The organism is Neorhizobium sp. PAMB6716, from assembly GCF_058242805.1.
On the sequence record NZ_JBZAYW010000002.1, the window covers coordinates 1194025 to 1309367 of the forward strand.

General features: G+C 61.9%; 103 protein-coding genes (2 of these 103 only partly in view). 43 read left to right on the forward strand and 60 right to left on the reverse strand.

All coding sequences use genetic code 11. The annotated features are described in order from the left end of the window. From AC4CWH_RS24055 to AC4CWH_RS24090, 8 genes are all read right to left on the reverse strand, one after another. A protein-coding gene (locus tag AC4CWH_RS24055) for an MSMEG_0569 family flavin-dependent oxidoreductase (protein WP_491321738.1) crosses the window boundary here: on the reverse strand, positions 1-111 show its start. Its footprint begins 1161 nt before the window's first position; only the first 111 of its 1272 coding nucleotides appear in the window; its start codon is at positions 109-111; its stop codon lies beyond the left edge, outside the window. 11 nt (positions 112-122) lie between these two features. Next, a complete protein-coding gene (locus tag AC4CWH_RS24060; protein WP_491285858.1) occupies positions 123-410 on the reverse strand; it encodes an MSMEG_0570 family nitrogen starvation response protein in 288 nt (95 codons plus the stop codon). Continuing rightward, positions 403-1560, reverse strand: coding sequence for an MSMEG_0565 family glycosyltransferase (locus tag AC4CWH_RS24065; RefSeq protein WP_491322327.1), 1158 nt, complete (start codon positions 1558-1560; stop codon positions 403-405). The genes AC4CWH_RS24060 and AC4CWH_RS24065 overlap by 8 nt, the downstream gene beginning before the upstream one ends. 41 nt (positions 1561-1601) lie before the next feature. Then, on the reverse strand, positions 1602-2576 hold the full coding sequence (locus tag AC4CWH_RS24070) for a sll0787 family AIR synthase-like protein (protein WP_491285857.1): 975 nt from the start codon (positions 2574-2576) through the stop codon (positions 1602-1604). A gap of 2 nt (positions 2577-2578) precedes the next feature. Further along, on the reverse strand, positions 2579-3121 hold the full coding sequence (locus tag AC4CWH_RS24075) for an MSMEG_0567/Sll0786 family nitrogen starvation N-acetyltransferase (protein ID WP_491285856.1): 543 nt from the start codon (positions 3119-3121) through the stop codon (positions 2579-2581). After that, positions 3118-4236 carry an MSMEG_0568 family radical SAM protein gene (locus AC4CWH_RS24080; RefSeq protein WP_491285855.1) on the reverse strand — a complete coding sequence of 373 codons (1119 nt, stop codon included), beginning with the start codon at positions 4234-4236 and terminating at the stop codon, positions 3118-3120. The genes AC4CWH_RS24075 and AC4CWH_RS24080 overlap by 4 nt, the downstream gene beginning before the upstream one ends. Continuing rightward, on the reverse strand, positions 4163-5206 hold the full coding sequence (locus tag AC4CWH_RS24085; RefSeq protein ID WP_491285854.1) for a Nit6803 family nitrilase: 1044 nt from the start codon (positions 5204-5206) through the stop codon (positions 4163-4165). Before AC4CWH_RS24085 ends, AC4CWH_RS24080 begins: the two co-directional genes overlap by 74 nt. A gap of 84 nt (positions 5207-5290) precedes the next feature. Further along, complete coding sequence (locus AC4CWH_RS24090; protein ID WP_491285853.1) at positions 5291-5773, reverse strand: MSMEG_0572/Sll0783 family nitrogen starvation response protein; 483 nt, start codon at positions 5771-5773, stop codon at positions 5291-5293. A 340-nt stretch (positions 5774-6113) separates the two neighbouring features. Between AC4CWH_RS24090 and AC4CWH_RS24095 the strand changes: the two genes are divergently transcribed. Further along, entirely contained in the window at positions 6114-7517 is a 1404-nt protein-coding gene (locus AC4CWH_RS24095) for an aminotransferase-like domain-containing protein (RefSeq protein WP_491321739.1), read from the forward strand. Positions 7518-7621: 104 nt separating this feature from the next. Here the strand turns inward: AC4CWH_RS24095 and AC4CWH_RS24100 are convergent, their stop codons facing one another. Genes AC4CWH_RS24100 through AC4CWH_RS24125 form a run of 6 tightly spaced genes read right to left on the reverse strand, consistent with a single transcriptional unit; the run spans position 7622 to position 12563 of the window. Further along, positions 7622-8284: a GntR family transcriptional regulator gene (locus AC4CWH_RS24100; protein ID WP_491321740.1), complete on the reverse strand. Its 663-nt coding sequence runs from the start codon at positions 8282-8284 to the stop codon at positions 7622-7624. A gap of 10 nt (positions 8285-8294) precedes the next feature. Beyond that, positions 8295-9062, reverse strand: a complete 768-nt coding sequence (locus tag AC4CWH_RS24105) for an ABC transporter ATP-binding protein (RefSeq protein WP_491285850.1) — start codon at positions 9060-9062, stop codon at positions 8295-8297. A 2-nt stretch (positions 9063-9064) separates the two neighbouring features. Then, positions 9065-9751 carry an ABC transporter permease gene (locus AC4CWH_RS24110; RefSeq protein ID WP_491321741.1) on the reverse strand — a complete coding sequence of 229 codons (687 nt, stop codon included), beginning with the start codon at positions 9749-9751 and terminating at the stop codon, positions 9065-9067. Then, a complete protein-coding gene (locus AC4CWH_RS24115; protein ID WP_491285848.1) occupies positions 9752-10471 on the reverse strand; it encodes an ABC transporter permease in 720 nt (239 codons plus the stop codon). A gap of 6 nt (positions 10472-10477) precedes the next feature. Next, positions 10478-11335 carry a transporter substrate-binding domain-containing protein gene (locus AC4CWH_RS24120; protein ID WP_491321742.1) on the reverse strand — a complete coding sequence of 286 codons (858 nt, stop codon included), beginning with the start codon at positions 11333-11335 and terminating at the stop codon, positions 10478-10480. Positions 11336-11375: 40 nt separating this feature from the next. Further along, positions 11376-12563, reverse strand: a complete 1188-nt coding sequence (locus tag AC4CWH_RS24125) for a M20 metallopeptidase family protein (protein WP_491321743.1) — start codon at positions 12561-12563, stop codon at positions 11376-11378. A 105-nt stretch (positions 12564-12668) separates the two neighbouring features. Here AC4CWH_RS24125 and AC4CWH_RS24130 point away from each other — a divergent pair, with 105 nt between their 5' ends. Then, complete coding sequence (locus AC4CWH_RS24130) at positions 12669-13793, forward strand: trans-sulfuration enzyme family protein (protein WP_491321744.1); 1125 nt, start codon at positions 12669-12671, stop codon at positions 13791-13793. A 68-nt stretch (positions 13794-13861) separates the two neighbouring features. Here AC4CWH_RS24130 and AC4CWH_RS24135 read toward each other — a convergent pair whose 3' ends face one another. Both AC4CWH_RS24135 and AC4CWH_RS24140 read right to left on the reverse strand, forming a co-directional pair. Continuing rightward, the gene (locus AC4CWH_RS24135; protein WP_491321745.1) at positions 13862-14857 is read right to left on the reverse strand and encodes an MDR family oxidoreductase; all 996 of its coding nucleotides are present in this window, start codon (positions 14855-14857) and stop codon (positions 13862-13864) included. A gap of 44 nt (positions 14858-14901) precedes the next feature. After that, positions 14902-15645, reverse strand: coding sequence for a FadR/GntR family transcriptional regulator (locus AC4CWH_RS24140; protein ID WP_491285843.1), 744 nt, complete (start codon positions 15643-15645; stop codon positions 14902-14904). Positions 15646-15810: 165 nt separating this feature from the next. Here AC4CWH_RS24140 and AC4CWH_RS24145 point away from each other — a divergent pair, with 165 nt between their 5' ends. From AC4CWH_RS24145 to AC4CWH_RS24180, 8 genes are all read left to right on the forward strand, one after another. Continuing rightward, complete coding sequence (locus AC4CWH_RS24145) at positions 15811-17262, forward strand: FAD-binding oxidoreductase (protein WP_491321746.1); 1452 nt, start codon at positions 15811-15813, stop codon at positions 17260-17262. After that, a complete protein-coding gene (locus tag AC4CWH_RS24150) occupies positions 17262-20786 on the forward strand; it encodes an indolepyruvate ferredoxin oxidoreductase family protein (protein WP_491321747.1) in 3525 nt (1174 codons plus the stop codon). The genes AC4CWH_RS24145 and AC4CWH_RS24150 overlap by 1 nt, the downstream gene beginning before the upstream one ends. After that, on the forward strand, positions 20783-21604 hold the full coding sequence (locus AC4CWH_RS24155) for an enoyl-CoA hydratase/isomerase family protein (RefSeq protein WP_491285840.1): 822 nt from the start codon (positions 20783-20785) through the stop codon (positions 21602-21604). The genes AC4CWH_RS24150 and AC4CWH_RS24155 overlap by 4 nt, the downstream gene beginning before the upstream one ends. Before the next feature lie 40 nt (positions 21605-21644). Then, positions 21645-22619, forward strand: a complete 975-nt coding sequence (locus AC4CWH_RS24160; protein ID WP_491321748.1) for an isopenicillin N synthase family dioxygenase — start codon at positions 21645-21647, stop codon at positions 22617-22619. A 72-nt stretch (positions 22620-22691) separates the two neighbouring features. Then, on the forward strand, positions 22692-23729 hold the full coding sequence (locus AC4CWH_RS24165; protein WP_491285838.1) for an ABC transporter substrate-binding protein: 1038 nt from the start codon (positions 22692-22694) through the stop codon (positions 23727-23729). 107 nt (positions 23730-23836) lie between these two features. Next, positions 23837-24895 carry an ABC transporter ATP-binding protein gene (locus AC4CWH_RS24170; RefSeq protein WP_491321749.1) on the forward strand — a complete coding sequence of 353 codons (1059 nt, stop codon included), beginning with the start codon at positions 23837-23839 and terminating at the stop codon, positions 24893-24895. Then, positions 24892-25749 carry an ABC transporter permease gene (locus AC4CWH_RS24175; protein ID WP_491321750.1) on the forward strand — a complete coding sequence of 286 codons (858 nt, stop codon included), beginning with the start codon at positions 24892-24894 and terminating at the stop codon, positions 25747-25749. Before AC4CWH_RS24170 ends, AC4CWH_RS24175 begins: the two co-directional genes overlap by 4 nt. Next, on the forward strand, positions 25749-26531 hold the full coding sequence (locus AC4CWH_RS24180; RefSeq protein WP_491285834.1) for an ABC transporter permease: 783 nt from the start codon (positions 25749-25751) through the stop codon (positions 26529-26531). The genes AC4CWH_RS24175 and AC4CWH_RS24180 overlap by 1 nt, the downstream gene beginning before the upstream one ends. A gap of 164 nt (positions 26532-26695) precedes the next feature. On the opposite strand, the gene AC4CWH_RS24185 is transcribed toward AC4CWH_RS24180, so the two are convergent. The 11 genes from AC4CWH_RS24185 to AC4CWH_RS24235 form a co-directional block, all read right to left on the reverse strand. Further along, positions 26696-28420, reverse strand: a complete 1725-nt coding sequence (locus AC4CWH_RS24185) for an ABC transporter substrate-binding protein (RefSeq protein ID WP_491285831.1) — start codon at positions 28418-28420, stop codon at positions 26696-26698. Positions 28421-28505: 85 nt separating this feature from the next. Continuing rightward, positions 28506-28787, reverse strand: coding sequence for a DUF2160 domain-containing protein (locus tag AC4CWH_RS24190; protein WP_491321751.1), 282 nt, complete (start codon positions 28785-28787; stop codon positions 28506-28508). A 13-nt stretch (positions 28788-28800) separates the two neighbouring features. Beyond that, a complete protein-coding gene (locus tag AC4CWH_RS24195; protein WP_491321752.1) occupies positions 28801-29619 on the reverse strand; it encodes a carbohydrate ABC transporter permease in 819 nt (272 codons plus the stop codon). Between the two features lie 9 nt (positions 29620-29628). Beyond that, entirely contained in the window at positions 29629-30498 is an 870-nt protein-coding gene (locus AC4CWH_RS24200; RefSeq protein ID WP_491321753.1) for a carbohydrate ABC transporter permease, read from the reverse strand. Positions 30499-30501: 3 nt separating this feature from the next. After that, positions 30502-31572, reverse strand: coding sequence for an ABC transporter ATP-binding protein (locus AC4CWH_RS24205; protein ID WP_491321754.1), 1071 nt, complete (start codon positions 31570-31572; stop codon positions 30502-30504). 10 nt (positions 31573-31582) lie between these two features. Then, positions 31583-32665: an ABC transporter ATP-binding protein gene (locus tag AC4CWH_RS24210; protein WP_491321755.1), complete on the reverse strand. Its 1083-nt coding sequence runs from the start codon at positions 32663-32665 to the stop codon at positions 31583-31585. Positions 32666-33324: 659 nt separating this feature from the next. Then, the gene (gene hydA, locus AC4CWH_RS24215) at positions 33325-34740 is read right to left on the reverse strand and encodes a dihydropyrimidinase (protein ID WP_491321756.1); all 1416 of its coding nucleotides are present in this window, start codon (positions 34738-34740) and stop codon (positions 33325-33327) included. Between the two features lie 27 nt (positions 34741-34767). Beyond that, positions 34768-36033, reverse strand: coding sequence for a cysteine desulfurase-like protein (locus tag AC4CWH_RS24220; protein WP_491321757.1), 1266 nt, complete (start codon positions 36031-36033; stop codon positions 34768-34770). A gap of 34 nt (positions 36034-36067) precedes the next feature. Next, positions 36068-36805, reverse strand: a complete 738-nt coding sequence (locus tag AC4CWH_RS24225) for an amino acid ABC transporter ATP-binding protein (RefSeq protein ID WP_491321758.1) — start codon at positions 36803-36805, stop codon at positions 36068-36070. Continuing rightward, on the reverse strand, positions 36805-37476 hold the full coding sequence (locus AC4CWH_RS24230) for an amino acid ABC transporter permease (RefSeq protein WP_491285811.1): 672 nt from the start codon (positions 37474-37476) through the stop codon (positions 36805-36807). Before AC4CWH_RS24230 ends, AC4CWH_RS24225 begins: the two co-directional genes overlap by 1 nt. A 66-nt stretch (positions 37477-37542) precedes the next feature. Next, positions 37543-38313 (reverse strand): transporter substrate-binding domain-containing protein, encoded by a 771-nt coding sequence (locus tag AC4CWH_RS24235; protein WP_491322328.1) that lies wholly within the window; start codon positions 38311-38313, stop codon positions 37543-37545. A 181-nt stretch (positions 38314-38494) separates the two neighbouring features. Here AC4CWH_RS24235 and AC4CWH_RS24240 point away from each other — a divergent pair, with 181 nt between their 5' ends. Continuing rightward, a complete protein-coding gene (locus AC4CWH_RS24240; RefSeq protein ID WP_491285809.1) occupies positions 38495-39193 on the forward strand; it encodes a FadR/GntR family transcriptional regulator in 699 nt (232 codons plus the stop codon). A gap of 158 nt (positions 39194-39351) precedes the next feature. Here the strand turns inward: AC4CWH_RS24240 and guaD are convergent, their stop codons facing one another. The 6 genes from guaD to AC4CWH_RS24270 form a co-directional block, all read right to left on the reverse strand. Beyond that, the gene (guaD, locus tag AC4CWH_RS24245; RefSeq protein WP_491321759.1) at positions 39352-40716 is read right to left on the reverse strand and encodes a guanine deaminase; all 1365 of its coding nucleotides are present in this window, start codon (positions 40714-40716) and stop codon (positions 39352-39354) included. 67 nt (positions 40717-40783) lie between these two features. Further along, the gene (locus AC4CWH_RS24250; RefSeq protein ID WP_491321760.1) at positions 40784-41638 is read right to left on the reverse strand and encodes an aromatic ring-hydroxylating dioxygenase subunit alpha; all 855 of its coding nucleotides are present in this window, start codon (positions 41636-41638) and stop codon (positions 40784-40786) included. Between the two features lie 70 nt (positions 41639-41708). After that, entirely contained in the window at positions 41709-42644 is a 936-nt protein-coding gene (locus AC4CWH_RS24255; RefSeq protein WP_491321761.1) for an ABC transporter permease, read from the reverse strand. Positions 42645-42658: 14 nt separating this feature from the next. Further along, positions 42659-43705 carry an ABC transporter permease gene (locus AC4CWH_RS24260; RefSeq protein WP_491321762.1) on the reverse strand — a complete coding sequence of 349 codons (1047 nt, stop codon included), beginning with the start codon at positions 43703-43705 and terminating at the stop codon, positions 42659-42661. Continuing rightward, on the reverse strand, positions 43698-45281 hold the full coding sequence (locus tag AC4CWH_RS24265) for an ABC transporter ATP-binding protein (RefSeq protein ID WP_491321763.1): 1584 nt from the start codon (positions 45279-45281) through the stop codon (positions 43698-43700). Before AC4CWH_RS24265 ends, AC4CWH_RS24260 begins: the two co-directional genes overlap by 8 nt. Before the next feature lie 95 nt (positions 45282-45376). Further along, positions 45377-46489, reverse strand: coding sequence for a BMP family ABC transporter substrate-binding protein (locus AC4CWH_RS24270; protein ID WP_491285797.1), 1113 nt, complete (start codon positions 46487-46489; stop codon positions 45377-45379). 514 nt (positions 46490-47003) lie between these two features. Here AC4CWH_RS24270 and AC4CWH_RS24275 point away from each other — a divergent pair. The 13 genes from AC4CWH_RS24275 (at position 47004) to AC4CWH_RS24335 (ending at position 61633) form a co-directional block, all read left to right on the forward strand. Further along, positions 47004-47240: a hypothetical protein gene (locus tag AC4CWH_RS24275; RefSeq protein WP_137130833.1), complete on the forward strand. Its 237-nt coding sequence runs from the start codon at positions 47004-47006 to the stop codon at positions 47238-47240. Between the two features lie 42 nt (positions 47241-47282). Continuing rightward, positions 47283-47981, forward strand: coding sequence for a Rieske 2Fe-2S domain-containing protein (locus AC4CWH_RS24280; protein WP_491321764.1), 699 nt, complete (start codon positions 47283-47285; stop codon positions 47979-47981). After that, positions 47981-48613 (forward strand): glutathione S-transferase family protein, encoded by a 633-nt coding sequence (locus tag AC4CWH_RS24285; RefSeq protein WP_491321765.1) that lies wholly within the window; start codon positions 47981-47983, stop codon positions 48611-48613. Before AC4CWH_RS24280 ends, AC4CWH_RS24285 begins: the two co-directional genes overlap by 1 nt. Positions 48614-48666: 53 nt before the next feature. After that, on the forward strand, positions 48667-50466 hold the full coding sequence (locus tag AC4CWH_RS24290) for an adenine deaminase C-terminal domain-containing protein (protein WP_491321766.1): 1800 nt from the start codon (positions 48667-48669) through the stop codon (positions 50464-50466). Continuing rightward, positions 50466-51428 (forward strand): LysR family transcriptional regulator, encoded by a 963-nt coding sequence (locus AC4CWH_RS24295; protein WP_491321767.1) that lies wholly within the window; start codon positions 50466-50468, stop codon positions 51426-51428. The genes AC4CWH_RS24290 and AC4CWH_RS24295 overlap by 1 nt, the downstream gene beginning before the upstream one ends. Before the next feature lie 93 nt (positions 51429-51521). Next, positions 51522-52022, forward strand: coding sequence for a thiamine pyrophosphate-binding protein (locus AC4CWH_RS24300; protein ID WP_491285791.1), 501 nt, complete (start codon positions 51522-51524; stop codon positions 52020-52022). Then, positions 52019-52627, forward strand: a complete 609-nt coding sequence (locus AC4CWH_RS24305; RefSeq protein WP_491321768.1) for a thiamine pyrophosphate-dependent enzyme — start codon at positions 52019-52021, stop codon at positions 52625-52627. Before AC4CWH_RS24300 ends, AC4CWH_RS24305 begins: the two co-directional genes overlap by 4 nt. 10 nt (positions 52628-52637) lie before the next feature. Beyond that, positions 52638-54206, forward strand: a complete 1569-nt coding sequence (locus tag AC4CWH_RS24310; RefSeq protein WP_491321769.1) for a GMC family oxidoreductase — start codon at positions 52638-52640, stop codon at positions 54204-54206. A 37-nt stretch (positions 54207-54243) separates the two neighbouring features. Next, the gene (locus tag AC4CWH_RS24315) at positions 54244-55638 is read left to right on the forward strand and encodes an amidohydrolase family protein (protein ID WP_491321770.1); all 1395 of its coding nucleotides are present in this window, start codon (positions 54244-54246) and stop codon (positions 55636-55638) included. Continuing rightward, complete coding sequence (locus tag AC4CWH_RS24320; RefSeq protein WP_491321771.1) at positions 55635-56501, forward strand: aromatic ring-hydroxylating dioxygenase subunit alpha; 867 nt, start codon at positions 55635-55637, stop codon at positions 56499-56501. Before AC4CWH_RS24315 ends, AC4CWH_RS24320 begins: the two co-directional genes overlap by 4 nt. A gap of 1 nt (position 56502) precedes the next feature. After that, positions 56503-59634, forward strand: coding sequence for a molybdopterin cofactor-binding domain-containing protein (locus AC4CWH_RS24325; RefSeq protein ID WP_491321772.1), 3132 nt, complete (start codon positions 56503-56505; stop codon positions 59632-59634). Further along, on the forward strand, positions 59631-60107 hold the full coding sequence (locus tag AC4CWH_RS24330) for a (2Fe-2S)-binding protein (RefSeq protein WP_491321773.1): 477 nt from the start codon (positions 59631-59633) through the stop codon (positions 60105-60107). The genes AC4CWH_RS24325 and AC4CWH_RS24330 overlap by 4 nt, the downstream gene beginning before the upstream one ends. Before the next feature lie 11 nt (positions 60108-60118). Next, positions 60119-61633, forward strand: a complete 1515-nt coding sequence (locus AC4CWH_RS24335; protein ID WP_491321774.1) for an aldehyde dehydrogenase family protein — start codon at positions 60119-60121, stop codon at positions 61631-61633. 87 nt (positions 61634-61720) lie between these two features. On the opposite strand, the gene AC4CWH_RS24340 is transcribed toward AC4CWH_RS24335, so the two are convergent. After that, the gene (locus AC4CWH_RS24340) at positions 61721-61864 is read right to left on the reverse strand and encodes a hypothetical protein (protein WP_491321775.1); all 144 of its coding nucleotides are present in this window, start codon (positions 61862-61864) and stop codon (positions 61721-61723) included. Between the two features lie 125 nt (positions 61865-61989). Here AC4CWH_RS24340 and AC4CWH_RS24345 point away from each other — a divergent pair, with 125 nt between their 5' ends. Beyond that, on the forward strand, positions 61990-63060 hold the full coding sequence (locus AC4CWH_RS24345; RefSeq protein ID WP_491321776.1) for a MarR family transcriptional regulator: 1071 nt from the start codon (positions 61990-61992) through the stop codon (positions 63058-63060). Here the strand turns inward: AC4CWH_RS24345 and AC4CWH_RS24350 are convergent. From AC4CWH_RS24350 to AC4CWH_RS24370, 5 genes are all read right to left on the reverse strand, one after another. Then, a complete protein-coding gene (locus AC4CWH_RS24350) occupies positions 63029-64219 on the reverse strand; it encodes an ROK family transcriptional regulator (protein ID WP_491322329.1) in 1191 nt (396 codons plus the stop codon). The genes AC4CWH_RS24345 and AC4CWH_RS24350 overlap by 32 nt on opposite strands. A gap of 137 nt (positions 64220-64356) precedes the next feature. Further along, complete coding sequence (locus AC4CWH_RS24355) at positions 64357-67377, reverse strand: alpha-mannosidase (RefSeq protein ID WP_491321777.1); 3021 nt, start codon at positions 67375-67377, stop codon at positions 64357-64359. 30 nt (positions 67378-67407) lie between these two features. Next, positions 67408-68250 carry a carbohydrate ABC transporter permease gene (locus AC4CWH_RS24360; protein WP_491285779.1) on the reverse strand — a complete coding sequence of 281 codons (843 nt, stop codon included), beginning with the start codon at positions 68248-68250 and terminating at the stop codon, positions 67408-67410. Beyond that, positions 68247-69176 carry a carbohydrate ABC transporter permease gene (locus AC4CWH_RS24365; RefSeq protein ID WP_491321778.1) on the reverse strand — a complete coding sequence of 310 codons (930 nt, stop codon included), beginning with the start codon at positions 69174-69176 and terminating at the stop codon, positions 68247-68249. The genes AC4CWH_RS24360 and AC4CWH_RS24365 overlap by 4 nt, the downstream gene beginning before the upstream one ends. An 85-nt stretch (positions 69177-69261) precedes the next feature. Then, positions 69262-70563 carry a type 2 periplasmic-binding domain-containing protein gene (locus tag AC4CWH_RS24370; RefSeq protein WP_491321779.1) on the reverse strand — a complete coding sequence of 434 codons (1302 nt, stop codon included), beginning with the start codon at positions 70561-70563 and terminating at the stop codon, positions 69262-69264. A gap of 202 nt (positions 70564-70765) precedes the next feature. Here AC4CWH_RS24370 and AC4CWH_RS24375 point away from each other — a divergent pair, with 202 nt between their 5' ends. Next, the gene (locus AC4CWH_RS24375; RefSeq protein ID WP_491285773.1) at positions 70766-71776 is read left to right on the forward strand and encodes an ABC transporter ATP-binding protein; all 1011 of its coding nucleotides are present in this window, start codon (positions 70766-70768) and stop codon (positions 71774-71776) included. 52 nt (positions 71777-71828) lie between these two features. Here the strand turns inward: AC4CWH_RS24375 and AC4CWH_RS24380 are convergent, their stop codons facing one another. Next, positions 71829-72440: a ferric reductase-like transmembrane domain-containing protein gene (locus AC4CWH_RS24380; protein WP_491321780.1), complete on the reverse strand. Its 612-nt coding sequence runs from the start codon at positions 72438-72440 to the stop codon at positions 71829-71831. An 11-nt stretch (positions 72441-72451) separates the two neighbouring features. Then, positions 72452-72940, reverse strand: coding sequence for a twin-arginine translocation pathway signal (locus AC4CWH_RS24385; protein ID WP_491321781.1), 489 nt, complete (start codon positions 72938-72940; stop codon positions 72452-72454). A gap of 257 nt (positions 72941-73197) precedes the next feature. Here AC4CWH_RS24385 and AC4CWH_RS24390 point away from each other — a divergent pair, with 257 nt between their 5' ends. From AC4CWH_RS24390 to apnL, 7 genes are all read left to right on the forward strand, one after another. Continuing rightward, a complete protein-coding gene (locus AC4CWH_RS24390) occupies positions 73198-74025 on the forward strand; it encodes a phosphogluconate dehydrogenase C-terminal domain-containing protein (protein ID WP_491321782.1) in 828 nt (275 codons plus the stop codon). Positions 74026-74108: 83 nt separating this feature from the next. After that, positions 74109-75050 carry a D-ribose ABC transporter substrate-binding protein gene (locus AC4CWH_RS24395; protein ID WP_491285765.1) on the forward strand — a complete coding sequence of 314 codons (942 nt, stop codon included), beginning with the start codon at positions 74109-74111 and terminating at the stop codon, positions 75048-75050. Positions 75051-75119: 69 nt separating this feature from the next. Further along, positions 75120-75755, forward strand: a complete 636-nt coding sequence (locus AC4CWH_RS24400; RefSeq protein WP_491321783.1) for a DUF2291 family protein — start codon at positions 75120-75122, stop codon at positions 75753-75755. A gap of 1 nt (position 75756) precedes the next feature. Beyond that, positions 75757-77304, forward strand: a complete 1548-nt coding sequence (locus AC4CWH_RS24405) for a sugar ABC transporter ATP-binding protein (protein WP_491321784.1) — start codon at positions 75757-75759, stop codon at positions 77302-77304. After that, the gene (locus AC4CWH_RS24410; protein ID WP_491321785.1) at positions 77301-78365 is read left to right on the forward strand and encodes an ABC transporter permease; all 1065 of its coding nucleotides are present in this window, start codon (positions 77301-77303) and stop codon (positions 78363-78365) included. The genes AC4CWH_RS24405 and AC4CWH_RS24410 overlap by 4 nt, the downstream gene beginning before the upstream one ends. Before the next feature lie 6 nt (positions 78366-78371). After that, on the forward strand, positions 78372-79406 hold the full coding sequence (locus AC4CWH_RS24415) for a Gfo/Idh/MocA family protein (protein ID WP_491321786.1): 1035 nt from the start codon (positions 78372-78374) through the stop codon (positions 79404-79406). Continuing rightward, on the forward strand, positions 79403-81361 hold the full coding sequence (gene apnL, locus AC4CWH_RS24420; protein ID WP_491321787.1) for a D-apionate lactonase: 1959 nt from the start codon (positions 79403-79405) through the stop codon (positions 81359-81361). Before AC4CWH_RS24415 ends, apnL begins: the two co-directional genes overlap by 4 nt. A gap of 9 nt (positions 81362-81370) precedes the next feature. Here apnL and AC4CWH_RS24425 read toward each other — a convergent pair whose 3' ends face one another. Continuing rightward, positions 81371-82087, reverse strand: a complete 717-nt coding sequence (locus AC4CWH_RS24425) for a transcriptional regulator NanR (RefSeq protein ID WP_491321788.1) — start codon at positions 82085-82087, stop codon at positions 81371-81373. Positions 82088-82236: 149 nt separating this feature from the next. Between AC4CWH_RS24425 and oiaX the strand changes: the two genes are divergently transcribed. Together oiaX and AC4CWH_RS24435 are read left to right on the forward strand one after the other, a co-directional pair. After that, complete coding sequence (gene oiaX / locus AC4CWH_RS24430) at positions 82237-83493, forward strand: 3-oxo-isoapionate-4-phosphate decarboxylase OiaX (RefSeq protein WP_491285749.1); 1257 nt, start codon at positions 82237-82239, stop codon at positions 83491-83493. 4 nt (positions 83494-83497) lie between these two features. Continuing rightward, complete coding sequence (locus tag AC4CWH_RS24435; protein ID WP_491285747.1) at positions 83498-84808, forward strand: four-carbon acid sugar kinase family protein; 1311 nt, start codon at positions 83498-83500, stop codon at positions 84806-84808. Positions 84809-84862: 54 nt separating this feature from the next. On the opposite strand, the gene AC4CWH_RS24440 is transcribed toward AC4CWH_RS24435, so the two are convergent. From AC4CWH_RS24440 to AC4CWH_RS24475, 8 genes are all read right to left on the reverse strand, one after another. Beyond that, positions 84863-86581: a dihydroxyacetone kinase family protein gene (locus AC4CWH_RS24440; protein ID WP_491321789.1), complete on the reverse strand. Its 1719-nt coding sequence runs from the start codon at positions 86579-86581 to the stop codon at positions 84863-84865. Further along, complete coding sequence (locus tag AC4CWH_RS24445; RefSeq protein ID WP_491285743.1) at positions 86578-86805, reverse strand: hypothetical protein; 228 nt, start codon at positions 86803-86805, stop codon at positions 86578-86580. Before AC4CWH_RS24445 ends, AC4CWH_RS24440 begins: the two co-directional genes overlap by 4 nt. Positions 86806-86858: 53 nt before the next feature. Next, entirely contained in the window at positions 86859-87314 is a 456-nt protein-coding gene (gene derI / locus AC4CWH_RS24450; protein WP_491285741.1) for a D-erythrulose-4-phosphate isomerase, read from the reverse strand. Positions 87315-87329: 15 nt separating this feature from the next. After that, a complete protein-coding gene (locus AC4CWH_RS24455; protein WP_491285739.1) occupies positions 87330-88097 on the reverse strand; it encodes a triose-phosphate isomerase in 768 nt (255 codons plus the stop codon). A 56-nt stretch (positions 88098-88153) separates the two neighbouring features. Then, entirely contained in the window at positions 88154-89104 is a 951-nt protein-coding gene (locus tag AC4CWH_RS24460; protein ID WP_491285737.1) for a sugar-binding transcriptional regulator, read from the reverse strand. Positions 89105-89215: 111 nt separating this feature from the next. Further along, complete coding sequence (locus AC4CWH_RS24465) at positions 89216-90148, reverse strand: sugar phosphate isomerase/epimerase family protein (protein WP_491285735.1); 933 nt, start codon at positions 90146-90148, stop codon at positions 89216-89218. 17 nt (positions 90149-90165) lie between these two features. Beyond that, complete coding sequence (locus AC4CWH_RS24470) at positions 90166-91683, reverse strand: glycerol-3-phosphate dehydrogenase (RefSeq protein WP_491285733.1); 1518 nt, start codon at positions 91681-91683, stop codon at positions 90166-90168. Continuing rightward, on the reverse strand, positions 91680-93251 hold the full coding sequence (locus AC4CWH_RS24475) for an FGGY-family carbohydrate kinase (protein ID WP_491285731.1): 1572 nt from the start codon (positions 93249-93251) through the stop codon (positions 91680-91682). Before AC4CWH_RS24475 ends, AC4CWH_RS24470 begins: the two co-directional genes overlap by 4 nt. Positions 93252-94012: 761 nt before the next feature. On the opposite strand from AC4CWH_RS24475, the gene AC4CWH_RS24480 reads away from it, so the two are divergent. The 8 genes from AC4CWH_RS24480 (at position 94013) to AC4CWH_RS24515 (ending at position 103554) form a co-directional block, all read left to right on the forward strand. Next, positions 94013-94684 carry a DUF2291 family protein gene (locus AC4CWH_RS24480; RefSeq protein WP_491285729.1) on the forward strand — a complete coding sequence of 224 codons (672 nt, stop codon included), beginning with the start codon at positions 94013-94015 and terminating at the stop codon, positions 94682-94684. Beyond that, on the forward strand, positions 94681-96219 hold the full coding sequence (locus AC4CWH_RS24485) for a sugar ABC transporter ATP-binding protein (RefSeq protein WP_491285727.1): 1539 nt from the start codon (positions 94681-94683) through the stop codon (positions 96217-96219). The genes AC4CWH_RS24480 and AC4CWH_RS24485 overlap by 4 nt, the downstream gene beginning before the upstream one ends. Positions 96220-96245: 26 nt before the next feature. Continuing rightward, positions 96246-97298: an ABC transporter permease gene (locus AC4CWH_RS24490; protein ID WP_491285725.1), complete on the forward strand. Its 1053-nt coding sequence runs from the start codon at positions 96246-96248 to the stop codon at positions 97296-97298. A gap of 120 nt (positions 97299-97418) precedes the next feature. Beyond that, positions 97419-98339, forward strand: a complete 921-nt coding sequence (locus AC4CWH_RS24495; RefSeq protein ID WP_491287761.1) for a D-ribose ABC transporter substrate-binding protein — start codon at positions 97419-97421, stop codon at positions 98337-98339. Between the two features lie 249 nt (positions 98340-98588). Further along, entirely contained in the window at positions 98589-99455 is an 867-nt protein-coding gene (locus AC4CWH_RS24500) for a DeoR/GlpR family DNA-binding transcription regulator (protein ID WP_491287760.1), read from the forward strand. 148 nt (positions 99456-99603) lie between these two features. Then, complete coding sequence (locus AC4CWH_RS24505; protein WP_491285723.1) at positions 99604-101130, forward strand: FGGY-family carbohydrate kinase; 1527 nt, start codon at positions 99604-99606, stop codon at positions 101128-101130. After that, positions 101127-101897: a DeoR/GlpR family DNA-binding transcription regulator gene (locus tag AC4CWH_RS24510; protein WP_491285721.1), complete on the forward strand. Its 771-nt coding sequence runs from the start codon at positions 101127-101129 to the stop codon at positions 101895-101897. Before AC4CWH_RS24505 ends, AC4CWH_RS24510 begins: the two co-directional genes overlap by 4 nt. After that, a complete protein-coding gene (locus AC4CWH_RS24515) occupies positions 101890-103554 on the forward strand; it encodes a glycerol-3-phosphate dehydrogenase/oxidase (RefSeq protein WP_491285719.1) in 1665 nt (554 codons plus the stop codon). Before AC4CWH_RS24510 ends, AC4CWH_RS24515 begins: the two co-directional genes overlap by 8 nt. Before the next feature lie 59 nt (positions 103555-103613). Here the strand turns inward: AC4CWH_RS24515 and AC4CWH_RS24520 are convergent, their stop codons facing one another. The 10 genes from AC4CWH_RS24520 to AC4CWH_RS24565 all read right to left on the reverse strand — a co-directional run. Beyond that, a complete protein-coding gene (locus tag AC4CWH_RS24520; protein WP_491321790.1) occupies positions 103614-105458 on the reverse strand; it encodes a LysR substrate-binding domain-containing protein in 1845 nt (614 codons plus the stop codon). Between the two features lie 108 nt (positions 105459-105566). Next, the gene (hutH, locus tag AC4CWH_RS24525; RefSeq protein ID WP_491285716.1) at positions 105567-107180 is read right to left on the reverse strand and encodes a histidine ammonia-lyase; all 1614 of its coding nucleotides are present in this window, start codon (positions 107178-107180) and stop codon (positions 105567-105569) included. A 47-nt stretch (positions 107181-107227) separates the two neighbouring features. Further along, entirely contained in the window at positions 107228-108490 is a 1263-nt protein-coding gene (locus AC4CWH_RS24530) for a Zn-dependent hydrolase (protein ID WP_491321791.1), read from the reverse strand. A 9-nt stretch (positions 108491-108499) separates the two neighbouring features. Further along, positions 108500-109876: a hydantoin-5-propionate amidohydrolase gene (gene ertD / locus AC4CWH_RS24535; RefSeq protein ID WP_491285713.1), complete on the reverse strand. Its 1377-nt coding sequence runs from the start codon at positions 109874-109876 to the stop codon at positions 108500-108502. Positions 109877-109901: 25 nt separating this feature from the next. Next, positions 109902-110426, reverse strand: coding sequence for a TIGR02444 family protein (locus AC4CWH_RS24540; RefSeq protein ID WP_491285712.1), 525 nt, complete (start codon positions 110424-110426; stop codon positions 109902-109904). After that, positions 110423-111451, reverse strand: coding sequence for an ABC transporter ATP-binding protein (locus AC4CWH_RS24545; RefSeq protein ID WP_491285710.1), 1029 nt, complete (start codon positions 111449-111451; stop codon positions 110423-110425). Before AC4CWH_RS24545 ends, AC4CWH_RS24540 begins: the two co-directional genes overlap by 4 nt. Then, the gene (locus AC4CWH_RS24550; RefSeq protein ID WP_491285708.1) at positions 111451-112482 is read right to left on the reverse strand and encodes an ABC transporter ATP-binding protein; all 1032 of its coding nucleotides are present in this window, start codon (positions 112480-112482) and stop codon (positions 111451-111453) included. Before AC4CWH_RS24550 ends, AC4CWH_RS24545 begins: the two co-directional genes overlap by 1 nt. Position 112483: 1 nt before the next feature. Continuing rightward, positions 112484-113392, reverse strand: a complete 909-nt coding sequence (locus AC4CWH_RS24555; RefSeq protein WP_491285707.1) for an ABC transporter permease — start codon at positions 113390-113392, stop codon at positions 112484-112486. Further along, positions 113389-114348 carry an ABC transporter permease gene (locus AC4CWH_RS24560; protein ID WP_491285705.1) on the reverse strand — a complete coding sequence of 320 codons (960 nt, stop codon included), beginning with the start codon at positions 114346-114348 and terminating at the stop codon, positions 113389-113391. Before AC4CWH_RS24560 ends, AC4CWH_RS24555 begins: the two co-directional genes overlap by 4 nt. A gap of 79 nt (positions 114349-114427) precedes the next feature. Continuing rightward, a protein-coding gene (locus AC4CWH_RS24565) for an isocitrate lyase/PEP mutase family protein (RefSeq protein WP_491285703.1) crosses the window boundary here: on the reverse strand, positions 114428-115343 show its 3' portion. The gene runs 17 nt beyond the window's last position; only the last 916 of its 933 coding nucleotides appear in the window; the start codon falls outside the window, past its right edge; it ends in the stop codon at positions 114428-114430.

Below are 115343 nucleotides of genomic sequence, written 5' to 3' on the forward strand. Positions count from 1 at the left end.
GAAGACGACATGGTCAAGCCCTTGTTTTTTAAGGTAATGGCTGGCGGAAAGGCCAGCCTGCCCACCCCCCACCACGACGGCGCTGTAATGGGATTTGAGGGATCTCGTCATCTCATGTCCTTTCAGAGAATGAAGGTCTCGCAGCGGACGCGGGCGTCCGTTTGATCGAGAAAGGGGGTTGCAGCCGTTTCAATGCGGGCGAGCTGGTCGTTTGCGGCCGAGCAGGCAAAGCCGTATTTTGCGGCGACCCGGTCACTGGCGATGGTGAGCGCCTGTCGGCTGCGCTCGACAAAATCCGCCACCGGATAACTTTCGCCCTCGGTGAAGAAATCGCGGATGATCAGCGAGGGGGAATAACAGGTCTCTTCCTCGCCATCGGGCCAGGTGATGACAAAGCGCATCTCAGGCATGGATTGCCTCCTTTGAGGGTGCATAGGTGGACAGATGGGCCTCGGCGACACGGCGCCAGGGAAAGCGGCCGGCGACTTCCAGCCCGCGCGGAATGACGTGGGCGCGGATTTCCGGCATCAGCGTGAGCGCCATGGCTTCGGCAATCGAGGCGGAGTGACGGGGATCGCACCAGAGGGCGTCGTCACGGCCAAGATATTCGGTAAACGGCGCAATCGAGGGCACGATGGCGGGAACACCGGAGGCCATGGCCTCCAGCACGACGAGGCCGAAACCCTCTTTCAGCGAGGGGAAAACCAGCGCATCGGCAAGCCGATAGAGGTTCGGCATGTCGTCATCGGAGACCGCACCGATGATATGGACGGCGGCGGCATCATCGCGCAGCGCCCGCAAATGGGACTGGAACTCTTCGTGATAATCCCGGTGATCGAGCAGCGACACGCCGCCTGCAATGACCAGTTGCGCATCCGGCTTCACGGCCCTGAGCTGCCGGAAGGCATCGAGAATGCCGATTGTGTTCTTGCGCGCCTCGATGCCGCCGATGCTCAAGAAAACCGGGCCGGCATGGAGACCGAGCCGGTCTCGCAGCGCCGTCTGCTCGCCGCTCCAGGCGGGGGCAAATCGTGTGGTGTCGACACCGTTGCCGACGACGGTCGCCTCCACGCCAAAACTTTCGCGCAAGGCGGCCTGCCATAGGCTGCTGACGGCGAGGTGTGCATCGGCCGCACGGATCGAGCGGTCCTGAAGGGCCATCAGGCGCGGGTCGTCGAACTGATCGATGTGATGGACGGTGCGCACGAAGCCGGAAATCAGGCCCCGGTCTTTGAGCGTTGCCAGCGCATTGCCGGAAATGCCGTCATGGGCGTGGAAGACATCGATAGCGGGATGGTTTGCCGGTTCGAAATATCTGACGTAGTCGGCAATGCGCTGCTCGACCATCTCAGTCATCTCGGAGAGGGCAGGTGCTACGGGAAAACAGGCCGTGCGGCAGGCGGGCGGGCGGAAGAAGCCGGCTCCCTTTGCATCGGGCGCGTGCAGGGTGACGGTATGACCCAGTGCCGTCAGCGCCTCGGACAGCTGCATGGCATGCACCACGCCGCCGCGGGGATTGGTGGAATGCGCGAGCATGGCGATGCGCAAGGGGCGCGTCATCTGCGGCGGGGTTATCCCGGGCCATGGCATTTGGGCCTGGGTCATCGAAAATGCTCCGTCGGGCCAAGCTGCATGAGGGGGGTGGTGGCATGGTCGCGGATGACGATGCGGCTCAAGCCATCGGTGATCGCAACCGCGCTACCCGGCAGCACGGAGCCAATGGCGGCGGCGGAAATGTTTCGCGTCGCAAATCGAGCGAGCACCGCATCGACGTTGTCGGGCGAGACCGAGAGGAGGTAGCCAAAGCTTGGAAAGGTCGCCAGCCAGCGGTCGAGGCTGACGCCGGAGGGGAGTGGTATGGCGGTCACATCGATGTCGATGCCGACGCCAGAGCATTCCGCCAGCATGATTGCCGTGCCGACAATGCCGCCCTGGCTGATATCCTTGGCGGCAAGGCAAAGCCCGGCCTCGGCAATCTGCGGCAGGATGTCGAGATCGCCACGAAGCCGCTCGGGTGGCGCGTCGGTTGCGGCTTCCCAGTTGTCGAAGGGCGCGCGGTAGCGGCCGCGATGATCGACGGCGGCCACCAGCACATCGCCGGGGCGGGCGTCAAAACTGGTGAGCAGGCGTTTTGCGCGCCCGACAATGGCAACCGACAACTGGCCCCGGTCGGTGCGGATATTGGTGTGACCGCCGACGATCGGCACGCCATAGGCCTCGGCCGCCGCCCGCATGCCATCGAGAACCGGGGCTGCTCCCGCCTCGCCATCGGCCCAGACAGCATCGACCACGGCAGTCGGCCGGCCGCCCATGGCAACCACGTCGGAGATATTGACCATGACGCCGCACCAGCCGGCAAACCACGGATCGGCGGCGACGAAGGCATTCATAAAACCTTCGATGGCAAACAGCAGATAGCCGTCGCCATCGGGGAGGGCGGCGCAGTCATCTCCGACGGGCACGGCCTTGTCCCGGACGCCGAGCCGCGCGGTGACGCCGCCGATATCGTGTTTGGCCGCGATCCCGTTGCTGGACTTCAGCTTTTCTGCGAGCACATCGAGGTCGACATCGGCCATGATCAGGCCGCCCGTTTGGCGAGCGCCACGAAGCCGGCTTCCGGCGTGGCGCAGGGGGGATACCAGGAAAGATCCGCCTTCATCCGCAGGTGCGGTTTGCCATAGATCTCGAATTCCTCGACCACATCCCAGTGCAGGCGGCGAAACAGCAGGCCGTTCTGCACCTGCACATTGGCGAGAAACGTGTGGCAGCCCATGGCATTGGCGGAGGAGACGGCAAGCCGGATGAGGGTGGCGCCAAGCGCGCCGATCTTGCGGAAATCCTCGTGTACGGCAAGGCGCGACCCCCACCAGAGGCCCGGCTGTTCCTGATGAATGCGCACCGTGCCCACCAGCCTGTCGGCGGCAACGCCGAGCATGGAGAGCGCAACGATGGGGGTTGCATGGTCGTCGATGGCGTCCCGGTCGTCTGTCTCAAAGATCTGCTGTTCACGGCAGAAGACATCCCGGCGAAGGGCATGGGCCTCGTCGCGCTCCCAGGCGGATGTGGCAAACTTCACCTGGTATTCGCTGGTGCGGAAGGGCGAAAACGGTTCGATGATCATTTCGTCAGCATCCTCTCATAGGTCGAAAGGGCAGAGCAGGCGCCGCATCTGCCGCAACCCGCCTTGATGTCGACGGCCTTCAGGCCGCTTTCCACGAGCAGTTTCGACAAGGGCCCGAGGATCGAATGCATGAATTCGGGTTTTGGTGCGGGATGGCTTTCAAGCGGCGTGCCCGAGATCGGCACGAAGGGGACGACGAAGGGATAAACGCCGATGGCCACGAGCTTCTCGCAGATGTCGAGGATGGCTTCGCGGGTATCGCCAAGGCCTGCGAGGATATAGGTGGAGACCTGTCCGCGCCCGAACACGGCCACCGCCGCCTTGAACGAGGCCATGTATTTCTCGATGCCGACCTGCGCCTTGCCCGGCATGATGCGGGCGCGGATTTCCGGTGTCACGACTTCGAGATGCATGCCGAGCGCATCGACGCCTGCCTCCTTCATCCGCGAAAACCAGATATCGTCTTCCGGCGGCTCGCATTGCGCCTGAATGGGAATGTCGACGGCGGCCTTGATGGCGCGGGCGCTGTCTGCGAGCACCTGCGCGCCGCGGTCATCGCCCTTCGGCGTGCCCGTGGTCATCACCATATGCTTGACGCCGTCGAGTTCCACGGCGGCTTTGGCGACTTCGGCCAGCTGCGCCGGCGTCTTGTGCGCGACGGTGCGGCCGGCTGCCAGCGACTGGCCGATGGCGCAGAACTGACAGGTTTTCGTCCGGCTCTGGTAGCGAATGCAGGTCTGCAGCACGGTGGTGGCGAGCACATCGCGTCCGTGCAAGACGGCGATCTGCGAATAGGGAATGCCGTCTGCCGTCGAGCGCTCGTAAAAGCGGGGGCGTAAGGGAAACGAGACTTCGCCGATGACCCGGCCGTCGCGGCTGATGCGGCTGTTTCCGGCTTCATCCGGTTTTTCGACCAGATAGGGGCTCTCGAAGGCGGGGGCGGTGTGAACAGGCACCATGACCGTCATGCCATCGATGGTGAGCGCCTTGTGATCGGAGGGGCCGGCGCCGCCGCGGCGGCTTTCGTGGCCGGCCTTGGGATCAACGAGCCTCGCGCCGAACGATTGCAATTCGTTGATCAGTGTTTCCGTCGAAAGCGGGGGTCTGGTGTCCATCGGTAGTGCTCCCTGTCGGTGCGGTTTCGAGGAAAGGATGGGCGGTGACCATCGCGTTTGCCGGGCGATCGTCGATGACGAGATGCAGCAGTTCCGGGCGCGCATAGTGGCCGACGCTATCCATCATCCGCTTGCGCTTGAGGATGAGGCTCATGTCGAGATCGGCAATCAGGATGCCTTCGCCCTCGGTGATCGGCTGGGCGAGATGCTTGCCCTCGGGCGAGATGATCGCCGTCATGCAGCCGCCGCGGAGCGCCTTTTGCAGGCCTTCGTCCGGGGTGATCGAGCGGATCTGCTCGTCGCTCAGCCAGCCGGTGGCGTTGACGACGAAACAGCCGCTTTCCAGCGCATGGTGGCGGATCGTCACCTCCATCTGGTCGGCAAAAATCTGTCCGACCATGGAGCCCGGAAACTGCGCAACATGGATTTCTTCGTGCTGGGCCATCAGCGCGTAGCGGGCAAGCGGATTGTAATGCTCCCAGCAGGCAAGCGCGCCAATGCGGCCGATTTGGCTCTCGACCACTTTCAGGCCGGACGCATCGCCCTGGCCCCAGATCATCCGCTCATGGAAGGTGGGCGTGATCTTGCGCCGCTTGAGAACGAGGGCGCCATCCGAATCGAAGACGAGTTGCGTATTATAAAGCGTGCCGTGATCCCGCTCGTTGACGCCGAGCGCCACGACGATGCCGTGTTCGCGGGCGGCGGCGGCCACCGCGTCGGTCGTGGTGCTGGGCACCGTCACTGCTTCCTCATACAGCCGCAGATGCTCGCGGCCGGAGAGAACCGGCGGCAGGACGAAGGAAAAATACGGATACCAGGGGACGAATGTCTCCGGGAAAACGATCAATTCCGCGCCTTTGGCTGCGGCCTCACGGATCGTTTCCAGCACGCGGGTGAGCGTCTTGTCGCGGGAGGTGAGATCCGGCGCGATCTGTGCCGCGGCAGCCCGGATGGTCCTAATGTCAGCCATGACGGTTTCCTCAAATTGCGGTGAAGGAGGCGGAGCGGACCCCGCCTTCCGAACGCGCCAAGATGCGCGCGGGGAGGGCTCCGGTCAGAGCGTCCAGGTATCGAGAATGACAGCGCCGGCACGGCGGTGGATCAGCATGAGATCCAGCACATCGAGCGGGCTGATCGGCGTGATGCCGGGGATCAATGACGGCTCACCATGGCCATAGAGGGCCTGCAGGGCGAACCGGCAGGCATAGACCTTGCCGCCTTCTTCGAGAAAACCCTTGATCTGGTTGTTGAAGTTGAGATGGCCCGGAAAGGCTTCCGAACCGAGTTTGGGGAAACCGCGCTGAATGCCGAGCGTGACGCCGGGGCCGTAAAGCAGGATGGACGTCTCATATCCCTTGCGCTTCAGGCGCTTGGCCTGCAGCAGGTTGACGAGGCCGATCGAGCCTTCGAAGGCAACGGTGTGAAAGGTGATGAGGGCTTTTTCGCCTTCCAGGGCCTGGACATCTTCAAAGACCTTCTCTTCGTAATCGACGAAGAAGTCTCCATCAGCGTGGGCCGGTGCGGTGATTGCGGGCATTGAATGGCTCCTGTCTTGAGGTCGGCCCACGGCGGGCCACTGCCATTCAATTGCAAGGGGTATGCCAGTCCGCGTTTTGCCTAATATCAAATCAAAATGGAGCAATATGCAGTCAATGATGAAGTCAATGCTCTGCTATCGATGAGCGTGGTCCCATTTTCAGGGCAAAAAGCTGGCCAGCGCTTAGGCGCGCCTGATACGTTTGAGTGCATTCAATTGACGGTCAATTTTTATTAGAGCAGGCGCGGCTGCATCCGAAACGCGGTGGAAAACCGCTTTTTCGCGTGACAGATGTGGCGCGCAACAATATACAGTCAATATTCAACATTGATGAGTTTCCATGAAGACTTGGCTCCCCGACCTCTCCCGCAGCAATGGCCCGCGCTACATGGCAATTGCCGACGTCATCGAGATGGATCTAAAGAGCGGCAAGCTACTGGTGGGCGATCGGTTGCCGCCGCAACGCGAACTGGCAAAACGCCTCGCCATCGATTTCACCACCGTCGCGCGCGGTTATGTCGAGGCGCAGAAGCGCGGGCTTGTGGCGACTCATGTCGGGCGCGGCACCTTTGTCACCGGCGGGCCTGAAAAGGAACGACGCGGGTTCGTCTCGCAGGCGGCGCTGGATGCAAGACGCACATCCGTCGTGGATTTTTCCATGAACATGCCGCCGGAACCTGACGATCCCGATCTTCTGGCGCGCATGCAGGAAGGGCTTTCTTCGGTCGCCACCAACATGATCCCGCTTCTGCGCTATCAGGGTTTTGGTGGCGCCGGCATGGACAAGGAGGCTGCAGCCTCCTGGCTCAGCCGCCGCGGGCTGGTGCCCTCGCAGGAGCGCATTTTCGTGACGCCCGGTGCTCACCCGGCGCTTCTCGCGATCTTCGGATTGCTCGCAAAACCAGGTGACATGGTGCTGTCGGAGAATATCACCTATCCCGGCATGCGCTCCATTGCAGCGCAGCTTCGCCTGAACCTGACCGGACTTCCGATGGACGAGGAGGGGATCATTCCCGCAGCCTTTGCCGAAATGTGCAAGACCGGCAAACCTAAGGCGCTCTACCTCAATCCGACGCTGCAAAACCCGATGACGCTGACCATCCCGGAAAAGCGGCGTGAGGAAATCTGCGCTGTCGCGCGTAAATATCACGTCCCGATCGTCGAGGACGACGCTTACGGTTTCATACCGCTGCATGGACCGGCGCCGCTGGCGGCCATGGCGCCGGATCTGACCTGGCATATCGGGGGGCTCGCCAAATGCATCGGCGCCGGCCTGCGGCTCGCCTATGTCGTCGTGCCCGATACCAAGGCGGCCTGGCCCTTTGCCAGCTCCATGCGCGCGGCCTGCGTCATGGCCTCGCCGCTGTCATCCGCGCTTGCCACGCGCTGGATCGAGGATGGCACGGCCGACAGCATTCTGCGCTTCATCCGTACCGAAGCGGCCGCCCGCCAGGCGCTGGTTGCCGAAGTGTTGCCGTCGGGCAGTTACAAAAGCGATCCGATCAGCTTTAACATCTGGCTGCCTTTGACGAACGGATGGACGCGCTCGACCTTCGGCACGCAGATGCGCGCCTCTGGCATCGGTGTCGTCGCCAGCGACGCATTTACCGTCGATGGCCAGGCGGAAGAAGCGGTTCGCGTCTGCCTCGGCGGGCCGATCCGGCGCGACACGCTGAAGGCTGCGCTGGAGTTCATGGGCCATGCGCTCGAAGGCTCACCGGAAATGGCGGGCACCTTTTTCTGACAGCTTTGCTCGCCCTGCGGAAATGCTGCTGGCCCGCACACTCTTCGCGGCAAGCCTCAACTCGATGCCGAATACCTTGGCGGCTCGATGCGCCCGCGCGCGGTTTACCGCGATGCCAGTTCATGAAAACCGGCCGTATCGGCTTCGATCGATTCGGCGATATGATCGCGAACCGCCTGTTCCGCCGCGTCCGGCGATCCGCCAGTGAGCGCGTCGTAAAGTCTTTGATGCTCTTCGGTCAGGTTGCGGCGGCACGGCCAATGCGCTTCCGACCAGCGGTAAAGCCATTCCATCTTGTCAGCGAGCTGGGCATGGCGGCGGATCAACAATTGATGGTCGGTCTGGGCTACGAAGCTTGCATGAAAGCCGAGATCGGCGCCAAGCCGCGCGTCCGCGTCCCCCGAATTTGCACCTTCGAGAGCCTGGAACGACTGCCCGATCGGACTGAGATCGAGATGAGGCCGCTTCTGCGCGATGATCCGGGCGGCAAGGCCCTCCAGAGCGGAACGCAGCGTGTAGATTTCTTCGATCGCGCGGATGTCGAGTGTCGCTACATGCCAGCTCGAATACGGTGTGCGCACGACGAGTTCGCGCACCTCCAGCGCAAAAAGGGCCGAGCGGACCGTGCTTCGGCCGACACCGATCTGTTCGGTCAGCGCTGTCTCGGTCAGCGTGGCGCCGGGGCGGAACGTTCCGCGGACGATCGCATCCCTCAGCCAGTCGGCGGCATTGTCGAGCAGGCTTTTGCGGTCGATCGGCTCGCGCATCGGAAAACCTTCACCGGTTGCGATCGAAATGGCCGCTGACGAAGGCGCGGCAGCGGTCCGAAACGGGATTGCCAAAAACCTGGTCGGGCGTTCCCTCTTCCTCGATAATCCCTTGGTTCAGAAAGATCGTTCGCGATGAAACTTCCCGCGCGAAGCCCATTTCATGGGTCACGATCACCATCGTGCGGCCATCCTCGGCCAACGCCCGGATCACCTTTAACACTTCGCCGACCAGTTCCGGGTCGAGCGCAGAGGTTGGCTCGTCGAACAGGATCGCGCGTGGACGCTGCGCCAGCGCGCGGGCAATGGCCACGCGCTGTTGCTGTCCGCCGGACAGGTGTGCCGGCCAGGCGTCGCGTTTTTCCGAAAGCCCGACCTTGTCGAGAAGGGCCATGGCCTCCTCGATGCATTCGGCCCGTGGCCGCTTCTGCACGTGGATCGGGGCCTCGATGACGTTTTCCAGGACGGTGCGGTGCGGCCATAGATTGAAACCCTGGAAGACGAAACCAAGATGTCCGCGCATACGGCGCGCCACGACTTCTTCGCGGCGTGACAGATGCCCGCCGGTCGGCGCCAGATGATCGTCGCCGACGGTGATCGTCCCGCTATCGGGGATTTCCAGGAAAGGGATCGAGCGCAGCAGCGTGCTTTTTCCCGAGCCGCTGGCGCCAATCAGCGTGATTACCTCGCCATCTTGAGCGGCCATATCGATGCCGCGTAGGACCTCGTTGTCGCCAAAACGCTTGCGAAGGTTCTTGACCGAAATCGCCGGTTGCATATCTATCGGTTTCCTTCGAATTGCCAGGGCGAAAGGCGGCGTTCAAGCCATGCCGTCGCCTGCGTCACGATCAGTGAAAGTGCAAGATAGATCGCCGCCGCGCAGAGGAAGATCTCGACGGCACGCCAGGTTTCAGACACCAGGGCGCGCGCAAGTCCCGTCACCTCCATCAGCGTGATCGTGCTGACCAGCGCGGTTGCCTTGAGCATGGAAATGACCTCGCTCGAATAGGCTGGCAGCGCCTGGCGGAAAGCGATCGGCAAGATGACACGGCGCAAGACGGTCGGCCATGTCATGCCCGAAACGCGGGCCGCCTCGACCGCACCTTTCGGCACGGCGCGAAGTCCGCCGCGCAGGATTTCCGACGTATAGGCGGCATCGTTGAGGATGAGCGCCAGGAGACCGCACCAATAAGGCTCGCGGAAGAACGGCCAGAGAAAGCTGTGCCGAACAAAACCAAGGGTCGCAAGGCCATAATAGATCATGAAGATCTGGATCAGAAGCGGTGAGCCACGGAACAAGAAGACATAACCGGAGGCCACCGCATTGCCGGTGCGCGTAACCCGCATGAGATTGAGGAGCAGTGCCAGGCATCCGCCGCCGAAAAGCGATAGAATGCCCAGATTAAGCGTCAGCGGCAGGCCGGCGAGAAGCTGCCGCATGGTGGTGAGGAAGAAGTCCATGCTCATCTATCGCTCTCCCGCCAACTGGCCGCGCAAGCCCCGATGCTCGATGATGCGGAAGACCTGGCCCGAGATCGTCGTGAGGATGAGATAGAGAACCGCGCCTGCGGCATAAAAGAGAAAGTGCTCCTGCGTAGAGCCGGCGGCCACCGTGACCTGTCGCATGATCTCGACCATGCCTGTGACCGAGACCAGCGCCGATTCCTTCACGACGGACTGCCACTGGTTGCCAAGGCCGGGAATGGCCGTCACCATTGCCTGCGGAACAATAACCCGACGAAACAGGGTGAAGCGCGTCATGCCAACGACGCGACCGGCCTCGATCGTGCCGCTGGGGACCGCCTGGTAGGCGCCCCGCAGCACTTCGGCCTGATAGGCAGCCGAAATCAGGCCGATCGCCAGCATGCCCGCCAGAAATCCGCTGATATCAAAGGGGCCGGCAAAGCCGAGCGCGGTGCCGACGGCGGTCACCAGCTGGCGACCGCCGAAGTAGAAGAGATAGATGACGAGGATGTCGGGCACGCCGCGCATGACGACCGTGTAGAGCCCGGCAAGGCTGCGGAGCAGCCGGCTGCGGCCCGTGCGCGCCCATGCGACCAGCGTTCCGAGCACGATGCCGAAGGCAAACGCGGCAAGCGAAACGAGGAGGGACATGACGGCTGCGTGCAGGAGTACCTGCCCCCAGCCGTCGGGGCCGAAGCCGAGAAGATCGAGATCGGCCCACATCGGCGATCAGAGCTTCGGTGTGACGTCGAGCCCGAACCACTTCTGCGACATGGCCGACAGCGTTCCGTCCTCGGACATGGACTTCAAGGCCTTGTCAAGCAGCGGCTTCAGTTCCGTATCGTTCTTCTGCACCGCAACGGCTGCGCCACTGCCCATCACGCCGCCCTTGAAGGAAGGGCCGGTCGTTGCGGCCTTGTCGGCGTTCTTCTTGAGGAAGGCGGCGATATTGGTGGTGGCCGCCATTGCGGCATCGATGCGGCCGTTGGTCAGGTCCTGATAGACATCGGGGCCGTTCTGGTAGGTGCGGATCGTCACGCCCTTGTCGGCGAGATACTGGGTGAGGAAGGTCGACTGGATGGTCGAAACCTGCACGCCGACCGTCTTGCCGGAAAGTGCCTTGGCAATTTCGGCGACTGCGGCGTCGGCGGCGGCCTTGTCGGCCAGGTCGATATTGCTGCCATTGCCCGGCAGTTCGGTGCCGCTGTCCTTCAGGACAACGAAATTGGAGCCACCGGTCGTATAGGGCAGCGAGAAGTTGACGACTTCCTTGCGCTTGTCGGTAATGGTCACCGCGTCGATGGCGCCGTTATACTTGCCGTCGACCAGGCCCTGGATCATGCCGTCCCAAGCCTGCGAGATGACCTTGGCTTCGAAGCCGGAGCGCTTGGCGATCTCGGCGATCAATTCGATCTCGAAACCCTGCAATTCCCCCGTCGGCGAGGTCATGTTGAAGGGCGGGTAGGCGCCTTCGGTGGCAAAGACATAGGTCTTCTTGTCCTGTGCGAACGTGGTTTGCGCGCCGGCAAGAACAAATGCGGCAGCCGCAACGCCGAAAGTAAGCAGGGCCTTACGGGTCAATGTCATGGTTTCAGTTCCCTTTTATGAAGCTTGTGCAAAGATGCTGCTACGGCAGCAGTTCGACGGCCATGCGCGTCAATGCGATTGCACTCTGTGCAATACAGGACTCGTCTGGCTGATAATCGGAATTGTGGACGCGGTCGTTGCGACCATCCTGCCCGGAGCCGATGAAGATCTGGATCGAAGGCAGCCGTTCCGAGAAATAGGAGAAATCCTCTGCTCCGAAACTCGTTCCCGGCTCAACGATTGGCGCATCATCGAATTGCAGGCCGAGCGCCACTGCTGCCTGATCGATCATCTTGTCGTCATTCATCAGGGGCGGTGCGCCCCTGACATAGTCGATCTCGGCGGTGACGTTCATCGCTGCAGCAGATCCTGCGCAGATGCGTCGGAACGATGCCTCAGCCAGGTCTCGCGATTGCGGTGAACGGCATCTCACCGTGCCCTCGAACATGCAGCTGTCCGGGATGATGTTCTGTGTCGCGCCCCCTTGAATGTGACCGATCGTCAGGACGGCGGAGAGTGCCGGGTCCATCTCACGCGAGATCACCGTCTGCAATTGCGTGATGACATAGGCGGCCGCGACAATCGGATCGATGGCGGCATGTGGCCGTGCGGCATGGCCCGATTTGCCGCGGATGACAACCTGAAATTCGTCGCTGGAGGCGGTGCTGGCGCCGCGATGGAGGGCAATCTTGCCGGCCGGCAGTTCCGGGCGGTTGTGGAAGGCGATTGCCATGTCTGCGCCGTCGGCTGCACCATCGGCGACCATGGCGGCGGCGCCGCTCTCCTGCGTCTCTTCTGCTGGCTGGAAGATCAACCGGATCGATCCGGCCAGGCGCGGCGCAAGCTTGACGAGGGCACCGGCCGCTCCGAGCAGCGAGGCGGTGTGGAGATCATGCCCACAGGCATGCATCTTGCCGGGGACGGTCGAGGCAAATTCGAGGCCGGTCTGCTCGTGGATCGGTAGCGCATCCATGTCGGCGCGAAGAATGACACACGGACCCGGTCGCGCGCCGGAGATCGTTGCGACCACGCCGGTGCGCCCGATCCCGGTTTGCGGCTCAATGCCCAGCGCGCGCAGTTCCTCTGCCACAATGCCTGCGGTGCGGATCGTTTCGAAGCCGGTTTCAGGATGCGCATGGATATCGCGGCGGATTTCGATCAGTCGAGGCTCGGCGGCGCGCACCAGAGCATCGATCTCGGGGCCAAGATCATTTGGCAAATTCGGCATGACTGACTTTGAAACCTTGGCTGCAGCGATTGTCCCAACATTGCAAAGGTGAAAGCATGCTGTCAAGGATCGACAATTGACAATCGATCTTTGCAAGGGTGCAGTATGGCGGTCGACCCCCATATCGATACAATTCTGGCCGGCATTGGCCATTTCACCGATGGGCAGACGGGTGGTCTGGTGCCGCCGCTGCATATGGGGGTCACGCATGTGTTGGGAGAGGGCGGCCCGGCCAGCGGCTATGCGCGAAGCGGGCCGGCGGATGGGTCTCATTTCGAGCGCATGATGATCTTGGCTGAGAAAGGTGCCGATGCCGTGGGATTTGCCTCCGGTGCATCGGCCGCGCAGGCAGCCGTTGCCATGCTTCCAGAGGGTTGCCATCTCCTGATGGAGGCCAACGGTTATTATGAGTTCCGGGAGATGATTGCTCGTGCGGGGTCCGTCAGAGGCATGACGGTCGAGACCGTCGATCTTTGCGATCTTGATCAGGCAAGGGCCGCGGTTCGCCCGGGGCAAACGGCCTTGATATGGGCGGAACTGCCGACGAACCCTCAGTGGCGTGTTCCCGATATTCGCGGTCTTTCAGATCTGGCCCGTGCGGCCGGCGCTGCATTGCTGGTGGATTCGACGGCAGCGACACCGGTTCTCTGTCGCCCGCTCGAACATGGAGCCGATATCGTGCTGCATTCCGCGACGAAATTTCTGAATGGACATGGCGACCTGACCGCGGGTGCTTTGGTTCTTGCCGATGCGGAGAATTCAACGGCTTTGAGAAATCACCGCACGGCCCATGGGACTGTGCTTAGTCCGATGAGCGAATGGCTGTTGCTGCGCGGGATCAGAACGCTCGCAGTCAGGATGGAGCGCGCCTGTGGTTCTGCACTGACGATCGCCGAATGGCTGGCCTCACGTGATGACGTCGAAGTGGTATATTACCCGGGCTTGCCACGATCTCCTGATTTCGATCGTGCCAGCAGACAGTTCCTGCATGGTTTTGGCAGCATGCTCTCGTTCTGCGTGTCAAGCCGCGCAAAAGCTGCAGCGGTGACGAAGGCGGCAAAGGTCTTCCGCCAATCGACGTCACTGGGGTCAACCGAGAGCCTGATCGAGCACCGTGCCGTGACCGAAGGTGTCGGCACGCGCTGCCCCGACACCCTGATAAGGCTTTCCATTGGCCTGGAACATCCGTCAGATCTCATTGCCGATCTCGCCGATGCCATGGACGGCTAGAGTGCAGACGTCATCCTTGTAAGCGGTGCGCCATCTGGCGCATCGCGAAGATCAACGGCCCTTGGGGCTTATGCGGTCACGTCGATGACCACACGACCACGGATCTTGCCATCGATGATCTCCTGCGCCAGTTGCGGCAGCGCCGACATCGGCTCCACACGGGTCATCTGTGCAAGCTTGCCGTGATCGAGCGTATCGGCAAGCGTCTGCCAGGCGCGCCGGCGTTTGGTAAGCGGCGCCATGACGGAGTCGACCCCCAGGAGCGCGACGCTTCTTAGGATATGCGGCAACACCGTTGCCGGCAGATCTGCACCGCCGGCCAGACCACAGGCAGCAACGCCGCCGCCATAAACGGTCTGCGCCAGCACATTGGCAAGCGTGGTGGAGCCGACGGAATCCACCGCACCTGACCAAACTTCCTTCTGTAAGGGGCCGGCCTTTTCGGCAAGGGTGGTGCGCGCGATGAAATTCGTCGCCCCGAGCGAAGCAAGATAGTCATGGGTTTCTGCGCGGCCGGTCGATGCGGTCACCGCATAGCCTTTTGCAGCCAGCAGGCTGATGGCGACAGAACCGACACCACCGGCCGCACCGGTCACCAGAACCGGCAGATCGGAGGTTGCAATCATGCCCCAGTCCTCAAGCGCATTGACGCAGAGGGCGGCGGTATAACCGGCAGTGCCGATTGCCATGGCCTGTTGCAGGGAAAAGCTCTCGGGCAGCGCGATCAGCCATTCGGACTTCAGGCGCTGGAAACGGCTATACCCGCCCCATTCGGTTTCCGACAGGCCGTAGCCGTTGACGATCACCTTGTCGCCGGCCTTCCAGTCCGGCGAGCGGGATTCAACCACCGTACCGGCAAGGTCGATGCCGGCGACCATGGGGGTGCGGCGGGCAATACGGCCCTTTCCGGAAATTGCCAGGCCATCCTTGTAGTTGAGCGTCGAGAAGGACACCTCGACCAGCACATCATGATCTGGCAGATCGGAAACCGACAATTGCCTGAACGCGCTCTTTGGCTTGCCGTCCACGGTATCGACAACCATCGCTGTGAATGAACCGGTCATGTTATCCCCTTCTTTGATTTTCTATGGATAAAGCCCTGATTTGCTCAGGTATTTTCACGTTTTGCGCGGGCATCGAGTGCCGCCGAGTAGCTGGTGCGCACATAAGACAGCAGCGACGTCAGAGCAGCCGTTGCAGCATCGGTATCGCGCGCCCTCACGGCATCGATGATCTGCGTGTGGAACGCCACGACCTGACGGCGCTCGCGCACCCGGAAAACGATCATGTTGGTGATCGGGATAAACGCCTCGATGACGGTGTACATCATCAGTTTCAGCGGGCCATTGCCGCTTGAATCGACCAGCGCCCGGTGGAACCGCACGTCAGAGGCACAAAACTCTTCGTCGCTGATGGAGGCATCCTGCTGCACGACGATCTCGGCGGCCATGGCCTGCAAGCCGTCTTCCTGACGGTTTTCACAGGCCAGGCGGCAGCAGATCTTTTCCGTCTCCAGCCGCGCCGTCACGATTTCATCGATATCAAAAGCGCCGATCCCCACCAGCAGGGTTGCAGCCCCCGTAATGGCCTTGGAGAGGCCCTCGGGATCCGGCCGCTTGACGAAATTGCCGCCCTGGGGTCCGCGCCTGGAATGGATGAGGTTCTGGGCCGCCAGCCTCTTCAGGGCCTCGCGAACGGTCGGGCGTGAGATGCCGAAACTTCTGGCCAGATCATCCTCGGTCGGCAGGCGTTCATCGATCTTCAGGCGGCCGTCCATGATGGCCGAGCGGATGTTTTCAGCCACCTGCTTGGCAATCCCCGATCGCACGACCTCATCATATCTCAGATTCATGGCGCCTCTTCCTTCGCTTGAACGCATTGATGGCATGGCTCGAGCGAGAAAGCCATTACCATTTAAATATAGGTTTGACAAATATGGGATTGGCGATAACCTGCCCCATAGATCCATATAACCAGGGGAACAAAAATTGGTGGGATCGCTGTACCGGGGCATTTCATGCCCGAAATCCGTCCATCGCGGCGGCAGCCGTTCATGACGGCGTGCCCCGAAAGACTTGACGCGCTTGCCGCAAATCTTGCGCGCGTCCTCGACAAAAACGCCATCCTTGCCGGTGCGGCAGTGGGTGCCGCCTATTGCGGGGATGCGACCGACGAGCGGGGTGCTGCCCCCGCCCTCGTGTTTCGCCCGAGAAACACGCAGGAGGTCGCAGCCGTCCTGTCGGCATGCAACGCGGCGGGCCAGCCTGTCGTTGTCCAGGGTGGGCGCACGGGCCTTTCCGGTGGCGCGCGGCCTCAGGCCGGCGAAGTGTCTCTGTCTCTCGAACGCATGACCTCTCTTGGCGCCGTCGACAGGGCTGCCGGAACGATCATGGCCGATGCGGGTGCAACGCTTCAGTCCGTGCAGGAAAAGGCTCTCGATCACGACCTGATGTTCGGCGTTGATATCGGCGCGCGGGGAACGGCCACCATCGGCGGCAATATCGCCACCAATGCCGGCGGCATCCGGGTCCTGCGTTATGGCATGTACCGCGCCCAGGTGATGGGTCTTGAGGCGGTCCTGGCCGACGGAACCGTCCTTTCCAATCTCAAGGGTCTGGCCAAGGACAATTCCGGTTATGACCTCGGCGCGTGTTTCATCGGCACGGAAGGCACGCTTGGCGTCATCACGCGGGCCTGCCTGAAACTTCATCCAAAGCCGCGCGCGCAGGCCAATGCCTTTTGCGCACTGCCATCGCTTGGCGCCGCCATTGCTCTTCTGGAGAGCCTGCGCGGCACGCTTGGGCCGCTGATCTCCGCGTTCGAGGTGATTTTTCCCGAGGTCTATGCAGGCGTGATTGCCCATTCGGGTGCCACGCCGCCGGTTCCGGTCAATGCCGGCATGTATGCGCTGATCGAGATCCAGGGCCAGTCGGAAACGGATGACGAGGCACGGTTTTCAGAGGCGCTGATGGTGGCTTATGACGATGGCCTTGTCAGCGACGTGGCGGTCTCGACCTCGGCGCGCGACTACGCGGCGATCTGGGCTTTGCGCGAGGGTGCAAGCCAGTTCATCTTCAGCATGGACCATGTCACCGGCTTTGATATCGGGTTGCCGATCCCGGTCATGCAGGCGTTCATCGAGACGGCGTCGCACGCTGTGCTGAGCGCCGATCCCGATGCGCAATTTTATATCTTCGGCCATCTCGGCGATGGAAACCTGCATTATCTCGTGCGCACCCGCGAACATGCGCGCGTGGCGGATGCCGCCTTTGCCGCCGTTGCCCGTTATGGCGGGGCGATCTCCGCCGAGCATGGCATCGGCCTCGACAAGAAGCGCTGGCTTCCCTGGGTCAGAACGCCAGCAGAAATGGCGGCAATGCGCCGTCTCAAATCAGCCTTCGACCCGCACAACATTCTCAATCCCGGCCGCGTCTTCGATCTGAAGCCTGCGGCTGCAGAGTACGTCTAATGTCTGCAACGCCCGCTGCTTCCCAACGCCCCGAACCCACGCCCTCCGAACCGGCCTCAAGGCTTGATGACCGCTACACGCTCGAGCGTGGCGCTATTCTGGTTTCGGGCACGCAGGCGCTGGTGCGCCTGCCGATGGTGCAGCGCCAGCGCGATCTGGCGCGCGGGCTCAATACCGCCGGTTACGTGTCCGGCTATCGCGGGTCGCCGCTTGCCAGTTTCGACCGGGAAATGGCCCGCGCCAAACGTTATCTTACCGAACACCATATCCGCTTCCAGCCCGGCCTTAACGAAGACATGGCCGCCACGGCCCTCTGGGGAACACAGCAGACCTCGCTGTTTCCCGGCGCGCGTTACGATGGCGTGTTTTCCATGTGGTATGGCAAGGGACCGGGCGTAGACCGGACCATGGATGTCATCCGCCACGCCAATGCTGTCGGCACCGATGCCAAGGGCGGCGTGCTGCTGCTGGTGGGCGATGATCATGGTGCGGTCTCCTCGACCCTGCCGCACCAGAGCGAGCATAACCTCATCTCGGCCATGGTGCCGCTTCTGTCTCCCGCCGGTGTCGGCGAATACATCGATTACGGCCTGCTGGGCTGGGCCATGAGCCGCTATTCCGGCGCCTGGATCGGCTTCAAATGCCAGACGGAAGTGGTCGAATGCACCGCGACCGTCACCCTTGACCCGGAGGCTTCGACCATTGTTTATCCAACGGAAGCGGGCGGTTTTTCCCTGCGCTGGCCCGATGGTCCGCATGCCATGGAACGGCGGCTGGAAAACAAGATGGAGGGCGTGCATGCCTTTGCACGCGCCAATGCCATCGATCGCTCACTTTGGGCAATCCCGGCCGGCAAAGCCCGGCTCGGCATCGTCTCCACCGGCAAATCCTGGCTCGATCTCAAGGGCGCGCTCTCAAGCCTTGGCATCGACGAGCAGCGGGCGCTGGCGCTCGGCATCCGGCTTTACAAGGTGGGGCTCGTCTGGCCCCTCGAACCGGAAGGGCTGTCGCGGTTTGCATCCGGCGTGGAGCAATTGCTGGTGGTCGAGGAAAAGCGGCCGATCATCGAGGACCAGATCAAATCCCTGCTGTTCAACATGGCAACCGACCAGCGACCACGCGTGTTCGGCAAGATCGGCGTCAACGGCAAACCTCTGCTGCCTGCTGCCGGCGAGATCGATGCGGTCTCCGTGGCCGGTGCGATCCTGTCGCTTCTCAACGATCACGATGCCGGATTGGCCGCACGCGCCCATGACATCGAAGCGGCCCTTTCTGCCAGCGCCGTCGAGACACCGGCGCTAAAGCGCGATCCCTATTTCTGTTCGGGCTGTCCGCACAGTGTTTCCACCCGTTTGCCGGAAGGCAGCCGCGCCTCTACCGGCATCGGCTGCCACATGATGGTGATCGGGCTGGAGGAACGCAGCACCTCGACATTCACCCAGATGGGCGGCGAAGGCGGCGCCTGGATCGGCCTTTCGCAGTTTACCGACGAGAAGCATATTTTCGTCAACATGGGCGACGGCACCTATTTCCATTCCGGTGTTCTGGCCATCCGGGCCGCCATCGCCGCCAAGGTCAACGCCACCTACAAGATCCTCTACAACGACGCCGTGGCCATGACCGGCGGCCAGAAACACGATGGCGAGGTCACCGTTCCCGGCATTGTCGGCCAGATGCTGGCCGAAGGTGCGGCGCGTGTCGCGGTGGTCGCCGAACGCCCGGAGGTCTGGCAGGGCAGACTGCCAAAGGGGGTGAGCGTCAATCACCGCGACGAGCTTGACGACGTGCAGCGGCAGTTGCGCGACGTCGAGGGCGTCACCGTTCTCATCTACGATCAGGTCTGTGCCGCAGAAAAACGCCGCCGCCGCAAGCGCGGGGCGCTTGCCGTCTCCGACAAGCGGGCCTTCATCAACGAACTGGTCTGTGAAGGCTGCGGCGATTGTTCGGCGGTGTCGAACTGCATCTCGGTCGAGCCGCAGGAAACCGAGTTCGGTCGCAAGCGCCGCATCAACCAATCAAGCTGCAACACCGATCTCTCCTGCGTGAAGGGTTTCTGCCCCAGCTTCGTGACCATCGAAGGCGGCACGATCCGCAAACCGGCGGCAAAGGCGGCAAAGGTTTCGTTCGATGACCTGCCGCTGCCGCAGATGCGCACCCTTACGGAGCGCCCTTACAACATGCTGCTTGCCGGCATCGGCGGAACCGGCGTCATCACCGTCAGCGCCATCCTGTCGATGGCCGCGCATATCGATGGTCTGGCGGTTCAGACGCTCGACCAGACGGGGCTGGCGCAGAAGAACGGCGCCGTGGTGTCGCATCTTCGTGTTGCACGAGACCCGCAGCATATTTCCTCGATCCGCATCGGCTCGGGCGAAAGCGATCTGGTTCTGGGCTTCGACATCGTGGTTTCGGCAGCAAAGAGCGCCCTGCAGACCTTCAAGGCGGGCCGCACGCAGGCCGTGCTCGATGACCACTTTGCCCCCACCGCTTCCTTCGTGCAGAACACCGCACTCGATTTCCGCCAGGAAGCCACGCTGAACGCCCTGCGCAAGGCCGGCGGCCACGATGCGGTGACGCTCGTTGCCGCCACAAAACTCGGTCTGGCCCTGATGGGCGATGCCATTGCCGCCAACATGTTCCTGCTCGGCCATGCCTTTCAGCGCGGCCTGGTGCCGATCACGCTCGATGCGATCCTTGCCGCGATTGATCTCAACGGCACCGGTATCGCCATGAACCGGGCGGCCTTCGGCTGGGGCCGCCGCTCGGCGATCGATCCGGATGCCGTCAAGACGGCGGCCGGTGCCGGGGCGCCCGAGGAAAAGCCGGCCGAAACGCTTGAGGATATCGTCAGGCGACGTGTCGACTTCCTCACCAACTACCAGAATTCCGCCTATGCACGGCGGTACAGCAGGCTGGTGGAAACCGCTCGCACCGCAGCTTCCAGTCTTGTCGGGGGTGAAGCCTTTGCTGAAGCCGTGGCGCGCAATGCCTTCAAGCTCATGGCCTATAAGGACGAGTATGAGGTCGCCCGCCTGCACCGCGACCGGAGCTTTCACGACAAGATCGCCGCACAATTCGAAGGTGATTTCGAGGTGAAGCACCACCTCGCGCCGCCGCTGTTCTCTCGCAGGACCGACAAGCGCACCGGCAACCCGGCCAAGATTGCCATTCCCGGCAAGTTGATTGCCCCGGCTTTTGCAGCGCTTGAAAAGATGAAGGTGCTGCGCGGAACGCCGCTCGATGTCTTCGGCTACACCCATGAGCGCCGCACCGAACGCCGGCTGGTGGCCGACTATTTTAGCCTGATCGACGGGCTTGCGGCAGCGCTATCGCACGGCAATCTCGATCACGCCACCGCACTTGCCGGCCTGCCCGACCAGATCCGTGGCTTCGGCCCAGTCAAGACGGCAGCGATCGCACGGTTCGAGAAAAGCAAGGCCGACCTTCTGGCAAAACCTGCCAGCACCGGCGCCATTTCCGCAGACACGCCCACAGACATGACCGCAAGAAGGAAGACCGTATGAGCACGACCGCCCCGTTCGAAACCATCCTCTACGAGAAGGACGGCACGGACAAGTTCGCGACGATCACCCTCAATCGCCCCGATAAACTGAACGCCATGAACAAGACGACGGTGCGCGAGATCGACCGGGCCGTCGCCATGGCGGTGGCCGATCCTGATGTCAATGCGCTCGTCATCACCGGTGCCGGCCGTGCGTTCTCCTCCGGCTACGATCTCCAGGGCGCCGACTATGATGTCGACATCGAATCCTGGCAGGCGGATATGACCGAGAACGCCCAGGCGCTTCTCAATATCTGGAAAGCGCCAATCCCGGTCATCGCGTCCATCAACGGTTATGCGCTCGCGGGTGCGCTGGAGCTGATGATGTCCTGCGATCTGGCGATTGCTGCTGACAATGCCAAGTTCGGCGAACCCGAAGTGCGCCACAATTCCGGTCCGCCGGCGCTGTTCATGCCGTGGCTGCTGTCGACGCGCGACACGCGCTGGCTGATGTACACAGGCGATCTGGTGGACGCCGAAGAAGCGCTGCGCATGCATCTGATCAACAAGATCGTGCCGGCCGATCAGTTGAAGGAAAAGACCGAGAACCTGGCGCGCAAGCTGGCGCGTATGCCGGTTCCGGCCATCAAGTTTGCCAAGGCCTCGATCAACAACCAGCAGGTCGCCGCGGGCCTTCACACAGCCTTCGACTACAATGTCCACGCCATCGCCGCCCTTCACGTCAGCACCAAGGGCCAGGAGTGGATGCGCAATCTGCAGAAGATGTCGCTCAAGGAATATCTCGAATTCCGTGATGCGCCCTTCAAGGGCCTCGATTGATCCCGCAGCCGCCAAGGCGAGACAAGAACCGGAAAAGGGTATGACAATGCAGACGGCTTCAACCGCCACACCGGACCTTAACAGCATCCCGGTGATCGATATTGCGCCTTTCATTGCAGGCACGGACGGCGGTGCAGCCGTTGTCGCGGCCATCGAGGCGGCTTGCCGCGAAACCGGCTTTTTCCTCGTCACCGGCCATGGTGTTTCCAAAGAGGCGACCTCCGATCTCTACAATCTGGCCCGCGCATTCTTTGATGAGCCGGCGGAGTGGAAAAAGCAGCAGGGGCGCGGCACGGCCCTTGAAGGGGGCGTATCGTTTTCGCCACTGGCCGACGAGGCGCTGAGTGCAACGCTCGGCATCAAGACGCCGGGCGACTACAAGGAAAGCCTTAATTTCGGCCATCGGCTTGGCGGCGACACATGGCCGTCAAAACCTGCCGGACTGGAAGCCGCCTTCCACGCCTATTTCGCCGAAATGGAAGCGCTGTCACGCCATTTGCGCCGGGCGTTCTGCCAAGCGATCGGCCTTGCGCCGGATTATTTCGAGCCGGCATTCGAGAACCATCTCTCGGCACTGCGGGTCATCAACTATCCCGAACAGAGCGAAAGCCCGCTGCCCGGTCAACTGCGCGCCGGCGTTCATACCGATTATGGTTTCATGACCATCCTGCGCTCGGAAGCGTCTCCCGGCGGACTTCAGGTGCGCAACCGCGCCGGGGACTGGCTGGACGCGCCCAATATCGAGGGCGCCTATGTCGTCAATATCGCCGATGCCTTCATGCGCTGGACGAATGACGAGTGGGTTTCGACACCCCATCGGGTGGCCAATCCGCCGGGCAAGTTCAAAGGCACGACACGACGCCAGTCGATCCCGTTCTTTCTCAATCCCTCGCGGGACACCGTTATCGAATGCCTGCCGCCGTTCGCGGCCAAGGCTGCGGCCCGTTACGAGCCGATCACCTATGGAGATTACATCGCCCTGAAGACCAGCCAGGCCTTCGGCAAGCCATCCTGACGACAGGAAACGAAAGATCGTCCGTCGCCCATTGCTCTCACCCATGACACCGCAACGATAAGGGGAACTGAAATGATGACCATGAACAGACGGCACCTTCTTGCCGGAATGGGCGGCTTTGCAGCTGCCGGAATGATCGGCATGCCCGCCCGCGCCGAGGGTAAGACACTCGTTGTGCCGACGCTTGGCGGGGCGTGGGAGCAGTTCTGGCGCACGACTTTGGCACCGGCCTTTACCGCCAAGAGCGGCGCAGCCGTAACGCTTGACGCCGGCAACGGCCGGGTATGGAGCGCCAACCTGCGGGCTGCAGGCGTAAAGAACCCGCCTTATTCCATCCTGATGACCAACGAAGCTTTCGCCTCGAGCCTTCGCAAGGAAGGTTTTTTCGAGAAGCTCGATCTCACCAAGCTGTCGAACTACAATGACCTCTATCCGCTGGCCAAGAAGACCGATGGCTGGGGTGCGGTCGCCATGGTGTCGCCCATCGGGCTCGCCTACCGCACCGACATGGTGAAGACGCCACCGAAAAGCTGGAAGGATCTTTGGGACAATCCGGAATTCAAGGGACGCATCGGTCTTTACAACTTTGCCAACACGGCCGGCAAAATGGAACTGATGCTGGCCTCCAAGATTTTTGGCAAGGACCAGTATGATATCGATGCCGGCTTCAAGGCACTCGAAAAGCTCGGGCCCGTTATCCAGGCCGATTTCAACCTCTCGACCGGCATCGCGTCCGGCGAATTTGTCGTTGCTCCCTTCGATTTCGGCGAAGTGGCACGCCTTCGCGCGCAAGGCCTGCCGATCGATGTCGTGGTGCCGGAAGAGGGTCTGATCATGTTCGACCAGACGCTCAACATTCTGGCCAACGGACCGGAAAAGGAACTGGCCTACGAATACGCCAACTTCCTGCTGTCTCCCGAGGGACAGCTGCCATTGATGAAGCAGTTCTTCGTCTCGCCCACCAATTCCAAGGTGATCGTGCCCGAGGACCTGAAGAAGGACGTGCCGATCTCGGGCGCCATGATGGACAAGGTCCTGACCTGGGACTGGAATTTCATGAACGAGAAACAGGCCGCCTTTGCCGAGACCTGGGCAAAGGTCATGCGCTGATTGCAGGTTTTTCTCCTCAATCACAATGGTCGGGCCGCGTAGAGCGGCCCGGTACCCCGGCATAGGCGCGCGCAACACCATCGCGGGCAGAATTTGGAAGATCGATCATGACAGAGGTGAGCATTGAAGGGCTGACCAAGGACTATGGAAGCTCTCTGGCGGTGAACGGGATTTCCGTGAAGATTGCCGATGGCGAGTTCATCTCACTGCTTGGCCCTTCCGGTTGCGGCAAGACGACGACGCTGAAGATGATTGCCGGTTTCGAGGAGGCGACAGCCGGTGCCATCCGCTTTGACGGTCAGGATGTGGTCAACGTGCCCGCCGAAAAGCGCGACATCGGCATGGTGTTCCAGAACTATGCGCTGTTTCCCCATATGACGGTGGCGCAAAACCTGGCCTTCGGCCTTGAAATGCGACGCGTCTCCCGATCGGACATTGCCGCGCGCACGGCACGCGTCCTCGACATGGTACAGCTGTCTGGATACGCCGACCGCTATCCACGCCAGCTTTCCGGCGGACAACAGCAGCGTGTGGCGCTGGCCCGTGCTCTGGTGATCGAGCCCCGTATCCTGCTGCTCGACGAGCCGCTGGCCAATCTCGATGCCAAGCTGCGCGAGGAAATGCGGGTGTTCATTCGCGACCTGCAAAAGCGGGTCGGCATCACCACCGTCTACGTGACGCATGATCAGGCCGAGGCGATGACCATGTCCGACCGGGTGGTCGTGATGTTCGGCGGTCGCATCGCGCAGCATGGTTCACCCTCCGATATCTACGAGCGACCAGCCAGCCTTGAGGTCGCGCAGTTCGTGGGTCAGGTGAATATCCTGGAAGGCAAAGTGGTTTCACCGGCCGCCGGCGATCTGACCCTTGTCGATACGGTTCTCGGGCAGTTTCTGGTGCGCGGTGTCGCACCTGATGCCAACGGCACAGTCATACTGACACTGCGTCCCGAAGCCGTCGAGCTTGCAAGCGCCGATAACGGTGGCGCCCAGGCCACCATCTCCGCCAGCTATTACTCGGGAAGCCTTGTCGATTACCGCCTGACGCTGGACAATGGCCAGACGATCAATGTGCAGACCTTCCCGCGCAATCGCTGGGCTGCGGGAGATCGCGTCACCATCAAGGTTGACGGTGAACGCTTCTGGCCGCTCGGGGCGCCGTCATGAGTATCAGTTCCCGCTCCGCAAAGCCGTTCCTGTTGATTGCGCCGGCCGTGCTGCTGCTCGGCCTCTTCCTCGTCCTGCCCTATATCAATATCGGCATCATGAGCTTTCGCAATCCGGGCAATGGCTCTCCTTATGCCCCCGGTTTTACCACCGGCAATTATCTCAGGCTGTTTTCCGACAGCTTTTATCTGGAGCAGATCGCCAATACGCTGATGATCGGCGCCATCACAACATTTGCCTGCCTTATTCTGGGTTTTCCCGTCGCCTGGCAACTGGCCAGAACCCAGATGCGGTTTCGTGGCCTCGCCTATGGGCTCGTGCTGTCGCCATTGCTCGTGGGCATCGTGATCCGCAGCTATGGCTGGACGATCCTTCTGGGCAATAACGGCATCATCAACCGCACGCTGATCAACATGGGGCTGATCGATAGTCCGCTAGGGCTGATGTATAATTCGCTCGGCATCGTCATAGCCCTCGTCCATGTCTTCCTGCCGTTCATGATCCTGCCGCTGATGAGCGCGCTTCAGGGGATCGACCCCTCCATCGAGGCCGCGGCACGCTCGCTGGGAGCCGGCAGGATCACGGCGTTCCGGCGCATCGTGCTGCCGTTGTCCATGCCAGGGATCCAGGCCGGCTGTATCCTGGTCTTCGTGCTCTCGCTCAGTGCCTATGTGACGCCCTCGCTGATTGGCGGCCTGCGGGTGAAGACAATGGCCGTCAGTGTGGTCGATGCCCTGATCGACACGTTCCAGTGGCCGTTCGGTTCGGCCATGGCGCTGATGCTTTCTCTGACGGGCGCGCTTGTCGTGTTGATCTTTGCCCGGCTCACCCGCATGAAATGGAAGGCGAACTGATGTCGAAACCCTTGCTGACGGGCTATTGCCTGGTCATTTACGCCTTTCTGCTCCTGCCAATCCTCGTGGTCGTCGGCGCGTCGTTTAATGCCGGTGCATTCCTGACATTTCCGCCGCAGGGCCTGTCCTTCCGGTGGTATGTCGTGTTCTTCAACAACGACGTCTTCATGCGGGCGATCAGGACATCGCTCTGGGTGGCTGCGGTCTCGACGGTGATTTCGGGCATCATCGGCACAATGGCTGCGATGTTCTACATCCAGCATTCCGGTCGCTGGAAGGAAAGTGTGCGGCTTGCCATGCTGCTGCCGCTTCTGCTGCCGGAAGTGCTCACCGCCATATCGCTGCTGTTCTTCGTCTATTCGATTGGCATCGGCACGAAGACCATCGCCGCGATGATCATCGGCCATGTGCTGATCACGCTGCCCTTCGTGTTCATCAATGTCTCGGCTGCGATGGAATCTTATGATCCCGCCTGGAGCCTTGCGGCACGAAGCCTCGGGGCGGGTCCCTTCACCCGCTTTCGCCGCATCATGTTGCCCCTGATCAAGCCCGGCGTCATCGGCGGCTGCCTGTTCGCATTCATCATTTCCTTCGATATCTTCACCATCTCCTTCATGTTGAAGAATATCGGAACAGCAACGCTGCCCATCCAGCTTTACGATTACCTGCGCACCAATTTCACGCCGGAGGCCGCAGCCGTCTCGACGGTTTCGATTGTGCTGACGCTGGCCGTGGTGATCATTTCGGAGAAAGTGCTCGGGTTGCGGATCCACAGGTTCTGATGGCAGCCGTCTCTCGGATTGTCATGGCCGATCACGCTCAGTCTCGCGCTTCAATGAATGGCTATGGACATTGAATGATCTCTGCGCCAGCTACCCACATCCCCAAAAAAAGCCGGCGGATGATGAACATCCGCCGGCGCAATCGCTCACTTGGTCCGCCCGTATTACTTCTTCTGCCAGCTCTTCACCAGCTCGTCATAATTGACGGTGAGGGGCTTTTCCTTTTCGTTCGCAACCTTCAACTGCGGCGCAAGGTGGCCCTTGGCGACGGCATCCTTGTTCCAGTAGGCCAGATCATGCTCTTCGGCGAGCTTCGGGCCGATATCGCCCTGAACGCCGGCGCGCTCGAGGCGTTGCATGACCTTTTCCTGTTCCGAGCACAGCGAGTCCATGGCGGCCTGCGCGGTCTTTGCTCCGGAAGAGGCATCGCCGATCGCCTGCCACCACAACTGGGCAAGCTTTGGATAATCCGGCACATTGGTGCCGGTCGGCGACCATTGCACGCGGGCCGGCGAGCGGTAGAACTCGATGAGGCCACCGAGCTTTGGCGCACGGTCGGTGAAGCTCTTGTGCTGGATGGTCGATTCCCGGATCAGCGTCAGGCCGACATGGCTCTTTTTCACGTCGACGGTCTTGGAGGTGACGAACTGGGCATAAAGCCACGCCGCCTTGGCGCGGTCATCAGGGGTGGATTTCAGCAGCGTCCAGGAGCCGACGTCCTGGTAACCCAGCTTCATGCCGTCCTTCCAGTAGACGCCGTGCGGGCTGGGCGCAAAGCGCCATTTCGGCGTCCCGTCGGCGTTGACGACCGGCAGGCCATCCTTGACGAGATCGGCGGTAAAGGCCGTGTACATGAACATCTGCTGGGCGACTTCACCCTGTGATGGCACCGGCCCGGATTCCGAGAAGGTCATGCCTTGCGCTGACGGCGGTGCATAGGCCTTCAACCAATCGAGGTATTTCTGGATGGCGTAGACGGAGGCCGGCCCGTTGGTATCGCCGCCGCGCGCCACGCAGGAGCCGACCGGACGGGATTTTTCGTCCACCTTGATGCCCCATTCATCCACCGGCAAGCCGTTCGGCAGGCCCTTGTCGCCATTGCCGGCCATGGAAAGCCAGGCGTCGGTAAAGCGCCAGCCGAGCGATGGGTCCTTCTTGCCATAGTCCATGTGGCCGAAGACCTTCTTTCCGTCCTGCTCGCGGCCGGTGAAGAATGCGGCAATGTCCTCATAAGCCGACCAATTGACGGGAACGCCGAGATCGTAGCCGTATTTCGCCTTGAAATCGGCCTTGTTCTTGGCGTCGTTGAACCAGTCATAACGGAACCAGTAGAGATTGGCGAACTGCTGGTCCGGCAGCTGGTAGAGTTTGCCATCCGGCGCGGTGGTGAATTTCAGGCCGATGAAGTCCTGCAGGTCGAGGCCGGGGTTGGTGACGGCCTTGCCTTCGTTGGCCATCCAGTCGGTCAGCGAGCGCGCCTGCTTGTAGCGCCAGTGGGTGCCGATGAGGTCGCTATCGTTGACATAGGCGTCATAGATATTTTCGCCGGACTGCATCTGCGTCTGCAGCTTTTCGACCACATCGCCTTCGCCGATCAGGTCATGGGTGATCTTGATGCCGGTGATTGCCGTGAAAGCTGGCGCCAGCACCTTGGATTCGTATTCATGCGTGGTGATGGTCTCGGAAACAACCTTGATATCCATGCCGGCAAAGGGCTTTGCCGCATCGATGAACCATTGCATTTCCTTTTCCTGGTCGGCGCGCGTCAGCGCCGACATGTCCTTGATTTCCTTGTCCAGGAACTGCGTTGCCGCGTTCATGTCGGCAAAGGCCGTCCCTGTCATTGCCAGCAGCAGGGCTGCCGTTGTCGTCATCAGGTGCCGTCGCATAAGGTCTCCTCCCAACGTTGCGATTGCAGATAGTCGTTTAGAATTGCCTGCCGGTCCCACCCGGCAGGCCTTCTGGCCCTCCTGGCTAAACGAAGCGGAACACGCCGATCGCATAGACCACGGACAGGGCCAAAGCCCACCATAGACTGGGCCCTCCAAGACCCAGCCATGCGAGATGAATGAATGCGGAGCCCAGCAGCGACACGAACAGGCGGTCGCCGCGCGTCGTCTCGAACCTCAAAACTCCAACCCGCGGACCACCGCCCGGCGACAGGTATTCCCAGACGCCCATGGCCGCGATCAACGTGAAGATGCCGATGAAAAACAGCGCCGTCGGCAGTGTCCAGGCCATCCATGTGAAGCTCACCGCAAACCTCCTGTCAGACGCGGCCGAGGGCAAAGCCCTTGGCAATGTAGTTTCGGACGAAATAGATGACGAGCGCGCCGGGAATGATGGTGAGCACGCCGGCCGCCGCCAGCACGCCCCAGTCCATGCCTGACGCCGAGACGGTGCGCGTCATGGTCGCTGCAATCGGCTTGGCATCTGTGGTCGTCAGCGTCCGGGCAATCAGAAGCTCGACCCAGGAAAACATGAAGCAGAAGAAGGCGGCGACACCGATGCCGGAGGCAATCAGCGGCATGAAGATCTTGACGAAGAATTTCGGGAAGGAATAACCGTCGATATAGGCAGTTTCGTCGATTTCCTTCGGAACGCCCGACATGAACCCTTCCAGGATCCACACCGCCAACGGCACGTTGAACAGGCAGTGCGCGATGGCAACCGCAATATGGGTGTCGATGAGGCCGAAGGCCGAATAAAGCTGGAAGAAGGGCAGGGCAAACACGGCCGGCGGCGCCATGCGGTTGGTCAAGAGCCAGAAGAACAGGTGCTTGTCGCCGAGAAAACGATAGCGGGAAAAAGCGTAGGCTGCCGGAAGTGCTGCACTGACCGAAATCACCGTGTTCATCACCACATAGATGATGGAGTTGATGTAGCCGTTGTACCAGGAAGGATCGGTAAAGATCACCATGTAGTTGCGCAGTGTCGGCTGCTGCGGCCAGAGCGAAAAGGCCCCGAGGATCTCGCTGTTCGTCTTGAAGCTCATATTCGCCAGCCAGTAGATCGGCAGGATGAGGAAGACGATATAGATCGTCGGGACGAGGAAACCGAAGCGGCTGCGGGTGCTGATTTGGCTCATGTTTTCCCCTCACTTCTCTTCGGCATCGCTCTGCGTCATCACGGTATAAAAGACCCATGACAGCAGAAGGATGATCAGGAAGTAGATGATCGACATGGCCGCCGCCGGCCCGAGATCGAATTGGCCAACCGCCATCTTGACAAGATCGATGGAGAGGAAGGTGGTGGAATTGCCCGGCCCACCGCCCGTTACCACGAATGGCTCGGTGTAGATCATGAAACTGTCCATGAAGCGCAGGAGTACGGCAATCAGCAGCACCCGCTTCATCTTCGGCAGCTGGATATAGCGAAATACCGACCAGCGGGAGGCACCATCGATCTTGGCAGCCTGGTAATAGGCATCCGGAATGGAGACGAGACCGGCATAGCAGAGCAGCACGACAAGGCTCGTCCAGTGCCAGACATCCATGACGATGACGGTTGCCCAGGCATCAACGGGGTCCTGCGTGTAATTATAATCGATGCCGAGACTGTTCAGCACATAACCCAGCAGGCCGATATCGACGCGCCCGAACACCTGCCAGATGGTGCCGACGACATTCCACGGAATGAGAAGCGGCAGAGCCATCAGCACGAGGCAGACCGGCACGCCCGGCCCGGTCTTTGGCATGTTGAGCGCAATGAAAATGCCAAGCGGCACCTCGATTGCAAGAATGATGCCGGAGAAGACAAGATTGCGCGCCAGAGCATTCCAGAACCGGTCGGAAGAAAGCATCTGCACGAACCAGTCGGTGCCTGCCCAGAAGAACTGGTTGTTGCCGAACGTATCCTGCACCGAATAATTCACCACCGTCATGAGCGGAATGACGGCGGAAAAGGCCACCAACACCAGAACCGGCAGCACCATGAACCAGGCTTTGTTGTTCCACGTCTTGTTCATGTTTCAGCCCTCCATGCCGACGCGCCAGCTATCGGCGAATATGCCGATAGCTCCGGGATCAAACGTGACGCGCGGATCGGCCGGGATTTCGTCGTCTTCCGAAAGAACGATGGAGAGAGGTTGCCCACAGAACCGCGCCCGCACGATCTTCTGGCGTCCGATATCCTCGACCTTGCCGATGTCGATTGTCATGCCCTCGCGCGATAACCGCACGAATTCCGGGCGGATGCCAAGCTCCACCTTGGCGCCGGCATTAACTTTCGGTGCGCCGGACAGCGCAATCGTCTGATCGCCGATACGGGCAGATGCACCCTCCACCGCAACCGGCATGACATTCATGCCCGGTGAACCGATGAAATAACCAACGAAGGTGTGGCTCGGCCGTTCGAAAAGTTCGGCAGGCGTGCCGATCTGGACGATCTGTCCGTCATGCATCACGACGACCTTGTCGGCAAAGGTCAGCGCCTCGGTCTGGTCATGCGTCACATACACCATGGTAAAACGTGAACTGCGATGCAGGCGCTTCAACTGCGAGCGCAGCTGCCATTTCATATGCGGATCGATGACGGTGAGCGGCTCATCGAAGAGGATCGCGTTGACATCGGAGCGCACCAGCCCGCGGCCGAGCGAGATCTTCTGCTTTTGGTCGGCCGTCAGCCCCTGCGCGCGCCGGCCCGCCATGGACGCGAGGTCCGTCATGTCAAGGATGTGCTCGACGCGTTTTTTCACCTCGGCCTCCGGCACATGCCGGTTGCGCAGCGGAAAGGCGAGATTGTCGAAGACGCTCATCGTGTCGTAAACGACCGGGAACTGGAAAACCTGGGCGATGTTGCGCGCCTCGGTCGACAGGGTCGTCACGTCCTTGCCGTCAAACAGGATGCGCCCATCGGAGGGATGCAGGAGCCCGGAGATGATGTTGAGCAGCGTGGTCTTGCCGCAGCCGGAGGGGCCCAGAAGCGCGTAGGCGCCGCCGTCGTCCCATTCGTAATGAACCTTCTTCAAGGCATAATCGCCGGCAGCCTTGGCCTTGGCGTTATAGGCGTGGCGGATATGATCGAGGCTGATACGGGCCATGGTGTCTTCCTCACGCCGCCGTTGGATGTGGCGCAGCAAGCGTCGCACCGGTTGCCGGGTCGAATGCCATCAGATGGCGCGTATCCAGATGCACATCGATCATCTGGTCGGGATCGATGTCGTGGATGCCGTGCGTCAACATCACCCATTTTTCACCGGCGAAATCCAGGTGGATGAAGCTTTCGGACCCGGCGATCTCCGAAACCTGGGTTCGGGTTGCGAGCGGATGGCTGAACGGGCGCGGCGCGAGCATCAGATGATGCGGCTGAAACGCCACCGTCACCGGCCCGGACGGAATGGCCGCTAGATGCGACGGTACGGGAAGGATCGGCTGGCCACCATGCAGGAACTGTCCCCCCTCGTGGACGAGGTTGATGGTATTGAGCGGCGGGTCGGCAAAGGTGCGGGCGGTCAGAAGATCTGACGGTTCACGGTAGACACGGATGGTGTCGCCGAACTGGGTGACGCGGCCTTCGCTGAGCGTCGCGGTGCTGCCGCCGAGCAGCAGCGCCTCGGACGGTTCTGTGGTCGCATAAACGAAGATCGCACCGGATGCGGCAAAGATCTTTGGCAGTTCCTCGCGCAATTCCTCACGCAGTTTGTAATCCAGGTTGGCCAGCGGTTCGTCGAGAAGCACGAGATTGGCGTTCTTGACGATGGCGCGGGCAAGCGCCGTGCGCTGCTGCTGGCCGCCGGAGAGGTTGAGCGGCGTGCGATCGAGATAAGGCGTCAGCCGCAGCAGATCGGCGGCCTTCTTCACCTCGCGGTCGATCGTGGCGGCATCCTTGCCGGCAATACGCATGGGCGATGCGATGTTTTCATAAACCGTCAGCGCCGGATAGTTGATGAACTGCTGGTAGACCATGGCGACGTTGCGCTTTTGCACCGGCATGCCGGTGACATCCGTGCCATCAAAGAGGATCTGCCCCTCCGTCGGTCGATCAAGCCCGGCCATCAGGCGCATCAGCGAGGTCTTGCCCGACAGCGTCGGACCAAGCAGGACATTCAGCGTTCCCCGCTTGAGTGCAAGGGTGGTCGGGAAAATATGGTAGTCGCGGCCCACCACCTTCGACACATTATGCAATTCCAGCATGCCTTGGGCCTCCCAACCCTAAGCTGTCGATGACCGGTCCCCTTCAGCCCCTCCAAGGCTTGAAAGCCCATCCATCACGCCGCCATCAAGCGGCAGGACAGAGCACCGGCATCAAAACTTCCAGACCTGCGGCCACATTGGTCGACAGGAAAAAACCTGTCTGATGCGCCGCCCTGTCCCATTTGTGAGCATATGCGAAACTGATGTACTGTAGAGCGAAAATAAAATGAATGTCAAACGAATGCTATTCGTCAACAGGACAACGTGCGACGGGGCCTGTTTCGATGGCAGCCACATCTGGCGTGGCGCACACCATATTGACGCTTCGAGGCGGACAATGACCACAGATGATGGTGTGAACCGGCGAAATATGGCCGATGCGCACCGCTTGAATTTCAAAGCATCAGACACAATCGCCTGTGCCACCTTCCCCTCGCAAAGCTGCGCTCCAGGACTTGCGGCGGGCTGCGGCGTCACGGCCGCAAGTTCATCGGTGGCACTCGTTCCTACGCCTTGGCAAACATTTCGATCTTCACCTGGCATGCAGACACAGTATAACCCAGCTTTCGATTTTTCTTCATCTTAGAGAAAACGAAAGGGCTGCGATAGATGTGCGCGCGGCTGTGGCGAACTGACAGTGCCAGCGCGGGAGGCCTGCCTTACAGGCCTCCCGCCCGCAGCAGCGATGATTTCTGCCGTGCCTGATAGTGCCCGGCTGGTCTCTGGTCTGTCAGGGCATCATCGGAGACGATCGTCTTTCCGCGCAACAGCACGCGCACCGGCCAGCCGTTCACATCGAGCCCCTCATAGGGCGTGTAATCGGCGCCATGCTGAAGCATGTCATTGGTGAGCGTCACCTGCCTTGTCGGATCCCACAGCGCGATATCGGCATCGGCACCGATCGCGATCGTACCCTTTTGCGGATAAAGCCCGTAGAGCTTTGCATGATTGGTGGAGGTCACCGCAACGAAGCGGTTGATATCGATGCGGCCCTTCATCACGCCCTCGGAAAACAGGATGGGCAGGCGTGTGCCGACGCCTGGAATGCCGTTCGGGATCCAGCGGAAATGTCGTTTACCCCTCTCGTTCAGCTTGCCCTCCGGATCGTCGAAGCGGAAGGGGCAGTGATCGGAGGAGAAGAGGTCGAAGACGCCCTGCTCGATACCTTCCCAGCAGGCATCCTGACTTTGTCTGTCGCGTGGCGGTGGCGAGCAGACGAATTTGGCGCCCTCCAGACCTTCAAGATCCAGATCATCCGCCGTCAGCATCAGGTATTGCGGGCAGGTTTCGCCGGCGATTTTCTGGCCGCGCTGACGAGCCCGGCGGATTTCCTCCATCGCCTCGCGGTTGGAGACATGCACGATGACGATAGGCACGTCGACAATCTCGGCAAGCGACAGCGCCCGGTGGGTGGCTTCCCGCTCGGCCGCAATCGGCCGGGTCGTGGCATGATATTTCGGCGCGTATTTCGCGTCTTCCTCGTGCCGGCCGATCAGGTAGCGGATGGCATCCTCGTTTTCGCAGTGGACCATGACGAGTGCGCCGGTGCGCCGGGCGGCATCGAGCGTTGCAAGGATCTCGTCATCGCGCAGGCGAAGCCCTTCGTAGGTCATGAACACCTTGAGCGAGGTATAGCCATCCTCCACCAGCGCCGGCAGTTCCTGGCCCAGCACCTCCGGCGTCGGATCGGTCACCACCAGGTGGAACGCGACATCCACATGGCATTTTCCGTCGGCCTTTGCGTGGTAGACCTTCAGCGCCTCGCGCAGGGTCTGGCCCTTCTCCTGCATGCAGAAAGCGAGCACCGTGGTATTGCCACCGATGGCGGCCGAGCGCGTGCCGCTGTCGAAATCATCCGCCATCACGATGCCGTCGCCGGAGGGCTGGTCGAGATGCACATGGCTGTCGATGCCCCCCGGCAGGACAAAAAGACCGGTCGCATCGATCACCTCGTCAGCATCCGTCAGGTCCGCCGCAAGCGCTGCGATGCGGCCATCCCTGATGCCGACATCGCATTTGAACGTGTCGCTGGCGGTTACCACCGTTCCATGCCGGATGATCGTGTCGAAGCGCATGTGTCTTTTCCTGCCTGTTGTCTTTGCTCAGCTTGCCTTGGCAAGACCGATCCCGGTCGAAAGGATCTTTTCCAGTGCGGCGATGAAGCGATCAACCTCCTCGACGGTGTTGTAATGCACCATCGAAACCCGGAGCATGCCGCCATGATCGGTCAGGTCAAGATATTCCGCCAGCCGGCGCGAATGGAAATCGCCGAACCGCATGGCAATCTTTTCGCCATCCATGGTCTTGCAGAGCGTTGCGGCATCGCGGCCATCGATACGGAAGGCAATCGTCGGCACGCGGCTTGAGGCCTGATTGACCGTTTGACCGATGATGCGGCAATCGTTGCGAGAGCGCAGAAAGGCCAGAAGCCGCTCGGTCAGCCGGTTTTCCTGCTCGGTGATCGCGCCAAAACCCGCGACGATTTTTTCGCGAACCGTGCCGGTTTCCCCGGCCTGTTCGCCGAGACTTGTAAGGTAATTAACGATGCCGCAGGTGGAATAGGCAAGTTCATAGTTGGGGTTGCCCGGCTCCAGCTTGCCCGGCACTTTGTCCTTGCCGTAAAAGTAGTGGTAGAGCGTGTCCAGCTCCAGCAGCAGGTCGTATTTGCCGTACATCAGCGCGTAATGCGGGCCATAGGTCTTGTAGAGGCTGAAGACGTAATAATCGACGTCAAGCGCCTGCACATCGACCGCCCGGTGCGGGGCATAGGCCACCGCATCCACGCAGATCTTTGCGCCACGGGCATGGACGAAATCGGCGATCTCGCGGATCGGATTGATCGACCCCAGGATATTGGAGCAATGGGTGACACAGACGAGCTTCGTGCGTTCGCTGATTAGCGGCGCCAGATCCTTGAGGTCTAGCGTCAACGTGTCCTTGTTCAGCGGCCAGATCTTCAGGACGATGCCACGCTCCTGCAACCGGTCCCAGGGGCCAATATTGGATTCGTGATCGGCAACGGTGATGATGATCTCGTCGCCGGCCGACAACTGGCTTTGCATGGCGCGCGCAAGGTTCTGCAACAGCGCGGTGGTGGAGTTGCCAAAGACGATCTCTTCCGGTCGGCCCGCATTGACCAGATGCATGGCAGCGGTGCGCGCTTCCAGAAGTGCGGCAGCAGCTGCCTGCGACACCTCGTAGGAGCCGCCGATCTGGACGTTCTTTTCGATGAGGAAGGTGTTGATCCGCTCAACGGCGCCCTTGAGGATCTGCGATCCGCCGGCATTGTCAAAAAAGGTCCAGCCGCGGGCAAGGCCGGGAAACTGGCTGCGCACGAAGTCTAGATCAAGCGTCTTGGTGTCGGTCATCCTGGATGTCCTCCTTTATGTTTTTTGTTGTTGTTCAGTGGTTGAGGACGGCGCGCAGGAAGCTGCGGGTGCGTTCCTCGCGCGGCGCATCGAACAGCGCCTGTGGCGTGCCGGTCTCCACCAGCTTTCCGCCGTCCATGAAGATGACGCGATCGGCGACCTGTCGGGCAAAGCCCATCTCATGCGTCACCACCACCATGGTCACGCCGGTGCCGGCAAGCTTGCGCATCACGTCCAGCACCTCGCCAACCATTTCCGGATCAAGCGCCGAGGTTGGCTCGTCAAACAGCAGAACCTTCGGCTGCATGGCAAGCGCACGGGCAATGGCAACGCGCTGCTGCTGGCCGCCGGAAAGCTGGCCGGGATATTTTTCCGCCTGTTCGGAAATGCCCACCCGAGCCAGAAGCTCGCGTGCCAGACGCTCGGCCTCGGCTTCCGGCGTCCGGCGCACCCGCATCGGCGCCAGCATGACGTTTTTCAGCACCGTCATGTGCGGGAAGAGATTGAACGACTGGAAGACCATTCCGACCTCCGCCCGCACCTTGGCAAGCGCCGGCCCGGGCTCCACCCGGATGCCGTCGACACGGATCGTGCTGTCTTCGGAAAAGGCTTCCAGATGGTTGATGCAGCGGATCAGCGTCGACTTGCCGGACCCGGACGGGCCGATGACACAGACGACCTCGCCTTCGGCAATGTCGAGATCGATGCCGTGCAGCACCGTGAACGTGCCATAGGCCTTGGTGAGATTTCGGATGGAGATGATGTCAGGCATCAGCGTTTCCCCCGGCTGAAATGTTTTTCAAGACGGGCGACAACGGCCACCATCGGCCAGAGCAGGGCAATGTAAATCAGGGCAGCGCCAATCAATGGCGTCGGATTGGCAGATAGGGCCTGCGCCTGCGTTGCCTGCTTCAGAAGGTCCGGCATGGCAACGACGGAGGCGAGTGCGGTATCCTTCATCACATTGATGCAGTTGTTGGTAAGCGGCGGAATGACGATGCGGATCGCCTGCGGCAGGATCACGTCGACCATCGTGTGGCGGTTGGAAAGCCCGAGTGCTGCCGAGGCCTCGAACTGGCCATGCGGGATCGCCTCGATGCCGGCCCGGAAGATTTCTGCCGTATAGGCCGCCGACACCAGCGACAGGGCCGTGACAGCCGAGAAAAAGGGCGACAGGCGGATGCCGACGAAGGGCAGTGCGTAATAGACGATGATCAGCAGCACCAGCAGTGGAATGGAGCGGAAGATGTCGATGTAGATGCGGATCAGCACCTTGGCGAACTGCGGCGCATAAAGCCTGGCCACCGCCAGGAAAAGGCCGCCGATAAGGCCGCAGACGATGCTGGTCACGCCGATCTGCAGCGTTACCACAAGGCCCCACATCAGTTGCGGCAGGCTGTCGATGAGGACGCGCAGATTGAAGAAAGTATTGATGAGGTTCATGCCGGACCGGCTCCCTTGGCAGCCCGGCGAGAGGCGTGATGCATCCCGCCGGGGCAGTTCAAGCCGTTACTTGGCCTTGGGCATGTCGAGGACGGCAACCGTGGAGGTCGTGTCTTCGGCCTTGGCGCCAAACCAGGTCTGGTGCAGCTTTGCGATGAAACCTTCCTTCTTCAGTGTGGTGATGACGTCGTTCACCTGCGCTGCCAGCGGATCGCCCTTGTTGAACATGATCGAATATTTCTCACCCGTCGGGATGCGTTCCACCACCTTCAGTTCCGGCTTGTCCTTGACATAGTAGAGAAGGGCCGGAATGTCGGAGATATAGCCGTCGACGCGGCCGGCCACGAGATCGAGCATGGCGGGCTGCAGGCCCTCGAACTTGCGGATTTCTCCCAGCTTGTAGTCGCCCTTGTGCGCGTCGGCCCACATGTCGCCGGTCGAGCCGGTGTCGACACCGACCACCTTGCCGCCCATATCTTTCAAGCCCTTGATACCGGATGCGGCCGTCACGGTCAGCGACTGGTCACTATCGTAATAAGGCTGCGCAAAGGAAACCGATTCCAGGCGCTTCTGGGTAATGGTGATGGAAGACACGGCCATGTTGATGCGGCCGGATTGCACCGCCGGAAACAGGCCTGCAAACGGCGTGTTGACGAACTCGACAGTCTTGCCGAGGCGCTTTGCAATTTCGCTGACGAGATCGACCTCGAAGCCGACGGTCTTGCCGCTGGCATCCTGGAACTCCCAGGGCACATTGCCGATGTTGGCGCCCACAGTGAGATCGGCGGCCTCAGCCGCGCCAAGGCTTACAATGGCCAGAAGGCCGCTGAGCATCATCGTCTTGATCCGGTTTCTGCCTGTCATGATGGTTCCCCTTGTTTTTTGGACATGACTTGAACTAGATTGGTCTAACTGGTCAGACCAGTAAGGCCAAAGAAGCATGATGCTTTCCGCTTTGCAAGACGGCCGCTAAAAAAATAGATTGCTGGCTGGCGCCACAGGGCGGAATAGGGATCGCATGTTCAACAAGACACTTCTTCCGCAATCGGTCGCCCGGGAGATCCAGGCGATGATCCAGTCCGGTGCGCTGAAGGCGGGCGAGAAAATTCCCTCGCAGCGGATGTTTTCGCAAAAGTTCGGCATCAGCCGGGCCTCGCTTCGCGAAGCCTTGCTGACCCTTGAAACGCTTGGCCTCTTGAAGACCGAAGCAGGGCGCGGAACCTTCGTGACGCAACCGTCGCAAGCCGCCGCCGGGCAGCCCGGCCACATGGCGCCCTGGCGTTATTCGGACAGCTACTCGGTGTTTGATGTCTTCCAGACGCGCATCCTGCTGGAAGGCGAGATCGCGCGGCTCTCCGCCGGCCGCCTCACGCAAATGCAGTTGGAAAAGATGGAGAAGGCAACACACACCATGGAGACATGCTGGGCAAGCCAGGACCTCTTGGCCAATGTCGAGGCGGATCTGGAGTTCCACGGCACCATTGTCTCCGCCTGCGCCAACTCCATGCTGAAGGCTCTCTATCAGACGGTTCGCGAACAGTTGACGGAAACGCAGGCTCAACCCATCCCGATCACCGATCCGGAACGCATGCGTCAGTCGATTGCCGAACACCGGCGGATCATCGTCGCCCTGAAGGCCAATGACGGCGCGCAGGCCAAGCGCGAGATGGAAGGTCACATCCGCAACACGGCCCGCTGCGCCGGGCTTGAGCCCTGATTGTCGGTTGACGACCTGCTGGCGACAATTCTCGATGCAGCATGCGCCGGGGCCCGGCGACGCTTCGGCCGGCGCCGGCCGGTTGCTCCACCTTTTCCTTGATCAGGCGTCGAATGCGCGACAACGCCATTTCGCTCAAAACGGCTACGGGACGCGGCTTATGCCACCTTGCGGCCATCCACGTAAACAGCGGCGATATTGGCGCGGGAGGCTGTGAAGATGATTTTCTGCAAGGCCGTTTCGCTGCCTTCGTCGCCGTCGAACAGGCGCAACGTGCCGCCATCCGCCTGCGGATCGATGGTGATGGCATCGAAACGATAGCCCGGCGTGAACTGGCCGACCGGCAGATCCAGCGCCATGCCGCCGCCAGCCGTTGCCACGTGGAAAGCATGGCGAAAATCGATGCGGGTTTTTGCCCCGCTTGCCCTCAGATGGGGTGGAAGATTGCCATCAACGCCGCTTTCCAGCATCCGAGAGACAAGGATGGCCGCCCGCATGTTTTCCAGAAGCGAGGCGCTTGGGCCCCCGGACACATCGCTGCCAAGCCCGACATGCAAGCCTTTTTCAAGCGCTGCCCGCAGCGGAAATACCGCACCGGCAAAATAGGCGTTGGAGAGCGGACAATGGGCGACGGCTGCCTGGCGCACCTTGATCTGCTCCATGTCATCAGGCGTCAAAAGGTTTGAATGGGCCAGCATGCTGCGCCGGCCCAGAAGTCCGAAACGATCGAGGCTCATCGTATCGGTCATGCCGTGGCGGGACAGCACATAACCATGCTCCCAGTCACTTTCCGAGCAATGGGTCTGCACATGGCAGCCGCAGTCGCTTGCAAGCTCACCCAGACCTTGAAGCGTTGCATCCGTGCAGGCCGGTATGAAACGCGGTGTCACCACCGGCAAAACGGTGCCGGCGGTATTGTCCGGATGCGCGCGAACATAATCGATCAGCGCCTTCGTACCCTTGATCGCCGCATCGGGCGAAACATCGCGGTAATAGTCCGGGCATTCGTCCGGGTTGTCCATCGCGACCTTGCCGATCAGGGCGCGCTGGCCTTTCTCCAGGCAGATATCGACCAGCAGCCGCGTCGCATCCTGATGGATGGTGGCGAAATAAAGCGCCGTCGTCGTGCCGTTTGCCAGGAGATCCTCGACCAGCAGGCGATAGGCGCGTCGCGCAAAGGCAAGATCGGTATAACGGGCCTCGAGCCGAAAGGTGTAGGTGTGCAGCCAGGTTTCGAGCGGCACGTCGAGTGCCGTGCCAAGCTGCGGATATTGTGGCGCATGCACATGGCAATCGACAAAGCCCGGCAGCATACTATGCCCCGCCGGCAGCCGGCACAGGCGTTCCTGCCGCTCGGCATCGGATTTTTGCAGCCCATAGGCTTCATCACCCGGATGAAGAACAGATTGGATGATGCCCTCGCCATCGAGCACAATGAGGCTGTCCCTCAAAACCTCGATCTCGCCCGGCATCGGCGCGTGAAAACCGCTCGCCAGCAGCACCTTGTTCCTCAGATCGCGCATGCAGATCTTCCCGTCAAATCCGCGATCCTCAGAACGCAAGCGCTGGCGCAATCATCGTGGAGAAACATCAGGCCGCCTGCAGCGATGTGCCGTAGGTCACGCCCTTTTCCTTCAGCCAGCGACGATAGGCAATGGAACTTGCATCTGCCCGCGTCGGAATTTCGGATCGCGCTTCCATTGGCAGGAGAACCGGGCGCTGGTTTTCCAGAATGATGCGGTCCTGCAGAAAGATCAGCTGCTGGAACTGGATGAGCGAGGCCGTCGTCGACTGATCGTCGAGAAGATACATTACCGGATGGGCGCGGCAGCGATCCGGGTCGAGCGGCTGCACGAAGAGGCAGATCACATCCCAGCGCGTGTCGGAGTTCGGGCAGGTCTTGTAAAGCAGCGTCGTGAACGGCGTCATCACCCGATAGATATACTGGGTCATCAGGCCGTCTTTTGCCGAAAGGGCCGCCTGCGGCTGGAAGAACTGGCAATTGGTTGCCCAGACTTCATCCACATCGCGGCGGATTTCCACATTGTACTGTTCCACCTGCGTATGCGGTTCGGAGCCGAGAATATCGGTGTGGACGAAGGGGAAATGCGCCATGTCGAGAAAGTTCTCGATGATACGCAGGCCGGATGCCTTTACCGACACGGCACCGCAGGGCACGTAACGTCGATCCGGTTCGTCTGCTTCCACAATGGGAAAGATGTCCTTTTCCGGCGTGCCGAGCGTGGTCCAGACATAACCATAACGGCGCTTGATCGGAAGCGGCAGGCCTTGTCCTTCGGCAAGAACGACGACCTCGCCCTCCTCGGTGCGGGTCACCACGAGATCGGTGCCGAGCAGCCGGTTGGCAGAGGTGCCGTAGGGGATTTCGGCCTCCGTCTCGATTGGATACCACTGGTCGAGTGACGCCCGGTCTGTCGCCTTCATGGAAAAACCCTCTCGTGCCTGTGGTTTCCAGCCTTCGGATCAGTTTTACGCCGTTTGCCCATGCTGTCCATCACCGGACGCTGCGGAAATAGGGTTGGCCAAGGGCTGCCGGTGCCGCCATCAGCCGGCGCATGCGCTGCCATGCGATGACGGGCACGATGATGAAGGCGATGGTTCCGGCATAAGGCAACATGGACAGGAAGGCCGGCGCAATCGGCCAGCCGCGCGCCTGCCCGACAAAACCGAGCGCCGTGATGAAACCGAAGAGCAGGCCGGAAAGGGCGGCCGGAATGGGCCGGTAACCGGCAAAGATGACGAGCGCCACGGCAATCCATCCGCGCCCGGCGACAACCCCATCCGACCAGGCCGGCACGAAGGCAAGCACCAGATAAGCGCCGGCACCGGCGGCAAGGGCGGCGCCTGCGCAGACATAACCGAAGCGAAAGAGCGTAACCGGAATGCCCGCAGCATCGGCCGCCGCCGGGTTTTCGCCCACCGCACGCATGTTCATGCCGTGGCGGGTGCGAAACATCAGGTAGGAAAGGCCGAACGGCAGGATGATGTAGATGAGATAGACCAGAATGTTCTGGCTGAAGAAGGCCGGGCCGATGACCGGCAGTTTTGACAGGAGCGGCATTTCCACACCCTGAAATGTCGCTGCAACCGGCATGCCGGAATAGGATTTACCGATCGTCTGGGCAAGGCCCGTGCCGATCAGCGTCAGGGCAAGGCCACACAGCACCTGGTTTGCCCGGATGGTGACGGTGGCAAGGGCAAACAGCCCACCGAACAGGGCGCCGACGCAGAGCGCCGCCAAGAAACCGACCAGCGGCGAGGGGTAAGCACTAACGGTGGCAACCGCCGTGATGGCGCCCATGGCAATCAGCCCTTCGGCACCCAGATTGACGACACCCACCCGTTCGGCCAGCACTTCGCCCATGGCCGCCAGCGCCAGCACGCCGCCGGCCAGAAAGGCTGTCGTCAGAAGTCCGGTCAAGAGATCCATCGTACGGGTTCCTTTCAGCTTTTGTCGCGCACGACGCGGTAATGCGACAGCTCGTCGCCAATCGCCGTCAGGAAGAGGATGAGACCGGTAATCGCCAGCACGGTGGAGGTGGTCAGCCCTTGCGTCTGCAGGATGATGCCCGAATTGAGGATGAAGGCCATCAGGGCTGCGGCAAAGATGACGCCGATCGAGGAGCCGCGCGCCAGAACCGCGACCATGATGCCGAGATAGCCGTAATTGTTGGAAATACCGCCCTGCAGGCGATGCACGGAGCCGGCAATCTCCAGCATGCCGGCAAGGCCGGCAATAGCGCCCGATAGCAGCATGACGGTGATCAGGTGGCGGCGCGCCGTAATGCCGAGATATTTGCCCGCAGCCGGATTGGAGCCGATGAGCCGCACCTCATAACCCCAACGGGTAAAGGCAAGGAGGCCGGCCATCGCCAGGGCAAGCAGGACGGCAATCGGCAGACCCCAATGCACCAGTCCCCAGAATTCCGGTATTTCGGCTTTGATGCGCGGTGTGGCGGAATTGGCAACGCCGCCGCGTTCGCGCCAGGCGTCGGTCGATACATAATAAACGAGCAGGATGGCGACGAAGTTGAGCAGCAGCGTGGTGATCAGCTCGTTGACATTGGCATAGGCACGCGCAAGGGCGGGAATGAGGATCCAGACGAGCCCGCCGAATGCGCCTGCAACACCCATGCCAACAAGGCTCCAGCCTCCCGACAGCGGCGCAAAAAGGCCGACGGCGCTGGCGGCAAAGGCGCCCGCATAAAACTGCCCCTCCGCGCCGATATTCCATGCGCCGATCTGCTGGGCAACCGTCACCGATAATCCGGTGAGGATCAGCGGAATGACCAGAAGCCCGAGATCTTCCAGGCCGAAGCTTGATCCGAGCGAGGAAGTGACGACCTGCAGGCCAAGCGCCAGCGGGTTTTTTCCGACGAAGGCCAGAATGACGCCGGCAATGACAAGCGCAAGGGCGATTGCCAGGATGCGCGCGCCAAGCGCTGCGGCTGGCGTGGCGGAGGGCAGGCGTTGCAGACGAAAATCAGCCATGGGCTGCACCCTTTTCGCCCCGAAGGCGCCCGCCCATCATCAGGCCAATCTCGTCGATATCCACTCGGTCATTGTCGAGCACGCCCATGATGCGTCCCTCGTAAAGCACGGCAATGCGGTCAGACAGGTTGAGCAATTCCTCCAGTTCCTCCGAAATCAGCACGATACCGGCGCCTGCATTGCGCAGGTCGACGATATAGCGCAGCATGATGTTGATGGCGCCGACATCGAGCCCGCGGCTCGGATAGGCGGCAACAAGGATTTTCGAGGCGATGCGCATTTCGCGCCGAGCCACCAGCCGCTGCTGGTTTCCGCCCGACAGGTTGCGGATCGGCATGGCAAAATCGGGGATAACAACCTCTGCGGCACTGGCAATGCTGCGGGCAAGCGTCTTTGCGGCGCCCGGGCGAAACAGGCCGCCAATGGTCACCGGCGGCTTGCCATATTCGCGCATCACCGCATTGGCGGTGATGGAAAGACCGGGGGCGAGCCCGCTCTGCAGCCGGTCTTCAGGGATATGGCCGATGCCGCGGCGCACGAAATCGGCCGCATTGGCATGGGCAATGGCGTGTCCATCGATTTCGATCACGCCGGTTGCGGCCGGCCGCGTTCCAGTCAGCACTTGCGACAGTTCGCGTTGCCCATTTCCGGCAACCCCTGCAATGCCTAGAATTTCGCCGGCGCGGACATCGAGCGAGATGCCGTGCAGAGCCACATGCCCGTTATCGTTCAACACGCTGACGTCGCGCAGACGCAGCACCGGCGACGACGACACGCCAGCCGCCCCCGGGGGGCGGGCGCGCATATCGGCGAGCACAATGTCGCGCCCGACCATGAGGCGGGCAAGTTTTGCCGGCGTGCAATCGGCGGCAAATTCCGTGCCGGCCTTCCTGCCGCCGCGCAGGATCGTCACCCGGTCGGAGATTTCCAGAACCTCGTCCAGCTTGTGCGAGATGAAGATCACGGCATTGCCGGTGGAGACGAAATTGCGCAATGCCTTGAAGAGCTCACGCGCTTCGGCCGGCGTCAGCACGGCAGTCGGCTCATCGAGGATCAGCACGCGAGCCTTGCGCGCCAGAACCCGCAGGATTTCCACCCGCTGCTGTTCGCCGGTCGAAAGCTCGGTGATGCGTGCCGATGGCTTGACCTGGAGATTGAATTTCTGCGCAAGTGCCGCCGTGCGTTCTTCGAGGACAGGGGCAGAGGCGCGCCTTGGCGTCTCGCTCCAGCCGAGATGGATGTTTTCGGCAACGGTGAAGGCGTTGACCAGCTTGAAGTGCTGGTGGACCATGCCGATGCCGGCCGCGATGGCCTGAACCGGCGAGGCAAACTGGCATGCATAGCCATCAATGATGATTTCGCCGGCATCAGGCTGGTAGATGCCGGTCAGAATGTTCATCAGCGTGGATTTGCCCGCGCCGTTTTCGCCAAGTAGCGCGTGGATCTCGCCCGGCATCACCTCCAGGTCGACATCCTGGTTAGCAATCACGCCGGGGAAATATTTGGCGATGCCCTTCAGCTGCACGAGCGGCGCTGCACCTGTCGGCACCACATATCGGGGGCTTGGTTCCGTCATTCGGGCGATATACCGTCCGGGTCATTCCGGCATGAGAGGCGGGTAAAGGAACCGGGCGGCAAGGTGCCCGGTCCCTGATCGGCTGCGTCGGGTGCTTAAAGCCCGGTGACGCCTTCGACGGACCAATCCCAGTTGTAAAGATCCATTTCCGACATCTTCTGGCCCTTTGCCAAACGCACCGCCCCCTTGGAATCCTTCAGTTCGCCGACGAAGGGCGACCAGCCGCCGAGGATTTTTGTGCGCACCGCGTCAGCAGCCTTGCCGACATCTGCCGGAACCTTTTCGCCCCAGGCGTCACGGTCGACGCCGGCACCCATGGCAAACAGGCTTTCGGTCGGTGTCCATTCGCCGGCGAGCCGCTTGCGCACCTGTTCGACGTAATAATCCTTGAAGTCGATGATAATCGACGAGACATAGGAACTGGGCCCATAGCGGCGAATGTCGGTATTCCACATGGCAGCCCAGACACCGCGTTTTTCGGCCACCTGCAGATAGGCCGCCTCATCCATGATGCCGAACAGGAAGTCGCAGCCATTGTCGATCAGCGCCGTGCCGGCCTGGGCCGCCGCCTGCGGATCGAACCAGGAATTGATCGTGATGGTCTGGCAGGTGGCGCTGGGGTTTACCGTGCGCGCGCCCATCAGGAAGGCATTGGTGGAGGTATAGACGGAGGCAACCGGGAAGGAGGCGACATAACCGAGCTTGCCGCTCTTTGACAGATGGCCGGCGGCAACGCCCAGCACATAGGTCGGATACCAGTGCGCCAGGTAATACCAGCCGAGATTGTCCATCAGCACGTGGCCGTTGCATTCCATGAAGGCCGTATCCTTGGCCCGGCGCACCACTTCGTGCAGGAAGTCACCGGTAGAGGACGTGTCAAAAATCATGTTCGCGCCTTCCGACACGAACTGGCGATAGGTGCGGGTGGCATCCGCCGAATAGGGGACGTTCTCCACCTCGAGCACCTTCTTGAGGTTGGGGAATTTTTCCTTCACCGCCAGAACGCCCTGATGGTGCGACCAGGTCCAGCCCTCGTCGGTGACCGGGCCGACATGGCCAAAGCCGATCACGGCATCTTTCTCGTTGACGGCGGGAAGTGCTGTTGCGGCAGAGGCAGAGCGCACAAGGCCGGGCAGCGCAAGCGAGGCACTGCCGGCCGCCGCCATGTTCAGGAAGCCGCGACGGGAAAGACTACGCAGGTCGATCATTGGAACCCCTTTATTGTTTCTGTTTCGAATATGCGATGGGAAGCGGCATTCCCCCGTCAGCCTGAAATTGGCAGCCAATCTGCTGCAACTCCCGTGCCAAACCGCAAGGCGACAGTGCTGGGGCAAGACAGCGGGTCTTTGCCCAGCTTCTGCGCGTCCTTTCAAGCCTGCTGCCTGCCCAATCGGACTGCCCTGAAGAGACGCAACGACACCTCGGCTTCCAGTTGGAAAGCTGCCAACACCCTTCAAGCCCGAGCTTTTCAAATCGCCAGTGTTCCGCATAGTCGAAAAAAACGGATCGGAAGCATGCGCAAAAGGCAACATCTGCCCGGACAGAATTTGCTTGAAAGCGGGCTCTGGCTGAGGCTAGACTGAATAAAATTAAGGCATGGTCAAAGTTTAGTCACATGCCCAAGATGCAGACAATCGGAGACGAAATGCGCCGCAGCAGCATGAACGGGCAGGAGAGGGCGGATCGAACACGCCTTGCCGGGCGCCATCCTGGGGCCGCCCCATGAACCCGCCCGTGCATTTCCTGTTCGAGGGCGCGTTCGATTGCGACAGCTTTCTCGGCTTTGCCCGTCACCGTGCTGACAGGCTCGATATCGATCTTGACGTCAATGCCTGCAGCGGCACACGCGTCAGCCTGTCGGTTTGCGGGCAGGAGGCACTGGTCGACATGTTCGAGATGGCCTGCAGCCTTGGCCCAACAGACTGCATCGTGATGGATGTGACGCGCAGCGATGCCTGATGTCGAGATGCGCAAGCTTTCAGAATTCAAGGGGAATGAACTATGTCGAGTGAAGCAGCATGGGTGCCGGTGGCGCTCTCGGCCTCCATCGAGCCGGGCACGTCGGCTGGCGCCGTTGTCGAGGGCGCTGAACTGGTTGTCTGGCGCGATGCCAAGGGCGTGGCGCATGTCTGGGAAGACCGCTGTCCGCATCGCGGCATGCGCATGAGTTTCGGCTTCGTGCGCGGCGACCATATTGCCTGCCTCTATCACGGCTGGTCCTATGATACGGCCGGACAATGTCGCCATATTCCCGCCCATCCCGATCTCGACGTGCCAAAGACGATCAAGATCGCCACCTATGCCGTCGAAGAAACCGGCGGCGTGATCTGGACGCGGCTCGCAACCGCTGCGCAGGCTGCCGATCCGCTTCCCACGATGGGCACAAACCTTCCGGTGCGCAGCCTTTATGCAGATTGTTCCGCGGCCCACGCCCTTGCCATCCTGAAACAGACGCTGCTGCCTGTCGGGAAAGGCGAGACGTCTCCCGGCCGGCTGCAGGTCGTTGCCCCGCATGTATGGACACTTGAGACCGGTGCGCTCAGCCTGTCGATTGCCGTTCAGGTGATCGGTCCGCAAAAGATCGGGCTGCATATCCTGGCGGATGAGGGATCGGCGGATCTGATTGCGGCCCTTGCACGCTGGGCGCAGGCTTTGCGGCTTGCCCTTGAAGCGCCTGTCACCGTTGCGGAGGTGGCGTGATGTCTGAAATCACCCTCTACAATCACGATCTCGACGAGAACTGCTACCGCGTGCGGCTAATGCTCTCCTTCCTCGGCCTTGCCCATGAGATCGTGGCCATCGACATGGTGCCGGGGCATGAGGAAAAGGGGCCGGCCATGCGGGCGCTCAACCCGCTTGGCAGCCTTCCCATCCTCAAGGATGGTGATCTTGTGCTCTATGGTACGCAGGCGATCCTTGCCCATCTGGCGCGCGCCCATGATGCGGCCGGCGTCTGGCTGCCGCTTGAACCCGCCACCTTTTCACGCGTTATGCAGTGGACGTTCTTTGCCGCCACGGCACTCTCCTGCGCCATCGAGGCACGGCGCGTGGCCGTGTTCGGCCTTGGCGGAGATCTTGCGGCGCTGAAGCGCGAGGCGCGTCAGGTGCTGCGCATCATGGATGATCACATGGTCCTGCGCCATATCGAAGGTTTTGAGTGGTTTGCGGCAGACACCCCGACGATTGCCGATCTGTCGCTCCTGCCGAGCTTTGCGCTCAGCCGCGATTATGGCATCGACCATGACGAGTTTCCCGCCCTTCGCCGCTGGCTGCGGCGGTTCCGCATCCTGCCCGGGTTCCGCACCATGCCGGGCATTCCAGATTATCATTGAAGACAAGGCGGGAGCCGCAACTGCCGCATCCCGTCACAAGAGGAGATCTTGCCATGGCGCTCACCCGATTTTCCGTCGCCCCGCTTGCCAGCATGACGCGGCGGCTGGCCGATGTCGCTTCCGGACGTGCAAGCCCGGATCTGGTGATCACCGGGACACGCGTGCTCTCCACCTATTCGGAGCGCATCCTGCCGGAGCGGGAAGTCTGGATTGCCGGTGGCCGGATCGCGGCCGTCAAACCGTCCGGCACATCGAAAAGCACAAGTGCGAAGCGTTATGATGCGAGAGGCGGCATTATCGCGCCGGGGCTGGTCGATCCGCATATCCATATCGAATCGAGCATGGTCACGGCCTGCGCCTATGCGGAAGCGGCCCTTCTCAACGGCACGACGACGATCTTCTGCGATAGCCATGAGATCGGCAATGTCATGGATGTGGCGGGCGTCGAGGCGATGCTGGAGGACGCACGCCATGCGCCGCTGTCGATTTTCCTCACGGTCCCCTCGACCGTGCCGGCAACATCGCCCGATCTTGAAACGGCAGGCGGCGACCTGACGGCAGAGAAGATCGCGGCACTCTTCGACAGATGGCCGGAAGCCGTGGCGCTGGGTGAAAAGATGGATTTCGTGCCCGTCACCATGGGGGATGAGCGGTCACACGCCATTCTGGCCGCAGCGCTTTCGCGCGGAAGGCCGGTCTCGGGCCATGTCTATGGCCGCGAATTTGTTTCCGCCTATGCCGCGTCCGGCGTCACGGATACACACGAGGCTATCGACCGCGACATTGCCGATGATCTTCTGGAAGCCGGCATCTGGCTTTTCCTGCGCGGCGGGCCGCCGACGACACCGTGGCATTCGCTGCCGGATGCGATCCGCACGGTCACCGAGCTTGGTGCCTCGCACAAGCGCATTGCCGTCTGCACCGATGACCGCGACGCCGAAGATCTTCTGGCCTTCGGCCTCGACTGGGTGGTGCGCGAAGCACGCCGCGCCGGCATGACGCCGGAACAGGCCTGGGCGATGGGCTCGCTCCATGGCGCGACCCGCTTTGGCATGGAAGGCGATATCGGCGGCATGGGCGGTGGCCGGCGCGCCGATCTGGTGCTGCTCGATGATGATCTGAACCCCAACAGCACCTGGTATGGCGGCGAACTGGTGGTGGACCAGAAGGCCATCACGCCGGCGCTCGATGCCGCCCTTTCCAACCGCTGGCGTTATCCGGAGGCCGCCTATCACACGGTCAAGCTGCCGAAGGACGTAAAGCTAACCCCGGATCTGCCGGGCGGCACGGTGATTGCCAATACCATCCGCACCGAACTGCCGGGCATCATCCTTGGCCACGAGAAAATCACGCTGGAGCCGGCCAATGACTGGGAAACCCATTTTTCCCGTCACGGGCTTTGCTTCGTCACGGTCATCGAGCGACATGGGAAATCGGATGGCAATGTGGCGCATGCGCTTCTGTCGAATTTTGCGCTGAAAAGCGGCGCGGTCGCCTCGTCCGTTGGCCATGACAGCCACAACATCATCATCGCCGGCACCAATGAGGCCGACATGCAGGTGGCGCTGCGCGCCATCGAGGCGCATCAGGGTGGGGTCTGCGTGGTGCAGGATGGCAAGGTGACGGCCATGGTGCCGCTGCCGGTCGCGGGCCTGATGTCCGACAAGCGCGTGCATGAGGTCTCGGCGGAAGTGCAGGCCCTGAAAGTGGAGTGGGAAAAGGCCGGCTGCACCATTCCCTATATGGGCTTTAACCTCATTCCGCTGTCGGTCATCCCGGAAATCCGCATCACCGACAAGGGCCTCGTCACCGTGCCGCAGATGGCCATCGTCCCGCCATTCGAGGCGGCCTGATGGACGCCTACCGGCTGGGTCTGGTTGCCACCCGCATCCATTATTTCCAGCTGGTGGCGCGGCTGGGATCGATCCGGCAGGCGGCGCTGTCGCTGAATGTCGCGCCGTCCTCGGTCAGCCGGATCCTGCGCCAGTTGGAAGATGAACTTGGCACGCCGCTGTTTGAGCGGGTGCGCCAGCGCCTGAAGCTGACCAGCGCCGGCGAGCTTCTGCTCTATCACGCGCGGGCCTCGTTATCCGAGCTTGCCCGCGCCTGCGCCGAGATCAATGACCTGCATGGCCTGCATCGCGGAACAGTCTCTATCGCCGTGGTGGAGAGCGTGGCGCGCGGCCTGCTTCCGGCAGCCCTTGCCGCGTTCTGGGCGCGCCATCCGGCCATCACCGTCGATATCAAGGTGATGGCCTCGCAGGAGGCCGCCAATGCGGTGGCCGAAGGCGAATGCGATCTTGCCGTGCTGTTTGACGTGCGCGTGCCGCGCACCGTGCGGCGCATTGCCAGCGTCTCGCTGCCGATCGGGGTTCTGGCGCTGCCCGGAAGCGAGATTGCCAGCCGGACCGAACTAAAGCTTTTCGATCTTGCCAACCGGAGGGTGATCCTCTCCGACAAGAGCCTGACGCTTGGTGCCTCCGTGGAGGATGCCCTGAACGGGTCGCTGCTTGACCTGTCGCGCCGCTCGCGCACCAATTCCATCGGCCTGATGGTGGAACTCGCGCTGAGAGATCTCGGCCTTGTGCTGCAAACCCGCGTCGGCGTGGAACAGGAACTGGCACAGGGTCTTCTTGTTTTCGTACCGCTCACCGACACGCGGCTTCCCAACCGCAAGCTGATGCTGCTGTCCCGCTCGACCAAGGAAATGTCGGATGCGGCAAGCGCGCTCGGCCGGCTGCTGGAACAATCGGTCGAGCAGCTGACGCAGGCATCGGGGCAGACGGGTTTGCAGGGATTGGGAAAGGCATCTTGAGATGTTGCCTTTTGCGCAACGAATGCGTCAGAAGATATCAGCTATTCGGAACACTTCAGGTTTGCGATCCTTTGTTCGAAACGAGGGAAAACCATGAAGCCATCATCCGTCGATGCCGTGATCCGCGGGCTGAAGAAAGCCGGCGTCAGCACCGTCTGCTACCTGCCGGACTCGCTCTTCAAGGAGCTTTACCCGGCACTTGATGCCGATCCGGATATCCGCACCATCCGCGTCACCAATGAAGGCGAAGGGGCTGCCATCTGCGGCGGCGTCTTTCTCTCGGGCAAGCGGGCAGCGCTCATCATGGAAAATTCCGGCCTGCGCGCCTCCGTCGAGCCGCTGGCCCGCATGGGGCTGGGGGCTGGCATACCCGTCATCATGCTGATGAGCTATCGCGGAGAACTGGGCGAAAACAACTGGTGGGCCATTCCGCACGGTATCACCATGGAACCGGTGCTGAACGCGTTGCGCATTCCCTACCGCGTGGTGCGCGAGGAAGACGAGATCGAGCAGTCGATCGTCGATGCCTATAACTGGTCCTACAATGCCTATTACCATTCGGCCATCGCCCTTGGCGGGAGTATCGTTCGATGAAGCGCTATGACTGCATGAGAATTCTGGCCGAACGGCTGAAGGACGAGCTGGTGATCCTGTCACTCGGCGCCTCCGTCGATGAATGGTACAATGCAGCCCCGCACATGCGCGCGGCAAGCCTCTTCCAGCAGCAGCTCGGTTGCGTCACCCCGCAGGCCTTTGGTCTTGCAACCGGCCTGCCGCACCGGCGTATCATTTCGCTCGATACGGATGGCGGCATGATGTTCAACCTCGGCATTCTGGCAACGCTTGGCAATGAGCAGCCGAAGAACCTCTTCATCGTCGTCTGGGACAACGAATGTTACCAGTCGATCGGTGGGCCGCCGACGCATACCGCCTTCGGGCGTGTCGACATTGCCGCCATTGCCCGCGGGGCCGGCGTCGAGCATGCCTACACAGTGCGCACGCTGGAGGAGTTCGAGACCCATTGCGCTGCGGGGCTTGCCGCTGACGTTCCTTACGTGGTCGTGGCCAAGGTGGCCGGCACCGTGCAGCCGGATATCAAGCGCAAGCATTCGGACGGGCGCGAGGACAAGTATATTTTCGTGCGCCATGTGGAGGCGACCGAAGGCATCGTGATCATGGGGCCGAGCGAGCACAATTGAGGCCGATGCAATGACCGACGTCCCGCCCATCCTGCCGAACCGCACGCTGCAAAAAGCCTATGACTATATCGTCATCGGCGCGGGCTCCGGCGGGCTGCCGGTGGTGCGCCGGCTGATCGATGGCACGGATGCCACCGTGCTTCTGGTGGAAGCGGGCGAGCCGGGGCTTGGCATCGCGGAAATCGACGATCCGCGCCAATGGGTATCGCTCGGGCGCGGCCGCTGGGACTGGGGTTATGATTATACGCCAACGCCCCGCGTCAACGGCCACACGATCGGCATTCCGCGCGGCAGGGCGCTCGGCGGGTCATCGGCGATCAATGCGATGATGTGGTATCGCGGCAATCCGAACGATTATGACACCTGGCAGGCGGCCGGCTGTAACGGATGGTCCTTCCGTGATGTGCTGCCTTTCTTCAAGAAGGCGGAGGATTGGGAAGGCGGCGAAAACGTCTGGCGCGGTGCCGGCGGCCCGCTGAAGATCACCACCAGCAAAAAGCTGCATCCGGTGGCGCAGGCGATGCTGGATGGCGCGGGCGATCTTGGCATTCCGGTGATTGCCGATCCGAACGGGGAAAATAACGAGGGCGCCTGTCCCTCCAATCTCAACATTGCCGATGGCAGGCGCTGGAGTTCGGCGCGTGGTTATCTTTATCCGATCCTCGATCATCCGCGCCTGACGGTACTGACCGGCTCGCAGGCCATCGGCCTGATAATCGAAAATGGACGCTGCACCGGCCTTCGCCATCTGGTGAATGGAACCGTTGTCGAGACCCGTGCGACAACGCAGGTGGTGCTGTCGGCCGGCGCCTTCGATACGCCGCGCCTCCTGATGCTGTCCGGGATCGGAGATCCGGCCGAACTGAAACGGCTCGGCATTCCGCTGGTCCATGCGCTGAAGGGCGTCGGGCGCAATCTCCAGGATCATCCGCTGGTACAGGCCGTCGTCTGCCGCTCAAAAGTGCCTCTGGGCGAGGTCCTCGACAATGGCGGCGGCACGATGATGAACTGGAAATCGGATGCCGGCCTTGCACAGCCCGATGTGCATAGCTTTCCCGTCCAGGGAAACAGTGCGGCCCCCGGCCTTCGCGCGCTGCACGATATGTCGGGCACGGTGTTTTCGCTGGGCGCCGGGCTCATGCATTCGAAAAGCATCGGCACCCTGCGTCTGCTGTCAGCCGATCCGTTCGGCCCGCTCGACATCCAGCCGAACTATTTTGCCGAACCATCGGATATGGAAGCAACCGTGTGCGCCATCGAGATGGTGATGGCGCTTGCCGAAACCCCGGCCTTTGCCACCCTGTTTGACGGGTTTGCCGCTCCCAACGGTCGGTTGTCGCGCGCGGCCTTGCGCGAATTTGCCCGAAACGGCTGTTCCACCTTTTTCCATCCGGTCGGCACCGCAAAAATGGGCCGGGACGACATGGCCGTTGTCGACAGCCGGCTTGCCGTACATGGGCTCGACCGATTGATGATTGCCGATGCCTCGGTCATCCCCGTCATTCCCACCTGCAACACCCATGCGCCCGTCACGATGATCGGCGAGCGGGCCGCAGCCTTTCTTCTGGAGGCGGCGTGAAACTCGCGTCCTTCGTCCTGAAACCCTGGAGCAGACCATGACCTCGACCGCAACGATCCTGACGGCTGATTATCTTCTGACCATGGATGCGCAAAACAGCGTCATTCCGGAAGGCGCCGTCGCCGTCGAGGATGGGCATATTGTCTCGGTCGGCACGCTGGAGGTGGTCAAGGCCAGCCATCCAAACCTTCCCGTCAAGAGGATCGATAACGCATTGCTGATGCCGGGCCTCATCAATGCCCACGCCCATTCCGGCTTTCTGCGCGGCACGGCCGAACACCTGCCGGTCTGGGACTGGCTGACCATCCATATCAACCCGATGCACCGCGTGCTTCTGCCGCACGAAGCGGAAGCGGCGTCTTATCTCTGTTACGCGGAATCGGCGCTGTCGGGCACCACGACTGTGGTCGACATGTGGCGCTACATGGATGGAAGCGCGCGGGCCGCCGAGGCGATTGGCACCCGGCTTGTGGCCGTGCCCTATGTCGGCGAACATCCCGACTACAATTATTTCGACACGCTCGACATGAACGAGACGATGATCGAGACATGGCACCGCAAGGCCAATGGCCGCATCAATGTCTGGGTTGGCCTTGAACATCTGTTTTATGCGGATGCGGCGGGCCAGAGCCGGGCGATTGCCATGGCCAAGCGCCACAACACCGGCTTTCACACCCATTGCTCGGAAGCGGAGGTGGAGGTTGGCGGGTTCCTCGAAACCTATGGCAAGAGGCCGATGCATGTGCTGGAGGATCTCGGTTTCTTCGAGGCGCCGCGCACCATGCTTGCCCACGCGGTCTGGCTGGATGATGCGGAAATCGAGCTGATTGCCAAATACGCCGTCTCGGTCGCCCATAATCCGGTGTCCAACATGAAACTTGCCTCCGGCATCGCCCCGATTGCCGACATGCTGGCAGCCGGCATTCCCGTCGGGCTCGGAACCGACGGTGAAAAGGAAAACAACAATTTCGACATGTTCGAGGAGATGAAGACGGCCTCGCTTCTGGGCAAGTTGCGTCACCACGATGCCTCGGCCATGGACAGCTGGCAGTGCCTGCGCATGGCAACCAGTCTGGGCGCCAAGGCAATCGGGCTCGAAGACGAGATCGGCTCACTGGAAGTGGGCAAGCGGGCGGATATCATCGCCGTGCGCACCGATACGCCACGCATGACGCCGCTGTTTGGCGAGGGCCCCTATTTCAACCTGCAGCACAATCTCGTCCATGCGGTGCGCGGCGGCGATGTCGCCATGACCATGGTGGACGGGCAGATTATCGTCGAAGACGGCGTCCTGAAGACCGGCGATATCAAGGCGATCATTGCCGATATCCATGCCATGGCACCGGCCCATTTTGCCCGCCGCGCCGAATGGCTTGCAGCCAATGGCGGCGGCACCAAGCAATGGATCAGCGAAAAGGCATCTGTCGCATGAAGACGACCGACCAGGTTGCACTCGATGACTGGTATGCCGTTGCGACCGCTGGCGACCTGACGCCGCTGCCGGTGCGCACAAAGCTGCTCGGCCAGGATATCGAAATGCGGCTTGGCCCGAACGGTCAACCGCTGGTGCGCGAAATTGGCCCCGGCGGCCAGCTTGGACCCGCACTGCCCGTGCAGGTGAAGTACGGCTGTCTGTTCACCACGCTCGGCACGCCGGAAAAGGATATCGTCCATATCGAGGAAGCCCTGGAGGCGGATCGGCGTTTTGTGCTCTGCGGCTGGGTGACCATGCGCGCCTCCGGCCTTCGGGTGGTCGAGAACTTTCTCGATATGGCGCATTTTCCTTTTGTCCATACCGATATCCTCGGCTCCGAGCCGTATACGGAAGTGCCGAATTACCTGTCCGAGATCCGCCGCGACGTGGACGAGGTCTGGGCCACCAACTGCACCTTCTTCCAGCCGCGCATCGCTGCCACCGAAAGCGAGGGCGATTTCGTGCAACTGACCTACCGCGTGCCATCACCTTTCGTGGTGATGCTCTACCGGGTCTGTCCAACGTCGCCGAACCGGCTCGATGCGATTGCGCTCTTCATCCAGCCGATGGAAGAGGGGTTTTGTCGCGCCCAGCCGGTGATGTATCTGGTCGATGCGGTTTCGCCGCACAAGGCGCTCCTCAACTTCGAACAGGTCATCTTCCTGCAGGACCGCATCATCGTGGAAAACCAGCGCCCGCTGCTTTTGCCGCTGGAGCCGCGCGCGGAAATTCCGACGCGCGCTGATTCCTCCTCCATTGCCTATCGCCGCTGGCTGAAAGAAAAAGGCATCCGTTTCGGCACCACGGCCGGGGCCGCCTGAGATGGAGGTTCTGGCCCCCGACACGTTGGAAAAAGCGCTTCTGGAAGCAAGTCAGCCAGAAACGCGCCTCATTGCGGGTGGCACGGCACTTCAGCTCGACTGGGCAAAGGGGCGTGTCCAGCCCAGGCGGATGGTAAGCCTTGCCCGCATTCCAGCCCTTTCGGGGGTTACACAAGGGCAAAGGGCAGTTCGTATCGGCGCCATGACGCCGCTCGCAGACCTTTTGCACGCACCAGAAATCACCGCACGACTGCCGCTTCTGGCCGCAGCCATTCGCGTCGTGGCAAGCCCCTCGGTTCGCAATCTGGCAACGATCGGCGGCAATATCGCCGGGCGCACCGGCTGTCTTCTGCCCGCCCTTCTGGCGCTTGATGCGGTTGTCGAATTTGCGAGCCTTTCCGGAGCCGGCAGCCTGACACTGGAGGACTGGCTTGCGGATACCGGCCGAGAGCCGGAAATCCTCACCGCCATCCACATCGCGCCGCAAGAGCCGGACGAACGTTTCGTGTTTCGCAAGACAGGACTGCGCGCCGCATTCACGCCAAGCGTCATCAATGTCGCCGGCCGGATTTTGCCGGGCAGAGGTAGCCCCCGCTTTGCCCGTCTTGCGGTCGGCGGCGGCATTGTTTCGCCGGCACGCCTGCGGGAGGCGGAAGCGCTCGCCTGTGGCGATGGCGACTGGGCAGCCCTTCATGCGGTCCTCCTGTCGACCATTGACGCGCCTGACGATGATGTCCGTTCCGCCGCCTATCGCCGGACCGTTGCGGCCAATGCACTGACCTTTGGTCTTGGCGGCTACCTGCCGGCCCGTGCGCCCGCAATGTCGGCCGCCATCGAGCCTCAAAGCTTACAAACGGAAAAGGTCGAGACGGCGCTTGGCCGCACCAGATCGCCGGAGCGCTGGCATATCCGCCCGGACTTGCCCGCCAAGATCGAGGGCACCCTGACTTACCTCACCGACCACCGCCAGAGCGATATGCTTGTCGGGCGTATCCTGCGGGCAGGTATCGCCCATGCGCGCATCCTCTCCATCGATACGACCGAGGCGCAAGCCTTGCCCGGCGTCGCCGCCGTCGTCACGCACCGCGACATCAGGGGTGAAAATGCCTTCGGCATCGTTGTGCAGGATCAGCCGGCGCTTTGCTTCGACAAGGTTCGCCACCGCGGCGATCCGGTCGCAGCCGTTGCCGCCGTCGATGATGCGACGGCGCAAAAGGCGCTGTCGCTGATCAAGGTTGTCTATGAACCGCTTGCCCCCGTCACGGATGCCGAGGCCGCCCTGCTGCCGCAGGCCGTGCAGGTGCATCAAAACGGCAATCTGCAACGGGAAATCCGCTTTTCCCGCGGCGATGTCGCCCATGGTTTTGCAGGTGCTGCCCATGTGGTGGAAGACACCTATGTCACGCCCCGCCAGATGCACGGTTTCATGGAAACCGAGGGCGGTTATGCCTTTATCGACCCCGATGGCATGCTGAACGTCTGCGCCGGCGGCCAGCATGGTGGGCGCGACCGGTTGCAGCTGTCGCGCATTCTCGGCCTGCCGGAAGACAGGATCCGGGTCGTCACATCCCCGACCGGCGGAGCCTTCGGCGGCAAGGACGAGCTATCCGTGCAGCCGGCCTTGGCGCTTCTGGCGCTGAAGGCAAAACAGCCTGTACGGCTGCACCTGTCGCGGGCAGAGTCCGTGCTCGCCGGCCAAAAGCGCCACCCGATGACGATCCGTATGAAAACCGCCTGCGACGCAAGCGGCATTCTTCTGTCGCAGGAGGTGGACGTGCTGGCGGATGCGGGTGCCTATGCGTCTCTCGGCCCCGGCGTGCTGGAAACCGCGATGGAGCATGCAGCCGGACCCTATACCGTTTCCCATATCGCCACGCGCGGCCGCCTTGCCTATACCAATAACGGGCTGTGCGGCGCCTTTCGTGGTTTTGGCGCCAACCAGATGACCTTTGCCATTGAATGTCAGATGGACCGGCTGGCAGCCCTGTGCGGTCTGTCGCCGGTGGAGATCAGGCAGCGCAACCTGCGCCTCCCCGGCACCCCCGGTTATCTCGGTCAGACGGTTGCCCCGAGCGAACGGCTTGATGAAATGCTGACGGCAGCCAAGGCGAGCCCGCTCTGGAGGCGGCCGCAAGGGCTTTGCGATGACGCAGAATGGCTGATCGGCACCGGTATGGCGATGAACTACCAGGGAAATGGCCTCGGATCGGTCATCCCCGACCCTTGTGCTGGCCGGCTTTCCCTGACGAAGGATGGTTTTATCGAGGGCGCCTATGGGCTGGACGAGATGGGGCAGGGGCTGCTTACCGCCATCTGCGCGGCGGTTTCTGCCGAACTCGGCTGCGCGCGCTCCGATGTCCGGCCGCTCACTGGTGATACGCGGCTGGCGCCGGATTCAGGCTCCACCACGGCCTCACGCGGCAGCTATGTCGTTTGGGCGTCCGCGCGCAAAGCCGCCCCTGAATTCCGCCGGCAGATGTGTGACGCGGCCGCAGGTCTTCTGGGGTGCGATCCGCAGCGGCTGGTGTTTGCGCCCGGCGGGCTGGCGGAGGCCGGCAGCAATAGCGGGAAACTGCTCGTGACCTACCGGCAGCTCGCCGACCACCTGCCGGACGCCGATCTTCCCTCTGTGACGGTAACCTACGAATTTCCGAAGACCGATTATCCCGCCAGCAATGCGCGCTATATCTTTGCCTTCGGGGCCGCGCTGGCCCGCGTTGCGATCAGCCGCGTCACGGGCCAGTTGCGGGTGCTCGATCTACATCAGCATTCTGCCGCAGGCCCGATCATCGATCTTGCCGCCTATCTCGGCCAGCTTGAGGGCGGTGCCGTGCAGGGGCTGGGATTTACGCTGAGCGAAGACTGCCAGATGCGCGACGGCGCCCATCTTGCCGCCAATCTCGACACCTACATGCTGCCCGGCATCCAGGATGCGCCGGCGGACCTCAGCATCTTCGCACTGGAGGATCTGGATGCCGGCGACGAGCTTGGGCCGCGCGGGGCAGGCGAACTTGGCATCGGTTCTATCTCGCCGGCCATCGCCAACGCCATCTTTTCTGCCGCGGGCTATTGCCCGGCCGTGATGCCGATTGATCCGGAGACCCTTCTTTCCCGGCTAGTGGTGCCCGAATGATCCTTGATTTTATCCTCGACGGCAAACCAGTTTCGCTCGAATGCACGGCCGATACGCGCCTGACGGATATCCTGCGCGAGCATCTGGCGCGAACGGCCACCAAGCTTGCCTGCGGCATTGGCCGCTGCGGAGCCTGTTCGGTTCTGATCAACGGTCGGCTGGCCAATGCCTGCCTGCTGATGGCCTTCCAGCTTGAGGGCGCAGAGATCATGACCGTCGAAGGGCTCCTGGTGCATCCCCTGGGGCAGGCGGTGCGGGAAGGCTTGGCTGAGGAAAACGCCTTTCAGTGCGGCTATTGCGCGCCAGGCATGTCGCTTGCGCTGGTTGCCCTGTTTGCCGAAAAACCCGATGCCGGGGAGCGAGAAATCCGTGCCGGACTGGAAGGCAATCTCTGCCGCTGCACCGGCTATCATTCGATCATCAGGGGCGCGCTGAACGCTGCCTCCCGCATCCGCGCCGCGTCCGGCACTTAAGGAATACCGACATGACCCTAGCACTCACCCCCTTTGCCCCGAAGAGCCAGGGCGCCAGAGATTTTCTGGCAAAGCGCCGCAAGCATATGCTGATCGGCGGCACATGGCGGAACGGCGCATCGGCTGTCTGGTTCGAAACGGCCGATCCGGCCACCGGCGAGATCCTTGCCGAACTGGCAGAAGGCACGGTGGCGGATGTGGACGAGGCTGTGGCCAGCGCCCGCGCAGCCCTTTCCTCGGCCGCCTGGAAGGGGTTGACGCCGTCGCAACGTGGCAAGCTGTTGTGGAAAATCGCTGAACTGATCGATACCCATGCGGACGAACTGGCCGCGTTGGAAACGCTCGATCAGGGCAAGAGCTTGAGGACCAGCCGCTTTGCTGAAATTCCAGCCTCCGCCGAGCAGTTCCGCTATTTCGCCGGCTTCTGCACGAAAATCCTCGGCACCACCATTCCAACCTCGATCAGCTATCAGCCGGCGGGAAAACAGATCTTTGCCTATACCACGCGTGAACCGGTCGGCGTGGTCGCCGCCATCACGCCGTGGAACTCGCCGCTGCTGATGGCCGCGATGAAACTTGCACCCGCTCTTGCTGCCGGTTGCACCGTGGTGCTGAAGCCGGCCGAGGAAACCTCGCTGACTGCGCTTCGGCTGGGCGAGCTGATGCTGGAAGCCGGGTTGCCGGACGGCGTGGTCAACATCGTCACCGGTTTTGGCGAGATCGTCGGCGCAGCCCTCACCGCCCATCCCGATGTCGACAAGGTTGCTTTCACAGGCTCGACGGAGGTGGGCAAGCTGATCGTTGCGGCGGCTGCCGGCAACCTCAAGAAGCTGACGCTGGAACTGGGGGGGAAATCACCCGCTATCCTCATGCCGGATGCCGATATGACCTTGGCAATCGATGGCGTGGCACGCGGTATCTTTTCAAACTCCGGCCAGGTTTGCGTTGCCGCCTCGCGCGTTTATGCCCATCGCTCCATCTGTGAAGCGGTGGTTGACAGGCTGTCGAAGGCAGCATCCGCGCTGCGGCTCGGTCATGGGCTCGATCCGGCAACCGATCTTGGGCCATTGGTCAACCGCCGTCAGGCCGACCGTGTTGCCGCCTATGTGGCGGAGGGCCGCGCGGCAGGCGCTGAAATTACGGCCGGCGGCATCCAGAGCGGTGAAAACGCCACCTTCTACGCGCCGACCGTGGTCACCGCGGTTCGCCCGGACATGCGCCTGATGCGCGAGGAAATTTTTGGCCCGGTCGTCGCCGTTACGCCCTTCGACGATGTGGAAGAGGCCATAAGTTATGCCAATGACAGCCCCTACGGCCTGGCCGGCAGTATCTGGACACAGGATCTCTCCGCCGCCCACCGACTGGCGGCACAGGTGAAAGCCGGCACGATCTGGATCAACTGCCATTCCTATTTTTCACCCGAACTGCCCAAAGGCGGCCACCGCCAATCCGGCTGGGGGTATGAAAACGGCGCACAGGGACTGGAGAATTATCTGGAAACCAAGACGGTTTGCGCTGTCGTTTGAGCAATACTTGCGCCGTCGGGGTAGGAGTTGCAACCTCCTGACGCTTCTGGCCAAGGCGGACCGGACGACGGGATGCGCAAGGCGGCATCACGGCTTCTCGATGCCGTGGTTGCCCTTGCCGGCTTCGCCAACCCGCTCTGCAATAGAGCCCTGACGTCTCGTCTGTGTGAACGAGACTTCGGTCAAGACCAACAGGACGCCGCTGCGGGGCTGGTGCAAGCGTCTGGCCATCCCAGATGTCAGCCAATTGCGGATGAAGCGCGCAGTCACTAGCGCTTTGCTCGGCGATAAAATACGCTAAAGCATTGGTCATGCGATGACTATTTCAGATCAAAGCAGGGAAAGCGGGCTGTCATTTGAAAACTGGCCGACGTTTGGCGCGGGCACGGGCGCGCACAGGTGAGGGCGCTCGCACGGGACCGGGTATCAGCCCGGAGGATATTGCCGACCACAATTCTCGGGTCGTTCTGGCGCTGTTGCGCAGCCTCGGTCCGTTGACGCGCCAGGAGCTTTCCGGACACTTGAGCCTGACGGAACCCGCCATCAGCGGGATTATCCGGCGCCTGGTTGAGGCAGGTTTCCTGGAGGAGGGAAAACGTGACGTCGGCGCGCGTTACAAGGCTGCCGAATTTGCCATTCGCCCGGCAAGCGCTCACGCGCTTGGCCTTTGGCTCTGCCCGGACCGTGGCGAGCTTGTCATGGCAGATCTCCTTGGAAATGTGCTCGAAGAGCAGACTTTTGCACCGGCGGACATGGCGGCTGCGGTGAAGCTCGCGTTGTCGCAATACGGGCAAAATCTCTGCGGCGCCGGTATTGCCTGCCACCCAGGCGTCGAGCCGGATCGGGATATGTTGGCTGCGATTCTGCCGGGACGACCCCTGTTTTATGCCAAGGATACCGAGGCAGCCGTTGCCGCCGAACGGATGCTCGGCATTGGCGAGCCGGAAGGTGGCTTCGTGGTCATCCTGCTGGACGAGACCGTGCGCGCCGGCCTGATGACCGGAGGCGCCTTCTTTCGCGGCGTCCATGGCAGGGCAGGTGATATCGGCGCCATGCGGCCGGGCCGCGAGGAAAGGAGCCTGAATGAAGTGGCAAGTGCTGCTTCCCTGCGTCGACATCTTGATGCTTTTGGCCAAGGCGGACTGGACGACTGGATGCGCAAGGCGGCATCACGGCTTCTCGATGCCGTGGTTGCCATTGCCGGCTTCGTTTCTCCGGGTGCTGTGCTGATCGGTGGCGATTTGGCCGATGAGGTGCTCGATCGGGTGATCGGCATGATGATTGCGGACCGGGAGAAAAAACGCAGCTATTTCGTGGCGACATCCTGGATCCCGCCGATCATGCGGCTTTCCTTTTCCCATTGCGGTGTTGCCCGCGGGGCCGCGATGCTGCCCTTTATGGAATTGCTGCTGCCAAAGCCGCATTAATGAGCGCATCACTGTGCGGCGAACCGGATAATGGCACCCGCGTCTGCTGTGCCGTTTCGGCCGATGGCAGGCAGAGGCGATGCGACAGCGGCATGGTGGCCGCGCCCAGCGCTGCTGCATCCTCCGAACTTGCTGCACGGTGGAGCGAAGGCGCGGGCATTCCCCGGCGTGTGATCTCGTCGCGCACATGGATCAGCAGTTCATCAATGAGCCGCACCGGCAGCCGCCCGCCGATCAGCACCGCTTCTGGGTCCACCAGCATGCCGATGTCGATGATGGCTTCTGCCAGCGTCACGGCAAACCGCTTCAGCCAGCCACTCACCAGATCCCGGCCGCGGACATCGAGCGTCAGAAGATCGGCCGGCCGGGAGGCGGCAATGCCGTTTTGTTGCAGGTGGTCGAGGAGCAGAAACAGCGAATACATGTCGCCGAGGGGTCGCGTTTCGCCGGCACCCACTCCCTCTGTCATGACCACCGGCAACCAGCCGATTTCCCCACCCAGCCCGCCAGCGCCCTTATGGCGCACGCCATTGATGACGAGGCTGCCGCCGAGACAGGCGTTGACGAGGATATAAAAGAAACTGCCGATTTCCGTACCAAGACCGTATTCGATTTCGCCCAAGGCTGCGGCATTCGCATCATTGTCGATGAAAACCGGGTGGCTGGTCACCCGCGACAGCGCGCCGCGCACGTCAAAACCGCTCCATTCATCATAATGCGGCGGACGCCCGATGACACTGACCTCACCCAGCCAATCGGGAATGGCAAGACCGATACCGGCAAGTCTTTGCTCGTGGATGACCCGGCGGCGCAGGAAGGAGGACAATGCCTCCTCCATCAGCCGGGTGAAATCCCGCGGCAGGATGAAGCGTTGTTCGTGGTGGATACGGCCGCGAATATTGCCGGCGGCATCGACGGCAACCACCGTCAGGTGATCGCGGTCGATATTGGCGCCGATGGCAAAGACGCCTTCGGGATCGATTTCCAGTTCGATGGCCGGCTGGCCGCGAAGCCCTTGGCGGCGACGCGCTTCCATCACCAGTCCCTCATCCAGCAGCCGGTCGACGATGCGGGTCACGGCCTGTTTGGTGAGGCGAGACTGACGGGCGATTTCGGTGCGCGAAATCGGCGCGCCGCGATGGATCGCGTTGAGGATCATGGCGCGGTTCTGGGCTGCGGCCTGTTCGCCATTGGCGCCTAGGTAGTTCACTTATCTTCCTTTTCAGTCTCATCCCGGCGGTTATGCAACCCCGCCGGGATGATGCCTCAAAGCCTCGCCTGAAGAAAGCGGGCGTTTTATGCTTTGCGAAGACGCCAGCTTTTCACTTCGAAGGGCGACAGTGCATCGGCGGAGACGCCCTCCATGGGCTCCTCCAGGATCGACAGCGGCCCTTCGCTTTGCCAGCCGGGTGCCAGTGCCAGCTGGAAAGACCCGCGCCGGCCGGACGGTTCGTAGACGCGCAGGATCAGGCCATCGCCCTCTTCGGCAGGCTTCAGCGCCGATAGCGCGCCCGCAATGCCATCTGCCTTGATCGGCTGCCACGTGCCGCAGGCGCGGCCGGATACGGCCATGGCCACCAGCGGCTGGTTGAGGTCTTCCGCTTCCTCGCGCACACCTGCCTCGTGCCATGTACCCTCATGCGGCATCAGCGCATAGGTGAAGGCCTGGCCGCCTTCATCCGCCAGCGGATCCGGATAGATCGGCGAGCGCAGGAGCGAAAGCCCCAGCCGGTTGCCGCGCATGGAGTGGCCGTATTTGGCGTCGTTCAACAAAGCAAGACCGAAGCCGGGTTCGGAGAGGTCGACAAACCGATGCGCCGGCGCTTCGAACATTGCCTCGTCCCAGGAGGTGTTGGTGTGGGTGGGGCGCTCCACCACGCCATAAGCGCATTCGCACACGGCGCGCGGGCTGCGCACCGCCACATCCGTCACCGTGCGCAGCAGCACGCGGCGATCGTGCCAGTCGAGTTCGGTAAAAATGTCGAGGCGGCAGGCATTGGCACCAAGCGACAGCGTCTGGGTGATCGTGGAATTGCGCCAGCGGCGATGGATGCGGATGGCGGCGCGGTGCGGTGTGTTTTCGATGAGTTCGATACTGTCGAAGCCGGTGATTTCCTCGGCGCGTTCGGCATAATCCTCTTCCACATCCCAGGCATCCCAGCTGCGCGGTTTGTCGGAGGGATAGGCAAACAGCCGGTTGCCGCGGCCGTCAAGGGCTTCGCGGCCGCTTGGCTTGTGCAGGAGGCTTGCAATCGAGCCGTCGTCAGCGAGCGTTACCTTCAGGATATCATTTTCGAGGTGGCGGTCGGTGGCGCTGAGGCCGGGTTGTGCGGCAAGGGCTGAGGCGGGCAGCACCGTGACCGAGAGAGGCGCGAGCGTGCCTTCGCCGGAGACGGTGCCTTGCGGCAGCGTCAGGCGCAAGGGGCGGTGCGAGAGCGAGGGATTGACGACCAGAACCTCGCCGTCGTTGCCCTCCGGCAGCGTTGCGGCAAGGGCGTCGAGCGCTGCGGTTTCCACCGCCTTTGCGCCTTCAATCACGCCTTCCAGTTCCACGCGGGCATCCTCGTAGACCTCCGCGATGGAGGAGCCCGGCAGGATGTCGTGGAACTCGTTTTTCATCACCACGCGCCAGGCCGGCTCAAGCGATTGCGGCCGCTCTGCGCCGAGAAGATGGGCAAGGCTTGCTACCGTCTCGGCCGTAATCAGGCCGCGTTCGGCGCGCCGGTGCAGGCGCTTGACGTCGCTCTGGCTGGTCAGCGTCGCGCGGTGCAGTTCCAGATAGATCTCGCCCTGCCAGACATGCATTTTCTGGTTTTCAGCGGTCGCATGGGCCTTTTCGAAAAAGTCCTCGACGCGGGTCCAGCGTGCCTCGGGAATGGCCGGGAAGACACGCAGCTGTTCTTCGCGCAGCAGCATTTCCGGCGTGACGCCGCCACCACCATCGCCGTACCCGACGCAGAGCAACGTCGTGTCGTGGCGATCCTTCTGGCGAAAGTTCTTCCAGGTCGGCACGAAGCAATCCGGCTGCACGAAACCGTTATAGCCATGCATGGGGTTGTCGAATGTATGGGCGAGAACCCGGCTGCCATCCAGCCCCTCCCACCAGAAGAGGTCTGAGGGTATATGGTTGGATTCCGACCAGTTGACCTTGATGGTGAAGAAGCTTTTCATGCCGCCCTGCACCAGAAGCTGCGGCAGGGCGCCGGAAAAACCGAAGCAGTCGGGCAGCCAGCAGGTGCTGTGGCGGGTGCCAAAGGTCTTTTCGAAATAACGCTGGCCGTAGAGGATCTGGCGGGCAAGGCTCTCGCCTGTCGGCATATTGGTGTCGGGCTCCACCCAGCAGCCACCGAGCACTTCCCACTGGCCGGATTTCACCTTCTCGACGATCTTTGCCAGAAGCGCTGGATCGTCTTCCTCCAGCTGCGCATAATAGTGGGCGGTGGATTGGTTGAAGCGGAAATCGTCATTGCCTTCCATCAGCGACAGGGTGGAGTGGAAGGTGCGGCGCATCTTGCGGCGTGTTTCGTCATAGGGCCACAGCCAGGCGAGATCGATATGGGCATGGCCCGTCAGCGCGATCTTGCCCTGCGGCGGGAAACGCTCGCGAAGTCCGGCAAGCTTTGCCATCAGCGTGTCATAGGCGCTGATGACGCTTGCGCGCTGCTGATCGGTCAGGCCTTCCGGGTTTGCCTTCAGCTCCGGCAGGCGCCAGATCTTCTGCTGCATCGGGCCGGGAGCTGTGCGTGACACGTAATCGGCGGTGGCCGAGGGCCAGTCGAGGCTGAAGAAGGCCTCTTCGGCAGCCGAGAGAAGATAGGGCACGACGTCATGCCCATCGAGCACGGTGAGCGCTTCGGCGATCTGGCGAAGCAGCAGCCAGAGATGATCCACTTCCTCTTCGATCCAGAACAGTTCGGCCCGTTCCAGCCGCGGCTGGCGCACCGGTTCGCCGAAGGGCAGGCGTGCCACCGTGTCCGAGGTGATGGAGAATTGCTGGGAGGGGAGGCGGAATTCGCGGTGATAGGGGTCCACGCCGTAGCTTTTCGCGCTGCCATCGGCCGCGGTGATGGTGATCAGGCTTTCGCCGCCGAAATCGAGATAGAGGCGGGCGCGCTCCAGCGGCCAGTCCGAGGGCACTGTCGCTTGCGTGGAAAAATGCACGAGGCTGTCCTTCACCGGCCAGCGGTCGCCGATGGTAATCGGCGTGCCGTTGAAGGACCAGCTGTCGAGCGCAAGCGTTGCGCGGGCGCGCCAGAATTGCAGTTCGGCCGTGCGGACCTGGAGCCGTTCGAGGCGTTGGGCATGGGTAAGGGTCATGGGATCTATCTCGTTTGCATGGGTCCGATCTCAGCCCTTGACGGCGCCAGCCGTCAGGGCGCCGAGGATCAGGCGCTGGAGTGCGAGGAAGGCGATGATGGCCGGCACCACGGAGACGAGGCAGGCGGCGGCCAGCAACTGGATGGAGCTGTCGTTCTGGGTGCCGGCATACTGGAAGATGCCGACGCCGATGGGTGTGAGCGATTCCTTGGTGATCAGCAGAAAGGGCACAAGGAACTGCGACCAGCCGCCGATGACCGAGATGATGAAGGCTGACGCAATGCCGGGTGTGGACAAAGGCAGGATGACACGCAGGAAAACGCCGAACCGGCTGCATCCGTCGATCATGGCGGCCTCATCGAGGGTGGCGGGGATGCCGTCGATCGTGCCCTTGAGGATCCAGGTGACCATGGGAACCGCAAGCGCGATATAGACCATGGTGGCGCCGAAATGGCTGTCGGTGAGCCCGATCGAGGCCATGTAGCGATAGAGCGGCACCATGATGACGAGTGGCGAAATCATCTGCACCGACAGAAGCGCCATCATCCACGCTCCCTTGCCGCGAAATTCGAAGCGGGAAAAGGCATAGGCCGCAGGCAGTGCCACGACGAGGCAGCCGAGCGCCGACAGGGAAGAGAGCTTCAGCGCATTCCAGAGATAACCGGCAAACTTGTCGGAGGAGAGGATGGTGATGAAGTTGTCGAGCGTCGGGGCTTTCGGAATGAAGCGGCTGACGCCGAGAAACACTTCCTTGCGGGTGCGCAAGGCGAGCGACAGGAGCCACAGAAGCGGCCAGGCAAAGAAGGCGAAGATGACGAGCATGAAGAGATAGCTCAAGACATCGCCGATGCGTTCGCTGGTGCTGGCTTTCATCTTTCTTCTCCCTTGGGCAGGAAGGCCGCGTAGATGAGCGCCAGCCCCAGGCTGATGATCAGCATCAGGATCGACAGCACCGCGCCGCTTGCCAGGTCATAATTGCGGAAGACGACGTTGAACGTGTAGAGCGACAGCACTTCAGTGGAGCGGCCGGGGCCGCCGCCGGTCAGCGAAATGATCGCGTCAAACGTGTTCAGCGTCTGGATGGTGATGAGGATCATGTTGACGAGGATGGCCGAGCGCAATTGCGGCAGCGTCACATGGAAAAGCCGCTGGCGGGCCGTTGCGCCATCGACGGATGCCGCCTCGTAAAGCACCGGATCGATGGCTTTGAGCGCCGCATACATCACCACCATGGAAAAGGCGGTGCCGCGCCAGACATTGGACACGACTACCGACCACATGACGAGGTTTGGGTCCGACAGCCATTGCACAGGCGAGGCGCCCATCAGGCGCAGCAAGCTGTTCAGGCCGCCGAATGGCGCCTCGTTGAACAGCATTTTCCAGATGATGCCGCCGGCAATGCCGGGCACCACCCAGGCAATCAGCGCCGTGGTGCGCACGATCGTGGTGCCGAACAGCCGGCGCTTTTCGCCGCGCACCACCACCAGCGCAATGAAAAGCCCCAGCAATTGCTGGGAGAACACGCTGGCGAGCGTAAACGTGGCCGTCACGCCGAGGATGCCGGGGATTTCCGGGCGCGTGAGCGTCTGCGCCAGGGTTGCAAAGGTATAACCGCCGACATCGCCCAGAAGTGTGGCGCGGGTGAGCGCCAGCCGAAAGACGTCGAACACGGGGTAGAGATAGAACAGGCCGAGCACGAGGATCAGGGGCAGCAGCCAGGGCGCAACCCTTGGCTTTTGCCGGGCGCGAGCCGGGGCTGCCGTGTTCGGCAGGGCGGTTATGGCGCTTGCTGGGGGCATGGGATCATCCCGTCGGACGTTATGATGATGAGGGCAAAGGCGCCGGGGAAGCAGCGGCAGGCCGAAGCTTCCCCGGCTGGGAGGATCAGAGACGCTTGAACGCGTCGAGAGACGCCTTGAAGGCTTCATCGACTGCCGCGTCCGTCGGCTGGCTGCCGGTCAGAACCCTGCCCATCATGATCTGGATCTGGTTGGAGATTTCCGGATAGACGGGCGCGCCCGGACGGGCCTGTCCCACCTTCAGCGCCTCGGCAAAGGCCTTGTTTTCAGGCGTCGAGAACACCGGGTAATTGTCATAGAGGTCGGCGCGGGTCGGCAGCTGCTGCTGCAACTCGTTGGCAGGCCCCATATAGACCTCGCGCGCCAGGTTGGCGCACATTTCCACCTTGGCCGGATCCTTGGCGAAGGAGGCAACCGTCCAGCCACCGGTGCCGGTGGAGCGCTCGTCCTTCGTCGGGCCGGGCAGGGCCGAGAAGGTCCAGTTGGCAAGGTCTTCCGGCTCCAGCGTGGTCTTCAGCTGTGACATCTGCCAGTTGCCGCCGACGAAAAGCGCTGTCGTGCCGGCCGCGGCCGCTGCGTTGAAATCGTCGTAATTACCAATGGTGGCGACGCGCTTGGGTGCCGCACCCGATTCCACCAGGTCGCGGTAATAGTTGACCGCCTTCACAAACTTGGCGCGATCGTCTCCCTCGCCGAAGATCGGCTTTCCGGCATCGTCCACCAGCTTGCCGCCCTGGCCCCAGAAATTCGCCAGCCAGTCGAACGTGGTGCCTTCGTAGCGGCTGCCGTTGAAGAGAATGCCTTCCATGCCCTGGTCAACGGAGGCAAGTGCTGCCTTCTTGGTTTCATCCCAGGTCTGCGGTGCATCGGGAATGATCGCCTTGTTGCGATAGAGGACGCGAAGGTCCGTCGACCACCACCAGGCATAGATCTTGCCATCCGTGCCGGTCACGCCGTCGCGGATGAAGGGGAAAAGCTGGTCGATTTCTTCCTTCTTGAAATAGGGCGAGAAGGAAGACAAAACGCCAGCCTTCTTGAACAGCGGCAGCACGAAGGAATCGACAGCGGCGCAATCCGGCGCATTGCCAGATTTCGACTGTTCGAGCATGCGCGCCTGCTCCTGCCCGATATCGCCGGACATCATCTGCAGCTCGATCTTCCAGCCGGGATGGCGGGCGACGAATTCGTTGAACAGCTTGCCATAACCTTCGGCAATGGCGGGTTCGTTGTTGCGCGGGCCGTCTGTCGTCATGCGGAAGGTCAGCGTCTGCTTGGCGTCAGCCGGGCCGACGCTATCGCCGGTAATCGTGTTTTGCGCCATCGCCGGAAGGGCGGTGGAAACGGCAAGCGCGCAGATGAGCGCGCGGCAATGCGTTGTGCGTGTCATGTGGTTCCCTCCCAAGGAATGCGCCGGATGTGCGGCGCGTGTGCATGTTCAGCCAGCCGAAAAGGCCGGCCTTCCAAGCCGCGTCGCCTTTCCCTCCGGTCTTTTGCGGCCTTGCGCTGTCTCCTCAACAACGTGCTTTCCAGGCCGTCGAAAATAGATTAAATCACTTTTGTTTTGTGTCAAGCACGCTCGGGAGGAAATGATGGCACAGGTCGAAATCACCAATCTGCGCAAGAGTTACGGTGCGCTGGAGGTCATCCACGGCGTGGATGTTCACATCGAAGACGGCGAGTTCGTGGCGCTTGTGGGGCCATCCGGCTGCGGGAAATCCACGCTGCTGCGCATGATTGCCGGCCTTGAATCGATCACCGGCGGCGAGATCGCCGTGGATGGCCGCATGATCAACGATCTGGCGCCGCGCGACCGCGACATTGCCATGGTCTTCCAGAACTACGCGCTTTATCCGCATATGACGGTGGCCAAAAACATGGGTTTTGCGCTGAAGTTGCAAGGGCTTGGCGCCGACGAGATCAAGGAGAGGGTGGCGCGTGCCGCCACCATTCTCGATCTCGGCCCTTATCTGGCGCGCAAGCCGGCAGCGCTATCCGGCGGTCAGCGCCAGCGTGTCGCCATGGGGCGCGCCATCGTGCGGGCGCCAAAGGTCTTTCTGTTCGATGAGCCGCTGTCCAACCTGGATGCGAAACTGCGTGTGCAGATGCGCTCGGAAATCCGTGATCTGCAAAAGCGGCTGGACACCACCACCATCTACGTCACCCATGACCAGGTGGAGGCGATGACCATGGCCGACAAGATCGTCGTTTTGCAGCAGGGGCAGGTGGAGCAGATCGGCCGCCCGCTCGATCTCTACCGCGAGCCGGCCAATCTGTTTGTCGCAACCTTCATCGGGTCGCCACAGATGAACCTCATTACCGGGCCGGTTGCCGACCGCGCCAATGCGGCCACCATCGGCGTGCGGCCGGAACATCTCATCGTCGGATCGGATGGTGAGGGATGGAGCGGGCAGGTGCTTTCGGCCGAATATCTCGGCAGCGACACCTATCTCAGCGTGGAAACCGAGGAAGCCGGGCGTCTGCAGGTGCGCACCGATGGCAGCTTTGCCCCGAGGCAAGGCGATACCATCCGCCTTGCGCCAGCCCCGGGACACCTGCATCGGTTTGACGCGCAGGGCCGTGCCATCAGCCATGGATCCTGATGGGGCAGGGGCTGCGGTGCTGCCACCAACACGAGGCCGTCTTGCGTAGCCGCTAAAGCAGGCCCCGAGATGCCATCCGCTTCGTCCGCAGCCATGGGGCAATGAACGCGGCCAGCGTTGCAATGATGGCGAGACTGCACAATATGGCCTTTGAAACAGGTTCCATCGTGCCCTCGATCAAAAGCGCGTGGACTGCTCCGGCAAGCACGACAAGGCCGGCAAGGACCGTATGGCTGAAGCGCCACACACGGGGTGGAAGGCGACGCCGCAGCACCGCCAGGAGTGCTGCTGCAAATACGGCCCACATGGCGCTGACGCCCCAGATTGAAAACGGCGTCGGAGAGCGAAACAAGAGAGCGTCGATGACATCTGGAGGGCTGGTGGCCCACAGTCCGGCAACATGGATGACAACGGCTGCAACGAGGAGGGCCCCCGTTGCGCGGTGGAGGCGGCGGCCGCGTGTCAGGCGAAGGCCGGGCAGCCAGCCGCGAACCAGCAAGGGTTGCAGGAGGGCAAGGCAGAGCGCCAGGATGCCTGCAAAGCCGGCGACAATATAAACGGGATCGCGCCAAGCCAGGTATTCGCTGCTAGCGGCCAAAGCCAGCGGCAGGATGAGCGCGAGCCCCAGGCCCGTCCAGATCAGCAAAGCGCGCACTCTTGGCATGGTCTCTCGGATCAAGCCGGCTGGAGGACGAAATGCGCTTCCAGACTTGTGACCTTTGGACTTGGCAGCAAGGGCCGCAGAAAGACCGTGTCATACTCGCCGCTGTCATAGGCCAGGTGCGCATGGGCCTGCCCAAGTGCCGGCACAATCTGTGGCATTTCCAGCCGAAACATGCCGTTGGCATCTGTCAGCGTCGCGCCGTGGCTGCGCAGGTCGCGCTCGCTGCCTTCGGTCGTATGGGCCCAGATCTGGATCCGCTGTCCAGCGAGCGGTGCGCCGTCGCCGGCACGGCGCACCGTGCCTGTCATCCAGAAGCCTCCGCCACCAATCCTGTCGACGATCTCAGCGCCGGGAATATAGTTGTTGGAGCCGCCGCGCATGGAAGGTGTTGCGGCAACCGCTGCAGCGCGGGCGGGCAGGGGGATGCCAAAAAGCCCAGCCACCACAAGGGCACCACCCGCGGCAAGCACGTTTCGCCGCACAAAACCGATGTCTGGCATGTCGATCTCCATCGCAGGTTTGTTTTTGAACTCTATCAAACGTAGTGCCGTTTTGGTTGGCGACCAATCAAAAGGGCAAACAATTACGGGCACGGTTTCGTGATGGACGGCCTCGCGTTCGCAAAGAACGGCCCAAGTGCATAGCAGCTTATTTGATGATATGCCTATTGACATGTCATACCAGTTGACTGCAATAGAAGGCGGCGGGTCGGGCTATGACACGCGGGAGCGCTTTGCCATTCCTGAGGAGGACTTCAATGACGACAATTGCCTTGTTCGGTGCGGGCGGCAAAATGGGGTGCCGGCTGGCCAAGAACCTGAAGGGGTCGCGCTTTGCCGTGCACCATGTCGAGGTTGGCGAGGCGGGCAAGGCGCGTCTGAAGAGTGAACTCGACATCGACTGCGTGTCAGCAGATGACGCGCTTGGCAGCGCCGATGTGGTGATCCTTGCCGTGCCCGATACGGCCATCGGCAAGGTTGCGGTCTCGATCGCCGACCGGCTGAAGCCCGGCACGATGGTGGTTGTGCTTGATGCGGCAGCGCCCTTTGCCGGCCATCTGCCGGAGCGCGCGGACCTCACCTATTTCGTCACGCATCCCTGCCATCCGCCGATCTTCAACGATGAAACGGACATGCAGGCCAAGCGTGACCATTTCGGGGGGCTGTTTGCCAAGCAGCATATCGTGTCTGCGCTGATGCAGGGGCCGGAGGAGGCCTATGCGCTCGGCGAAGAGATCGCAAAGGTTATCTGGTCGCCGGTGATGCGCTCGCATCGCGTCACGGTGGAGCAGATGGCGATGCTGGAGCCGGGGCTTTCGGAAACCGTCTGTGCCTCGCTTCTGGTGGTGATGCGTCAGGCGATGGACGAATGCGTTGCCCGCGGCGTGCCGAAGGAGGCGGCGCGCGATTTTCTGCTCGGCCACATGAACGTTCTGGGCGCTGTGATTTTTGAAGAAACGCCGGGCGTGTTTTCCGATGCCTGCAACAAGGCCATCGAGTTCGGCATTCCGGCCCTCATGCGCGACGACTGGAAGAAGGTTTTCGAACCGCAGGAGATCACCGACAGCATTCGCCGCATTACCTGATCTTGATTTTGGCCGGGAGAACATCCCGGCCGATGCATGCCCCTCGCGGGGAGCGGGGGGAACGGTTTCATTGGGAGGATAACATGAAACTTACTCGCAGGCTTACCCTTGCCGCCCTTGGCGCGACACTTGCGGCAGCCACCGCAATGCCGGCCTTTGCCGCGGATCTGATTGCCATCATCACGCCGTCGCATGACAATCCCTTCTTTAAGGCCGAAGCCGTTGGCGCTGAAAAAAAGGCCAAGGAGCTTGGCTACGAGACGCTGGTTCTGGTGCATGATGATGATGCCAACAAGCAGTCGCAGCTGATCGATACGGCCATCGGCCGTGGTGCCAAGGCCATCATTCTCGACAATGCAGGCTCGGAAGCCTCGATTGCCGCCGTCCAGAAGGCCAAGGATGCGGGCGTTCCCTCCTTCCTGATCGACCGTGAGATCAATGCCACCGGCGTTGCCGTGTCGCAGATCGTCTCGAACAATTACCAGGGTGCGCAGCTCGGTGCCGAACAGTTCGTCAAGCTGATGGGCGAAAAGGGCAATTATGTCGAGTTGCTGGGCCGCGAGGCCGACCTGAATGCAGGCATCCGCTCCAAGGGCTATCATGACGTCATCGACGACTATCCGGAGATGAAGATGGTCTCGCAGCAGTCGGCCAACTGGAGCCAGACGGAAGGTTATTCCAAGATGGAAACCATTCTGCAGGCCAATCCGAACATCAAGGGCGTCATTGCCGGCAATGACACGATGGCGATGGGTGCGATTGCAGCCCTTCAGGCGGCTGGCCGCAAGGATGTGATCGTCGTTGGTTTCGATGGATCCAATGACGTGCGTGATTCCATTCTCGCCGGCGGCATTAAGGCAACCGTCATGCAGCCCGCCTATGCGCAGGCGCAGCTTGCCGTGGAACAGGCACACGAATTCATCAAGACCGGCAAGAAGCCGGCAGATGAAAAGCGGCTGATGGATTGCATTCTCATCACTGCCGACAATGCCAAGAAGCTCGAGACCTTCGCGCTCAGCCAGTGAGCTGATCGACAAGGCGGCGGCGGAACCACGGTCGGTTCCGCCGCGGCAGTCCATGAGCGGAGAAATTCCATGTCGCAGATGCGTACCGCCGTTGTCCTTGCCGCTTTTTGTCTTGCGGTGACCGGCTGCAAATTCGTCAAGACGGCTGACCAGCAGGCGCAGGCCGCTGCCAGTGCGTTCGATCCGGACAAGATGGTGGCCGGCGCCTGGGACGCCGAAGTTCTGCCTTACATGAAGCAGCGCGCCGGCGCGTTCGAAGACGTGATGGCCCTGATCACCTCCAATCCCGATGCCGCGGCTAAGCAATTCGGCCACAAGGAAAAGGAGGGCAACGCTCCCTGGACCTATGTGGCAACGGTGAAGGGAACCATCGTGACCGCCGAAACCAAATCCCGCGCCGCCTCTGTGGAGGTGGATGTGAACGGGGATGGCAAGCCGGATGTGCGTGTTGCCATCGGTCCGGCCATTCGGGGAACCGCGCTGCGCGACAGTCTCGGCTTCGTCAACTTCAACGCCTTCAAGAACCAGATCGACTGGGCGCAATATGGCAAATCCTTCAACACCCATGTGAATGCGACGGTGCTGGAAAAGCTGCCGCGCGACGGGCTGGTCGGAAAGAAGATCGAGGCGCTCGGCGCCTTTCCGCAGCCGCCTGCCGGAGAACTGCCGCAGTTCGTGCCGGCAACGATCACGGTTGGAGGCTGACATGGCCATGGCAGCTGATGATGATGTCATCCTTGAACTGCGCGATGTGACCAAGGCCTATTCGGGCATCGTGGCTCTCAAAAAGGCTGACCTCAAGCTGCGGCGCGGCGCGGTCAATGTGCTGGTCGGCGAAAACGGCGCCGGAAAATCGACGATGATGCGCATCATCGCCGGTGTCGAGCAGCCGACACTTGGCGAGATCTGGATGGGCGACAGCCGCATCCATCTGTCATCGCCGGCCGATGCGGTGCGCCACGGCATTGGTATCGTCTTTCAGGAACTGAACCTGTTTGGCAATCTGAGCGTGGCGGAAAACATCTTTGCCACGCGCGAGCTGACGCGCGGCCTGCGCGGCATCGATCACAAGGCGCAGGTGGCAAAGGCCAATGAATTTCTCGACCGGCTGGAAGCGGGCATCACCGCCGATACGCTGGTGGAGGATCTGCCCATCGGCCAGCAGCAGCTGGTGGAAATTGCCCGCGCCGTCTCACTCGATACCCGTATCCTGATCCTCGACGAACCGACTTCGGCGCTGAGCGCTGCCGAAGTCGACGTGCTGTTTCGGGTGATTGCGGAACTGAAGGCGCAAGGCGTTGCCATCGTCTACATCTCGCACCGGCTGGAAGAGTTGATGCGGATCGGCGATTACATCACCGTGCTGAAGGACGGCCAGATCACCGGCGCTGCCATGGTGAAGGACATCGACACCGCCTGGATCGTCCGTTCGATGATCGGCTCGGATGCCAAGGACTTTGCCAAGGATGTCAACCACACGCTGGGGCCGGAAGTCCTGCGGCTGGAGGATATCACGCTTGCGCGTCCAACCGGCGGCCTTTCCGTCGATCATGTGTCGCTTTGCGTGCGCAAAGGCGAGATCCTTGGCATCTATGGCCTGATGGGCGCCGGGCGCAGCGAACTTTTCGAATGCATCATCGGCCGGCATGCCCATGCGCGCGGCCGCATCACGCTTGACGGGCAGGAGCTTCTGGAGCGCGATCCGACCGGTCGCATTGCGCGTGGCATTGCGCTCATTCCGGAAGACCGGCAGCGCGAGGGGCTGGTGCAGTGCCTGTCGATTGCCGAGAACCTGTCGCTGGCAAGCCTTGGCCGCATGGTTCGCTTCGGCTTCCATATCGATCGCAAGCGTGAGAGTGCGGCGGTGGCAGACGCCATCCGCAGCCTGTCGATCAAGGCACGCAATCCCGCCTTCGAGGTTACCTCGATGTCGGGCGGCAACCAGCAGAAGGTGGTGATCGGCAAGGCGCTGATGACCGGGCCAAAAGTGCTGCTGATGGACGAGCCGAGCCGCGGCATCGATGTCGGTGCCAAGGCCGATGTGTTTCGCACCATGCGCAAGCTTGCCGGCGATGGCCTTGCCATCTTGTTTTCCACCTCCGACCTCGATGAGGTCATGGCGCTTTCCGACCGGATTGCAGTGATGAGCAGCGGCAAGCTGGTCGCCATCATGGACAGGGCCGAGGCAACCGAAGACCGCATCGTCAAAGCCTCCGCCGAGGGCCACAAGACCAAAAGGATTTCTGCACGATGACAACAGTGACCCCGATGGCAGAGACCCGGCCCGCAGACAGCGGCTCGCTGCTGCTGACCGTGATGAAGCTTCGAACCTTTATCGCGCTTCTTGCGGTCATCCTCTTTTTCTCGATCTTTGCGCCGAACTTTCTGTCGACGGCCAACATGATCCTGATGTCGAAACACGCCACGCAGAACGCGTTTCTCGCCATCGGCATGACCTTCGTCATCGTCACCGGCGGCATCGATCTGTCGGTGGGCTCGATTGTCGGGCTCTGCGGCATGATTGCCGGCGGCCTCATCCTCAACGGCATCGACCTGCCGATGGGCTACACGGTCTATTTCAACATTCTGGAAGTGGCCGTCATCGTCACGGTGGTCGGCATCGTCATCGGGGCACTGAACGGGCTGTTGATCACGCGCCTCAACGTGGCCCCCTTCATCGCAACGCTTGGCATGCTTTATGTGGCGCGGGGTGCTGCCCTTCTGTTTTCCGATGGCCAGACCTTGCCCAATCTTGCTGGCCGGCCGGAGCTTGGTAATACCGGTTATGCGATCTTCGGTTCCGGCACCTGGCTCGGCATTCCCGTCTCGATCTGGATGCTGGTCGTGGTAGCGCTGGGAGCTGCCTATTTCGCTCGTTTCGTACCGCTCGGGCGCCATATCTTTGCCGTTGGCGGCAATGAACGAGCCTCGCGCATGTCCGGCATCCGCGTCGACCGGGTAAAAATGTTTGTCTACATGTTTTCCGGCTTCTGTGCGGCGCTGGTCGGGCTTGTCATCTCGTCGGAACTGATGGCCGCCCATCCGGCAACCGGCACGAACCTTGAACTCAACGCCATTGCCGCAGCCGTTCTCGGCGGCACGTCCATGTCCGGCGGGCGCGGCACGATCGGCGGCACCATTGTCGGCGCCTTCGTCATCGGTATCCTGTCGGACGGGCTGGTGATGATGGGGGTCTCGTCCTTCTGGCAAATGGTCATCAAGGGACTTGTCATCATCATCGCCGTGGTGGTCGATCAGGCGCAGCGCAAGCTTCAGGCCCGCGTGACACTGATGCAGATGACGAAGCAGGGATAAGCGGACATGGCAGAGTTTCAAGGTGCCCTCATCGGGTGCGGGTTTTTCGCCGTCAACCAGATGCATTGCTGGCGTGAGGTGGAAGGCGCCGGGATCGTCGCGATCTGCGACCGGGATCCGGAGCGTCTGCGTCTCGTCGGCGATCAGTTCGGCATTGCCCGCCGCTACACGGATGCAGCCGCCCTGTTTGCCGATGGCGGGTTTGATTTCGTCGATATCGCCACCACCGTCCAGAGCCACCGGGCGCTGGTCGAGATGGCAGCCGCCCACAAGGTGCCGGCCATCTGCCAAAAACCCTTTGCGCCGACGCTTGCCGATGCAAAGGCCATGGTGGCGGCGGCCGACGCTGCCGGTATTCCCCTGATGATCCATGAGAATTTCCGCTGGCAGACGCCGATCCAGGCGGTGCGCAAGGTGCTGGAGGAAGGCGCCATCGGCACGCCCTTCTGGGGGCGCTTCTCGTTCCGCTCCGGCTTTGACGTGTTTGCAGCCCAGCCCTATCTGGCTGAAACGCCGCGCTTCATCATCGAGGATCTCGGCATCCACACGCTGGATATCGCCCGCTTTATCCTGGGCGACGTGCGGTCGCTGACCGCACGGACACGCCGCATCAACCCAAAGATCAAGGGCGAGGACGTCGCGACCATTCTTCTTGATCATGACAATGGCGCGACCTCCATTGTCGATGTCAGCTATGCGACGCGCCAGGAGAGCGAACCGTTTCCCGAAACGCTGATCGAACTGGATGGCGACGAGGGCTCGCTGCGCCTGACGAAGGGCTATGGCCTGACGGTCACGAACGCCAAGGGCACGACAGTCACCGATGTGTCGCCCGCACTCCTCTCCTTTGCCTCGCGCCCTTGGCACAACATCCAGGAAAGCGTGCTTCTCATCCAGCAGCATTGGGTGGATGCGCTGAAGGCGGGCGCCGAGACTTCGACATCTGGCGCCGATAACCTGAAGACCTTTGCTCTGGTCGAGGCCGCTTATCAAAGTGCAGCCTCCGGTCAGACCGTTGCCATCGGGCCGCTTCTCACATGACGGCGCAGGAGACAGACGATCGCGCCTTCCGGCTTTTTGGCACGCGCCTTCAAGAACCCGTGTCTCGGCTTCTGCGGGCCGGACGAATGACGGCACGGTTTGTGGCCGGCGGGCTGCGGGCGATTTCCTATGACGGCGTCGAGGTTTTGCGCGCCATCGCTTTTGTGGTGCGCGACCGCGACTGGGGTACCTATAGTCCTGACATCACCGATCTGACGGTGGAGGAGGGAGAGACGGAAACCGTCGTCACCTACCGCGCCCTTTGCGAGGGGCCGGGTCAAAGCCGGCTTTTTCTCCGTGCGGCAATCACCCTGTCGGCCACGGGCAGCCTGGTCTTCAGGGCAGAGGCCGAGACGGACACCGGGTTTGAAACCAATCGCTGCGGTTTCTGCGTTCTGCATCCGATTGTCGGTGTCGCCGGCACACCGGTCAAGGTGGAGCATGTGGATGGGTCGGTGGAGGATGCCGTCTTTCCCGACCGCATCGCGCCATGGCAGCCGTTTCAAGACATTCGCACGCTTACCCATCAGGTCATGCCAGGCGTTGACGCTGAATGCCGCATGGAAGGCGACACGTTCGAGATGGAGGACCAGCGAAACTGGTCGGATGCCTCCTACAAGACCTATGTACGACCGCTGGCTTTGCCGTGGCCTTATGAGATCGGTTCTGGGGAAGGCGTGGCGCAGACAATTTCGCTCACCGTGTCCGATCGTCGGGCGCAAAAACCGCCTGTTCAACACGAAGGCGACAAGCCCGTCACCCTCACCTGGGGCGAGGATCTGGGCCGCCTGCCGGATATCGGTCTCGTCGTGACGCCGGAAGAGGCGCGCGCGACCAGAACGGCACTTTCGGCAATCGGCCATTTCGGCGCCTCGGCACTCATTTTGCATTTTGATCCGGGTGCAGGGCACGGGCGTGCGGCATTGCAGGATTTTGCAGCGCTTGCCGCGTCGTTTTCCGGCACCACCAGCCTGGAGATCGCGCTCCCCTGCCAGCGTCCGGTAGCGGAGGAGCTGGCGGAGATTGCAAGCCTTGTCGGCGAGGCCGGGCTGCGGCTCGATGCGATCATCGTCTCCCCCTCCGTTGACCGGCAGTCGACGCCGCCGGGCAGTCGCTGGCCGGATTGCCCGCCGCTTGCGGATGTCTATGCGGCGGCAGCGGCTGCGTTCCCCACCGTTCGCCTCGGCGGCGGCATGCTGAGCTATTTCACCGAAATCAATCGCAAGCGCGTGCCCGCGGACAGGCTGGATTTCGTCAGCCACGCCACCAATCCGATTGTCCATGCGGCCGATGATGCAAGCGTCATGGAAACGCTGGAGGCGCTGCCCTTCATCGGCAGATCCCTGCGCGCCATCTATGGCGACAGGCCTTACCGCGTCGGGCCATCCACGCTTGCCATGCGCCAGAACCCCTATGGCAGCCGCACCATGGACAATCCGGACGGGCGGCGGATTGCCATGGCCAACCGCGATCCGCGCCACAACGGACTGTTCGGTGCAGCCTTTGCGGCCGGATATGCGGCGGCCTTTGCCTCTGCAAGACTGGAGCAGTTGACGCTTTCGGCATTGACCGGACATTTCGGCCTGCTCGCTGGGGAGGGGGAGCCGGTGCCGCCTGGAACGGTGCGGCCGGTCGGTCGCAGCGTGGAAATGCTGGCCGGCATGGCGGGCTGGAGCGCGCAGGCCGTTGATACAGGCTCGTCCCGCGCCGTGTTTGGCCTTGCAGCCAAAGAGAGGATCGGTCACGCCGCCTTGCTGCTGGTCAACGTGACGCCGGGCGCGGTGTCGGTGGATCTTGGCAAGCTTGGTCTTCCGCGCGCGGTGCAGCTTTCCATGCTGGACGAGAACACCATGAACAACGCGGCCGCTCACGGCCTTTCGCCCACGCCGTTTGCCGGTGGGGTGCTCGTTCTCGCCCCCTATGCCGTTGCGCAACTGCGCTGGCTTTCGCCGTGAGGCCAGCGCCTATTTGCGGTTCTTCAGGGCATAAAGCGCGCGCGAGCGTTCCAGGTGCTTGATCATCGCCTGTTCGGCAAGCTCGGAATCGCCGGACTCGATCGCCCGAATGATTTCCTCATGCTCGGTCAGGGTGAAATTCTCACGCCCCGTCCAGATCAGCATTTCGGAATGATAGGCTTTCAGCCAGCCGAGCATGGCACCGCTGACAGCGACATAGATCGGATTGCCGGAAATCTTTGCGATGCACTGGTGAAAATCCATGTCCGCTTCGATGAAGGCATCGGCATTGCCCAGGTTCTGCACCTGCCGCTCGAGCACCGCCTCCAGCTCAGAGATCTGCTCGGGGGTCGCCCGTGCTGCGGCCTCGCGCACCATGCCGCGCTCGAAAAAGATACGGGCGCTTTTCAGGTGCTCCAGCGAATCTTCCGAACCCGACAGCATCAGCTTTGCCGGAAGATCGACCTGCCGGATGATGGATTCGGCGGTGATGCGCAACACCTTGGCCCGCTCGCCTTGCGAGATTTCCACCAGCCCCTTGCTCGCCAGCGCCTGCATGGCTTCGCGAATGGCCGGGCGGCCCACGCCGTAACGCTCCATCAGCTCGCGCTCGGAGGGCATTTCATCGCCAGCGCGCAGCTCGCCGTTTTCGATCAGAAACTTGAGCCTGGCAAAGACTTCGTCAGCGATCTTGCGGCGCAGGATGGGTTCGGAAACGATGCTCATGGATCACCTGATTTCAACGCTTCTGAATAACATCTGAGCCTTTATGCGCAACGGCTTTCTGGCGCACGCGCTTGCAATAACATAAATACTCATTATACCAGTTGAGCCAATATGACAAGCGCGCTGCCCCGGCAGTGGAGGAGGATGACGTGATCCGTTTGACCTATCGCATCGAAACATCAGGCTCGGTGGAGGCCATGGGCGCGAAGATTGCCAGCGACCAGTCGACGGGCACGTTTGTGGCCCTTCCCGGGGAAACCGAGGAGCTGAAAGCCCGCGTCGCAGCCCGCGTCACTGCCATCCGCCCCTTGGCGCCAAGCCGCCATGCCTCGTTTCCGAGTGAAGCGGCGGGCGCGACGCATTTCAACCGCGCCGATGTCGATATCGAGTTTCCGCTCGATGCGGTGGGCACTGATTTGTCCGCGCTGATGACGATTGCGATTGGCGGCGTGTTTTCGATCAAGGGGATGACCGGCATCCGCATTGTCGACATGCAGCTGCCGCCGGAATTTGCCGCAGCCCATTTGGGACCACAGTTCGGCGTGTCTGGAAGCCTTGCTCTGACGGGCGTCACCGGCCGGCCGATCATCGGCACCATCGTCAAGCCGGCGCTTGGCCTTCGCCCGCACGAAACGGCGGAGATGGTGGGCGAACTGATCGAGGCGGACGTCGATTTCATCAAGGACGATGAAAAGCTGATGAGCCCGGCCTATTCGCCGCTGAAGGACCGGATCGCAGCGATCATGCCGCGTATTCTCGATCACGAGCAGAAGACCGGCAAAAAGGTCATGTATGCCTTCGGGATCAGCCATGCCGATCCCGACGAGATGATGCGCAACCACGATATGGTGCTTGAAGCCGGCGGCAATTGCGCCGTCATCAACATCCATTCGATCGGTTTTGGAGGCCTTGCCTTCCTGCGCAAACGCTCCGGCCTTGTGCTGCATGCCCATCGCAACGGCTGGGATGTTTTGACACGCCATGAAGGCTTAGGCTTCGAGTTTTCCGTCTATCAGCAGTTCTGGCGCCTGCTCGGCGTTGATCAGTTTCAGATCAATGGCATCCGCGTCAAATACTGGGAGCCGGACGAAAGTTTCGCGCGCTCCTACCAGGCGGTTACGACGCCGCTGTTTTCACAAAAGGATGTCGTGCTGCCCGTCATTGGGTCGGGCCAATGGGGTGGGCAGGCGCCCGATACGATTGCCGTCAGCGGCGGCTCGACGGATCTTCTCTATCTCTGCGGCGGCGGCATCGTTAGCCATCCCGGTGGCCCCGGCGCCGGTGTGCGCGCCGTGCGGCAGGCGTGGGAGGCCGCGGTGGCGGGGATTCCGCTGCCGGTCTACGCAAAAGACCATCCCGAACTTGCCCAATCCATCGAAAAATTCTCCGACGGCAAGGCGGCCTGAGCCGATGGCGCGACCGCTGATTTCCTATTATGGCGATGATTTTACCGGCTCCACCGATGTCATGGAGGCGCTCGCCTCCAACGGCGTTGAAACGGTTCTCTTCCTGACGCAGCCGGATGACGCCCTGATGCAGCGCTTTTCAGGCGCGCGGGCCTTTGGCCTTGCCGGCACCAGCCGCAGCCAGACGCCGGACTGGATGGACACGCATCTGCGCGCCGCATTTCAATGGCTGAAGACGCTGGACGCCGAGCTTTGCCACTACAAGGTCTGCTCGACCTTCGATTCCGCCGCCCATATCGGCAATATCGGCCGGGCCATCGAGATCGGTAGATCGGTGTTCGGTGTCGAGACCGTGCCGCTTGTGGTGGGCGCCCCACAGATCCGCCGCTACACGGCCTTTGGCGAACTCTTTGCCGCCTATCAGGGCCGCAATTATCGCATCGACCGGCATCCGGTCATGTCCCGCCATCCGGTAACGCCAATGGACGAGGCCAATCTTCTGCGGCATCTGGCGCGCCAGACGACGCTTTCGGCGGCCCATCTGGATAATGTGGCACTGCTGGCGGGCGATGCGCCGGAAAAGGCAGATATGCTGCTGATCGATGTGTTCGATGCGGCAACGCAGGCCGCCGCCGGCCGCCTGTTGTGGAACGATTTTCGCGCGACCTCCCCATTTGTCTGTGGTTCGTCGGGGGTGGAATATGCGCTGGTGAAGGCGTGGGTTGAGGCGGGAGAGATTGGCGAAAAACCGGTCTTTGCCGCCCCCGGTGCTGTCGATCGGCTGGCGGTTGTTTCCGGCAGCGTATCGCCAACCACCGAGCGGCAGATCCGTCACGCGCTGTCGAACGGATTTGACGGCGTCTCGCTCGATCCGCTTGCTCTGTCCGGTGAGGAAAGTGAGATCGAGATCGGCAAGGCTGTGGCAGCCGGGCTGTCATCGCTGCAGCAAGGCAGAAGCGTCGTGGTTTACACAGCCCTTGGCCCCTCGGCCGACAAGGGGGCAGAGCTGGATCACGCTACGGAGGCGCGCCATCGCCTTGGCCGGGCGCTGGGGCGCATCCAGGTGGAACTGGTTACCCGCGCCGGGCTTTCCCGCGCGGTTGTCGCCGGTGGTGATACGTCAAGCCATGCGCTCGGCGAGATGGGCATTGCGGCACTGACCCTGAAACTGCCTCTGCCGCAGACGCCCGGTTCGCCGCTTTGCGTGGCGCATGGCGGTCCGGTGGACGGACTGGAGATTGCCCTGAAGGGCGGACAGGTGGGGAATGACGACTATTTTTCCATGATCCGCGCCGGCGGACGATCCGCCATCTGACGGGCAGGACGACAGAAACCCCAATGCGGGGTTTCGATGCGACCGACGGTCATTTCAAGCCTGCCGGATTTCGCCCACATGGTCCGCAAGCGATCTGGCGATAAGGGCCAGCGACGTTGCGCCGGGATCCGCATGGCCGATGCTGCGCTCGGCCAATGGGCGGGCGCGGCCAAGGCGGGGGCGCATCGCAGCGGTGGCTGTTGCCGCTGTCTCTGCGGCAGCCGTGGCATTCTGCCAGGCTAAGGGCAGCGCGCCCGTTGCGGCATACTCTCGTTCCAGCGTTTCGACGAAGGGCGCCAGTGCATCGACCAGTGTCTTGTCGCCGGGTTTTGCACCGCCCAACTGCATCACGTCATCCAGCGCCAGACGCGCACCGCGCACCACCATGTCCGGCGATATCGCTAAATCGTTGGAAAATGCCTGGCTCCACGATCTGAGCAGAAGACCCCAGATGACACCCGATGTGCCACCGGCACGATCTGCCCAGGCATCGGCGGCAGCGGCAAGGGCAGAGGCTGATCCGGCGCCGGCCTTGACGGCTGCGCGAAGGGCCTCGTGCCCCGCCGTTGCGCCGCGCCGCATGCCTTGCCCATGGTCGCCGTCGCCGGCTTTTGCATCGAGCGCGCCAAGATCCGCCTCGGCGTCGATCACGGTCTGCAGCAGGCGCTCGAAGGCGCGTTCAAGGCAGGCGGCACTGGCCTGAGAGGCGGGCGTGGCAGGCTCCACCAGGGATGTGGGCGTATCTTCCATGGCAATCGCCGGCGTTGCCTCACCGGCTGCGATCACTCCACGGCGAAAGGCCGGGGTATCGCAGGGCGAAAGCCAAAACCGTTCCAGCTCCTCGTCCAGCCACATCAGCGTCAGCGAGCAACCCTGCATGTCCAGACTGGTAACCAGCTCGCCCACGTCTTCACCGACAACCGTAATGCCGGCCGCGTCCAGCTGTTCGGCAACGACGTTCCAGAGAACGAAAAGCTCTTCATATTTGGTGGCGCCAAGGCCGTTCAGGAGCACGGCGGCGCGCGTGGCACCCGGCGGCTTTTCCGTGAGAAGCGTCTCCACCATGAGAGCGCCAAGCTCGGAGGCAGAAGCAAGCGGGCGCTCCTCGATTCCGGGCTCGCCATGGATGCCAAGGCCGAGCGCCATCTGCCCCTTCGGCACGGTAAACAACGGTTCTTTTGCGCCGGGAAGCGTGCAGCCGCCAAAGGCAACACCGAAGGAAAATGTGTGAGCATTGGCCTTTCGCGCCAGCCGCTCCACCTCATCGAGCGAAAGGCCCGCCTCGGCGGCGGCCCCAGCGATCTTGAAGACGGTGACATCGCCTGCAATGCCGCGGCGCTTTTCGATACTGTCTGATGGAGCGCTTGCGACATCATCGGTCACCTCGACGATGCGCACGTCGATGCCTTCCGCCCGCAGCCGGGCAGCGGCCACGCCAAAATTCAAAACGTCGCCGGCGTAATTGCCAAAGCCGAGCAGAATGCCGCCGCCAAAGTGGGCGGCGCGGCAGACGCGCGTGATACCCGCGGTCGAGGGGGAGGCAAAGATTTCGCCGGCCACCGCCGCATCGGCAAGGCCCGGCCCGACATATCCCGCAAAGGCCGGATAATGGCCGGAGCCGCCACCGACGATGACGGAAACCTTGCCGTCCGGAACGGCTGTTGCACGCACCACACCGCCGCGCACCAGATGAACATAACGCCGGTAGACCTTGGCAAAACCTGCAAGTGCCGTGCTGGCAAAACCTTCAGCCTGATCAAGGATTTTCGTCATGGTGTTTTTCTCCCAATATCCACCCGGCCCGCAATTGTCTCTTCATCCGTCGCTGCGGCTGCGGTGTCAATATTGGCGAGGAACTGCGGCAATGATTGCAGCAGGGATCGCAGGAGTGATCGCAGGTGGAGGAAGTTTGCAGGCATGCGCGCCAGCGTAAGCCATAAGATCAGAACGCCATACTGGCCGTCATGGTGGACCACCCTCGTGACAAGCGAGATCATGCGGTCAAGCTGCGGAAGACCGAAGGGGAGGCGCTGTTGCGCCTCCCGGTCGTTCAATTCGAGTGGTACTTGGCGTCCACGTCGTTGATCGCCTGCACGTTGGAGGCGGAGCGGCCGTTTTCGTCAAAGGTCTGCGCCAGATAAGCGTCGGCGATGGCTTTTGCCAGTTCCGAGCCGATGACGCGGGCGCCCATGGTGATGATCTGCGCATTGTTGGAAAGCGCTGCCCGCTCGGCCGAATAGGTGTCATGCGTCAGTGCTGCGCGGATGCCCGGCACCTTGTTGGCGGAAATGCACACGCCGATGCCGGTGCCGCAGACGAGGATGGCGCGCTCGTATTTTCCCGCCAGAACCTCGTTTGCCACGCGGTCAGACAGGGTGGCGTAGAACGCATCGGCGCCGGCATCGGTGCGCGATATCTCCGACACCTCGTGGGTGCCCTTCAGGTGATCGGCCAAAATCTTGGCAAGGCCTTCTCCGGCGCTGTCGCCTGCAACTGCAATCTTCATGATGTTTCTCCCTGGTTAAAGTTTGGCGGCGCAGCGCGAGAGAATGTCGAGATAACCTTCGACATTCCAGGCGGAACGCCCGATGAACAGCCCGTCGATATGCGGGCAGGTGATAAGCTCTTCGCAATTGTCCGGATTGACGGAGCCGCCATAGAGGCAGGGCACCTTGCGGCCCAACACCTCTTCTGCGACTGCAATGATTTCGGCCTGTCGGGCATCGGCATAATCGGAGGTGGCCGGAATGCCATTGACGCCGATCGCCCAGACCGGTTCATAGGCAAAGAGGATTTCGGCCTCCGTTTCTGACCCGGCAAGCTTGCCGAGTGCGCCGCGAACCTGCGTTTCGAGAACCGTGCGCGCCGCACCGGCTTCACGCTCGGCCAGCGTTTCGCCGATGCAGATGAGCGGGATGAGGCCGTGTCGCACCGCGGCTTGTGTCTTCAGGCCCACCGTCTCGTCGGTTTCGCCAAAATGCTCGCGTCGCTCGGAATGGCCAAGCTCGACGATGTCGAGGTTGCAATCCTTCAGCATCGGGGCTGAGACCTCGCCGGTCCAGGCGCCGTCATCGGCCCAGTGCATGTTCTGCGCGCCGACCTTCACGGAGGTCTCGGCAAGCATGGCCTTCACTTCGCGAACGGCGGTAAACGGCGGAATGACAAAACGCTGGATGCGCGGATCACGCACCGCATCGGCCGTCTTCAGTCCCTCGGCAAAGGTTTTCGCCTCTGCCAGCGTCTTGTTCATCTTCCAGCTGGTGCCGATCCACACATGCGGCTTGGTCATTTTTGTCATTCCGGTTGTTCGGTTGCTATCTTCAGGGGTGCCGGTGTCGCCTCTTGTCAGCTCACCAGTGCGCGGGCGGTCGGTTCGTCGGTAATCAGGCCCTTGAGGCGGCGGCTGCGCAGGACAGCGCGGATCGAGGCGAGCTTCTGCAAGCCGCCGGCAATCGCCACGATGCGGGTGTGCTCAGGCGTTTCGAGATCGACCGACAGCGTGCGGGCGCTGAGCGTCGTTTCCAGCACGCGGCCATCGCCATCGAAGAAGTGGCCGAGCATTTCGCCGACCGCGCCGACGGCGGTGATTTCGGCGATTTCGCGCCGCTCGATCATGCCGGAGGCGACAAGCTGGGCGCTGGCGTCGGCCGTTCCGATGCCGACGATTTTGAGGCCTGCACTGTTCGACATGTCAAAGATTTCCCGCACGCCGCGCTGGGCGAGCAGGATTTCGCGATCCTCGGCGGAATTGGCGAAAAAGGGCACCGGCATCACATAGGATTGCGATCCCGTCTTTTCAGCCAGATTATACATCACGTCATGCGGGTTTGCGGCGTAGTTGCGGGTGAGCCCGCCAAGCAGCGACACGAAACGGACACCGGTTGCCTCAAAGCGCGGCATCTGGCGCACGGCTGCCGCCAGCGTGCGGCCGTGGCCAAGGCCGATGACATTATAATCGCCACCCTCGATCGTACGGCGCAGAAAGCTCGAGCCGGCAAGGCCAAGCGCGCGAAGCGGAAGACCGTCCTCGCCCAGATCCGGCGCCACCTCGCAGAAATCAAGGCCATAGCGGTCGCAAAGTGCCGCTTCCAGTTCGACGCATTCGACGATGGCGCCATCGATCGAAACCTTGACGACGCCATCGGCCACCGCGCGTGCAATCAGCCGGTGCGCCTTGACCGAGGGTACGCCGAGGCGTTTGGCAACGGCGGCCTGCGTCAGTCCGCCGGCGTAATGCAGCCAGGCGGCGCGGATCGCGAGGCTTTCTTCGGGATCGCTGTCACTGCGGCGGGCCATTGCGCTTCCTTCTGCTGCTGTCTGTCGTCATGCATGTCCGGTCAAAAAAGATTCCCTGCAATGCGCCCTCTGCGCCGTGTCATGCAAGAGCCCCTGTCTGACCAGATTGGATCAGATATGCAGGTCCTCAATGCCGCTATTGATATGGGGTGCCCAGAAGGCAATGCTTTCGGCAATCTGGGAAATCACCTGCCGGTCGTTCGGATCGCGTTCCTTGAAGGAAAGTTCAAGGCAGATTTCGTTGTCCTTTGCCCCGCCTTGCGCAAAGGCTTCGAGCAGCGGCTCGGGGTGAATGCGGCCTTTGGCATTGAACTCGGCGGTGAACGGCCGGTGGCCGCCCTTGTCCATCAGGCTCTGCTTGATGTGGATGATCGGCGAGACTTTTGGCACAGCACGCGCCCAGGCGTAAGGATCGAAATCATCGGGGTTCGATGAGGTGACATCGCCGTGGTCGATATCGGCCATCATCCACATGGGGATCGCCATATCGGCTGCCGTCAGCCGATCTTGCAATTGAAGACAGCCGGCAATCGTTTCGCCAAATTCGCGCCCGACGCTCATTGGTTCCCAGAACAGGAAGGAGAGGCCGGCACCCTTGGCATGCTCTGCGACCTCGGCCCAGCAGTCGATGGCGATGTTTATCAGCTCTTCGCGGCGGGCCGGATCATCGAAATCCCTGTAGGTGAAGATCGCAAACTGCGTGCCGACGGACGTGCCGCCGAGATCGGCGGTGATATCGGCAAAGGTCTTGAACCAGTCGACATAATAGCGCCGCACATCCGCATCCGGATGGCCGAAATGGTTGAGGCGGCCATAGGGGCCGGTCATGCCGCTGGTGACGCGCACGCCGGTGCGTTTGAGGGCAGCATTCATCTCCCGCGTCAGGCGGCGGATGACAGGCGCCGGCCAGCTCGGGTTGATGAACTCATGCGTCAACTGCAGGTCGCGGATTTTAAGGTCACGCGCCACGGTCTCGATGAGATCGGCGGGCTCGGCAAACCGGTTCACCAGTGGGTTGGTGTTGAGCGAAAGGGTCAGCGGCATCTTAGAACTCCAGTCTCTCAGGCGGCGCTTGCCAGGTTTGCGTCGTCAAACCAGGCGGTAAAGGCGGCCTGTTCGGCCTCAGTCAAGTGCAGGTAATGTTTCGTGCGGCGGAAGAGCACGTCCTTGGCGGTGCGGGCCCATTCGGACTGGACGAGATAACGCACCTCCGCCTCGTAAAGCTGGCCGCCGAAATGGCGGCCCAAGGCGGCAAGACTGTCTGCCGTGCCGGCGATCTGGCGCGTACGCGTGCCGTAAAGGCGGCCGTAATGCTGAAGCAGCGCGCGCGGCATCCACGGATAGAGATCACGCAAGCTATTGGCAAATGTCTCGTAATCGGCATTCGGCATGTCGCCGCCGGGAAGCGGTGCCGTTTCCGTCCAGTTGCCCCCCATGGTGGGAAACACCTGGGTCAGCTTCTGCATGCCGCGCTCGGCAAGCTCGCGGAACGTGGTGATCTTGCCGCCGAAGACATTAAGAAGCGGCGCGCCGCCCGTCTCGTCGAGATCGAAGACATAATCGCGGGTGACGGCGGACGGATTGCCCTTGCCATCGTCAAACAGCGGACGCACGCCGGAAAACGTGTGCAGCACATCGCTACGGCGGAGCTTTTCCTTGAAGTAGCGGTTCACGGCAGACAGGAGATATTCGATTTCCCGCTCGTCGGCACTTACCTCTTCGGCGCGGCCCTCATAGGCAATGTCGGTGGTGCCGATCAGCGCCTTGTCGCCCTCGTAAGGGTTGATGAAGATCACCCGCTTGTCGTGGTTCTGCACCAGATAGGCCTGCGGCCCCACCCACCACTTCGGCACGATGATATGGCTGCCCTTGACGAGCCGCACATTGCGCGACGAATTGGAGCCGGCGACCCGGCCGATAATGTCTGACACCCAGGGGCCGGCGCAATTGGCGATGCAGCGGGCGCGGAACTGGCGGATCTCGCCGGTCACGACATTTTTCGTGGTGATGGACCAGGCGCCGTCTTCGCGTCGTGCGGTGACGGCTGCCGTGCGGGTCAGCACCTCGCAGCCCTTTTCGGCGGCATCGACGGCGTTCAGCACCACAAGGCGCGCATCGTCCACCCAGCAGTCGGAATATTCAAACCCCTTGGTGTAGGTGTCGAGGATCGGCGCGCCTTCCGGATCGCGGGCAAGATCCAGCGTGCGAGTGCCCGGCAGTTTCTTGCGGCCGCCGAGATGATCGTAGAGAAAGAGGCCAAGCCGCACCAGCCAGGCCGGGCGGTCTTCAGGACTATGCGGCAGAACGAAGCGCATCGGCCAGATGATGTGCGGGGCAGCCTTCAGCAGCACCTCGCGCTCGATCAGCGCCTCGCGCACAAGACGAAATTCGTAATATTCGAGATAACGCAGGCCGCCATGCACCAGCTTGCCGGAGCGCGAGGACGTGCCTTCGGCCAGATCGTCCTTCTCGCACAGCACCACTTTCAGACCCCGGCCGGCCGCATCGCGCGCCATGCCGGCGCCATTGATGCCGCCGCCGATGACGAACAGGTCGATCGTCTGTGTTTGCGTGCTCATGTCTTTTTCCTCTGAAATGTCGCATCGCGGGCCGCCGCCAGTTTCGTCCAGGCGGGAACCAGCGCCTGACGCGCGGATTGGAAAGCGGGAAACAGCCGGTCGTAGGTGGCGGAAAGGTCTGCGTTCGGGGCCTCCGGTGCAGCAAGCAGCGGCGTCACCCATTCGCCAACGCAGGCGTCCATGTCGGGATAGGCGCCGATGGCGACGGCTGCCATCATGGCTGCACCCGCAGCGCCCGCCTCTTCACGATCGGAGACGCGGACCGGGGCATTGATCGCGGCTGAGAGAACGGCGCGCAAGCCCCTTGAGCGCGCAGCACCGCCGCTGAGGCGCAGTTCGGAAGGCAAACCGCCCATCGCCGCATAACAATCACGCATCGCCATGCCGAGACCCTCGACCACGGCGCGCACCAGATCCGGATAACGATGACCGACTGACAAGCCGATGAAACCGGCGCGGGCCTGCGCATTCACGAAAGGCCCGCGCTCGCCGGCCTCGGAAATATAGGGATGGTAGGCGATCTGGCCGGGCGTGGACTTTTCAAGCCAGCCTTCGATACGCCCCATCAGGTCGCGTGGCGTCATCTCCTGTCCCATCTCGCGCAGCAGATCGGCGCCAAGGCTCAAAACCCAGTCGAGATTGAGGGTGGCCGCCATATTGGTTTGGGCCTGCACGACCATATCCGGTACGGGGAGCGCCATGACATAGCCGGTGCCTTCGGCGTTCAGGTGTACGCCATCGATATGGGTTGCGCGCATGTGGACGCCGGTTGAACCGACGATGGAGCAGGCGGTATCGCCGGTTCCACCATAAACGCCGGCGCCAAGAGCCGTCATCACCATGTCCACGTAACCCAGGCACACCGGCGTGCCCTCCAGCAGGCCCGACTGTTCTGCAGCAGACGCGGTCAGCGGATTGAGCGTCTGCGTGCCCTCGACGATCTCAGGCAGAAGATGGCGGCGGTGACCAAGACCCAGCGCGTCAAACACCTGGTCCTCATAACGCCGCGTGCGGAAATTCCCGAAGGTAAAACTTGCCTCCGACGGATCGGTAGCGCGCACGCCCGTGAGATTGAGATAAAGCCAATCCTTGCAATGGAGGGCCACATCGGCAGTATCGAGAAGCTCTGGGAAAAACCGGTCCATATGCGCCATCTGCGCACCCTGCTGGCAGGTGTTGAGCCCGGTGCCCGTCAGTTCGAAACGCGCCCGGTTCTCAGCCTTTGCGGCAAGCATACCAACGGTCGGGGCCGCGCGGGCATCAAGCCACAGCCAGGCATCGCCAACGGGCCGCTTATCGCGGCCGACAAGCCATGTGCCGTCACCCTGTGCGGTCACGGCAATCGCTGCCGTCCGACGGGCAAGATCGGCAACCTGCTCGCCAAGACCGCGCAGCGCCCGTGTGCAATCGGCCCAGGTCCTGTCGAGCGGCTGCGTCGCGGATCCATCGGAACTGGACAGATAGCTGTTGGGCACGCTGGAGGACGAGATCTGCCGACCCGCCAGATCAAAGGCCACCGCCTTGATGACCGAGGTGCCGGCATCGATGCCGATGATGACATCACGCATGGCGCACACCATGAACCTTCGCATGGATGCGGGCGGACGACGGCGTCTTGGCGATAGTCTTCATGCAGCTTCCTCCTCCGCGCGATGCCGGCGCACCCTTTCAGGACATGCCTGACCCTCCGGATCCGGATCGCTCGCAAGCCAATAATACATATCACAATGATAACAATCAAAATGATTTTTTTTGCAGACAGGGAAATTTTTTTCAGCTATGTTGAGAACTTGAAGGCCAAGACCGGCTTGGTGTTGTCTTGCGACGCGCGGCAGTCTTCTGCGCCGGAATTCTCGCTCACCAGTACCCGAAGATTGTGGTGCGGAGCTAGGATTATTTCCATATTGTGCTTTAAAAGCAATATATTGATTCAGGTGCGGTTGGTAAGGCCAGTCTAGCGGGTTGCTTTGTGAAAGAGCCCGTCCGGCTTGTGCAGGAATGCTGAAACTCGCCCGGAACGCCACCTGGGGCGGAAAATTTCCAATCGATCCTGTGGAGAATCTCACCTCTGCGTGAGCGGTGACCTAAAAAGAACTCATCTTCAACATAACACACTTGACGGGCGATATAACGCGAATATAGCGTAGTGATATGGAGCGATCGCGGGGCCTGGAGGATGGTGCTGCTGCGATCAGGAATGGGAGGAGACCATGCTGCTATACGCCGTGCGCTGCACGCGTTTGCCGCCGATCGGGGAGACCCGGTTTCGGGCTGCTATCCCGTTCCTTTCCACTCCCATTGAACATCGTGCGAAAAGCGAGGCCGCCTCATGAGCACCCTCCAATCTTCATCCGCCGCCCTGCGTGCGCGCAAAGCAAAGCAAAAGTCGAAGCGCACAGGTGTTGTCCTCGTGGGTGCCGGCCTGCTGGTTCTGTGCGCCATCGTGCTCGACACGACGGTTGTCCATGTCGGATCGGAAGCGGATGTGCGCCAGCAGGCGTTTTCACCCGATACGTTTGGCGCCAAGGAATTTCCGCGCGTCCAGTCCGTGGTGCTGCAAAAGGCCGTCGACGCCGTGACGATCGCGCCGGAAGTGCTTGCCGACAAGGCCGCTGCCGGCAAAAAATACGGCACGGCTTCCACCACCGGCACGGTGATGATGGTCAAATTTTCGGGCGTCGTCGGCGAAGGCAAGTCCGGCATCTATGATGTCAGCGTTGCCGGCATGCCCACCGATATCAAGCTACGCATGCAGACCGGACCCGCCATCAACGGCACGGACCTGCGCGATGCGCCGGGCGATATCGCTTTCGGCTCGTTCAAGAACCAGATCGAATACCAGGATGCCGGCTCGGCCATCAACCGCGCCATGAAAGCCTCGGTCCTCGACCCGATCGATACCTCCGCGCTTACGGGCAAGACGGTTGATGTCGTCGGCGCCTTTCGCCTCGTCAATCCGAAGAACTGGATGGTCACGCCGGTGAAGGTGGATGTGAAATGAGCGCGCCAGAGACGCAAGGCCCCCGCCGCGGCGATGTCGTGCTGTCGGCGCACAACATCGCCAAATCCTATGGCAGCATCCATGCCCTGAAGGGCGTGAATTTCGATATCCGTTATGGCCAGGTCACCACGCTGTTCGGCGAAAATGGTGCGGGCAAGTCGACGCTGATGAAGATCCTGTCTGGCGTCGTTCAGCCGACATCAGGTGAAATCGTGCTGGATGGCGAGGGGATGAACTTTATCTCGTCGACCGATGCGCGTGACCACGGCATTTCGATCATCCACCAGGAACTCAGCCTGGCCCCCAATTTGTCCGTGCGCGACAATGTGTTCATGGGCCGCGAGATCCCGGGCGCCACCGGCGTCGATTTTGTCGAGGAAGAGCGCCAGGTGCGGCTTCTGCTCGAAGAGCTGGAAGAAGACATCGATCCGCTGACGCCCGTCGAAGACCTGCGTCTTGGCCAGCAGCAGATCGTCGAAATTGCCCGCGCGCTTTCCATCGACAGCCGCATCCTGATCATGGACGAACCGACCTCGGCACTTTCTGCCGCCGAAGTCGAGGTTCTGTTCAAGGTTATTCGGGATCTGACCGCCAAGGGCGTATCGATCGTTTATATCTCGCATCATCTCGAAGAAGCGCTCGAAATCACCGATCATGCCGTGGTTTTGCGCGATGGCACCATGACCGCTTATGCGCCGCGCGCCGACATCGATCTGGAATGGATCGTGCGCAACATGGTGGGCGAACATTATGATCTCGGCTCCCCTCCATCAGGTTATGCCTTCGGCGAAACCGCGCTTTCGGTGGTGGACCTGACGGTTGCCGATCCCAATGCCGGCTTCAATCTGGTGGACCGCCTGTCGCTCGATGTGAAGGCTGGCGAGATCGTCTGCATCTACGGGCTGATGGGGGCCGGGCGCACCGAGCTTCTGGAAACGCTTGCCGGCCGCCTCAAGCCAAAATCGGGCCGGATCTTTCTGGAGGGCGAGGAAATCTCGTCGCTATCGATTGCCGATCGCATTGCCTGCGGTCTGGCGCTCGTGCCGGAAGACCGCCAGCGTGATGGCCTGGTGCAGACCATGAGCGTCGGGGAAAACATGTCGCTTGCCTCGATCATGAATTTCACCCGCGGCCTCTTTACCAGCCGGCGGATCGAGCAGTCGCTGATTGCCGATACCATCCGCAAGGTGACCGTGAAGACGTCTGGCGGTAGCGCGCCCATCGGCTCGCTGTCGGGTGGCAACCAGCAGAAGGTGGTCATCGGCAAGATGCTGGCGACCGATCCGACCGTGCTCCTGCTCGACGAGCCATCGCGCGGCATCGATATCGGCGCCAAGGCGGAAGTGTTCAAGCTTCTGGCGGAGCGTGCGCGCACCGGCCTGGCGGTGGTGTTTTCCACCTCCGAAGTCAGCGAGTGCCTGTCGGTCGCACACCGCATCATCGTCATGCACAAGGGCCGCATCTCGGCCGAGTTCGATTCGAGCGTCACCAAGGAAAAGATCATGGCCGCCTCCGGCGAGTCCGTGGCTGCCTGATGCCGTCAATTGGGGAATTCCAGACCATGAACCAAACCACCGCACCCAAGGCCGCATCCGCCAAAACCGACAAAGTGAGCCGCGTCAACATTGGCCAACTCCTTTTGGAGGGGCGTGCCTTTTTCGCCCTGATCATCATCATTGCGGTGTTTTCCTACCTGTCGCCGAACTATTTCACCGTCGCCAATTTTCTCATCATGGCCTCGCATGTGGCCATTTACGGCATTCTGGCCATCGGCATGTTGCTGGTGATCCTGAACGGCGGCATTGACCTGTCGGTGGGATCGATCCTGGCGCTGTGCGGGGTCGTGGCCGGTGCCCTGATGCAGGGCGTGGAACTGTCGCCCTTCGGTGTGATCCTCTATCCGCCGGTCTGGGCCGTGGTGGTGCTGACCTGCGTGTTCGGGGCTTTTGTCGGTGCGATCAACGGCATACTGGTCGCCTGGTTCCGCGTGCCGGCCTTTGTTGCAACGCTTGGCGTCATGTATGTGGCGCGCGGTATCGCGCTTCTGCAGACCAATGGCCTCACCTACAACAACCTGTCGGGCCGTCCCGAGCTTGGCAATACCGGTTTCGACTGGCTGGGCTTCAACCGTTTGGCCGGCGTGCCGATCTCCGTCATCGTTCTAACCGTGATCGCCCTCTTGGCCGGCCTGATGCTTGCACGCTCGGCCTTTGGTCGCTGGCTTTATGCATCCGGCGGCAACGAGCGGGCGGCAGACCTCTCCGGCGTGCCGGTCAAGCGCGTCAAGATCACTGTCTATACGCTCTCCGGCATCCTGTCGGCCGTGGCCGGGCTCGTGCTGTCGTCACAGCTGACGTCTGCTGGCCCGACGGCTGGCAGCACCTACGAGCTGACGGCGATTGCTGCGGTCGTGGTTGGCGGGGCCGCGCTTACCGGCGGTCGTGGCACGGTGCGCGGCACCATGCTCGGCGCCTTCGTCATCGGTTTCCTCTCCGATGGCCTCGTCATCATCGGCGTCTCGTCCTACTGGCAAACGGTCTTTACCGGGTCGGTTATCGTGCTCGCCGTCCTCATGAACACAATTCAGTACGGCTCTCGCTCCGCCAAGAGCTGACGTCCAAGAACTTGTCCGCCAAGGCCTATCTGGGAGGGTACCGCGGAAAGGATGCCTGAAGAGGCGAAAACTGCAACATTCCAATGGGAGTAGACGATGTTGAAATCCTTTCAGAAATTCATGCTTGCCGCCGTGGCGACAGGCCTTATGACGACAGCTGCGATGGCAGATGGCCTCATCTCCATCATCGTGACGGATCCGGCCAACCCCTACTGGCGCACCGAAGGCGAAGTCGCCAAGAAGACGGCCGAAGGCCTTGGTTACAAGGCCAATGTCGCTGCACACAAGGGTGACACCAACACCGAATCGACGCTCATCGATACGGCGATCACCAACAAGTCGGCGGCCATCATCCTCGATCCGGCCAATGCCGATGGTTCCGTCGGCGCAGTGAAGAAGGCCGTTGCTGCCGGTATTCCGGTCATTCTCGTCAATGCCGAGATCAACCAGGAAGGCCTTGCCAAGGCACAGCTCGTTTCCAACAACGCGCAAGGGGCAGCACTCGGCGCCGAAACCTGGATTTCTATGGTCGGTGACAAGGGCACCTATGTCGAACTGTTCGGCAACCCGGCAGACAACAATGCCGCCACCCGCTCCAACGGTTATGAAACCGTCATCACCCAGTATCCTGATATGAAGAAGGTCGGCAAGGAAGTGGCCAACTGGGATCGTACCCAGGGCTACCAGAAGATGCAGTCCCTGCTTCAGGCCAATCCGAACATCAACGGCGTGATTGCCGGCAATGACGAAATGGCGCTGGGTGCGATTGCTGCGCTGAAGGAAGCCGGCAAGCTCGACAAGGTCAAGGTCGGCGGCTTCGACGGTTCGCCGGATGCTGTTGCCGCCATCAAGTCCGGCGAGATGCAGTATACGGTCCTCCAGCCGGTTGCCGTCTTCTCGGCAGAAGCCGTCAAGCAGGCCGATTCCTTCATCAAGACGGGCAAGACCGGCGCTGCCACCGAAAAGCAGCTGTTCGATTGCCTGCTGATCACCAAGGATAACGTTGCCAAGTACACCGGTCCGTTCACCCTGTCGCAGTAATCCGTTACCATCCATCGGGGCCGCACTTTGCTGCGGCCCCGACCTTTTGCGATTTAAGGTTCTTTCTTTGCGTGGAAGACCACGCCAACCGGTGGCGCCCGGCTGAAGACGTGCTAGATGTCGATTGCACCAGCGGCGCGCATGGCATGCCGATGTTCGCCACGGGCGAGCGGTGGTGCAACAGACCGGAGCCATGGGGATGTGCGTTCATCAGGGCGCGCGGTTCTCCGGGAGATGTGGGCAATGAGCATGCGCGACCAACAGGAACGTCCTCTCGAGCGCCTGATGGGCGAGGAGATTTCCAGCGACAGCCGCCAGGCCCGCCAGATCGCTCGAAGGCAGTTGATGGCCGAAGCCGTGATGGCTGAAGGCACGATGCGCATCGAGGATCTGACCGAACGCTTCGGCATCAGCCTGATGACCGCCCACCGCGATCTCGATGAACTGGTCAGCCGCGGCCTGCTGCGCAAGACACGCGGCATCGTCTCGGCTGCACCGACAAGCCTCATCGAATCCAGCGACGTCTATCGCTCCACGAGGCAGGCCGCCGAAAAGCGCGCCATTGCGGCTGCTGCCGCCGAATTCGTCCAGCCGGGGCAGGCGATCTTCTTTGATGATTCCACCACTGTGCTGCAGATGGTGCCGCATCTCTCAGCCCGCGTGCCGCTGACGGCCATTACCAATTCCATCACGATGATCAATGCGCTGCGCGAAGTGCGCGATCTGACGCTGCTCTGTCTTGGCGGGCAGTTCCAGAACTGGTGTAATGCCTTCATGGGGCCCGTGACCACCAACGAGATCCGGCGCCTGCGCCCCGATCAGGTGTTTCTCTCCGTATCCGCCATCAGCGAGGACATGCTGTTTCACCAGTCACCCGACATGGTGGATATCAAGCGGGCCATGTTCGAATGTGCCTCGCGCCGTATCCTGCTGGTCGACCATACCAAGTTCGAGCGGCGCGCTCTGCATGCCATGGGATCGCTGGATGAATTCGACGTCGTCATCGTCGATAGCGCCACGCCGCCGCGCACCATCGAGCGGCTGCGCGCGCGCGGCATCAATCTCGTCGTTGCCGCACCAAATGGCAGCGCGATTGATACAAATAGTGATTTGTAACGCTCAATGATGTGAAGTTAACAGTAATTCGCTCGCTTGCACAAAGCGAGCCGTCTGCCCTTGAGGGGACGCCTGGTAATTTCACGCATCGCGCCGTCCGATACCTCCAGGGGTCTTCGACGCGCGGTGTGCTCTTGCGGAGCTTCCGATGCCTTGCCTGCTTGGGATCGACAATGGCCTTACCGTCACCAAGGCGGTTGTCTTCGATGAGACGGGTGCCGTCCTGTCGGTGGCGCGGCGACGTATTCCCCAGATCATGGCGCACGCCCATCATGTGGAACGCGATATGGCCGGCCTCTGGACGGCAACCGCCGAGGCGATTGCGGAAGCCGTTGCGCGCTCAGGCCGGCCGGCATCCGAGATCGCAGCGGTTTCTGCCACCGCCCATGGCGATGGACTTTACCTTCTGGACCGCGACGGCCACCCGCTCGGTCACGGCATCCTGTCGCTCGACAGCCGCGCCGGCGACATCGTTGCCCGCTGGGATGGTGATGGAACGGCGGAGGCGGCACTCGCATTGAGCGGCCAGCGGCCCCATGCATCCGCGCCGGCATCACTTCTGGCCTATATCCGGAAGCATGAACCGGAGCGGTTTGGCGCCATCGGGACGGCGTTTGCCTGCAAGGACTGGCTGCGTTACTGCCTCACCGGCACAATCGGCACAGACCTGACGGAAGCCAGCACCTCCTTCACCGCAGTGGCGTCGCAGGCCTATGCGCCTGACATCCTCGAGCTTTACGGTCTGGGAGCACTTTTTCCCGCCCTGCCGGAAGTGGCGCTGCCGGATGCGGTGATCGGTGGCGTGACGCCGCAGGCAGCGGCTTTGACCGGGCTTGTCGCGGGAACGCCTGTTGTTGCCGGCCTGCATGATGTCACGGCCTCTTCGCTTGGCATCGGCGGTTATGGCGTGGGACAGGTGGCGGTGGTGGCCGGCACCTATTCCATCAACGAGACCGTCTCGACGCATCCTGCAGTCGATGCCCGCTGGTTCTGCCGCAACGGGTTGAGGTTCGGGGAGTGGAACAATATGGCGATTTCGCCGGCGTCTGCGGCCAATTACGACTGGTTCCTCGACCAATTGTGTGCGGCCGACCAGAAGGCGGCAGAGGCAGAAGGTGCATCTATCCATGAGCGTCTTGGCCGCGAAATCGGCGAAGCACTGCAGTACCCTTCGACGGTTCTGTTTCACCCTTACCTGTTCGGCTCGCCACATGGCTCGACGGCCAGCGCCGGATTTCTGGGCCTACGCGGTTGGCACGGTCGGGCAGAGATGCTGCGGGCGGTGATCGAGGGTATTGCGTTCAACCATCGGGTCCATGTGGACGATCTGCGCCAGGGTTTTGAGATGAAGACGGCAAAGCTGACGGGTGGCATTTCGCGCAATCCGCTCTTTGCGCAATTGTTTGCCGATGTGCTCGGGATGACAGTGACGGTAACAGACACCGAAGAGGCCGCCGCCTGGGGTGCTGCCCTCTGCGCCGGCTCCGGTATCGGGCTTTTTGCCTCGCCGACCGATGATCCGCGTGACCTCACAGCCATCGGCCATGATTACCATCCAGACCCCGCCCGGCAAAAGGCGCTTGAAGAGCGGTTTGACCTGCATTGCGATCTGGCGAAGGCTCTTGCGCCGCTCTGGCCCCGTATCGAAGCCTTGGGATCGGAGGGCGCGGAATGACCGCCGATACCCGCCGTGAGGCCATCGCCGCCTATGTGATTGAACGCGGCGAAGCCCGCATCGATGATCTCGTCACCGAATTCGGCGTCTCGCGCATGACGATCCATCGGCATGTGGAGGATCTGGCGCGCCAGGGCGTGTTGCGCAAGCTGCATGGTGCCGTCAGCGCCCAGCCGTCGGGCGTTTACGAAAGCCTGTTCAGCTTTCGCAAGACCCGCGCGCTTGCCGCCAAGGCCGCACTCGCAAAGGCTGCCGTGGCTGAAATCGAGCCCGGCAGCGTCATCCTCATCGATGATTCCACCACGGCCAATGCGCTTGCCCCCCATATCGCGGAGGTAACGCCGCTCACCGTCGTCACCAACAGTCTTGATCTGGCGGAACGGCTGAGTGCGCTCGATGAGGTGAAACTGATCTGCCTCGGCGGCGAATATCACCCGACCTATCACGCCTTTATCGGCCATCTCTGCGAAAGCGCGCTATCGCGCCTGCGCGTCAATCTCTTGATCTGCTCGGCGTCCGCCATCAGCGGAACGTCGGCGATGATCCAGGATCCGCTCGTCGTGCGCGTCAAGCAGGCGATGATGGCATCCGCCGTGCGCAAGGTTCTGCTGGTGGATTCTGAGAAATTCGACCGGGTGGCGCTGCATCTCTTTGCCGATCTCAAGGAATTCGACGCTGTTTACGTCGATGATCGCCTGCCCGCAAAAACGGCCGATGCCTTGCGGGCGGCCGGAGTGAGCCTCAAGCTGGTGACAGACAATGACTGATATTCAAGACGTGGACGTGCTCATCCTCGGTGCCGGCATCAATGGAGCCGGGGTGTTTCGCGATCTCTGCGAGCAGGGGCTGACCTGCGTCATCTCCGACAAGGCCGATTTTGGCTCCGGCACGTCGGCTGCCCCCTCGCGCCTCATCCATGGCGGCATCAAATATCTTGAGACAGGCGAGTTTCGCCTCGTCGCGCAGTCGACGCTGGAGCGCAATCTTCTCTTGAAGAACGCGCCCCATTGCGTGAACCGCCTGCCGACGGTGATCCCCATCTTCTCCTGGTTCAAAGGAATTCCGGCCGCACTTCGCACGCTGTTCGGCTCTACCACGGCGCCGCGAAGCCGCGGGGCGGTGCTGATGAAGATCGGTCTTGCGCTCTACGATTTCTACGGTTCGCGCCACCGCATGATGCCGCGCCATTCGCTGTGGAGCAAGGCGCGGGCGCTTGCCGCCATTCCGGCGCTGACGCCGCGCATCGTGGCGGCCGGCCTCTATTATGACGCCAAGATCAGTCATCCGGAACGGCTGGTGCTGGAACTTGTCGAGGATGGCCTGCGGGCCAGCCCTTTGTCGCGTGCGTACAACTATACGCGGATCGGCGGCACGGATGGGCAGGCCGTTGTATTGGTCGATGAGGACGGGAACGAGCAGCGCATTCGCCCACGCCTCGTCATCAACGCCGCCGGCCCCTGGATCGACCGGGTGAATGAAGATCTCGGCGTAACCTCCCGTCTGATCGGCGGCACCAAGGGCTCACACATTCTCCTCGATCATCCCGATCTCATCGCAACGCTTGGCGGGCGGATGATCTATTTCGAGGCGGATGACGGACGCATCTGCCTTGTCTTCGATTATCTCGGCAAGGCGCTGGTCGGCTCGACGGATATTCGCGACGATGACCCGGATCAGGTCACCTGCAGCGATACGGAAATCGATTACCTGCTGCAGAGCCTCAGCGGCCTGTTGCCGGGTCTTACCTTCGACAGGAGCCAGATCGTTTATACCTATGCCGGCATCCGCCCGCTTCCCGCCTCCGACAGCACGGCCCCCGGCCTCATCAGCCGCGATCATTCGGCGCCGGTCATCGAGCCGGAGGGCGAGAGGCCCTGGCCGATCGTCTCGCTCGTTGGCGGCAAGTGGACAACATTTCGCGGCTTTGCCGAGGAAGTGACCGAGATGGTTCTGGCGCGGCTTCAGCAGAAACGCCGCATCAGCACGCAAAGCTTGGCCATCGGTGGCGGTCTTGGTTTTCCGCGCGAGAACGAGCGGGTCAAGTGGCTGGACATGGCCTGCGCAAGAACCGGTGCGGATAAGGCGCGGGCCGATACGCTGTTATCGCGTTATGGCACGACGGCGCTTGCCATTCTGGAAGCCGAAGGCCCACATCCCCGCGGTCTTGCCGATGCGCCGGATTATTCGTTCGAGGAACTGGCGTGGATTGCAGCGCATGAACAGGTGGAGCATCTGGAAGATCTCGTGCTGCGCCGTACCGCGCTTGCCATTACCGGCCGGCTGACCGCGCGTGATCTGGATGACATTGCGCAAGCCCTCGCCGTATCCCGGGGCTGGGAGCAAGAGCGCCTGCAATCGGAACTGCGCGCCACGAAAACACGGCTTGCGGCAAGACACGGAGTTCAACTGGGACACGATCAATAGCAGCGGCCGGCACGTCGTTGATCCCTGCTGGAATCTTTGCGACACGCTCCGCTGTGTGTTCAAAACTTGCCAAACACGTCAACAAGCGTCTGCACGATCGTGCGCTCGGCCTCCGATAAGGAGCGGTCGGCGGAAAAGATGATGGACAAGGCGCCAGGCACCTCATTGCGGCTGATGGGAATGGTGACAAGCAAACCGGCCTCGACATCCTTTTGAACCGATGATGCCGGCAGGATCGTGCAGAGCGGTGCGCTTCGAACAATGGCAATGGCCAGTGCGAGCGAGCCGACTTCGATGACGGGTTTCAACGGAAGATGGCGCGCCTTGGCTGCGTCGGCAAAGTTCTGGTGGATGCTCAACTGCCGTGCCCCGAGCACCAGAGGCAGCTTGCAGGCATCCTCCAGGGATATTTCGCTCATATCTGGAAGCCGGAGTTGCGGATTGGCGACAACCGAAAGCGGCTCGCTGGCGCCCAATGGAATGCGCGCCACCTGTGGCTGGGCAGCGCCAACGACAGCGAGATTGAGCAAACCAGCCTTCACACGCTCATGCAGCACGGCATTGGAGCCTTCGCTGATCTGGAGTTTCCAGCTCGGTTGACCGGAATGGACGGCCGTGATTGCCCGAGCGATTTTTTCCGTCATCGCACTGTCATGGCCTGAACTGGGAAGTGTGCCAATCCGCACGTTCGCCTGGCTATGGGCTGCCACATCGCGGGATTTGCGCATCAGCCAGGCCTGCCGCTCTTCGATGGCCATCGTGAAGGGCAACAAGTTGGCGCCTGCCTGCGAAAGTCCTGCACCTTCGCTGCGTCTCGCGAGAAGTTTTACCCCCATGGCCGTCTCCATTTTGTGGATCTGGGCCGAAATCGAGGATTGCGCAACGTTTGCAACGCGGGCTGCGGCCGACAATCCGCCACTGCGGGAGGTGAGATTGAAATAATGGATCTGGCGTGTCGTCAGCCGGGGCTCGAATGCGGGAGACTGGTCCTCCCGCGCAAGGCTGTTTTTCAGGATCTCCAGGAACGTTGCGCCTTTCCCCGTGGATCCGGTTTGCGTTTTTGCAAACAACGGTGAAACAAGGGCTGGCGTCAGAGCCCGCCATTCCAGACGCGATAGCCCCATTCTGCCCGCCAGCATGCTGGCCGGCATCAGAAAGCGCAGGTGAGGCCATTCGAGAATAAGGCGGGCAAGCTGGGTGGGGTCGTCATCCACGAATTTCAGTCGTCCGCCAAGTCCATGGCGCTCGCCATAGGCAGAGATTGCCGACATCAGGCGTGGCCGCATTTTCATCACAACAACCGGTCCGGCAGAAGCCGAAAGATCAAGGTCCGCGCCGGATTGGCCAACGAGGATCCAGGGATCGTCGCCGAGATGCACTGTCTGCGGTTCATCATGGCCGCTCTCGTCGTAGAATATGCCGAGCGTTTCCGTTCTGGCCCCAAACAGCGCCTCCAGCGCAGGTGTGAGCAGCGGCTCCTCGCTCCCGTCATGGGAATTGGCAAACCGCCATTCCACGAATGTTTCCGGAGCGTGATGAAGCATTTCCTGGGTGGCGCGGATAAGGGCCTTGGAAAACCGGCCGATCGCAAGGCTGAGATCGAGGCACACGACGATCCGGTCCAGCCTTTCCCGCGGCAATGAAAATGCGCCGCGGGCATATTCCTCCAGATACAGCAATTGATATCCGTGACGAAAAAGCCAGAAGGCTGCCGGCCGCAACCCGAGATGACCGCCCTGTCGCAGGAACAGGCTGAGCCCCAGCCTTTCCTCAAGGGTATGCAGGCTTGTGCTCAGAGCCGAGGATGTGTGGCCGAGGCTCGCGGCTGTCTCGGAAATGCGTGTGTTCTGACAGGCCACAACGAAGTTTGCGAGCGGTCGAAGTTCAAGGCTGATCTTGTCCATGGACGGCAGACTATGCGGCGGCACGCAAAGCCTCAAGGGTATACGCATTCTGCCGGCAAGGTGCGCTGACGGCGGCAACAATGCGTTGCGCCGTCAGCCAGATTACAATCAACGCAGCGCGCCGACGGCTTTTTCGACGACATCGAGAACCTTGCCTTCTGTCACCATGGCAAAGGCCGGCTTGATCTGCTTTTGCATGTAACTGTCGCCGTCCTGCAGCGGAATGACAGCGGACAAGGCGTCGTAGAGCGGTTGCGTGCCGCGGCCGAGCTTGAAATTTCCGAGCGCATCACGGGTCAGGAAAATCGCCTTGGTTGCCAGCAGGCATTCCACGCCAACGATTTTCGGCAGGTTGTCCAGCACCTGCTGCGCCTTGCGGCAGGACCAGGCGGCCATGGAGACGTGATCTTCCTGGCTGCTCTTGGTCGGGATCGTATCGGCAACCGACGGGAAGGCGAGTGTCTTGTTTTCAGAGGCGACGGCGGCGGCGGCGGTGGAGATGATGCCGTAGCCGTAGTTGAGGCCGATGGGCTTGCCGGCAAGGTTTGGCGGCAGACCGTAGTTCAGCGTCGTATCGCAGAGCGCAAACAGGCGGCGTTCCGAGATATTGCCGATTTCGATCAGCGCAATCGTCAGGATATCCATCGCAAACGCGATGGGTTCGCAGTGGAAATTGCCGCCGGAGAGGAATTCCAGCGCGCCATTTTCGTTCCAGAACACCAGCGGGTTGTCGGTGGCCGCGTTCAGTTCGCGGGTGATGATTGCCTTGGCATGATCCAGCTGGTCGCGGCAGCTGCCATGCACCTGCGGCAGGCAGCGGAAGGAATACTGGTCCTGCACGCGCGGATGATAGGTCGGGTGCAGGATATCGTCTTCCAGATGCACGGCGCGCGCTGATTCCGAAGCCCGGCGCGAACCTTCCACAAGACGGCGGATGTTTTCGGCTGTGGCGATCTGGCCCGGCTGCTTGCGCACCTCGTGGATGCGCGCGTCAAACGCGGCCTGCTCGCCGCGCACGGCTTCGAGGCTGAGCGCCCCGATGGCATCGGCGGTCTTCATCAGCCGTTCGGCGTCATAGAGCGTGAGGGCGCCCATGCCGGCGCAGAGGCTGTTGCCGTTGATGAGGGCGAGGCAATCCTTGGCCTTCAGCTCGAAGGTGACCGGGCTGATGCCGGCAAGCTCCAGCGCCTTCGGCGCCGACATGCGTTCGCCCTTGTAGAAGGCTTCCGCATCCTCGTAGCCGATCAGAACGGAGACCATGTGGGCAAGCGGCGCCAGATCGCCGGACGCGCCGACCGACCCTTGTATCGGCACGACTGGATGCACGCCGCGGTTCAGCATGGCGACCAGACGATCCACGACCTCCATGCGCAGGCCCGAAACGCCAACGCAGAAGGCATTGATGCGCACGGCCATCATGGCACGGACGATTTCTTCGGACGCCGGTTCGCCGATGCCCGAGCAGTGCGACAGGACGATGTTGAGCTGGAACTGCTCGTTGTCGGCCTGGTTGATCTTGTAGTCCTTCAGCTTGCCGACGCCGGTGTTGAAGCCGTAGGTGGCCGGTGCGTTTTCAGTCAGCCAGTTTTCTTCGATATAGGCACGCTTCTTGACGATTTCGGCCCTTGCTGCAGGCGCGATCTCGACCTGCACGTGTTCGCGCGCAATCCGCACGGTCTGTTCAATCGTCAGGCTGTCGCCGTCGAAGATGATGGTGGTCATGGAGTTTTTCCTTAAGGTCATTGGTCTGGCGCAGGCGCCTGGCGTGTTCAGGGATGGCGGGGTGTTTCGGGGTTTTGGTCCAGGCGCACCAGCATGCGGGTGAGAAGGTCTGCGGCGAGCGCCAGTGCCTCGGTATCGGTCCATTCCTCGGGCGTATGGCTTTTGCCATCGCGCGAGGGCACGAAGATCATCGCGGCCGGTGCGATCTGCGCCACGAAGGCGGCGTCATGCCCGGCACCGGAGGCGAGCGGCAGGGTTTGAAGGCTCAGTTCGCCTGCACTGTCTGCAATGGCCGCGCGCAGTGAAGGGTCGCAGGCCACGGCGAAGGTGCGGCTCAGTTTTTCCAGCACGGCGACGCGGCAGTTTTCCTTCGCGGCCGCCTGGCGTGCCAGATCTTCGGCGAGCGTAAGAAAATCGTCCATCGCCCGGTCGTCTTCGGCGCGGATGTCGACAATCACCTCGGCGGCGCCGGGGACGACATTGGCTCCGCCCGGCTCGAAGCGGATGATGCCGACCGTTGCCGTAAAATGCCCCTGTCCCTCCACGGCGCGGGCGGCGTCGCGCAGCGCAATGACGAGGGAGGCCATGGCGACGCCGGCATCGGCGCGCATGGTCATCGGTGCCGTGCCGGCATGGGCTGCCTCGCCCTCGATGCGGATGCGCAGGCGCGCGATGCCGGCAATGGCCGTGACGATGCCGACGGGGATGCCGAGACGTTCGAGAACCGGACCCTGTTCAATATGGATCTCGACGAAACCGCCGATATCGGAGCGCCTGTGCTGGCGGATCTTTTCCGGCGCGCCGCCGACACGGCGGATAGCATCTGCAAGCGCCTCGTTGTCGGGACCTTTCATCGCCAGATGTTCTGGCCCCAGCGCGCCAGCCATGCCGCGGCTGCCGATACAGGAAAGTCCCCATTCGCTGGGTTCCTCGGCGAGAAAGTCCACCAGTTCGATGGTATGGCGCGGACGATAGCCTGCCGCGCGGAGCGCCCCGATGGCGGCAAGCCCGCAGACAATGCCGGCAATCCCGTCAAAACGGCCGCCGCTCGGCACAGTGTCGCTGTGCGATCCCGTCATCAGCACCGGCAGGGACGGATCCTCGCCCTGCCAGCGGCCGATCAGATTGCCGGATGCGTCGATTTCGGTCGACAGGCCTTCTGCGCGAAAGCGTCCCTCCAGATGGCGACGTCCCTCAAGGAACATCGGCGTGAACGAACGACGGGTCCAGGGAATGCCGGGCTCTGTGATGGCCGAGAGCGCATCGAGATCCTGCTGCAGTCGGTTGCGGTCGGTTGTTGGCAGGGACATCATCTGCTCTCACGCAACCGGGGTGAGCGCGTTGACGCTGGGGCGCACGAACCGTCCGGCGCCGGGTTCTGCCAGAACATTGGTCCCATCGAAGATCAGGCCGCCGCGCTGAAAAGTGGCAATCGGTGCATGACGGATGCGGCGGCCCTCATAGGGGCTCCAGCCGACGACGTTATGGCCGCTGGCGGATGGATCGTAGAGGCGCGGGCGCTCGGCAAAAACGGCGATGTCGGCGTCGAGCCCGAGTGCCAGCGAACCCTTCTGGTCGCTGAGGCGAAACAGTCGGGCAGGGTTGCTAGCAAGCAGCCGCGGCGCATGGGCGAGGGGAAGTCCGCGGTCGGTCAGCCCGTCGAGCAGCAGGCTTGGCAGCACTTCCAAACCCGGCATGCCGGAGGAATTTTCCAGCATCACGGGCGAGGATTTGGCCGCAAGGCTCCAGGCGACATGATCGGTCGAGACGATGGTGACGCGCCCGGCGGCCAGATGCTGCCAGATCTTTTCCCGCTCCTTGGCCGAGCGGATCGGCGGATTGCACTTGGCCCGCCCGATGAGCCGCGAGACGTCTTCTTCCTCGCTGCACACGAGGTAATGGATGCAGGCCTCGATGGTGGCGTCGACTCCCTGCCGGCGGTAAGCCTCCGCCATCTCGTAACCGCGCCCGACCGAGCAATGCACGATATGCGCCGGGCACCCGGTCGCCTCGGCGATCTCATAGACCTCCGCGATGGCGAGCGTTTCGGCAATCGGCGGCCGACTGTCGCCATGGGTACGATAGTCGGTGCGGCCGGTTGCCTTCACCGCCTCGCTCCAGACCTTCACGCATTCGTCGTTTTCGTTGTGGACGCCGGCAATCAGCCCGGTTCTGGCAACCGCCTCGAAGCAGGCATGCAGAAGGGGCGTCGGGATGCGCGGGAAGCGGTTGGGATCGGTATCGAAAGTGGAGAACTTGAAGCCGATGGCGCCAGCCCTTGCCATGGCCTCGATATGCTGCGGCCCTTCGGAGGGGCGGATGGTGCCGTAGAGGGCGAAATCGACGCGGGCCTGCTCGGCGGCACTCGTCGCCTTCTCGGTCAGAAGGTCGGCGGTGGAGATCAGCGTACCGGCATCGTAGGGCATGTCGACGATGGTGGTGACGCCGCCGGCGGCTGCCGAGCGAGTGGACCAGACAAAGTCCTCCTGATCCTTCTGCGAGCGGGAATGCACCTGGCCGTCAATCGTCCCGGGCAGTACCAGTGCGCTGCCGAAGTCGAGGGTTTCCGCCGCTGCAGGCGGTGTGCCTTGGCCGAGCCGGGCGATCCGGCCGTCGCGGATGGCAACGAACCCGTTTTCCGTAACGCCGTCCTCATTGACCAGCGTGCCGCGGATGACTGTATCGAAATCGCTCATGATGAAATCGTCTTTCCTGCTGGTCTCAAGGGTGGTGCGGTGTGATCGATGTCGGCGCGGCCGCTTGCTGTTCCCACGCGTCGTCAAACAGCGACAGGCTCGCTGCCCGTCTTTCCGGAGAAAGGTGGCACTTTGCCAGATAGACGTCGGCGAGCGCGTGTATGCCGCCTGTGTCTGCGGGCAGGGCTTTGGTCAGGCGCGCGACATGCAGTTTTTCCGCCTGCAACTCGGTGCGCTTGATGTCTTCACGAAGCGCTAATTCCGCATCGCTGGCGCAGACCTGCTTCATCGCCTGGCGGACTGCCCGCAAGGGACGCACGACCGTCTCGCGCCAGAGGGCGGCATCGGCCAGAAAGCGCTCGAACGCCTCGGGCATGCAGGTGATGCCGTTGCGGTCGGCCAGCACCAGCACGAGGAGAAGCGGAATGTCCGTATCGAACTCTTCCTGCAGGGAAAGGCAGAGCGGCGGAATGCGGCTGTCGGCGTAAAGGCTGAGCATGGCGGGCCATGCACTTTCGGCAAATTCAGGGCTCTGCATCACCGGTGTCATGCCTGCCTCGCGGTTAAGAACGGGGCCGGTTCATCATGGGGAAAATGACAGGCGACCATCTGGCCGCGCGGCGCCGGCGTAAGGATCGGTTCCTCCTCGCCGCAGCGGGCGACTGCGCGGGGGCAACGCGTGCGAAAGGCACAGCCGGACGGGGGCCGGATTCGCGAGGGTATGGCCTGCTGATCTGCATCCGGGCGCAGTTTGCGACTGGCATCCACGACAGGCACAGCTTCCAGAAGCTTTCGTGTATAGGGATGCGCCGGGCGATCGTAGATCTGCTCGCCCGAGCCCATTTCCACCACCTTGCCCATATAAAGCACCGCCACCCGGTCGCTGACGTTTTTCACCACCGCCAGATCATGCGAGATGAAGATCATCGCCAGACGGCGCGCCTCGCGGATATCCTGAAGCAGGTTGATCACATGCGCCTGCACCGATACGTCGAGCGAGGCGACGGGTTCGTCGCAGACGATCAGGTCCGGCTGCACCGCAAGCGCGCGTGCAATGGCGATGCGCTGGCACTGGCCGCCGGAAAACTGGTGCGGTTTGCGCCCTGCCACGTCGGCCAGCGCAAAACCGACATCGGCAAGGGCTGCTTCCACCCGTGTGCGACGCTCGGCCTTCGGCACACCCTGGATCACAAGGCCTTCGGCCACGATATCCTCGATCCTGCGGCGCGGATTAAACGAGGAGACCGGGTCCTGGAAAATCATCTGCATGCGTCCGCGCATGCCCCGCATGCCGGCCCGCGACAGGCTGGCAAGATCGGTGCCCTGATAACGGATCGACCCCTGCCACTGCGTATTGGCCTCCGGCAGAAGGCGCAGAAGCGCACGTCCGATCGTGGTTTTTCCGCTGCCGCTTTCGCCGACGAGGCCTAAGGTTTCGCCCGCCGCGACATGCAGCGAAACGCCATCCACCGCGCGCATCAGCTTGCCGGAGCGGCTGAAATGCACGGCCAGATTTTCGATCTCGAGCAGGCGCGATGGCGATGGGCCGGTGACGGGGAGACGTGTGTTGGTCATTATGCCCGGGCTCCCCGATCTGTCGCGCCGGAAACCACTGCCAGGCCGACGGTCTGTTCCAGCGGGAAATGGCAGGCAAAGCGGTGGCGGTTATCCGTTCCGGTGCGCATATCAGGCATGGTCGTGTGGCAGGGGCCTTCGGCTGCACCGCAGCGCGGGGCAAAGGGACATCCCGCCGGCTGGTTGGCAAGGCTCGGCGGCTGGCCGGCAATGGTGCGCAGGCGGGTATGGGCCGGCTGATCCATCTGCGGCATGGCAGACAAAAGTGCCTCGGTATACCGATGGCGCGGATTGCGAAAAACCTCCGACGTCGGGCCGTATTCCACGACATGGCCGCCGTAGAGAACGAGGATCTCATCGGTCCGTCCTGCCACGACGCCGAGATTGTGCGACACCAGGATCATCGACATCTGCCGCTGTTCCTGAATGGTTTGCAGCAGGTCCAGCACTTCCTTCTGCACGGTGACGTCGAGCGCAGTGGTTGCCTCGTCGGCGATCAGCAGGTCCGGATGACAGATCAGGCTGGCGGCAATCATGATGCGTTGCTTCATGCCGCCGGAAAAATGGTGCGGATAATAATCGTAGCAATCTTCCGGGTCGGCGATGCCGACGGTGCGCAGAAGCTCGATTGCCCGCTGGCGTGCTTCGTCCCGCGGCACATCGAAATGCTGCCGGCAGGCTTCCGCAATCTGGCGCCCGACGGGAACATATGGATTAAGCGAGGTCATCGGGTTCTGGAACACGATGCCGACCTTGCGACCGATGAAACGGGCGCGGTCCCTTGGCTTCATGGCAAAGAGATCCTGGCCGTCGAGCATGATCTGGCCGTTGACCCTGACGCTTTGCGGCGCGATGCCCATGATCGACTTCACCAGCATCGACTTGCCCGCGCCGGACTCCCCGACGATGCCGAGCGCCGTGCGCCGCGCCACGGTGAAATCGATGTTTTGCAGCACGTCGAGCGGCTTCGGGCGCGCAGAAATCTGGCAGGACATGTCCCGGCAGGCGAGGATGGGGAGGTCTTCACTCATCTCAGTTCCCCCGTTCGCGGCTGTTGAGGCGGTGGGCGAGATAGTCGCCAACCGTGTTCAGCGCATAGACGGTGAGCACGATCGCCATGGTGGGGCCGACGATCAGCACCGGAAAACGACTGAGCAGGTCGGTGGAGCTGGCGATCATGCCGCCCCAGGAGGGAGCCGGTGCCGGAATGCCGTAACCAAGGAAACTCAGCGACCCCTCGGTGATGATGAGGCCCGCCATCAGCGTCGGCATGACGGCGGTCAGCGCCGGTATCAGGTTTGGCAGGATTTCCTTCATGAGGATGCGCACATCCGTTGCCCCCATGGCGCGGGCTGCCAGCACGTAATCCCGGTTGTTCTGCGAGATGACGCCGGCCTTTGCGACACGCGCATAGGTGCCGATATCGAGAATGCCGAGAATGAGGATGATGGCGCCGACGGAGGTGCCGGTGGCCGTCACAAAGGCCAGAACGACCAGCACCGAAGGCAGCGCCGACATGGTGTTGGCGTAGAGATCGACCATGCGCTCCAGCATGCCGCGATAATAGCCGGCCAGCATGCCGAGAAGCAGCCCGATCGACACCGACAGGCAGGTTGCGACAAATACGATCGTCAGCGATGCGCGGGCGCCGTAGAGGACGCGCGAGAGGATGCTGCGTCCGATATCGTCGGTGCCGAGCAGTCCGTTCAGCGTCAGGTCCGGCATTTGTGAGAAATCGCCATAGGGAAATTTCGGGCTGACAAGGCCGGGGATGAAATCCACGAACAGGGCGATCAGCACCAGAAGGATGAGGAAGGCTGCGGCCAGCATTTCAAACAGCGTGCCGCCGGGAAGTTTCAGCATGCTGGTGGCCGGCATGGCGGCGCGGGCGATATCGCCAAGCCGCGTGCCCTGCACAAGAGGGGTGCCTGGGGAACTCATGATACGATGACCCTCGGATCGATAATGGCGTAACCGATGTCAACAAGCATGAAGACGATGACGAAGATGACGACGGTGAGCGACAGGATGGCCTGGACGAGGGGAATGTCATGGCTCTTGACCGCGGTCAGCACTGTCCAACCGATGCCGGGCACAGCAAAATAACTTTCGACAACGAAGGAGCCGGCCAGCATATAGGTGAGCGACAGGCCCATGACAGTGAGGATCTGCGGCATGGACGGCCGCAGCACATGCCGCAGCATGATGTAGGACAGTGACAGGCCACGTGCCCGGGCCACCTGAACAAAGTCCTCCTGCAGCACGGTGATCATCTCATTGCGCGCGACGCGGTAAAGGTAGGCCGTCTGGTGGAGACTGAGACAGATGACCGGCAGGGCCACGTACCAGAGATTGGCGATGGGATCGTCGGTGAAATTGGCCCAGCCGGTGGCCGGCAGCCAGCGCAGAACGATGGCAAAGACATAGGACAACAGGACAACGATGACGAAGGTCGGCACGGCCAGCAGGAGGGAGGACAGCGAGCGCAAAAACCTGTCGGCGATCCCGCCGGGATGGCTTGCCGTGTACATGGCGGCGGGAATGCCAATGAGCGACAGGGCCATGGCGAGAAAGGCAATCTCGAAGGTGACGGCTGCACGATCAAACACCACGTCAAGCACCGGCTGCTGGCTGAACAGCGTCTGGCCGAGATCACCCTGGAGGAGGTTGCCAAGCCATTTCAGATAACGCTCCCACAGCGGCAGATCATAGCCGTAAGCGCTGTTCAGCGCCGCCACCTGCTCGACTGTTGCATTGTCGCCGAGGATCAGCTGCGCGGCGGAACCGGGCGCCAGGCTCGACAGGGCCGTGGCGCCGAAGGTGACGAGAAGGAAAACGGGGATCCCGGCAAGGATCCGCGTCGAGACCGCCTTCACATAAGGCTTCAACCCGGTCATCAAGCGCCATTCTCCCTGTTCGGTTTCTCTTGTCGGATGGTCGGTGCGGCCGGGACCTTGCGGTGCCGGCCGGCGGGGCTCAGATCTTCTTCCACTCGTCTTCTGCCGCCATCCAGCCGATGTCGCGTTCCAGCAACTCGCGCTGCTCGGCCTTGGTGAGGCCGCCCATCGTGTGCTCGTCGGCATAACGGGTGCTCTGGTCCTTGAAGACGCGGTGGCCGTAATCCATCATGCCCCACATCGAACCCTTTTCGAGATAATGCATGGTGACGAGGTTGAAGCCGAGAGCGGCAATATCCTCCAGCTCGACGAAAGCCTTGCCGTTCTGGGTGGCGACATCGCCGAACATCTTCCAGCCGGGCAGAACCTTGGCCACCTTCTGGCATTCCTCAAGCGTGCGAAGGCCGTGGACATAGGTCATCTCGCAGCCCAGTTCCGCCGCGCGGATACAGCGCTCAATGGCGTCGTCCAGGCCCAGTTCCAGCTTCGATTCAGTGCGCGCGATCACCACGCAATCGGTGCCTTCGCAGGCATCGAGGGCCGCCTTGATCTTGGCCAGCCAGAGCTCCTTGGAGATGACGGGGTGGTCGATATTGCCGTCGAGCTTACCGGCAAGGGTCGCGGCCTCCATGGCGCGGCCGAAGCGGGCATAACCGCGCTCGTTGGGTGTATCCTCAAGCAGGATGGCGGCCGCACCGGCCTTGGCGAGACGGCGGCAGGTTCTGTAGGCCTGTGCCACGTCACCAAAACAATCGTCGGCGTCGATGATCAGCGGCAGCGGCGAATAATCCGAAATGCGGTCTGTCGCCCAGACCAGTTCTTCCTGGTTGTGCAGGCCCATGTCGGGAACACCCGACATGCTGAAGCCGAGCGACGCGCCGCTGAGAAGGATGGCCTTGAAGCCGGCCATCTCGGCAGCCTTGGCCGAATAACAGTCCCAGACGCACGGTGTGAACACCTGTCCAGCCGACATGAGTTCGCGAAATGTGGTTCTG

Bases quoted from the DNA above. Each gene is read 5' to 3' on its own strand.
- AC4CWH_RS24060 (WP_491285858.1), bottom strand. From the start codon at position 410: ATGCCTGAGATGCGCTTTGTCATCACCTGGCCCGATGGCGAGGAAGAG.
- AC4CWH_RS24065 (WP_491322327.1), bottom strand. From the start codon at position 1,560: ATGACGCGCCCCTTGCGCATCGCCATGCTCGCGCATTCCACCAATCCC.
- AC4CWH_RS24070 (WP_491285857.1), bottom strand. From the start codon at position 2,576: ATGGCCGATGTCGACCTCGATGTGCTCGCAGAAAAGCTGAAGTCCAGC.
- AC4CWH_RS24075 (WP_491285856.1), bottom strand. From the start codon at position 3,121: ATGATCATCGAACCGTTTTCGCCCTTCCGCACCAGCGAATACCAGGTG.
- AC4CWH_RS24080 (WP_491285855.1), bottom strand. From the start codon at position 4,236: ATGGACACCAGACCCCCGCTTTCGACGGAAACACTGATCAACGAATTG.
- AC4CWH_RS24085 (WP_491285854.1), bottom strand. From the start codon at position 5,206: ATGGCTGACATTAGGACCATCCGGGCTGCCGCGGCACAGATCGCGCCG.
- AC4CWH_RS24090 (WP_491285853.1), bottom strand. From the start codon at position 5,773: ATGCCCGCAATCACCGCACCGGCCCACGCTGATGGAGACTTCTTCGTC.
- AC4CWH_RS24095 (WP_491321739.1), top strand. From the start codon at position 6,114: ATGAAGACTTGGCTCCCCGACCTCTCCCGCAGCAATGGCCCGCGCTAC.
- AC4CWH_RS24100 (WP_491321740.1), bottom strand. From the start codon at position 8,284: ATGCGCGAGCCGATCGACCGCAAAAGCCTGCTCGACAATGCCGCCGAC.
- AC4CWH_RS24105 (WP_491285850.1), bottom strand. From the start codon at position 9,062: ATGCAACCGGCGATTTCGGTCAAGAACCTTCGCAAGCGTTTTGGCGAC.
- AC4CWH_RS24110 (WP_491321741.1), bottom strand. From the start codon at position 9,751: ATGAGCATGGACTTCTTCCTCACCACCATGCGGCAGCTTCTCGCCGGC.
- AC4CWH_RS24115 (WP_491285848.1), bottom strand. From the start codon at position 10,471: ATGTGGGCCGATCTCGATCTTCTCGGCTTCGGCCCCGACGGCTGGGGG.
- AC4CWH_RS24120 (WP_491321742.1), bottom strand. From the start codon at position 11,335: ATGACATTGACCCGTAAGGCCCTGCTTACTTTCGGCGTTGCGGCTGCC.
- AC4CWH_RS24125 (WP_491321743.1), bottom strand. From the start codon at position 12,563: ATGCCGAATTTGCCAAATGATCTTGGCCCCGAGATCGATGCTCTGGTG.
- AC4CWH_RS24130 (WP_491321744.1), top strand. From the start codon at position 12,669: ATGGCGGTCGACCCCCATATCGATACAATTCTGGCCGGCATTGGCCAT.
- AC4CWH_RS24135 (WP_491321745.1), bottom strand. From the start codon at position 14,857: ATGACCGGTTCATTCACAGCGATGGTTGTCGATACCGTGGACGGCAAG.
- AC4CWH_RS24140 (WP_491285843.1), bottom strand. From the start codon at position 15,645: ATGAATCTGAGATATGATGAGGTCGTGCGATCGGGGATTGCCAAGCAG.
- AC4CWH_RS24145 (WP_491321746.1), top strand. From the start codon at position 15,811: ATGCCCGAAATCCGTCCATCGCGGCGGCAGCCGTTCATGACGGCGTGC.
- AC4CWH_RS24150 (WP_491321747.1), top strand. From the start codon at position 17,262: ATGTCTGCAACGCCCGCTGCTTCCCAACGCCCCGAACCCACGCCCTCC.
- AC4CWH_RS24155 (WP_491285840.1), top strand. From the start codon at position 20,783: ATGAGCACGACCGCCCCGTTCGAAACCATCCTCTACGAGAAGGACGGC.
- AC4CWH_RS24160 (WP_491321748.1), top strand. From the start codon at position 21,645: ATGACAATGCAGACGGCTTCAACCGCCACACCGGACCTTAACAGCATC.
- AC4CWH_RS24165 (WP_491285838.1), top strand. From the start codon at position 22,692: ATGATGACCATGAACAGACGGCACCTTCTTGCCGGAATGGGCGGCTTT.
- AC4CWH_RS24170 (WP_491321749.1), top strand. From the start codon at position 23,837: ATGACAGAGGTGAGCATTGAAGGGCTGACCAAGGACTATGGAAGCTCT.
- AC4CWH_RS24175 (WP_491321750.1), top strand. From the start codon at position 24,892: ATGAGTATCAGTTCCCGCTCCGCAAAGCCGTTCCTGTTGATTGCGCCG.
- AC4CWH_RS24180 (WP_491285834.1), top strand. From the start codon at position 25,749: ATGTCGAAACCCTTGCTGACGGGCTATTGCCTGGTCATTTACGCCTTT.
- AC4CWH_RS24185 (WP_491285831.1), bottom strand. From the start codon at position 28,420: ATGCGACGGCACCTGATGACGACAACGGCAGCCCTGCTGCTGGCAATG.
- AC4CWH_RS24195 (WP_491321752.1), bottom strand. From the start codon at position 29,619: ATGAGCCAAATCAGCACCCGCAGCCGCTTCGGTTTCCTCGTCCCGACG.
- AC4CWH_RS24200 (WP_491321753.1), bottom strand. From the start codon at position 30,498: ATGAACAAGACGTGGAACAACAAAGCCTGGTTCATGGTGCTGCCGGTT.
- AC4CWH_RS24205 (WP_491321754.1), bottom strand. From the start codon at position 31,572: ATGGCCCGTATCAGCCTCGATCATATCCGCCACGCCTATAACGCCAAG.
- AC4CWH_RS24210 (WP_491321755.1), bottom strand. From the start codon at position 32,665: ATGCTGGAATTGCATAATGTGTCGAAGGTGGTGGGCCGCGACTACCAT.
- hydA (WP_491321756.1), bottom strand. From the start codon at position 34,740: ATGCGCTTCGACACGATCATCCGGCATGGAACGGTGGTAACCGCCAGC.
- AC4CWH_RS24220 (WP_491321757.1), bottom strand. From the start codon at position 36,033: ATGACCGACACCAAGACGCTTGATCTAGACTTCGTGCGCAGCCAGTTT.
- AC4CWH_RS24225 (WP_491321758.1), bottom strand. From the start codon at position 36,805: ATGCCTGACATCATCTCCATCCGAAATCTCACCAAGGCCTATGGCACG.
- AC4CWH_RS24230 (WP_491285811.1), bottom strand. From the start codon at position 37,476: ATGAACCTCATCAATACTTTCTTCAATCTGCGCGTCCTCATCGACAGC.
- AC4CWH_RS24235 (WP_491322328.1), bottom strand. From the start codon at position 38,313: ATGATGCTCAGCGGCCTTCTGGCCATTGTAAGCCTTGGCGCGGCTGAG.
- AC4CWH_RS24240 (WP_491285809.1), top strand. From the start codon at position 38,495: ATGTTCAACAAGACACTTCTTCCGCAATCGGTCGCCCGGGAGATCCAG.
- guaD (WP_491321759.1), bottom strand. From the start codon at position 40,716: ATGCGCGATCTGAGGAACAAGGTGCTGCTGGCGAGCGGTTTTCACGCG.
- AC4CWH_RS24250 (WP_491321760.1), bottom strand. From the start codon at position 41,638: ATGAAGGCGACAGACCGGGCGTCACTCGACCAGTGGTATCCAATCGAG.
- AC4CWH_RS24255 (WP_491321761.1), bottom strand. From the start codon at position 42,644: ATGGATCTCTTGACCGGACTTCTGACGACAGCCTTTCTGGCCGGCGGC.
- AC4CWH_RS24260 (WP_491321762.1), bottom strand. From the start codon at position 43,705: ATGGCTGATTTTCGTCTGCAACGCCTGCCCTCCGCCACGCCAGCCGCA.
- AC4CWH_RS24265 (WP_491321763.1), bottom strand. From the start codon at position 45,281: ATGACGGAACCAAGCCCCCGATATGTGGTGCCGACAGGTGCAGCGCCG.
- AC4CWH_RS24270 (WP_491285797.1), bottom strand. From the start codon at position 46,489: ATGATCGACCTGCGTAGTCTTTCCCGTCGCGGCTTCCTGAACATGGCG.
- AC4CWH_RS24275 (WP_137130833.1), top strand. From the start codon at position 47,004: ATGAACCCGCCCGTGCATTTCCTGTTCGAGGGCGCGTTCGATTGCGAC.
- AC4CWH_RS24280 (WP_491321764.1), top strand. From the start codon at position 47,283: ATGTCGAGTGAAGCAGCATGGGTGCCGGTGGCGCTCTCGGCCTCCATC.
- AC4CWH_RS24285 (WP_491321765.1), top strand. From the start codon at position 47,981: ATGTCTGAAATCACCCTCTACAATCACGATCTCGACGAGAACTGCTAC.
- AC4CWH_RS24290 (WP_491321766.1), top strand. From the start codon at position 48,667: ATGGCGCTCACCCGATTTTCCGTCGCCCCGCTTGCCAGCATGACGCGG.
- AC4CWH_RS24295 (WP_491321767.1), top strand. From the start codon at position 50,466: ATGGACGCCTACCGGCTGGGTCTGGTTGCCACCCGCATCCATTATTTC.
- AC4CWH_RS24300 (WP_491285791.1), top strand. From the start codon at position 51,522: ATGAAGCCATCATCCGTCGATGCCGTGATCCGCGGGCTGAAGAAAGCC.
- AC4CWH_RS24305 (WP_491321768.1), top strand. From the start codon at position 52,019: ATGAAGCGCTATGACTGCATGAGAATTCTGGCCGAACGGCTGAAGGAC.
- AC4CWH_RS24310 (WP_491321769.1), top strand. From the start codon at position 52,638: ATGACCGACGTCCCGCCCATCCTGCCGAACCGCACGCTGCAAAAAGCC.
- AC4CWH_RS24315 (WP_491321770.1), top strand. From the start codon at position 54,244: ATGACCTCGACCGCAACGATCCTGACGGCTGATTATCTTCTGACCATG.
- AC4CWH_RS24320 (WP_491321771.1), top strand. From the start codon at position 55,635: ATGAAGACGACCGACCAGGTTGCACTCGATGACTGGTATGCCGTTGCG.
- AC4CWH_RS24325 (WP_491321772.1), top strand. From the start codon at position 56,503: ATGGAGGTTCTGGCCCCCGACACGTTGGAAAAAGCGCTTCTGGAAGCA.
- AC4CWH_RS24330 (WP_491321773.1), top strand. From the start codon at position 59,631: ATGATCCTTGATTTTATCCTCGACGGCAAACCAGTTTCGCTCGAATGC.
- AC4CWH_RS24335 (WP_491321774.1), top strand. From the start codon at position 60,119: ATGACCCTAGCACTCACCCCCTTTGCCCCGAAGAGCCAGGGCGCCAGA.
- AC4CWH_RS24340 (WP_491321775.1), bottom strand. From the start codon at position 61,864: ATGGCCAGACGCTTGCACCAGCCCCGCAGCGGCGTCCTGTTGGTCTTG.
- AC4CWH_RS24350 (WP_491322329.1), bottom strand. From the start codon at position 64,219: ATGATCCTCAACGCGATCCATCGCGGCGCGCCGATTTCGCGCACCGAA.
- AC4CWH_RS24355 (WP_491321777.1), bottom strand. From the start codon at position 67,377: ATGACCCTTACCCATGCCCAACGCCTCGAACGGCTCCAGGTCCGCACG.
- AC4CWH_RS24360 (WP_491285779.1), bottom strand. From the start codon at position 68,250: ATGAAAGCCAGCACCAGCGAACGCATCGGCGATGTCTTGAGCTATCTC.
- AC4CWH_RS24365 (WP_491321778.1), bottom strand. From the start codon at position 69,176: ATGCCCCCAGCAAGCGCCATAACCGCCCTGCCGAACACGGCAGCCCCG.
- AC4CWH_RS24370 (WP_491321779.1), bottom strand. From the start codon at position 70,563: ATGACACGCACAACGCATTGCCGCGCGCTCATCTGCGCGCTTGCCGTT.
- AC4CWH_RS24375 (WP_491285773.1), top strand. From the start codon at position 70,766: ATGGCACAGGTCGAAATCACCAATCTGCGCAAGAGTTACGGTGCGCTG.
- AC4CWH_RS24380 (WP_491321780.1), bottom strand. From the start codon at position 72,440: ATGCCAAGAGTGCGCGCTTTGCTGATCTGGACGGGCCTGGGGCTCGCG.
- AC4CWH_RS24385 (WP_491321781.1), bottom strand. From the start codon at position 72,940: ATGCCAGACATCGGTTTTGTGCGGCGAAACGTGCTTGCCGCGGGTGGT.
- AC4CWH_RS24390 (WP_491321782.1), top strand. From the start codon at position 73,198: ATGACGACAATTGCCTTGTTCGGTGCGGGCGGCAAAATGGGGTGCCGG.
- AC4CWH_RS24395 (WP_491285765.1), top strand. From the start codon at position 74,109: ATGAAACTTACTCGCAGGCTTACCCTTGCCGCCCTTGGCGCGACACTT.
- AC4CWH_RS24400 (WP_491321783.1), top strand. From the start codon at position 75,120: ATGTCGCAGATGCGTACCGCCGTTGTCCTTGCCGCTTTTTGTCTTGCG.
- AC4CWH_RS24405 (WP_491321784.1), top strand. From the start codon at position 75,757: ATGGCCATGGCAGCTGATGATGATGTCATCCTTGAACTGCGCGATGTG.
- AC4CWH_RS24410 (WP_491321785.1), top strand. From the start codon at position 77,301: ATGACAACAGTGACCCCGATGGCAGAGACCCGGCCCGCAGACAGCGGC.
- AC4CWH_RS24415 (WP_491321786.1), top strand. From the start codon at position 78,372: ATGGCAGAGTTTCAAGGTGCCCTCATCGGGTGCGGGTTTTTCGCCGTC.
- apnL (WP_491321787.1), top strand. From the start codon at position 79,403: ATGACGGCGCAGGAGACAGACGATCGCGCCTTCCGGCTTTTTGGCACG.
- AC4CWH_RS24425 (WP_491321788.1), bottom strand. From the start codon at position 82,087: ATGAGCATCGTTTCCGAACCCATCCTGCGCCGCAAGATCGCTGACGAA.
- AC4CWH_RS24435 (WP_491285747.1), top strand. From the start codon at position 83,498: ATGGCGCGACCGCTGATTTCCTATTATGGCGATGATTTTACCGGCTCC.
- AC4CWH_RS24440 (WP_491321789.1), bottom strand. From the start codon at position 86,581: ATGACGAAAATCCTTGATCAGGCTGAAGGTTTTGCCAGCACGGCACTT.
- AC4CWH_RS24445 (WP_491285743.1), bottom strand. From the start codon at position 86,805: ATGATCTCGCTTGTCACGAGGGTGGTCCACCATGACGGCCAGTATGGC.
- derI (WP_491285741.1), bottom strand. From the start codon at position 87,314: ATGAAGATTGCAGTTGCAGGCGACAGCGCCGGAGAAGGCCTTGCCAAG.
- AC4CWH_RS24455 (WP_491285739.1), bottom strand. From the start codon at position 88,097: ATGACCAAGCCGCATGTGTGGATCGGCACCAGCTGGAAGATGAACAAG.
- AC4CWH_RS24460 (WP_491285737.1), bottom strand. From the start codon at position 89,104: ATGGCCCGCCGCAGTGACAGCGATCCCGAAGAAAGCCTCGCGATCCGC.
- AC4CWH_RS24465 (WP_491285735.1), bottom strand. From the start codon at position 90,148: ATGCCGCTGACCCTTTCGCTCAACACCAACCCACTGGTGAACCGGTTT.
- AC4CWH_RS24470 (WP_491285733.1), bottom strand. From the start codon at position 91,683: ATGAGCACGCAAACACAGACGATCGACCTGTTCGTCATCGGCGGCGGC.
- AC4CWH_RS24475 (WP_491285731.1), bottom strand. From the start codon at position 93,251: ATGCGTGATGTCATCATCGGCATCGATGCCGGCACCTCGGTCATCAAG.
- AC4CWH_RS24480 (WP_491285729.1), top strand. From the start codon at position 94,013: ATGAGCACCCTCCAATCTTCATCCGCCGCCCTGCGTGCGCGCAAAGCA.
- AC4CWH_RS24485 (WP_491285727.1), top strand. From the start codon at position 94,681: ATGAGCGCGCCAGAGACGCAAGGCCCCCGCCGCGGCGATGTCGTGCTG.
- AC4CWH_RS24490 (WP_491285725.1), top strand. From the start codon at position 96,246: ATGAACCAAACCACCGCACCCAAGGCCGCATCCGCCAAAACCGACAAA.
- AC4CWH_RS24495 (WP_491287761.1), top strand. From the start codon at position 97,419: ATGCTTGCCGCCGTGGCGACAGGCCTTATGACGACAGCTGCGATGGCA.
- AC4CWH_RS24500 (WP_491287760.1), top strand. From the start codon at position 98,589: ATGCGCGACCAACAGGAACGTCCTCTCGAGCGCCTGATGGGCGAGGAG.
- AC4CWH_RS24505 (WP_491285723.1), top strand. From the start codon at position 99,604: ATGCCTTGCCTGCTTGGGATCGACAATGGCCTTACCGTCACCAAGGCG.
- AC4CWH_RS24510 (WP_491285721.1), top strand. From the start codon at position 101,127: ATGACCGCCGATACCCGCCGTGAGGCCATCGCCGCCTATGTGATTGAA.
- AC4CWH_RS24515 (WP_491285719.1), top strand. From the start codon at position 101,890: ATGACTGATATTCAAGACGTGGACGTGCTCATCCTCGGTGCCGGCATC.
- AC4CWH_RS24520 (WP_491321790.1), bottom strand. From the start codon at position 105,458: ATGGACAAGATCAGCCTTGAACTTCGACCGCTCGCAAACTTCGTTGTG.
- hutH (WP_491285716.1), bottom strand. From the start codon at position 107,180: ATGACCACCATCATCTTCGACGGCGACAGCCTGACGATTGAACAGACC.
- AC4CWH_RS24530 (WP_491321791.1), bottom strand. From the start codon at position 108,490: ATGTCCCTGCCAACAACCGACCGCAACCGACTGCAGCAGGATCTCGAT.
- ertD (WP_491285713.1), bottom strand. From the start codon at position 109,876: ATGAGCGATTTCGATACAGTCATCCGCGGCACGCTGGTCAATGAGGAC.
- AC4CWH_RS24540 (WP_491285712.1), bottom strand. From the start codon at position 110,426: ATGACACCGGTGATGCAGAGCCCTGAATTTGCCGAAAGTGCATGGCCC.
- AC4CWH_RS24545 (WP_491285710.1), bottom strand. From the start codon at position 111,451: ATGACCAACACACGTCTCCCCGTCACCGGCCCATCGCCATCGCGCCTG.
- AC4CWH_RS24550 (WP_491285708.1), bottom strand. From the start codon at position 112,482: ATGAGTGAAGACCTCCCCATCCTCGCCTGCCGGGACATGTCCTGCCAG.
- AC4CWH_RS24555 (WP_491285707.1), bottom strand. From the start codon at position 113,392: ATGAGTTCCCCAGGCACCCCTCTTGTGCAGGGCACGCGGCTTGGCGAT.
- AC4CWH_RS24560 (WP_491285705.1), bottom strand. From the start codon at position 114,348: ATGACCGGGTTGAAGCCTTATGTGAAGGCGGTCTCGACGCGGATCCTT.